This window comes from Bradyrhizobium sp. UNPA324 (genome assembly GCF_006658635.1).
GTDB lineage: Bacteria > Pseudomonadota > Alphaproteobacteria > Rhizobiales > Xanthobacteraceae > Bradyrhizobium > Bradyrhizobium nanningense.
In genome coordinates this window covers 1,037,353-1,147,953 of sequence record NZ_LFJD01000004.1, presented here as the reverse complement: position 1 = coordinate 1,147,953, position 110,601 = coordinate 1,037,353, and the positions used below count along the sequence as shown (strand labels likewise).

Annotated in this window: 112 protein-coding genes (1 of these 112 only partly in view); 55 read left to right on the top strand and 57 right to left on the bottom strand. The window is 64.4% G+C overall.

Annotated features, from left to right (window positions below; translation table 11 throughout):
• From UNPA324_RS05505 to UNPA324_RS05485, 5 genes are all read right to left on the bottom strand, one after another.
• Positions 1-1,121 carry the 5' portion of a putative bifunctional diguanylate cyclase/phosphodiesterase gene (locus tag UNPA324_RS05505; protein WP_141933875.1) on the bottom strand. 889 nt of this gene lie to the left of the window's left edge, so 1,121 of the gene's 2,010 nt are visible here — the first part of the coding sequence; the start codon lies at positions 1,119-1,121; its stop codon lies off the left edge, out of view.
• Between the two features lie 296 nt (positions 1,122-1,417).
• Entirely contained in the window at positions 1,418-2,302 is an 885-nt protein-coding gene (blaBJP, locus tag UNPA324_RS05500; protein WP_128919759.1) for a BJP family subclass B3 metallo-beta-lactamase, read from the bottom strand.
• Positions 2,303-2,434: 132 nt separating this feature from the next.
• A complete protein-coding gene (locus UNPA324_RS05495) occupies positions 2,435-2,698 on the bottom strand; it encodes a TonB-dependent receptor plug domain-containing protein (protein ID WP_246667122.1) in 264 nt (87 codons plus the stop codon).
• Positions 2,699-2,775: 77 nt separating this feature from the next.
• Positions 2,776-4,029, bottom strand: coding sequence for a hypothetical protein (locus UNPA324_RS05490; protein ID WP_141933871.1), 1,254 nt, complete (start codon positions 4,027-4,029; stop codon positions 2,776-2,778).
• Positions 4,030-4,322: 293 nt separating this feature from the next.
• Positions 4,323-4,607, bottom strand: a complete 285-nt coding sequence (locus tag UNPA324_RS05485; RefSeq protein ID WP_141933869.1) for a hypothetical protein — start codon at positions 4,605-4,607, stop codon at positions 4,323-4,325.
• A gap of 163 nt (positions 4,608-4,770) precedes the next feature.
• On the opposite strand from UNPA324_RS05485, the gene UNPA324_RS05480 reads away from it, so the two are divergent.
• Entirely contained in the window at positions 4,771-5,580 is an 810-nt protein-coding gene (locus UNPA324_RS05480) for an ABC transporter substrate-binding protein (protein ID WP_128919762.1), read from the top strand.
• Here the strand turns inward: UNPA324_RS05480 and UNPA324_RS05475 are convergent.
• The gene (locus UNPA324_RS05475; protein WP_128919763.1) at positions 5,554-6,252 is read right to left on the bottom strand and encodes an ABC transporter permease; all 699 of its coding nucleotides are present in this window, start codon (positions 6,250-6,252) and stop codon (positions 5,554-5,556) included. The genes UNPA324_RS05480 and UNPA324_RS05475 overlap by 27 nt on opposite strands.
• Positions 6,249-6,620, bottom strand: coding sequence for an arsenate reductase (glutaredoxin) (arsC, locus tag UNPA324_RS05470; protein WP_141933867.1), 372 nt, complete (start codon positions 6,618-6,620; stop codon positions 6,249-6,251). Before arsC ends, UNPA324_RS05475 begins: the two co-directional genes overlap by 4 nt.
• A 335-nt stretch (positions 6,621-6,955) precedes the next feature.
• Between arsC and UNPA324_RS05465 the strand changes: the two genes are divergently transcribed.
• The 4 genes from UNPA324_RS05465 (at position 6,956) to UNPA324_RS05450 (ending at position 11,188) form a co-directional block, all read left to right on the top strand.
• On the top strand, positions 6,956-7,807 hold the full coding sequence (locus tag UNPA324_RS05465) for a 3-hydroxybutyryl-CoA dehydrogenase (RefSeq protein WP_141933865.1): 852 nt from the start codon (positions 6,956-6,958) through the stop codon (positions 7,805-7,807).
• A 141-nt stretch (positions 7,808-7,948) separates the two neighbouring features.
• Complete coding sequence (locus UNPA324_RS05460; protein ID WP_128919766.1) at positions 7,949-8,413, top strand: group III truncated hemoglobin; 465 nt, start codon at positions 7,949-7,951, stop codon at positions 8,411-8,413.
• A 262-nt stretch (positions 8,414-8,675) separates the two neighbouring features.
• Positions 8,676-9,329, top strand: coding sequence for a QcrA and Rieske domain-containing protein (locus UNPA324_RS05455; RefSeq protein ID WP_128919767.1), 654 nt, complete (start codon positions 8,676-8,678; stop codon positions 9,327-9,329).
• Positions 9,330-9,448: 119 nt separating this feature from the next.
• Positions 9,449-11,188, top strand: a complete 1,740-nt coding sequence (locus UNPA324_RS05450; RefSeq protein WP_164936292.1) for a methanol/ethanol family PQQ-dependent dehydrogenase — start codon at positions 9,449-9,451, stop codon at positions 11,186-11,188.
• A gap of 214 nt (positions 11,189-11,402) precedes the next feature.
• On the opposite strand, the gene UNPA324_RS05445 is transcribed toward UNPA324_RS05450, so the two are convergent.
• From UNPA324_RS05445 to xoxF5, 7 genes are all read right to left on the bottom strand, one after another.
• A complete protein-coding gene (locus tag UNPA324_RS05445; protein ID WP_141933863.1) occupies positions 11,403-11,660 on the bottom strand; it encodes a hypothetical protein in 258 nt (85 codons plus the stop codon).
• Between the two features lie 72 nt (positions 11,661-11,732).
• Positions 11,733-14,045 (bottom strand): xanthine dehydrogenase family protein molybdopterin-binding subunit, encoded by a 2,313-nt coding sequence (locus UNPA324_RS05440; protein ID WP_141933861.1) that lies wholly within the window; start codon positions 14,043-14,045, stop codon positions 11,733-11,735.
• 1 nt (position 14,046) lies between these two features.
• Positions 14,047-14,499: a (2Fe-2S)-binding protein gene (locus tag UNPA324_RS05435; protein ID WP_128919868.1), complete on the bottom strand. Its 453-nt coding sequence runs from the start codon at positions 14,497-14,499 to the stop codon at positions 14,047-14,049.
• A 638-nt stretch (positions 14,500-15,137) separates the two neighbouring features.
• On the bottom strand, positions 15,138-15,701 hold the full coding sequence (gene gfa / locus UNPA324_RS05430) for an S-(hydroxymethyl)glutathione synthase (protein ID WP_128919770.1): 564 nt from the start codon (positions 15,699-15,701) through the stop codon (positions 15,138-15,140).
• Positions 15,702-15,734: 33 nt separating this feature from the next.
• Positions 15,735-16,844 (bottom strand): S-(hydroxymethyl)glutathione dehydrogenase/class III alcohol dehydrogenase, encoded by a 1,110-nt coding sequence (locus tag UNPA324_RS05425; protein ID WP_128919771.1) that lies wholly within the window; start codon positions 16,842-16,844, stop codon positions 15,735-15,737.
• Positions 16,845-16,905: 61 nt separating this feature from the next.
• Positions 16,906-17,394, bottom strand: coding sequence for a c-type cytochrome, methanol metabolism-related (locus UNPA324_RS05420; protein WP_141938716.1), 489 nt, complete (start codon positions 17,392-17,394; stop codon positions 16,906-16,908).
• Positions 17,395-17,505: 111 nt separating this feature from the next.
• Positions 17,506-19,308: a lanthanide-dependent methanol dehydrogenase XoxF5 gene (gene xoxF5 / locus UNPA324_RS05415; RefSeq protein ID WP_128919772.1), complete on the bottom strand. Its 1,803-nt coding sequence runs from the start codon at positions 19,306-19,308 to the stop codon at positions 17,506-17,508.
• A gap of 514 nt (positions 19,309-19,822) precedes the next feature.
• On the opposite strand from xoxF5, the gene UNPA324_RS05410 reads away from it, so the two are divergent.
• A complete protein-coding gene (locus tag UNPA324_RS05410) occupies positions 19,823-20,791 on the top strand; it encodes a helix-turn-helix domain-containing protein (RefSeq protein WP_128919773.1) in 969 nt (322 codons plus the stop codon).
• Positions 20,792-20,844: 53 nt separating this feature from the next.
• Here UNPA324_RS05410 and UNPA324_RS05405 read toward each other — a convergent pair whose 3' ends face one another.
• The 4 genes from UNPA324_RS05405 to UNPA324_RS05390 all read right to left on the bottom strand — a co-directional run bounded on the left by UNPA324_RS05405 (position 20,845) and on the right by UNPA324_RS05390 (position 24,413).
• Positions 20,845-21,270, bottom strand: coding sequence for a hypothetical protein (locus tag UNPA324_RS05405; protein WP_128919870.1), 426 nt, complete (start codon positions 21,268-21,270; stop codon positions 20,845-20,847).
• Between the two features lie 183 nt (positions 21,271-21,453).
• Complete coding sequence (locus UNPA324_RS05400) at positions 21,454-22,383, bottom strand: substrate-binding periplasmic protein (protein ID WP_141933859.1); 930 nt, start codon at positions 22,381-22,383, stop codon at positions 21,454-21,456.
• Positions 22,380-22,736, bottom strand: a complete 357-nt coding sequence (locus UNPA324_RS05395) for a c-type cytochrome (protein WP_128919871.1) — start codon at positions 22,734-22,736, stop codon at positions 22,380-22,382. The genes UNPA324_RS05400 and UNPA324_RS05395 overlap by 4 nt, the downstream gene beginning before the upstream one ends.
• A 12-nt stretch (positions 22,737-22,748) precedes the next feature.
• The gene (locus UNPA324_RS05390; protein ID WP_128919775.1) at positions 22,749-24,413 is read right to left on the bottom strand and encodes a methanol/ethanol family PQQ-dependent dehydrogenase; all 1,665 of its coding nucleotides are present in this window, start codon (positions 24,411-24,413) and stop codon (positions 22,749-22,751) included.
• 334 nt (positions 24,414-24,747) lie between these two features.
• On the opposite strand from UNPA324_RS05390, the gene lanM reads away from it, so the two are divergent.
• The 3 genes from lanM (at position 24,748) to pqqA (ending at position 25,926) form a co-directional block, all read left to right on the top strand.
• Positions 24,748-25,140, top strand: a complete 393-nt coding sequence (gene lanM / locus UNPA324_RS05385) for a lanmodulin LanM (RefSeq protein ID WP_141933857.1) — start codon at positions 24,748-24,750, stop codon at positions 25,138-25,140.
• Between the two features lie 140 nt (positions 25,141-25,280).
• The gene (locus UNPA324_RS05380; RefSeq protein WP_128919777.1) at positions 25,281-25,619 is read left to right on the top strand and encodes a hypothetical protein; all 339 of its coding nucleotides are present in this window, start codon (positions 25,281-25,283) and stop codon (positions 25,617-25,619) included.
• Between the two features lie 226 nt (positions 25,620-25,845).
• Entirely contained in the window at positions 25,846-25,926 is an 81-nt protein-coding gene (pqqA, locus tag UNPA324_RS05375) for a pyrroloquinoline quinone precursor peptide PqqA (RefSeq protein WP_035663753.1), read from the top strand.
• A 146-nt stretch (positions 25,927-26,072) separates the two neighbouring features.
• Here the strand turns inward: pqqA and UNPA324_RS05370 are convergent, their stop codons facing one another.
• Both UNPA324_RS05370 and UNPA324_RS05365 read right to left on the bottom strand, forming a co-directional pair.
• Positions 26,073-29,222, bottom strand: coding sequence for an efflux RND transporter permease subunit (locus UNPA324_RS05370; protein WP_141933855.1), 3,150 nt, complete (start codon positions 29,220-29,222; stop codon positions 26,073-26,075).
• Positions 29,215-30,282, bottom strand: a complete 1,068-nt coding sequence (locus UNPA324_RS05365) for an efflux RND transporter periplasmic adaptor subunit (RefSeq protein WP_141933853.1) — start codon at positions 30,280-30,282, stop codon at positions 29,215-29,217. Before UNPA324_RS05365 ends, UNPA324_RS05370 begins: the two co-directional genes overlap by 8 nt.
• Positions 30,283-30,477: 195 nt before the next feature.
• On the opposite strand from UNPA324_RS05365, the gene UNPA324_RS05360 reads away from it, so the two are divergent.
• Positions 30,478-30,687: a hypothetical protein gene (locus UNPA324_RS05360; protein WP_128919779.1), complete on the top strand. Its 210-nt coding sequence runs from the start codon at positions 30,478-30,480 to the stop codon at positions 30,685-30,687.
• Positions 30,688-30,832: 145 nt separating this feature from the next.
• On the opposite strand, the gene UNPA324_RS05355 is transcribed toward UNPA324_RS05360, so the two are convergent.
• Genes UNPA324_RS05355 through UNPA324_RS05335 form a run of 5 tightly spaced genes read right to left on the bottom strand, consistent with a single transcriptional unit; the run spans position 30,833 to position 34,507 of the window.
• A complete protein-coding gene (locus tag UNPA324_RS05355) occupies positions 30,833-31,180 on the bottom strand; it encodes a hypothetical protein (RefSeq protein WP_128919780.1) in 348 nt (115 codons plus the stop codon).
• A 28-nt stretch (positions 31,181-31,208) separates the two neighbouring features.
• Entirely contained in the window at positions 31,209-32,003 is a 795-nt protein-coding gene (locus UNPA324_RS05350; RefSeq protein ID WP_164936293.1) for a pentapeptide repeat-containing protein, read from the bottom strand.
• 48 nt (positions 32,004-32,051) lie between these two features.
• Complete coding sequence (locus UNPA324_RS05345; protein ID WP_128919782.1) at positions 32,052-32,792, bottom strand: ABC transporter ATP-binding protein; 741 nt, start codon at positions 32,790-32,792, stop codon at positions 32,052-32,054.
• Complete coding sequence (locus tag UNPA324_RS05340; protein ID WP_128919783.1) at positions 32,782-33,519, bottom strand: ABC transporter permease; 738 nt, start codon at positions 33,517-33,519, stop codon at positions 32,782-32,784. Before UNPA324_RS05340 ends, UNPA324_RS05345 begins: the two co-directional genes overlap by 11 nt.
• A 1-nt stretch (position 33,520) precedes the next feature.
• Positions 33,521-34,507 carry an ABC transporter substrate-binding protein gene (locus tag UNPA324_RS05335; protein ID WP_181769646.1) on the bottom strand — a complete coding sequence of 329 codons (987 nt, stop codon included), beginning with the start codon at positions 34,505-34,507 and terminating at the stop codon, positions 33,521-33,523.
• An 87-nt stretch (positions 34,508-34,594) separates the two neighbouring features.
• On the opposite strand from UNPA324_RS05335, the gene UNPA324_RS05330 reads away from it, so the two are divergent.
• The gene (locus UNPA324_RS05330) at positions 34,595-34,954 is read left to right on the top strand and encodes a hypothetical protein (RefSeq protein WP_128919785.1); all 360 of its coding nucleotides are present in this window, start codon (positions 34,595-34,597) and stop codon (positions 34,952-34,954) included.
• A 125-nt stretch (positions 34,955-35,079) separates the two neighbouring features.
• Here UNPA324_RS05330 and UNPA324_RS05325 read toward each other — a convergent pair whose 3' ends face one another.
• Positions 35,080-35,898 (bottom strand): quinoprotein dehydrogenase-associated SoxYZ-like carrier, encoded by an 819-nt coding sequence (locus UNPA324_RS05325; protein WP_128919786.1) that lies wholly within the window; start codon positions 35,896-35,898, stop codon positions 35,080-35,082.
• Between the two features lie 57 nt (positions 35,899-35,955).
• Complete coding sequence (locus UNPA324_RS05320; RefSeq protein WP_128919787.1) at positions 35,956-36,882, bottom strand: quinoprotein relay system zinc metallohydrolase 2; 927 nt, start codon at positions 36,880-36,882, stop codon at positions 35,956-35,958.
• A 141-nt stretch (positions 36,883-37,023) separates the two neighbouring features.
• Here UNPA324_RS05320 and UNPA324_RS05315 point away from each other — a divergent pair, with 141 nt between their 5' ends.
• Together UNPA324_RS05315 and UNPA324_RS05310 are read left to right on the top strand one after the other, a co-directional pair.
• On the top strand, positions 37,024-37,905 hold the full coding sequence (locus UNPA324_RS05315; protein WP_128919788.1) for a substrate-binding domain-containing protein: 882 nt from the start codon (positions 37,024-37,026) through the stop codon (positions 37,903-37,905).
• On the top strand, positions 37,902-38,456 hold the full coding sequence (locus UNPA324_RS05310) for a PQQ-dependent catabolism-associated CXXCW motif protein (RefSeq protein WP_141933849.1): 555 nt from the start codon (positions 37,902-37,904) through the stop codon (positions 38,454-38,456). The genes UNPA324_RS05315 and UNPA324_RS05310 overlap by 4 nt, the downstream gene beginning before the upstream one ends.
• Before the next feature lie 168 nt (positions 38,457-38,624).
• On the opposite strand, the gene UNPA324_RS05305 is transcribed toward UNPA324_RS05310, so the two are convergent.
• The 6 genes from UNPA324_RS05305 to UNPA324_RS05280 all read right to left on the bottom strand — a co-directional run bounded on the left by UNPA324_RS05305 (position 38,625) and on the right by UNPA324_RS05280 (position 43,527).
• The gene (locus UNPA324_RS05305) at positions 38,625-38,924 is read right to left on the bottom strand and encodes a copper-binding protein (RefSeq protein ID WP_128919790.1); all 300 of its coding nucleotides are present in this window, start codon (positions 38,922-38,924) and stop codon (positions 38,625-38,627) included.
• A 119-nt stretch (positions 38,925-39,043) separates the two neighbouring features.
• Positions 39,044-39,649: a hypothetical protein gene (locus UNPA324_RS05300; protein ID WP_128919791.1), complete on the bottom strand. Its 606-nt coding sequence runs from the start codon at positions 39,647-39,649 to the stop codon at positions 39,044-39,046.
• On the bottom strand, positions 39,646-40,494 hold the full coding sequence (locus UNPA324_RS05295) for a lanthanide ABC transporter permease protein PedC (protein WP_141933847.1): 849 nt from the start codon (positions 40,492-40,494) through the stop codon (positions 39,646-39,648). Before UNPA324_RS05295 ends, UNPA324_RS05300 begins: the two co-directional genes overlap by 4 nt.
• Positions 40,491-41,297: a lanthanide ABC transporter ATP-binding protein PedB/LutE gene (locus UNPA324_RS05290; protein WP_141933845.1), complete on the bottom strand. Its 807-nt coding sequence runs from the start codon at positions 41,295-41,297 to the stop codon at positions 40,491-40,493. The genes UNPA324_RS05295 and UNPA324_RS05290 overlap by 4 nt, the downstream gene beginning before the upstream one ends.
• Positions 41,294-42,262, bottom strand: coding sequence for a YVTN family beta-propeller repeat protein (locus tag UNPA324_RS05285; RefSeq protein ID WP_181769645.1), 969 nt, complete (start codon positions 42,260-42,262; stop codon positions 41,294-41,296). The genes UNPA324_RS05290 and UNPA324_RS05285 overlap by 4 nt, the downstream gene beginning before the upstream one ends.
• 83 nt (positions 42,263-42,345) lie before the next feature.
• Complete coding sequence (locus tag UNPA324_RS05280; RefSeq protein ID WP_141933843.1) at positions 42,346-43,527, bottom strand: lanthanide ABC transporter ABC transporter substrate-binding protein PedA1; 1,182 nt, start codon at positions 43,525-43,527, stop codon at positions 42,346-42,348.
• A gap of 129 nt (positions 43,528-43,656) precedes the next feature.
• On the opposite strand from UNPA324_RS05280, the gene UNPA324_RS05275 reads away from it, so the two are divergent.
• Entirely contained in the window at positions 43,657-44,160 is a 504-nt protein-coding gene (locus tag UNPA324_RS05275) for a DUF3280 domain-containing protein (RefSeq protein WP_246667120.1), read from the top strand.
• A 43-nt stretch (positions 44,161-44,203) separates the two neighbouring features.
• On the opposite strand, the gene fghA is transcribed toward UNPA324_RS05275, so the two are convergent.
• Positions 44,204-45,049 (bottom strand): S-formylglutathione hydrolase, encoded by an 846-nt coding sequence (gene fghA, locus UNPA324_RS05270; protein WP_141933840.1) that lies wholly within the window; start codon positions 45,047-45,049, stop codon positions 44,204-44,206.
• A 77-nt stretch (positions 45,050-45,126) separates the two neighbouring features.
• Positions 45,127-45,747, bottom strand: coding sequence for a response regulator (locus UNPA324_RS05265; protein WP_164936295.1), 621 nt, complete (start codon positions 45,745-45,747; stop codon positions 45,127-45,129).
• Positions 45,748-45,960: 213 nt separating this feature from the next.
• Between UNPA324_RS05265 and UNPA324_RS05260 the strand changes: the two genes are divergently transcribed.
• The 9 genes from UNPA324_RS05260 (at position 45,961) to UNPA324_RS05225 (ending at position 56,802) form a co-directional block, all read left to right on the top strand.
• A complete protein-coding gene (locus UNPA324_RS05260) occupies positions 45,961-47,319 on the top strand; it encodes a histidine kinase (RefSeq protein ID WP_141933838.1) in 1,359 nt (452 codons plus the stop codon).
• Between the two features lie 163 nt (positions 47,320-47,482).
• Positions 47,483-49,954 carry a TonB-dependent receptor gene (locus UNPA324_RS05255; protein ID WP_181769299.1) on the top strand — a complete coding sequence of 824 codons (2,472 nt, stop codon included), beginning with the start codon at positions 47,483-47,485 and terminating at the stop codon, positions 49,952-49,954.
• Between the two features lie 68 nt (positions 49,955-50,022).
• A complete protein-coding gene (locus UNPA324_RS05250) occupies positions 50,023-50,385 on the top strand; it encodes a hypothetical protein (RefSeq protein ID WP_141938713.1) in 363 nt (120 codons plus the stop codon).
• 148 nt (positions 50,386-50,533) lie between these two features.
• A complete protein-coding gene (locus UNPA324_RS35025) occupies positions 50,534-50,701 on the top strand; it encodes a hypothetical protein (RefSeq protein WP_181769298.1) in 168 nt (55 codons plus the stop codon).
• Between the two features lie 58 nt (positions 50,702-50,759).
• Positions 50,760-51,161 carry a hypothetical protein gene (locus tag UNPA324_RS05245; RefSeq protein WP_164936297.1) on the top strand — a complete coding sequence of 134 codons (402 nt, stop codon included), beginning with the start codon at positions 50,760-50,762 and terminating at the stop codon, positions 51,159-51,161.
• 373 nt (positions 51,162-51,534) lie between these two features.
• Positions 51,535-53,106 (top strand): putative glycosyltransferase family protein, encoded by a 1,572-nt coding sequence (locus UNPA324_RS05240; RefSeq protein WP_141933832.1) that lies wholly within the window; start codon positions 51,535-51,537, stop codon positions 53,104-53,106.
• A gap of 122 nt (positions 53,107-53,228) precedes the next feature.
• A complete protein-coding gene (locus UNPA324_RS05235) occupies positions 53,229-54,686 on the top strand; it encodes a GH1 family beta-glucosidase (RefSeq protein WP_141933831.1) in 1,458 nt (485 codons plus the stop codon).
• Positions 54,687-54,923: 237 nt separating this feature from the next.
• Entirely contained in the window at positions 54,924-56,156 is a 1,233-nt protein-coding gene (locus UNPA324_RS05230; protein WP_141933829.1) for an acetyl-CoA C-acetyltransferase, read from the top strand.
• A gap of 343 nt (positions 56,157-56,499) precedes the next feature.
• Positions 56,500-56,802 carry an HU family DNA-binding protein gene (locus UNPA324_RS05225; RefSeq protein ID WP_025037698.1) on the top strand — a complete coding sequence of 101 codons (303 nt, stop codon included), beginning with the start codon at positions 56,500-56,502 and terminating at the stop codon, positions 56,800-56,802.
• 70 nt (positions 56,803-56,872) lie between these two features.
• On the opposite strand, the gene UNPA324_RS35020 is transcribed toward UNPA324_RS05225, so the two are convergent.
• The 4 genes from UNPA324_RS35020 to UNPA324_RS05210 form a co-directional block, all read right to left on the bottom strand.
• Positions 56,873-57,037, bottom strand: a complete 165-nt coding sequence (locus UNPA324_RS35020; RefSeq protein WP_164937393.1) for a hypothetical protein — start codon at positions 57,035-57,037, stop codon at positions 56,873-56,875.
• Positions 57,034-59,415: an endopeptidase La gene (gene lon / locus UNPA324_RS05220; RefSeq protein WP_141933827.1), complete on the bottom strand. Its 2,382-nt coding sequence runs from the start codon at positions 59,413-59,415 to the stop codon at positions 57,034-57,036. The genes UNPA324_RS35020 and lon overlap by 4 nt, the downstream gene beginning before the upstream one ends.
• Before the next feature lie 8 nt (positions 59,416-59,423).
• A complete protein-coding gene (locus UNPA324_RS05215) occupies positions 59,424-59,807 on the bottom strand; it encodes an Hsp20/alpha crystallin family protein (protein WP_128919805.1) in 384 nt (127 codons plus the stop codon).
• A 180-nt stretch (positions 59,808-59,987) separates the two neighbouring features.
• Positions 59,988-60,554, bottom strand: a complete 567-nt coding sequence (locus UNPA324_RS05210) for a YciE/YciF ferroxidase family protein (protein WP_128919806.1) — start codon at positions 60,552-60,554, stop codon at positions 59,988-59,990.
• Positions 60,555-60,695: 141 nt separating this feature from the next.
• On the opposite strand from UNPA324_RS05210, the gene UNPA324_RS05205 reads away from it, so the two are divergent.
• The 6 genes from UNPA324_RS05205 to UNPA324_RS05175 all read left to right on the top strand — a co-directional run bounded on the left by UNPA324_RS05205 (position 60,696) and on the right by UNPA324_RS05175 (position 68,109).
• A complete protein-coding gene (locus tag UNPA324_RS05205) occupies positions 60,696-61,322 on the top strand; it encodes a MarC family protein (RefSeq protein ID WP_128919807.1) in 627 nt (208 codons plus the stop codon).
• A gap of 157 nt (positions 61,323-61,479) precedes the next feature.
• Positions 61,480-62,133 carry an L-fuculose-phosphate aldolase gene (locus UNPA324_RS05200; RefSeq protein ID WP_181769297.1) on the top strand — a complete coding sequence of 218 codons (654 nt, stop codon included), beginning with the start codon at positions 61,480-61,482 and terminating at the stop codon, positions 62,131-62,133.
• A gap of 12 nt (positions 62,134-62,145) precedes the next feature.
• Positions 62,146-63,933 carry a chloride channel protein gene (locus UNPA324_RS05195; protein ID WP_128919808.1) on the top strand — a complete coding sequence of 596 codons (1,788 nt, stop codon included), beginning with the start codon at positions 62,146-62,148 and terminating at the stop codon, positions 63,931-63,933.
• A 185-nt stretch (positions 63,934-64,118) separates the two neighbouring features.
• Complete coding sequence (locus UNPA324_RS05190; RefSeq protein WP_128919809.1) at positions 64,119-64,523, top strand: hypothetical protein; 405 nt, start codon at positions 64,119-64,121, stop codon at positions 64,521-64,523.
• Positions 64,524-65,567: 1,044 nt separating this feature from the next.
• Positions 65,568-67,289 (top strand): dihydroxy-acid dehydratase, encoded by a 1,722-nt coding sequence (gene ilvD / locus UNPA324_RS05180; protein ID WP_141933824.1) that lies wholly within the window; start codon positions 65,568-65,570, stop codon positions 67,287-67,289.
• Positions 67,276-68,109 carry a tetratricopeptide repeat protein gene (locus UNPA324_RS05175; RefSeq protein ID WP_128919410.1) on the top strand — a complete coding sequence of 278 codons (834 nt, stop codon included), beginning with the start codon at positions 67,276-67,278 and terminating at the stop codon, positions 68,107-68,109. Before ilvD ends, UNPA324_RS05175 begins: the two co-directional genes overlap by 14 nt.
• A gap of 54 nt (positions 68,110-68,163) precedes the next feature.
• Here the strand turns inward: UNPA324_RS05175 and xth are convergent, their stop codons facing one another.
• A complete protein-coding gene (gene xth, locus UNPA324_RS05170) occupies positions 68,164-68,961 on the bottom strand; it encodes an exodeoxyribonuclease III (protein WP_128919411.1) in 798 nt (265 codons plus the stop codon).
• A gap of 135 nt (positions 68,962-69,096) precedes the next feature.
• Here xth and UNPA324_RS05165 point away from each other — a divergent pair, with 135 nt between their 5' ends.
• Positions 69,097-71,454 carry a hybrid sensor histidine kinase/response regulator gene (locus UNPA324_RS05165; RefSeq protein WP_246667119.1) on the top strand — a complete coding sequence of 786 codons (2,358 nt, stop codon included), beginning with the start codon at positions 69,097-69,099 and terminating at the stop codon, positions 71,452-71,454.
• Between the two features lie 44 nt (positions 71,455-71,498).
• Here the strand turns inward: UNPA324_RS05165 and UNPA324_RS05160 are convergent, their stop codons facing one another.
• A complete protein-coding gene (locus tag UNPA324_RS05160; protein WP_141933822.1) occupies positions 71,499-72,500 on the bottom strand; it encodes a hypothetical protein in 1,002 nt (333 codons plus the stop codon).
• 578 nt (positions 72,501-73,078) lie between these two features.
• Positions 73,079-73,426, bottom strand: a complete 348-nt coding sequence (locus UNPA324_RS05155; RefSeq protein ID WP_245471877.1) for a hypothetical protein — start codon at positions 73,424-73,426, stop codon at positions 73,079-73,081.
• A 325-nt stretch (positions 73,427-73,751) separates the two neighbouring features.
• Between UNPA324_RS05155 and UNPA324_RS05150 the strand changes: the two genes are divergently transcribed.
• Complete coding sequence (locus tag UNPA324_RS05150) at positions 73,752-74,036, top strand: GYD domain-containing protein (protein WP_128919413.1); 285 nt, start codon at positions 73,752-73,754, stop codon at positions 74,034-74,036.
• A gap of 107 nt (positions 74,037-74,143) precedes the next feature.
• Here UNPA324_RS05150 and UNPA324_RS05145 read toward each other — a convergent pair whose 3' ends face one another.
• The 3 genes from UNPA324_RS05145 to erpA all read right to left on the bottom strand — a co-directional run bounded on the left by UNPA324_RS05145 (position 74,144) and on the right by erpA (position 76,322).
• A complete protein-coding gene (locus UNPA324_RS05145) occupies positions 74,144-75,052 on the bottom strand; it encodes a division plane positioning ATPase MipZ (RefSeq protein ID WP_128919414.1) in 909 nt (302 codons plus the stop codon).
• A gap of 283 nt (positions 75,053-75,335) precedes the next feature.
• Positions 75,336-75,893 (bottom strand): PHD finger domain-containing protein, encoded by a 558-nt coding sequence (locus UNPA324_RS05140; protein WP_141933821.1) that lies wholly within the window; start codon positions 75,891-75,893, stop codon positions 75,336-75,338.
• A gap of 99 nt (positions 75,894-75,992) precedes the next feature.
• Positions 75,993-76,322, bottom strand: coding sequence for an iron-sulfur cluster insertion protein ErpA (gene erpA / locus UNPA324_RS05135; protein ID WP_097662372.1), 330 nt, complete (start codon positions 76,320-76,322; stop codon positions 75,993-75,995).
• A gap of 135 nt (positions 76,323-76,457) precedes the next feature.
• On the opposite strand from erpA, the gene UNPA324_RS05130 reads away from it, so the two are divergent.
• The 12 genes from UNPA324_RS05130 to surE all read left to right on the top strand — a co-directional run bounded on the left by UNPA324_RS05130 (position 76,458) and on the right by surE (position 88,543).
• The gene (locus UNPA324_RS05130; protein WP_246667118.1) at positions 76,458-77,654 is read left to right on the top strand and encodes a deoxyguanosinetriphosphate triphosphohydrolase; all 1,197 of its coding nucleotides are present in this window, start codon (positions 76,458-76,460) and stop codon (positions 77,652-77,654) included.
• A 9-nt stretch (positions 77,655-77,663) separates the two neighbouring features.
• The gene (argS, locus tag UNPA324_RS05125; RefSeq protein ID WP_164936253.1) at positions 77,664-79,454 is read left to right on the top strand and encodes an arginine--tRNA ligase; all 1,791 of its coding nucleotides are present in this window, start codon (positions 77,664-77,666) and stop codon (positions 79,452-79,454) included.
• 140 nt (positions 79,455-79,594) lie between these two features.
• The gene (locus UNPA324_RS05115) at positions 79,595-81,139 is read left to right on the top strand and encodes an SPOR domain-containing protein (protein WP_141933815.1); all 1,545 of its coding nucleotides are present in this window, start codon (positions 79,595-79,597) and stop codon (positions 81,137-81,139) included.
• A gap of 46 nt (positions 81,140-81,185) precedes the next feature.
• Positions 81,186-82,214 (top strand): beta-N-acetylhexosaminidase, encoded by a 1,029-nt coding sequence (nagZ, locus tag UNPA324_RS05110; protein WP_141933813.1) that lies wholly within the window; start codon positions 81,186-81,188, stop codon positions 82,212-82,214.
• Positions 82,211-83,050: a segregation and condensation protein A gene (locus tag UNPA324_RS05105; RefSeq protein WP_028136235.1), complete on the top strand. Its 840-nt coding sequence runs from the start codon at positions 82,211-82,213 to the stop codon at positions 83,048-83,050. The genes nagZ and UNPA324_RS05105 overlap by 4 nt, the downstream gene beginning before the upstream one ends.
• 21 nt (positions 83,051-83,071) lie before the next feature.
• Positions 83,072-83,848, top strand: a complete 777-nt coding sequence (gene scpB / locus UNPA324_RS05100) for an SMC-Scp complex subunit ScpB (RefSeq protein ID WP_181769296.1) — start codon at positions 83,072-83,074, stop codon at positions 83,846-83,848.
• A gap of 166 nt (positions 83,849-84,014) precedes the next feature.
• A complete protein-coding gene (locus UNPA324_RS05095) occupies positions 84,015-84,248 on the top strand; it encodes a twin-arginine translocase TatA/TatE family subunit (RefSeq protein WP_128919420.1) in 234 nt (77 codons plus the stop codon).
• A 91-nt stretch (positions 84,249-84,339) separates the two neighbouring features.
• Positions 84,340-84,876, top strand: a complete 537-nt coding sequence (tatB, locus tag UNPA324_RS05090; RefSeq protein WP_141933808.1) for a Sec-independent protein translocase protein TatB — start codon at positions 84,340-84,342, stop codon at positions 84,874-84,876.
• On the top strand, positions 84,873-85,685 hold the full coding sequence (gene tatC, locus UNPA324_RS05085; RefSeq protein ID WP_128919422.1) for a twin-arginine translocase subunit TatC: 813 nt from the start codon (positions 84,873-84,875) through the stop codon (positions 85,683-85,685). The genes tatB and tatC overlap by 4 nt, the downstream gene beginning before the upstream one ends.
• Positions 85,686-85,822: 137 nt before the next feature.
• On the top strand, positions 85,823-87,154 hold the full coding sequence (gene serS, locus UNPA324_RS05075; RefSeq protein ID WP_141933805.1) for a serine--tRNA ligase: 1,332 nt from the start codon (positions 85,823-85,825) through the stop codon (positions 87,152-87,154).
• 149 nt (positions 87,155-87,303) lie between these two features.
• Entirely contained in the window at positions 87,304-87,666 is a 363-nt protein-coding gene (locus UNPA324_RS05070) for a hypothetical protein (protein ID WP_128919425.1), read from the top strand.
• A 109-nt stretch (positions 87,667-87,775) separates the two neighbouring features.
• Positions 87,776-88,543 (top strand): 5'/3'-nucleotidase SurE, encoded by a 768-nt coding sequence (gene surE / locus UNPA324_RS05065; RefSeq protein WP_141933803.1) that lies wholly within the window; start codon positions 87,776-87,778, stop codon positions 88,541-88,543.
• A gap of 3 nt (positions 88,544-88,546) precedes the next feature.
• Here the strand turns inward: surE and UNPA324_RS05060 are convergent, their stop codons facing one another.
• Positions 88,547-88,918 carry a response regulator gene (locus tag UNPA324_RS05060; RefSeq protein ID WP_128919427.1) on the bottom strand — a complete coding sequence of 124 codons (372 nt, stop codon included), beginning with the start codon at positions 88,916-88,918 and terminating at the stop codon, positions 88,547-88,549.
• 227 nt (positions 88,919-89,145) lie between these two features.
• On the opposite strand from UNPA324_RS05060, the gene UNPA324_RS05055 reads away from it, so the two are divergent.
• Both UNPA324_RS05055 and UNPA324_RS05050 read left to right on the top strand, forming a co-directional pair.
• The gene (locus UNPA324_RS05055; RefSeq protein WP_128919428.1) at positions 89,146-89,796 is read left to right on the top strand and encodes a protein-L-isoaspartate(D-aspartate) O-methyltransferase; all 651 of its coding nucleotides are present in this window, start codon (positions 89,146-89,148) and stop codon (positions 89,794-89,796) included.
• Positions 89,797-89,905: 109 nt separating this feature from the next.
• The gene (locus UNPA324_RS05050; protein WP_141933801.1) at positions 89,906-91,291 is read left to right on the top strand and encodes a LysM peptidoglycan-binding domain-containing M23 family metallopeptidase; all 1,386 of its coding nucleotides are present in this window, start codon (positions 89,906-89,908) and stop codon (positions 91,289-91,291) included.
• A gap of 153 nt (positions 91,292-91,444) precedes the next feature.
• Here UNPA324_RS05050 and UNPA324_RS05045 read toward each other — a convergent pair whose 3' ends face one another.
• On the bottom strand, positions 91,445-92,449 hold the full coding sequence (locus tag UNPA324_RS05045; protein WP_141933799.1) for an ATP-binding protein: 1,005 nt from the start codon (positions 92,447-92,449) through the stop codon (positions 91,445-91,447).
• Between the two features lie 180 nt (positions 92,450-92,629).
• Between UNPA324_RS05045 and yajC the strand changes: the two genes are divergently transcribed.
• The 6 genes from yajC to UNPA324_RS05015 are packed head-to-tail and all read left to right on the top strand — an operon-like array spanning position 92,630 to position 98,306.
• On the top strand, positions 92,630-93,007 hold the full coding sequence (yajC, locus tag UNPA324_RS05040; RefSeq protein WP_128919431.1) for a preprotein translocase subunit YajC: 378 nt from the start codon (positions 92,630-92,632) through the stop codon (positions 93,005-93,007).
• A gap of 47 nt (positions 93,008-93,054) precedes the next feature.
• Positions 93,055-94,659 (top strand): protein translocase subunit SecD, encoded by a 1,605-nt coding sequence (secD, locus tag UNPA324_RS05035; protein ID WP_141933796.1) that lies wholly within the window; start codon positions 93,055-93,057, stop codon positions 94,657-94,659.
• A gap of 16 nt (positions 94,660-94,675) precedes the next feature.
• A complete protein-coding gene (gene secF, locus UNPA324_RS05030; protein WP_128919433.1) occupies positions 94,676-95,701 on the top strand; it encodes a protein translocase subunit SecF in 1,026 nt (341 codons plus the stop codon).
• Between the two features lie 60 nt (positions 95,702-95,761).
• On the top strand, positions 95,762-96,145 hold the full coding sequence (locus UNPA324_RS05025; protein WP_128919434.1) for an Mth938-like domain-containing protein: 384 nt from the start codon (positions 95,762-95,764) through the stop codon (positions 96,143-96,145).
• Positions 96,146-96,152: 7 nt separating this feature from the next.
• Positions 96,153-97,016, top strand: coding sequence for a phytoene/squalene synthase family protein (locus tag UNPA324_RS05020; RefSeq protein WP_128919435.1), 864 nt, complete (start codon positions 96,153-96,155; stop codon positions 97,014-97,016).
• Between the two features lie 45 nt (positions 97,017-97,061).
• Entirely contained in the window at positions 97,062-98,306 is a 1,245-nt protein-coding gene (locus tag UNPA324_RS05015) for a threonine ammonia-lyase (protein ID WP_128919436.1), read from the top strand.
• A 22-nt stretch (positions 98,307-98,328) separates the two neighbouring features.
• Here UNPA324_RS05015 and UNPA324_RS05010 read toward each other — a convergent pair whose 3' ends face one another.
• Positions 98,329-99,882, bottom strand: coding sequence for a winged helix-turn-helix domain-containing protein (locus UNPA324_RS05010; protein WP_141933794.1), 1,554 nt, complete (start codon positions 99,880-99,882; stop codon positions 98,329-98,331).
• Positions 99,883-100,009: 127 nt separating this feature from the next.
• Here UNPA324_RS05010 and UNPA324_RS05005 point away from each other — a divergent pair, with 127 nt between their 5' ends.
• Entirely contained in the window at positions 100,010-100,471 is a 462-nt protein-coding gene (locus UNPA324_RS05005; protein ID WP_141933792.1) for a cupin domain-containing protein, read from the top strand.
• Positions 100,472-100,531: 60 nt separating this feature from the next.
• On the opposite strand, the gene UNPA324_RS05000 is transcribed toward UNPA324_RS05005, so the two are convergent.
• From UNPA324_RS05000 to UNPA324_RS04970, 7 genes are all read right to left on the bottom strand, one after another.
• Positions 100,532-101,710 (bottom strand): aminotransferase class V-fold PLP-dependent enzyme, encoded by a 1,179-nt coding sequence (locus UNPA324_RS05000; RefSeq protein WP_141933790.1) that lies wholly within the window; start codon positions 101,708-101,710, stop codon positions 100,532-100,534.
• A 77-nt stretch (positions 101,711-101,787) separates the two neighbouring features.
• Positions 101,788-102,342: a CAP domain-containing protein gene (locus UNPA324_RS04995; protein WP_128919502.1), complete on the bottom strand. Its 555-nt coding sequence runs from the start codon at positions 102,340-102,342 to the stop codon at positions 101,788-101,790.
• An 83-nt stretch (positions 102,343-102,425) separates the two neighbouring features.
• Positions 102,426-103,520: an AMP-binding enzyme gene (locus UNPA324_RS04990; protein WP_128919440.1), complete on the bottom strand. Its 1,095-nt coding sequence runs from the start codon at positions 103,518-103,520 to the stop codon at positions 102,426-102,428.
• A gap of 7 nt (positions 103,521-103,527) precedes the next feature.
• A complete protein-coding gene (gene trmFO, locus UNPA324_RS04985; protein ID WP_141933789.1) occupies positions 103,528-104,955 on the bottom strand; it encodes a methylenetetrahydrofolate--tRNA-(uracil(54)-C(5))-methyltransferase (FADH(2)-oxidizing) TrmFO in 1,428 nt (475 codons plus the stop codon).
• Positions 104,956-105,083: 128 nt separating this feature from the next.
• Entirely contained in the window at positions 105,084-105,236 is a 153-nt protein-coding gene (locus UNPA324_RS04980; protein ID WP_007590701.1) for a DUF1127 domain-containing protein, read from the bottom strand.
• 468 nt (positions 105,237-105,704) lie between these two features.
• Entirely contained in the window at positions 105,705-106,529 is an 825-nt protein-coding gene (locus UNPA324_RS04975; RefSeq protein WP_141933787.1) for a lytic murein transglycosylase, read from the bottom strand.
• Positions 106,530-106,658: 129 nt separating this feature from the next.
• Positions 106,659-107,567 (bottom strand): DUF2189 domain-containing protein, encoded by a 909-nt coding sequence (locus tag UNPA324_RS04970; RefSeq protein WP_128919443.1) that lies wholly within the window; start codon positions 107,565-107,567, stop codon positions 106,659-106,661.
• Positions 107,568-107,902: 335 nt separating this feature from the next.
• Between UNPA324_RS04970 and UNPA324_RS04965 the strand changes: the two genes are divergently transcribed.
• The gene (locus UNPA324_RS04965; RefSeq protein ID WP_141933785.1) at positions 107,903-108,307 is read left to right on the top strand and encodes a DUF3597 domain-containing protein; all 405 of its coding nucleotides are present in this window, start codon (positions 107,903-107,905) and stop codon (positions 108,305-108,307) included.
• A gap of 52 nt (positions 108,308-108,359) precedes the next feature.
• On the opposite strand, the gene UNPA324_RS04960 is transcribed toward UNPA324_RS04965, so the two are convergent.
• Positions 108,360-108,635 carry a GNAT family N-acetyltransferase gene (locus tag UNPA324_RS04960; RefSeq protein ID WP_141933783.1) on the bottom strand — a complete coding sequence of 92 codons (276 nt, stop codon included), beginning with the start codon at positions 108,633-108,635 and terminating at the stop codon, positions 108,360-108,362.
• Between the two features lie 103 nt (positions 108,636-108,738).
• Between UNPA324_RS04960 and UNPA324_RS04955 the strand changes: the two genes are divergently transcribed.
• Both UNPA324_RS04955 and UNPA324_RS04950 read left to right on the top strand, forming a co-directional pair.
• Positions 108,739-109,668 (top strand): tetratricopeptide repeat protein, encoded by a 930-nt coding sequence (locus UNPA324_RS04955; protein ID WP_141933781.1) that lies wholly within the window; start codon positions 108,739-108,741, stop codon positions 109,666-109,668.
• 198 nt (positions 109,669-109,866) lie between these two features.
• Positions 109,867-110,262 (top strand): SPW repeat domain-containing protein, encoded by a 396-nt coding sequence (locus UNPA324_RS04950; protein WP_128919447.1) that lies wholly within the window; start codon positions 109,867-109,869, stop codon positions 110,260-110,262.
• Between the two features lie 49 nt (positions 110,263-110,311).
• Here UNPA324_RS04950 and UNPA324_RS04945 read toward each other — a convergent pair whose 3' ends face one another.
• A complete protein-coding gene (locus UNPA324_RS04945; RefSeq protein WP_141938704.1) occupies positions 110,312-110,587 on the bottom strand; it encodes a GNAT family N-acetyltransferase in 276 nt (91 codons plus the stop codon).
• Positions 110,588-110,601: the final 14 nt, after the last annotated feature.

The following is a 110,601-nucleotide window of genomic DNA, read 5'->3' as shown; positions in this document are numbered from 1 at the left end:
AGCGCTTCCGAGGTCGTCGCGGCGTTCGGGAACAATGCGAAACCGATCGAGCAGGACAATCCGGTATGGGCGGTGTCGAGCTGGTAGGGCAGCTTGACCTGACTGCCGATGCGTTCGCCGAGCCGCGTCAGGTCCGCGTCCTCGGGGTCGCCGCAGACGACGAGGCCGAACTCGTCGCCGCCGAGCCGGGCGAACTCCACGCGCTGCGGGCCAAAGGCCTCGCAGACCTCGCGGATGCGCCGGCCCGCCTCGATCAGGACGCGGTCGCCGACCGAGTGGCCGTAATTGTCGTTGATCGGCTTGAAGCCGTCGAGATCGATGATCCCGACCGCAACGCGAACGTGCCTGCGCTCGGCGTCGGCAAAGGCGCTCGAAAGCTCGGCGAAGAAGCGGCGGCGGTTCGGCAGCTCGGTGAGGGAATCGAGATTGGCGAGGCGGAAGTTCTCGTCCGAGAGTGCCTGCGTCGCCGCCTGTTGCGCAAGCAGCGACTTTCGGCTGGCGACGAGATCGGCGAAATCGCGGTAATAGATGAACAGCACCGTCACCATGGCGCCGGAAACCAAGAGGTTGTTGACGGCGATCGCCTTCAGTGTCGGCTCGCCCGTGGCGAAGAAGAACAGCACATAAGGCACGTCGACGATCAGCGTCACGATCAATGCCGCCGAGCGCAGATGCATCAGCGAAAAGATGCAGCCGATCACGGTGACCGCCATGTAGAAGGCGACCTGGCTCTTGGCGAAGGGATCGCCGTAGGGGTAGAGCGCGAAGGACCAGGCGGTGAAGCCGGCGCCGATCGGCACGGTCAGCCAGTTGGTGGCGCGCAGATTGCGCAGGATGTCGGCGTCGCTGCGCACGAGGTGACGCTGGCGCAGCCACCAATAGGTCCGCAAGCCTGCGAGCACGGTCAGCACGCCAGGCACGATCATCGTCAACCAGTCCGGCGCCACGTTCACGTAGGTGTAGGCGACGGCGATCGTGTTGCTCATGAGGATGAAGTAGAGCAGCGGGACCTGCTTGGAGAAGGCGTCGAACTGCGCGCGCATCAGATCCGGGTTGTCGACCGGGACGTGAAACAGCCGTATCGTGGCGGCGAGATGAGACTTCAAATCGGCAACAGGCATTGAAATACGAGCCCCGGATCCCCTGAAAACGCGGGTGATCTTGCACGGCGGGGGTAAAGGTCCCGTTAGATCGATCTTGCGCCAACGGCCAGCGCAGGTTGCGCGCTATCGCATCCCTTTTCGGTCGCGTGCATTGGTGAGGAGGCGTTAACGATACGCAGCCGCACAAGCAGGCGCATCGGCTGCAGGATCCGGCAAAGCTGCGGCTACGCTCTGCTAACCATGCGCCTCGGCGCAACGTCGAGCGCGCACCTCTCTCCTTCCGGGGAGAGGTGAAAGACCGCATTCGATGGCGGTTATTTCTTTTCCAGCGCGGCGGTCTGCCTGGCGAGTTGCTTGTCGAACTCCTCCGACAGGCCGGACGCATAGGTCGCAAGTTCGCCCGGTTTGACGAACGGATTGGGCGCGCCCTCCTTCATCTGCGCACGCTTGGCCTGCATGCCGTAGACTTCGGGATGGGGGCCCAGCAGCACGTCGATCTTCATCGCTTTCACCTTGGCGTAGGTCGCCCGATAGTCGTCAACGATGCCGGGATAGGTGGGCTGGCCGACCAGCCGGTTCAGCGCCACCGTGCCGCTGCAGAAGAACAGCACCTCGCGGCTTTGATCGGCGTCCTTGACGGTCATCTCCCAGCTCGTGCAGCCGGGCGAGTGGCCGGGCGTTGCATGCGCGATGAGCGCGGTGTCGCCGAGCGTCACCTTGTCGCCTTCCTTCACGACGCGGTCGACCTTCACCGGTGCGAAAGCGAGGTCCTCGTTCTTCTCGTCGCCGGGATAATAGCCGCCTTCGAGCAGCGGCTTGTCACGCTCGCCGGCCACGAGCTGCGCGCCCGTTTCCTTCTTGATCTCGGCGAAACCGCCGGTGTGATCGATATGCGCGTGCGAGTTCAGGATAATCTTGATGTCGGCAACCTTGAAGCCGAGCTTTGTGATGCTGTCCTTGATCGTTCCGGTGGACTGGGGCATCGCCGTGTCCATCAGGATCAGGCCTTGCGATGTCTTGATGACGTAGACGGCGATACCCTCGGTCCCGACATAGTAGATGTTGCCGATGAGCTGGAACGGCTCGAACGGCGCTGTCCACTTCTGCATGACCGTGGCCAGGAAATCCTTGAGGGTCTGCGCTTGCGCGCCCGTTGCGAGCAGGGTCAGTGCGCACAACGCGGCCGTGAGTATTCTCATGGTTTGCCTCCCATAGTGTTCTTGTCGTTTTGATCGGGCGGACCTCGCGGCTCGACCGCGCGCAGGTTACGTTGCAGCCGGCGTTGCGGGCAACTGCTTCGTATGAGGAAAATTGATCTGCCGCGCGGGAGCTCAGCGCCCGACCGTCACGCCGGCGGTCGAGCGCATCGCATCCTGAAGACTCGTCGCCTTCATGTCGTCGAGCACCTGTCGCGTCAGCACGGTGGTCTGGCCCGGCGTGTTGAGGATCGACTCTCCGTGCGAGGAAGAGAGCCGATCGGCCTTGTAGGGCGCGGCTGGATCGGTGGCGGGAACGGTCGCGGCGACATGATGGGGCCGTTGACCTGCGAACGCCGGCTGTGAGATCCAGCAGGCGGCGATCACGACCAGAAGCAACGAGCTGCGCGCATAGGCGGTCTCCCATGTCGGGATATCAGCCTAGCACATCGCGGCGGTCGTTGCAGGCGAAAGGGTCAGGCGAGAGCGGCCTGGCGCTCGCGCGCCGGTTCGCGGACTCGCTCGGGTTTCCCGGGCTCGGCGAGCCGCGTGAAACTGCGATGGCTCGCCTGCGCGGGGGCCTCGACGATGACGCCCTCACAGACGATCTGCCCGCCGAGCATCCTGAATTCAAGCTTGTCGTAGCGGGGCATCGTTTCGCCGGGTGCGGGCGGCAGCAGCCCGACGCTGCCCTGGATGTTCAGTGTGGCTTCGCCGGTGCCGTGAAGCCGAGGATTCCACATCCTGATCCCGGTTTCCGCCCAGCGTTGCCGGATCAGCGCGGTGCGATCGGTAGGTTCGGTGGCTCTCGCGCGAACTTTCGGCGGGCTGCGGACTTCCGGAGCAGGCGACACGAGCGCCGGAGCCGGCGCGATGTCGGTGATGACGCTGGCCGCATCAGTGGAACCTTGCTCCGCGACCACCGCCGCGACGGGCGCAGCAATATCCGCAGCTGCCGGCTCGATGGCCAACGCATCGTCCGGCAAGAGATCGCTGTCGAAATGATTCTCGGAGGCAGGCTCGGCCAGAACTTCGGCATCGGCAGACGTGACGCACGGCGCCTCTACGGTCGGCTCAACATCCACGATGACATCAGAGGAGCGATCGTCACTGACGACGAGGGCGGGAGCATCAACCGGAGCGATCTCGACATCGACGGAGGACGGCGATGTCTCCTCGGCGACAACAGGGTCAGCATCAGTCGGGGGCGCGGGAAGTGGATCGCTGCTGACGACGAGCTCGGCGGCGTCGACCGGTTCGCTGACAATTTCGACGGCGACCGGCTCCGCGTCGGCAGCCTCGACCTTCGTCGAGATCTCGACGGCCGGGTCATTGCTGATGACGGGTTCGGAAACATCGGCCGCCGCGTTTTCGAGTTCGACGGTCGAGACCGAGGTCTCCTCTTCGACGACCGGCTCGACATCTGACGGCTTCTGCCGGGAGGAAGCCTCGCTGCTGCCGGCATCGGTCGGCGCTGCCGGCGGGCTCTCCGCGACGACAGAGATCGCGGTATCATCGTCGGCGGTCGGAGCTGCGCCCGCGCTCCCGGCGTCGTCGCGCCCCGAAGTCGTGCTGATTTCGGCGACTTGAGCCGAAGCGGCTTCTGCGACGTCCTCGGCAGTGGCAGGTGAGACGTCTGCGGCGAACGGCGTGACGTCGATGCTGCCGCTATCCGGCACAGGCCGAAGCCGGGTGAATGCCCATTTCACCGCAGGGATACGGCGCAGCAACGATATCAGTCTCGAAAGCACTAGGAGTTGTCCAAGAGGTACTCGGCGTGAGGCGATCGCTGATTCGCCAGCAATGTGAAAAACTGCCCCGGTCGTCACACCTCTGTCAATGTAGGTGAGATCAATTGCAGAACATCTACATGCCCGCGCATGCGATGGTGAAGGATGAAGTCTCAGCCGTCGCCGCAAAGCGTCGATCGTCGTGAAGTCCACGGCAAGACCGGCCAACGTGATCGCGACCCGGCCTGTGGGGAGGGGACGATGATCCCCTCCCGGCGTTTTCGATCTTCCGACTATTTGCCGGAGCCGGCTCCGGCGCCCGCGCTGCCGCCGGCCTGGCTGCCCATGTTGTTGGTGTTGGTGCCGCCGGCCGATGGTTGCTGCGCACCCTTGCTGTCGCTGGCCTCGTTCTGCATGTTCGAAGCGCGTCCGGTGGTCATGCCCTTGGTGGCGGGGCCTCGCGATGAGGGGCCGACGTCGCCCTGACCGGAGGCACCTGGAGCGGGTTGTGTCTGTGCGAAGGCGCTACCGGTCGCCAGCGCCATGATGCATGCTGATGCCAAGATGATCTTTTTCATTGAATTCTCCTTGACGTTACACCCCGAGACAATCCACCTGCACCAACGACGTTCCTGCCCATTGGTCGCCATCGCTTCAACTCTGAGCGGTTGAACGTTGGGGGTTCCCGTCAACGTCCCAAGCGGCTATTGAGGACCGTCATTGCTTGTTTGGAAACGACGCATGAGGAAGATTGCCACCCTTGGAGCGATTCTGCTCTGGTCCACGATCGCGGTCGCGCAGGATCGCACCATCACGGTCGCTTCGACCACCTCGACGGAACAATCAGGCCTGTTCGGCCATCTGCTGCCGCTGTTCGAGAAGGCCGACGGCATCAGCGTGAAGGTCGTCGCCGTCGGCACCGGCCAGGCGCTGGATATCGGCCGGCGTGGCGACGCCGACGTGGTGTTCGTCCATGACAGGGCGGCCGAAGACAAGTTCATGTCGGAAGGGCAGGGCGTGAAGCGCTTCGACGTCATGTACAACGACTTCGTCATCATCGGCCCGAAGAGCGATCCCGCGAAGATTGCCGGCGGCAAGGACGTCACGGATGCGCTACGCAAGATCGCGGCGGCCAAGGCGCCGTTCATTTCGCGCGGCGACAAGTCCGGCACGCACGCGGCCGAGCTGAGGCTGTGGAAAGAGGCGGGTGTCGACCTCAGTGCCAGCAAGGACAGCTGGTACCGGGAGATCGGCCAGGGCATGGGCCCCGCGCTGAACATGGCCTCGTCGTCGAATGCCTATCTGCTGTCGGACCGCGGCACCTGGCTGTCGTTCAAGAATCGCGGCGACCTCGCCATATTGACCGAGGGTGACAAGCGGCTGTTCAACCAATACGGCGTCATGCTGGTGAATCCCGAAAAGCATCCGAACGTGAAGGCGAAGGACGGGCAGGCCTTCATCGACTGGCTCGTCTCGTCGAAGGGGCAGGAGGCGATCGCCGGGTACAAGGTCGGCGGCGAGCAGCTATTTTTCCCCAACGCGTCCCACTAGCACGAAGGCGACTGTCGACACTGCCACGCTCAGCGCGAGCAGGATCAGCCCGAGGCCGAGCGCCAGCGGCAGGTCGCCCTTGCTGGTCTCCAGCGCGATCGCGGTCGTCATCGTGCGCGTGAAGCCGCGGATGTTACCGCCGACGATGATGATGGCGCCGACCTCGGCAATGGCGCGCCCGAACGCCGCGAGAAAGGCCGTCAGCAGCGAGGTGCGGCCGAGCGCGAACAGGAGCGCCATGCTGCGCAGGGCCGACAGTCCGTCGATCCGCGCCAGGTCGCCATACTCGGCCCACAGCAGACTCGCGGGCCGGTGCACCAGCGCCACCACGATCGGGGTGGCGAGCAGCGTCTGCGCGATCACCATGGCGGCCGGCGTGAACAACAGTCCGGCCGCCCCCAGCGGACCGGACCGCGACAGCAGAAGATAGAGCGCGAGCCCGACCACGACCGGCGGAAGGCCGAGTAGCGCATTGGTCAGCACGATGATCACCTGCCGCCCGCGGAATCGGGTGATCGCTAGCAGGGCCCCGATCGGTGCGCCGATCATGAGGGCAATGATGCTCGCGGTCAGGCTGATGCGAACCGACAAGGCGACGATGCCGAGCAGCTCGGCGTCGGCTTCGCCGATCAGCGCGAAGGCGGCAGCGATGGAGCGGGAAAAATCGTTCATCCGGCCCGATGCTGTTGCACCGGCAGCAGGTCGAGCACCAGTTCAGAGGGGCGGCAGAGCCTGACACCTTTCGGCGTCACGACGATCGGTCTGTTGATCAGGATCGGATGCGCCATCATCGCATCGAGCAACTGATCGTCGGTCAGCGCCGGATCGTTGAGGCCTAGCTCTGCATAAGGGGCGGCCTTTTCGCGAACCGCCTCACGCACAGAAATTCCCATGCGTGCGATGAGCCGCTGCAGCAACGCTCGCGATGGCGGGGTCTTCAGATACTCGACCACATGCGGCTCGATGCCGGCGTTTCGGATCGTCGCGAGCGTCGTGCGCGACGTGCCGCATTCGGGATTGTGGTAGATGATCACGTCCATTCGAAAGTCCCCAGGGGCCCAAGGGCGCCGGCCGCTCCCATGGACCCTCGCGTAGTCCCACCCGGCGAGCCGGCAACAGGCCGTTGCCGACTAGACCACGATTCACGGTGCAGTTTCCAGAAGGGGCCGGCGAGGGCGCAAATTCGGGGCGGACCGCCTGCCAGGTGGCCAAATCGGGCCCTTTCGCGGTCGGCGGCGGCTTTATTCCGGTGATAGATGGTTTAAGGAGGGGGCCGATCAGGTCGCAGCCGCCCCGTGGCGGTGCTAGACCCTGGTGCAGAAACAATGGGCCGTGCCGTGCCGGCGCGGGCCGCAAGGATGAAGGATATGAGGCAATGATCCAGACCGTTGGCATCATCGGGGCGGGGACCATGGGGAACGGCATCGCGCAGATCTGCGCCGCGGCCGGGCTCGCGGTCGTGATGGTCGACATTTCCGATGCAGCCGTGAACCGCGGGCTTTCAACCGTTGGCGGCAGCCTCGAGCGCCTGGTCAAGAAGGAGAAGATGTCGGCTGCCGATCGCGACGCCACGCTCAAGCGCATCACCGGCACCACCGACCGGGCGAAGCTGTCGGATTGCGACCTGGTCATCGAGGCTGCGACCGAGAACGAGGAGCTCAAGGTCAAGATCCTGAAGGACCTCTGCGCCACCCTGTCGCCGCGCACGCTGGTCGCGACCAATACCTCGTCGATCTCGATCACGAAGCTTGCTGCCGCGACCGATCGTCCCGACCGCTTCATCGGCATGCACTTCTTCAATCCGGTTCCGGTGATGGCACTGCTGGAACTGATCCGCGGCCTGCAGACCTCCGACGACACCCACGCCAAGGCACTCGATTTCGCCAAGCGCGTCGGCAAGGTGGCGATCACCGCCAAGAACAGCCCAGGTTTTGCGGTCAATCGCATCCTGTGCCCGATGATCAACGAAGCGATCTTCGCGCTCCAGGAAGGGATCGCGACGGCGGAAGAGATCGACGCCGGCATGAGGCTCGGCTGCAACCATCCGATCGGGCCGCTGGCTCTGGCCGATCTGGTCGGGCTCGACACCATGCTTTCGGTGATGGAGGTCTTTTACAAGGGCTTCAACGATCCTAAATATCGGCCAGCGCCGCTGCTCAAAGAAATGGTCGATGCCGGCCATCTCGGCCGCAAGACCGGGCAGGGCTTTTACACCTATAGCGCCTGATCAGGGCGGCCCGCGGCGGGCCTTTCGGGTTCGCCGCCGGATCCCGCACTTTGCGCTGCGACAAAGACGCCGCGCGCAATTGGCCCGACAATGTCAAAAGGGCGGCCCGCGGGAATAAATAAACGAACGGACACAGAGGACATGTCGGATCGACTGAAGGCCGAGCGCGAGGCGGCGGCCGCACGGCGGAACCTGTTGACCCAGGATGCGATCGAGCGCACCGGGATCACCGAGGAGATGATCGGGGAACTCGTCACCCGCTTCTACGGACGGGTGCGCGAAGATGCCCAACTGGGACCGGTGTTTGGAGTCGTGCAGAACTGGGACGAGCATCTCGCCAAGCTCAGGGATTTCTGGTCCTCGGTCGTGCTGATGAGCGGCCGCTATCACGGCTCGCCGATGCGGGCGCATCTGCCGCTAAGTCTGATTGGTGATCATTTCGACCGTTGGCTTGATCTGTTCGAGCAGACCGCGCGCGAGGTCTGCCCGCCGCCGGCAGCTAGCCTGTTCATCGACAAGGCGCGCCGCATCGCCGACAGTTTCGAAATGGCGTCGGCAACGATTGCCGGCTCTATCGCCGCGCCGCGCCACGTCCTCAGGTCCTGACGACGACCGGCTGCCTGCAATAGATGCAGAGATGTCGCGCAGCGTTTCCGCGGCGCGACGAATAGCGCGTTGCACCAATTCCGACATCATCGGTCTGATCTGCAAAATCATCATGCCGATCGCGCGGCGCGACGTTGAATCGCGAAAATGCGTTGGAATGCATTGAGTCCTGCTCAATCAAAGCGAGCAAAGCCATATTGATGCATTGCGGCGCCAATTCTTCGCCTTGTTTTCGGCAGAGTTCCAGCGCCTGCTTGTGGACATGTCCCGCGCATCGTTCACGACCAATTCGTCATCGTCCGATCACCCTAGGGAACCCGAGGCCGACGCTCGCGCCGAGCAGACGCGGCGAACGGTGCTGATCGGCGCGCTCGCCACCACCGCCTGCCTCGGTTGCTCCGCGCATGCGCGCGCGGATGAGGATCCGCCCGGGTCCGACGAACGGCCCCAGAAAGGCGATGTGCTCGTCTTCTCCGAAGGCGACAAGGAGGGAAAGCTCATCACCGCGGCCGACCTCCCCGCCGGCGGCCCGCCGGTGCACGCCTGGCCGAAGGACCCCAAGACATCGGTGGTGCGCAGCGCCTCCCGCCTCAACGAGATCCTGGTGATCCGGCTCGATCCGGCCGAGCTCGACGACAAGACCCGCGAGCGCGCCGTCGACGGCATCATCGCCTATTCGGCGATCTGCGCTCATGCCGGCTGTCCCGTCACCGCCTGGGTGAAGAGCGATGTCGGCGACAAGGAGGTGTTCAAGTGCATGTGTCACAACTCCGAATACGATCCTCGTGCGGGCGCACAGGTCGTGTTTGGACCGGCGCCGCGACGGCTCGCGGCGCTGCCGCTTGCGCTTGCTGACGGCTCGCTCAGCGTCGCCGGCAACTTCATCGGAAAGGTAGGTGGCGCGCAGCCAGGATGAATGGACGGTGCGGGCCTGCGCCCGCGTCACGAGAGGCCGTATCCGCCGATGGGCGGACGGCGGGACGAACGACAAGAATTCAACACAAGAATTCAAACGGATGAAAAAGGGGAACGTCCATGAGAACGTCCATAACCAGGAAGCAATGGTTGCTGTCTGGCTTCGTCGCCTTCACCTGTCTCGCTTCGACCGCCGCAATGTCGGGTCCGATCGAGAACTATGCGCCGGTCACCTCCCAGCGGTTGGAAAATCCGGAACCCGGCAACTGGATGCTCTATCGGCGCACCTATGACGGGCAGGGCTATAGCCCGCTCGACCAGATCAACACCTCCAACGTGAAGAATCTCACGCCGGTCTGGACCTTTGCCACCGGCGTCGTCGAAGGCCACGAGGCGCCGCCGATCATCAACAACGGCGTGATGTTCGTGGCGACCCCGATGGGGCAGGTCATCGCGGTGAATGCCAAGACCGGCGACGAATACTGGCGTTACAAGCGGCAACTTCCCGACGATCTGTTCCAGCTGCATCCGACCAGCCGCGGCGTCGGCCTCTGGGAGGACAAGCTCTACCTCGCCACCACGGACGACCACGTCGTCGCGCTCGATGCCAAGACCGGCAAGGTGGTGTGGGACACCAAGGTGCAGGACTACAGGAAGGGCCAGTACATGACCCTGATGCCGCTGATCGTCGACGGCAAGGTCATCGTCGGCGGCTCCGGCGGCGAGTTCGGCGTGCGCGGCTATGTCGCCGCCTATGACGCCAAGGACGGCAAGGAGCTGTGGCGGACCTTCACCATCCCGGGCGAAGGCGAGCCGGGCCATGACACCTGGAAGGGCGACGACTGGAAGAACGGCGGCGGTTCGGCCTGGATGACCGGCAATTACGACAAGGAGACCAAGACGATCTATTGGGGCGTCGGCAACGCCGCGCCATGGCCCGGCGAGACCCATCCCGGCGACAATCTCTATACCTCCTCGGTGCTCGCGCTCGATCCCAATACCGGCAAGATCAAGACCCATCACCAATATCACCAGAACGATTCCTGGGACTGGGATGAGGTCGAGGCGCCGATGCTGATCGACCTGCAACGCGACGGCCGCAACATCAAGAGCCTGGTTCATCCGGGCCGCGACGCGATCTTCTGGGTGCTCGAACGCACACCGACCAAGATCAACTATGTCGCCGGCTGGCCGTTCGTTTCCACCGACGTCTGGAAGGGTATCGAACCCGAGAGCGGCAAGCCGATCGTCGACCCCGCGCACAAGCCGGTGATCGGCAAGCGCGTCGAGTTCTGTCCGTCGCTGTGGGGCGGCAAGGACTGGCCGTCGGCGGCCTACAGCCAGAAGACCGGCCTCGTCTACGTGCCCGCCAACGAGAACTTCTGCGGCGGTTTCACCGGCGAGAAGGTCGCGCTGAAGCCGGGCGAGCTCTGGCTCGGCACCAAGCCGGAGGACATCGGCCTGAAGACGAAGCCGGGCGCGGATCATTTCGGCGAGCTGCAGGCCTGGGATCCCGTGACGGGCAAGAAGGTGTGGCAGCACAACTTCCCGAGATCGCAGCTGTTCGGCTCGGTGACGGCGACCGCGGGCGACCTGATATTCGTCGGTGGCACCAACGACCGCAACTTCCGCGCCTTCAACGCCAAGACCGGCGAGCTGCTGTGGGAGCAGAAGACCAACTCCGGCATCATGGGCATGCCGGTGTCCTATGAGATCGACGGCACCCAATACATCGCGATTCAGTCGGGATGGGGCGTGGACGCGCAACGCATCCAGGATGCACTGGTGACCAACAACATCGGCATCGAAGCCAATGTGCCGCAAGGCGGGGTCATCTGGGTGTTCGCACTGAAGAAATAGCTCCGCGGGCGGATCGAAGACAGCGGAGCAGTAGGGGGGTGGCGAATGCGGCGGACGGCAACGTCCGCCGCATTTTGTGTTCGTGATGGGATTGCCCGCGCGCGTACTCGTCGTCATGCCCGGGCTTGTCCCGGGTATCCACGTTCTTCGTGCCGCGGCGAAGGCCGTGGATAGCCGGGACAAGCCCGGCCACGACGGCGCGAGGTGAGCAAACCTACTTCCCTTCGCGCTCCACCTTGTCCTTCTCCTTCTGGTTCATCTCACGAACCTTCGGATCGGGATTATGCTGTCCGGTGGTCTGGGTGGTCGATGCGGGCGGGGCATTGGCGTTGGGAAGCGAGTTCTGGTCCGGCGCGGTGGGGCGCGTGGCCGTGGTCGGGGGGCTGGCGTCGCCTTGCGCGAATGCGCCGGGGGCCGTCAAAAGAAAGACGCCCGACAGCGAGACTGCGAGCGCCTTTGAGATGTTGGTCATCGATCTGCTCCTGTCAGATCGATGGAAACGGCGCGAGACAGCTTGTGTTCCGTCTCGCGCCTCTATTCCGTCTCACGCCTCCAGCTGCTTCCCGATCGGAAGCGAGCGGATACGTTTTCCCGTCGCCGCGAAGATCGCGTTGATCAGTGCCGGCGCGAATGGCGGAACGCCGGGCTCGCCGACGCCGCTCGGCGGCGTGTCTGATGCGGGCGGCACGATGTAGACGTTGGTCACCGCAGGAGATTCGTCGATCCTGACGACCGGGAAGTCGTTAAAATTCTTCTGCTGCACCTTGCCGTCCTTGAAGCTGATCTCGCCGTATTTGGCGAGGCTCAGTCCCATGATCGCAGCGCCCTCAATCTGCGAGGCGATGCGTTCAGGGTTGACATAGGTGCCGCAATCGATCGCGGTGTCGACCCTTGGCACCGTGAGCTTGCCCTTGTCATCGACGGCGACCTCGACAATGGTCGCGATGTAGCTGACGAAGCTGCGGTGCACGGCAATGCCGAGACCGTGGCCCTTCGGCACCTGACGGCCCCATTCGCCCTTCTCGGCGACCAGCTCGACCACCTTGCGCAGGCGCGCGGTGTCGATCGGGTAGCTGTCCTGCGGTTCGCCGTAGTTCCAGAGGTCTTTCACCGCGGGCTTGACGATCCGCGGGCTGCCAATCAGCTCGAGCAGCATGTCCTTCTGGTCGCGGCCGGTCGCCTGCGCGATCTCGCCGACCATCGACTGGACCGCGAAGGCGCGCGGGATGTTCGAGACCGAGCGGAACCAGCCGATGCGGGTATGCGCGGCGGCCTCCGGATTCTCGCACGAGACATTGGCGATCTCGAACGGCATGTCGACGAGGCCCATGCCGATTTCGAAGGGCGCCTGATGCACCGTGCCGGCCGCGAAGGTCGAGGCGATGCTGGGAGCCACGCTGCGATGGCGCCAGGCGATCACCTTGCCGTTCTTGTCGAGGCCGGCCTCGATCCGCTCGGCCGAGACCGTGTGCAGGAAGCCGTTACGAATGTCGTCCTCGCGCGTCCACTGCACCTTCACCGGCGCGCCGAGCTCCTTGGAGAGCAGGGCGGCCTCGAGCGCGAAGTCGCATTTCGACTTGCGGCCGAAACCGCCGCCGAGCAGGGTCACGTTGACGGTGACGTTGCCTTCGGGAATGCCGAGCGTCTTGGCGACGTCGTCGCGGGTGCCGCCCGGGCTCTGCACCGGCGCCCAGATCTCCGCCTTGTCGCCCTTGACGTCGGCGACCGCCACCGGCGGCTCCATGCTGACATGAGCAAGATGCGGGATGTAGTACTCGCCGACGATCACCTTGTCCGCGCCCTTCAGGGCTGCATCCGCGTCGCCCTCCTTGCGCACGACGAGGCCCGGCTTGCGCGAGGCCTCCTCGAGCTCCTTGCGGAAGGCGACCGAGTCGTACTTGCCGTTGGCGCCGTCGTCCCAGGTCAGCTTCAATGCGTCGCGGCCCTTGATCGCCGCACCGGTGTTGCGCGCGATCACGGCGACGCCGCCGAGCGGCTGGAATTTGGACGGCCACGGCCAGCCCTGAACCTTCATCACCTTCTCGACGCCGGGAACCTTCAGCGCCGCGTCCGGATCGAACGAGACCAGCTTGCCGCCGGTCACCGGCGGGCGTGCGATCACGGCATATTTCATGCCGGGCAGCCGCACGTCGGCGCCGTAAAGCGCCTTGCCGGTGGTGATGTCGTGGAGATCGACGATACCGATCTGGCCCTTGGTCAGGTAGCGGAAGTCCTTGGGGTCCTTCAGCTTGAGGCCTTCGATTGCGGGCACCGATTCCTTGGCGGCGTCGGCTGCGAGCTCGCCGAAACCGAGCTTGCGGCCGCTGGCGCTGTGCACGACCTCGTGATTGACGGCCTTGACCTCGGTCGCCGGCACGCCCCAGCGCTTCACCGCGGCTTGCTCCAGCATGGTGCGGGCGGAGGCGCCGATCTGGCGCATCGGGATCAGATAGTGCCGCGTGCTGCGCGAGCCGTCGGTGTCCTGGTTGCCGAACTTCACCTCGTCGCCATGGGCCTGCTGCACCTTGACCCTGGACCAGTCGGCTTCCATCTCCTCGGCCACGATCAGCGGCAGGCTGGTGCGCACGCCGGTGCCCATTTCCGATCGGTGCCCGACAATGGTGACGATGCCGTCAGGGCCAACCGACACGAACACGCGTGGATCGACCACGACGCCGTGCGGCATCTTGCCGGCACCCGTCTCATAGGCAAGCGCCTGGCGCGACATCACGGGGGCAGCGAGCACGAAGCCGCCGGTGATGCCGAGCCCCTTCAGGATGCTGCGGCGCGAGACCTTCTCGACCTTGATGTGCTTTTCGAAGCCACGGAGCTTGCCGGGATTGTCGATGAAATTCATGTCACACTCCCGTCGATGCGAGATGGACCGCGTTCTCGATGCGCTGGTAGCAGCCGCAGCGGCAGATGTTGCCGGACATCGCCTCGCGGATCTGGTCATGCGAGGGCTTCGGGTTGTCCATCAGAAGCGCGGCGGCCTGCATGATCTGGCCGGCCTGGCAGAAGCCGCATTGCGGCACGTTGACCTGGCGCCAGGCCTTTTGCACCGGATGATCGCCGTTCGGATGCAGCCCCTCGATCGTCGTGACCTCGCGTCCGGCAACGTCGTTGACCGACGTGATGCAGGCGCGCACCGCTTCCTTGTCGACGATGACGGTGCAGGAGCCGCACAGAGCCTGGCCGCAGCCGAACTTGGTGCCGGTCAGCCCAACCTCGTCACGCAGGAACCAGAGTAGCGGGAGATCCGGGTCGCCGTCCCAGCTCTGTTCCTGGCCGTTGATCTTCACCTTGATCATGATCATCCCTCGCTCTTCATAAGCATGCCAAATTCAAAACTCGCCGACGCCGGTCGGCGCAATGCCAGTTGCGTCGCATCCCGGCCACGGTCCCGCACGGGCAGATCCCGGCAGGAGGCAGGAATGCGAATCTCGATTGTGCGGATGTGTTCGATACCTCCCGTTTTGTTCTTAATTGATTGTATTCCGTGCGGCATCGTGACGGCGCGATCGTAGCAGAGATCGCGCCGGCCCGGCGTTCACAGCCGGGTGTTCTCACCGGGAAAAGACTGCATCGATGATTTGTCAAAAGCAGGGCGCATCAGCGCGCCACGTGGACGTCGCGTTCGCAGACAGGACTGCAACCAAAAAGGGGACTGCGACGAAAGAGGCTTCGTCCGCCACAAAGACTGCGCGGACGAAGCAGGATGCCTCAGTCGAGGGAGGGAGAAACGCAGGGGCCGGGACTTCAAGATAGAAGTTGGCGGCACTGCGCAGTCATTCAGAGACCAGGACTGAGGGAGCTCATCACCCTCGTAGACGCGTGAGTTGCAAAGGCGGCATCGCCGCGATCGCCCCGAGGCCGGGCCCGGCCGGCTCGCTGGCCCTGGTCGAGGCCAGCGAGCGGACGGGGTTCGTTGAACGTCTGGCGGCCTTGCTTACGCCGCTTTGGCTTTGGCGACGTGGGTCGCGATCGCGTCCATCAGCGCCGGTGACAGGCAATCATAGGGCTCGAGCCCGATTTCCTTCAGCCGCGCACGAATGCCCGCCATCTGTTCCGGCTTCACGCCCGATTCGATCACGGAGGAGACGAAGGCGGCGAATTGCGGCGCCTGCGAGCCCTGCTCCTGGAACAGTTCGGGATGGATGAAGTCGAGACCGTAGAACGGGTGGCCCTTGTTCTCGATGCGGCCGTACATGTGCGTGCCGCAGGCCTTGCAAGCGTGGCGCTGGATCACCGCGGAGGGATCGACGATCTCGAGCTTGTCGCCGTTCTCGAGCACGGTGACGTTCTGGCGCGGCACCACGGCGACGACGGAGAACGTCGCGCCCTGCGGCTTCCAGCACTTGGTGCAGCCGCAGGCATGATTGTGGGCGACGTCGCCCTTGATGCCGACCTTGACCGGATGGTCCTTGCATTTGCAGACGAGCGTGCCGCCGGCAAAGCTGCCGCTGCCCTGTTTGAGGCCGTTATCGATCGAGGGATGGAGTGCAACAGTCATGGGTCGATCCTCCTTGGGGGTGACGCTTTCGAGCTAGAACACGACGACTGAACGGATGGATTTGCCCTCGTGCATGAGGTCAAAGCCCTTGTTGATCTCCTCGAGCTTGAGCACGTGGGTGATCATCGGATCGATCTGGATCTTTCCGTTCATGTACCAGTCGACGATCTTCGGCACGTCGGTGCGGCCGCGCGCGCCGCCGAACGCCGTGCCGCGCCAGTTGCGCCCGGTGACGAGCTGGAACGGGCGGGTGGCGATCTCCTTGCCGGATTCGGCAACGCCGATGATGATCGAGGTGCCCCAGCCGCGATGGCAGGCTTCCAGCGCCTGGCGCATCACCGTGGTGTTGCCGGTGCAGTCGAAAGTGTAGTCGGCACCGCCGTCGGTGAGGCCGACGAGATGCTGGACGATGTCGCCGGTGACCTTCTTGGGATTGACGAATTCCGTCATGCCGAACCTGCGGCCCCAATCCTCCTTGGCGTCGTTGATGTCGACGCCGATGATCTTGTCGGCACCGGCCATCTTGGCGCCCTGGATCACGTTGAGGCCGATGCCGCCCAGGCCGAACACGACCACGTTGGAGCCCGGCGTGACCTTCGCGGTGTTGACGACGGCGCCGACGCCGGTGGTGACGCCGCAGCCGATGTAGCAGCTCTTGTCGAAGGGGGCGTCCTCGCGGATCTTGGCGACCGCGATCTCCGGCAGCACGGTGAAGTTCGAGAACGTCGAGCAGCCCATGTAGTGGTAGACCGGCTTGCCCTTGTAGGAAAAGCGGCTGGTGCCGTCGGGCATCACGCCCTTGCCTTGCGTCGCGCGGATCGCAGTGCAGAGATTGGTCTTCTGGCTGAGGCAGCTTTTGCACTGCCGGCATTCCGGCGTGTAGAGCGGGATGACGTGGTCACCCGGCTTCACCGAGGTCACGCCGGGGCCGATCTCGCGAATGATGCCCGCACCCTCATGCCCCAGGATCGACGGGAAAATTCCCTCGCTGTCGAAGCCGTCGAGCGTATAGGCGTCGGTATGGCAGATGCCCGTCGCCTTGATCTCGACCAGGACTTCGCCGGTCTTCGGGCCTTCCAGATCGAGCTCGACGATCTCGAGCGGCTTCTTGGCTTCGAAAGCGACGGCGGCACGTGTCTTCATCGTAAACTCCTCAGATTCTCATGTGGCGCCAAGAACTAGGTCTCGGTTGGGCTCCAAACGTTCACTTCTTGCCCATGCACGAATCTTCGTTCTTGGTGTAGGTGTCGAGCTTGTCCTCGTGCTTGCCGGGTCGGGCGCGGCCCCAGGCCTCGTTGGAGCGGGCGCGCAGATAGACGTAGAGATCGTCCATGTAACAGGCGACGTTCGGGTTATCGCCGAAGGCCGGCATGACGTTCTCCGAGGCAGTCGAAATGTTCTTGCGGCCGGAGGCGACGACGCCGAGAAAGTCGGCGTAGCTCATCGTCTTCAGCGAATCCTTCAGCGCGGGCGCGTAGGTCGAGCCCATTCCGTCCGGGCCATGGCACACATGGCAGTCCGAGTGATAGCGGCGGTATCCGGAATAGGTGTACCAGTCCACGGATCCGTCGGTGACTTTGTAGGTCGGGTTGCCTTCCTTATCGAGCCATTCGCCGGTTTCGTTCTGCTTAACGGCAGTCGGGTCGCCGGAGCCGTCCGCGACGGCAACTTCCCCGGACGCGACCAAGAACATCACGGCAATGGCAGAGCAGATTTTACGCAAGAGATTTTCCTCGGAAGGCGTTCGGTGGAGACGAGCCGGCGCGTGGAGCTTGTCCACGCGCCGGAGCGATGCTGAAAAGGCCTAGTTGGGCAGCGAGAACACGGTCAGCGTACCGCCGAGTGCCGTGTAGTTGCTGAGCGCCGCGTAGCCACCGACTGCGCCGAGACCTGCGGTCGGATCGGTCAGACCTGCCGCCAGACCGATGCCGGCCCAGCCGCCGACGCCGGAGAGCACTGCGACGTACTGCTTGCCGCCGTTCTCATAGGTGGTGACGTTGCCGATGATGCCGGAGGGAGTCTTGAACTTGTAGAGCTCCTTGCCGGTCTTGGCGTCGACCGCCTTCAGGTAGCCTTCGAGCGTGCCGTAGAACACCACGCCGCCGGCGGTTGCGAGCGCACCCGACCAGACCGAGAACTGCTCCTTGTTCGACCAGACGATCTTGCCGGTCTTGCCGTCCCAGGCGATGAAGTTGCCCATGTGGGTTTCACCCTGCGGCGGATACATCGAGAGCGTCGCACCCACATAGGGCTGGCCCGCGGTGTAGCTCACCTTGAACGGCTCGTAGTCCATGCAGACGTGGTTGGTCGGAACGTAGAACAGCTGCGTGTCCGGCGAGTATGCTGCCGGCTGCTCGTCCTTGGTGCCGAGCGCGGCCGGGCAGATGCCCTTCACGTTGTGGTCCTCGCCCGCCTTGTCGGTCGAAGCTGCGTCGAGCACCTTCGGACGGCCGTAGGTCGGCGAGTTCTTGTCCATGTCGACGCCGGAGGTCCAGTTCACCTTCGGATCGTACTTTTCGGCGACCAGCAGTTCGCCGTTGGTGCGGTCCATGGTGTAGGCGAGGCCGTTACGATCGAAGTGCGTCAGCAGCTTGCGCGGCTGGCCGTTGATCGACTGGTCCGAGAGGATCATCTCGTTGATGCCGTCATAGTCCCACTCGTCGTGGGGCGTCATCTGATAGACCCACTTGGCAACGCCGGTATCCGGGTTGCGCGCCCAGATCGTCATCGACCATTTGTTGTCGCCCGGGCGCTGCTTCGGATTCCAGGTCGAGGGATTGCCCGATCCGTAGTACACGAGGTTCAGCTCGGGATCGTAGGAGATCCAGCCCCAGGTGGCGCCGCCGCCGATCTTCCACTGATCGCCTTGCCAGGTCTTGATGCTCGAGTCCTTGCCGATCGGCTTGCCGAGTGCGGTGGTCTTGTCGTCGACCAGAATCTGGTTGTCCGGCCCTTCCGAATAGCCGCGCCATGCCAGCTTGCCGGTCTTGATGTCGTAGGCCGACATATGGGCCTGGACGCCGAACTCGCCGCCGGAGATGCCGATCAGCACCTTGTCCTTGATGACCATGGGCGCCGACGTACCGGTCTCGCCCTTGCTGGGGTCGCCGTTCTTGGCGGTCCATGCGACCTGACCGGTCTTGACATCGAGTGCGACGAGGGTGGTGTCGGCCTGATGCAGGAAGATCTTGCCGTCGCCGTAGGCCAGGCCGCGGTTGACCGTGTCGCAGCACATCACCGGGATGACGTTCGGATCCTGCTTCGGCTCGTACTTCCAGACGATCTTGTTCTCCTGCGAAAGGTCAATGGCATAGACCTTGTTCGGGAACGGCGTGTGGACGTACATCATGTTGCCGATGATCAGCGGGCCGCCCTCATGGCCGCGCAGCACGCCGGTCGAGAAGGTCCAGGCAACCTGGAGCTTGCCTACGTTCTGTGCATTGATCTGGTTAAGCTTGGAATAGCGGGTATTGGCATAGTCGCCGGTCGGCATCACCCAGTCTTTCGGGTTCTGCGACATCTTGACCAGCTCGTCATTGGCTGAGGCGCTCCCGACGGCGAGAGCCGCCGCTGAGCCAAGAAAGGTCGCCAGTAGCACCTTGCGCATAGTCATTCCTCCGTTGGTCTCGTTTATTGTTTCCGTAGCAATATTGATTCACCGGGCTTGTTGTCCGGCGTCTGCTCGTGCAGGGCGGTCACGATTGGGACCAGAAACGATGCTGTGCTGTTTCCTCCTCCTGATGAGAGCCACGGGTCCACGTGCAGGAGCGGCCCGTTCTTGTTGTTCCTGCCGCAATCCCTAACGACTTCGTCATCGGGAAACTTGCCCAAGAGAGAAGCCGGTTTGCTCGACAGCGCACGGACGAAAAGATTTTGATTTTGCAGTAGCGAATTCAGCGGCTTCCGCACGGCGTCGAGGCCGCTTTCAACGGTCAGGTTCCCCTTGACGGCGCTGCAACTAAGGCGGAGGATTAACTTTCAAGGGTGGCAATGGAACGATGGCGCTCGTGCCAAGAGACCGCTCAAATTCGAGGTAAACGTCACGCAATCACGGCTGAGGGCTCCAGCAGCGCTGGTCGCGATTCGCGTCGAATCTCCGGATCAAACCAGTGGCTGGATTAATGTCCGACACCATTCACACGCTCTCGACGACCGGTATGACGCCGAAGCGCCAGATCCAGAGTTGGATCGACGGGCTGACGAGCCTGTGTGGGCATTTCGACGTCGATCCGTTGGAGGCGTCCTCGCTCGAGGGTCGCATCGATTACACGAGCGTTTCGCGCCTGAAGCTCTGCCAGATCGAGGTGAGCCAACATCGCATCGCGCACACGCTGGCGCGCGCCAAGGCCAATGAACATCCCTACATCAAGATCCACTTCCAGACCTACGGCGTGTCCTATTTCGAGCAGGAAGGCCGTCACATCGAAATCAATCCCGGCGATATCATCGCCTATGACGTCTCCTGCCCGCATACGATCATCAGCCCGGCCTTCACGCGTCACGACGTGGTGATCGTGCCGAAGGCGCTGCTGCGCGACCGCGGATTCCCCTCGCAGCGAATGCCCGCCTGCAAACTGACGGCGAAGACGGGCACGGGGCGGATCGCCCACGATTTCGTCCATGCGACCTTCGACGAGGCGGCCAAGCTGTCGGCGAACAGCGCGGTCGGCGTCGCCGATTCGCTGATCGACCTGTTGCTGTTGCCGCTGCGCGAAGCCGACACGATGTTCGACCGGGTCGGGCCCGAAGCGATGTATGTGCGCGCGCAGTTCTTCATCCGCGAGCACCTGCGCGATCCGGATCTGTGCATCGACCAGATCTCCGCCGAGCTCGGCTGCTCCAAGCGCTATCTGCACATGTTGTTCTCGGAACGCGGCACCACGGTGAGCGACTACATCTGGCAGGCGCGCTTGCAGAACTGCCGCCAGGAGCTCGAAGCTCACGCCGGCAAGACCATCACCGACGTCGCATTCTCCTGGGGCTTCTCCAGCTCATCGCATTTCAGCCGGGTGTTCCGGAAATACTTTGGCGTGGTGCCGTCCTCGATCCACAAGGCGCAGCAGGGCGCGGCGAGCTCGGGCGAGCATTAGACGGCTGCCGAAGTTGCGCCGGCGATCAAGCCGCTCCGGCGATCAAATGTCGTTCACGCCGATGCCGCAATGTAAGGAATGCTGACCAGGAGGGCGGCAAGCAACACGGCGTTGCAGAGCATTCCGCTCCAATGCAGCCGCCGCAGCCGACCCGCAGCACTGGTATCGCCGGCTTCGCCAGCGCTGAGCTGCTCGTCCATGCGCTGCATGAACCAGCGGCGCCCGCCGATCGCAAGAGCTGCAAGCAGGCCAACGCCCACAGCGGCCGCCGTGCGCCCGTCGAGTAGCAAAGCCATCGTCGCGATGATTCCGGCAACGCGCATCACCAGAAAATGGGCGTTGAACATTCCGCGCAGCAGCAGGGCGACCGGCCGGATATCGAGCTTCACCAGCAGGAAGGCGGGCGAGGCCAGCGTGAAATAGCCCATCGGAAAGAGCAGGATAACCATAACGGCGACGGCGACTGCATCCGGTGTCATGCGATCGGCCCTTGTTGTCTGCAGAGGCCCGCAATCATAGCGGGAAAATGCTTTTCCAACACTAGGCTTTGGTCGGAAACCGGGCGCCCCCGAAATGTCGGACGTGGGGCTCGTGCCCCGGACGCAGCGCAGCACTCTCAAGGCGATGCGAAGCATCGTCCGGCACATGAGATTGTTCTCCAATCACCGCTGGATGATCTTCGTCCAGACGTCGCCCAGAATGGCGGGCTCGCGCGGCGGCAGATAGGTGAGGCCCGCCTGCCTGCCGAATTCGGCGATCCTGCCCTCGGCCGCGAGGGCGCTCAGCGCCTTGTTGACGGCCTCGATCAGCGCGCCATCGCTGGCAAGCCCGACATAGCCGCGATTGGCGCCGATCGGATAGTAATAGCCCGACGCGGAGAGTGCCGTGTCGGGGTGCGCGGCGCGATGGGCGTCGAAGCGCGCAAGGTCGATCAGCGTCGCGTCATGGTCGCCGCGCTGGAGCGCGCCAAGGAGATCGTCGCGGCCGGGGACGAGATGGGTGATGCTGTCGATAAGCCGCCCCTTGTCGAAGGTCATCAGGATGGCGTCGCCGAGCGAGCCGCTTTCGATGACAAGGCGAAGGCCGGCGAGATCGCCGATGTCGCCGATCTTGCGGCCGCTTGCCTTCGGCCCGAGCACCACCGTCATCGGCGAATAGACGTAAGGCAGGCTCGGCGCGAGCACGCCGAGCGCGACGCGGCGCCGCCGATCATCGCGCGTGGCGCCGGCGAAATCCGGCAAGCGCGCCGTCTTCATCCCGGGGGCGACGAGCGAATCCCGCGTCAGCGCGTAGCCGCCAACGAGCGAGCAGCGCCCATCCGAGAGCAGTGCGTTGGCCTCGAGCTGGGGACTGGAATCCTCGTCCAGCTTGCTCTCGAACCATTGGATCGCCAGCGGCCGTCCGAGCCGCTGGGCGATCGCCTGCGCCAGCAGCACGTCGAAGCCGGCATCCGGCTTGCCGCGGTGATGCATCGAGAGCGGCGGCCGGTCCTCGTCGAGACAGATCTTCAGGGGATCGTCGGTCGCAAGCGCGACCGACGCCATCGTCGACAGAAGCGCAGCAACGCTCCATGCAACGGACCGGCTCCTCATGGCTTCCTCCGGCTGGAGATGAAGGCCCAGAGATCGCCGATCTGGTCGTCGCTGAGAATGTCGCCCCAGGGCGGCATCCTGTTGTTCTTGCCGTTCTTCACCGTGGTGACGAAGCGCGTCTTGTCGTCGGGGAAGAGACGCAGGTCCGGCGTGATGGTGCCGGAGTTCATCAGGTTCGGGCCGTGGCAGTGCGAGCATCTCTCGGCATAGGTCGACTTGCCGTGGTCGATCCGCGCCTGCATGGGATTGCCGGTTGGCTCGTCGGCGGCACGAACGGTTGCCGCAAGCGCGACCGTCAGCACCAAGGCGGCGGCGAAGATCGCCGCCGTCTCGTGAGGCATTTCTCTCAGCATCATGCCGCGGGATTACTGCTTGACCGCAAAAACCCACAGCGAGCCGCCGGGCGGCACCTTGGCAAGTCGCTCGTCGCCGGAGAACAGTGAGTAGACGCCGCCGTAGCCGCTTGTCACCGCGACATACTGCACGCCATCCTGTTGCCAGGTCACCGGCTGGCCCTCGATGCCGGACCCGGTCTGGAACTGCCAGAGCTTCTTGCCGGTGTCGGCGTCGAAGGCCTCGAACTCGCCGGTCAGGGCGCCCGAGAACACGACGCCGCCCGCGGTCGACAGCACGCCCGAGAAGCGCGGAATGTCGCTCGGGGCTTCCCATTTCGACTTGCCGGTCATGGGGTCGATCGCCTTGAGGTGACCGCGCGGCCCGTCCCCAAACTCCCAGGGATCGGTCAGGTCCATGCCGAGATACCATTCACCCTGCTTGAAGGTGACGGGCTCGGCCTTGTACTTGCCGCCGAAGTTGAGCGTGTTGGCGTAGGCAAGACCGGTCTGCGGATTGAACGACATCGGCTCCCAGTTCTTGCCGCCGAGGATCGACGGATAGACCGTCACCTTCTTGCCCTCGCGCGCGTCCTTGCTGACGTCGGTCTCGATCGGACGGCCGGTCTTCATATCGACGCCGGTCGCCCAATTGACCTTCACGTAAGGATTGGCCGCCAGCAGCTTGCCGTTGGTGCGATCGAGCACGTAGAAGAAGCCGTTGCGGTTGGCATCCATCAGCACCTTGGTCGGCTTGCCCTCGACGTTCATGTCGGCGAGGACCATCTCGGCCACGCTGTCATAGTCGAACGGATTGTTCGGCGAGAACTGGTAGTGCCACTTGATCTTGCCGGTCTTGGGGTCCATCGCCAGCACGGAGCAGGTGTAGAGGTTGTCGCCGGGACGCACCGCCGAATTGAACGGTCCGGGATTGCCGATGCCCCAATACACCGTGTTCAGCTCAGGGTCATAAGACCCAGTGATCCAGGTCGAGCCGCCGCCGAGCTTCCAGGTATCGCCCTTCCAGGTGTCGCCGCCGGGCTCGTCCGGCGAGGGGATCGAATGGGTGCGCCAGAGATGCTTGCCTGTTGCCGGATCCCAGCCGTCGATGAAGCCCCTCGTGCCGAACTCGGCGCCGGAGATGCCGGTGATGACGACGCCGTCGGCAACCAGCGGGGCCACCGTCATCGAATAGCCTTCCTTGATGTCGGCCGCCTTCTGTCGCCACAGCTCCTTGCCGTTCTTGGCGTCGAGCGCGATCACGTTGGCATCTAGCGTGGTGCGGAACACCTTTCCGTCATAGAGCGCCGCACCGCGGTTGATGATGCCGCAGCAGACGATGCGCGGCGTCTCGGCGGGATACTCGACCTTGGTTTTCCAGATCTGCTTGCCGGTCTTGGCGTCGACCGCCATGGTCGCGTTGTGCGAGGTCACGTAGATCACGCCCTGGTACACCAGCGGCTGCGATTCCTCGCTGCGATCGTCGTTGAAGGAGTAGTTCCAGACCGGGACAAGGTTCTTGACGCTGTCCTTGTTGATCTGATTCAGCGTCGAGAAGCGCTGCAGATTGTAGCCCATCCCGTAGTTGAGAACGTTCGACGTGTCGGTCGCGCCCTTGACCAGTTGCTCGGTGGTTTGTGCGCTTGCACAAGTCGATGCAAGCATGACGAGGCTCGCGGCCATCGCAAAGCGTTTCATCCGTTCCTCCCAATATGCGCGCCTTTTGACGCTGCGGGAACAACACTCCGTCGGAAACCAAAACGCGTCAATACGAAAGTCGCAAGTGTCGTGCCGATATCGCTGGTCGCTGTCGGTCACCAGACGGAAACCTTGCGGTGCACTTGTGCGGAGACGCTGAAAAAATTCCGCGCCACGAAGCAGCGCCGGGCGTAGGTCTCAGCGCGCACGGTCGAGTTCCCGGGGGGGCGTCGCGCGCGCAAGTTGCAATTCCGGACTTGAACCGGGAGCTGCTTGTGGATTTATCTCGTTGCTGGCCCGCCTCGCACCGAGGCTCTTTGTCTGGGAGGTCTTGATGATTTCGCGTCGCTCAGTTGCGCTTGCGCTCACGATCGCAATGTTGTCCGGTCCGGCGTGGTCGGCCTCCGGCAACGCCGTCAAGTTGTTCGACACCGACAATGACGGCACGCTCGATCTGGCCGAAGTGAAGAAGGCCGCCGCCGCATTGTTCGCGAAGCTCGACCCCGATCACGACGGTACGCTCGATGCGCGCGAATTGCGCGGACGGTTGACGGCGAAAGAACTCGCCGCCGCCGATCCCGACCGCGACGGGACCCTGACGCTCGACGAATATCTGTCCGTGGTCGAGCAGCGCTTCAACGCAGCCAATCCCGACAAGGACGGCACCCTGGATGCGAAGGAGCTGAATTCGCGCGCCGGCCGCGCGCTGTTGCGATTGTTGCGGTGAGCGGGGCAATCGGAACAGACGTGACGAGGGCGGCTTTTTGCGAGCATTTCCGCTCCGACACTCGGAACATCGGGCAGCTCGATCTGTTCTCCTCGCGATGTCCTGCCCGGCGCCGGGGCAGCGCGGCGGGAGAAGAGGAGATGCAGATGAACACGAAGCGTTCCGTTCTTGCCGCCTGCGCGATCCTGACGTTGAGCGCCGGCGTCGCCATCGCCGGCCCATGCAATACGGGCAGCGCCAGCACTGACAAGGATGCTGGTTCTGGTCCGGTCACCGTGGGCTCGGCGCAATCGCACTCGTCCAGCTCAGCGGGCGAGTCCAGCCAGCATCCGCCGACCAGCACGATGAATCGTGCAAGCGGCGAAACGCCGGCGTCATCCGAAGATGCGCAGCGGCAAATGCAGAGTGAGCCGACGGCGGCTCAGCAGGCCGAAGGCGCCAAGCCGAACGGCGCAGCAATGGCCGACAAGGGCTGCTGACGGCGCGATGTCGTTCGTGTCGATTCGACGCGCGGTGCGTCGCACAAGCCAGCGCCTCCCAGGTCGTGTTTGACCAAGAGAGAACTGGCTTTGTCCGAGAGAGAAATGCAGCCGTGAAGAATCGACACAGACGCGCTCGACAGACGAATCGAGGCTTGAACTGCATCTGACGCAGCCCTAGGTTTTGCGCCGCGCGATGTCGCGCTCAATACCTTGGGAGACCCGAATGGCTTGGAAAGCTCCGAAGATCGTGGAAGTGTCGGTCGGCATGGAAATCAACATGTACGCCTGCGCTTCGCGCAAGTAACGACGTGGCTTGAGAGTTCCGCGGCTTCGACGGTGAGTTCCGTCGGAGCCGCGGAAATTTTTTGGCGCTTTTTTTGGGCGCTTGTGGAGAGCTTGTTGTGACGAGTCGGCTCAATCAGAGCTGCTGCCGGATGCGAGCCCGGACCATTACAACAAGGCGAGCGCACGGTCGGCACGGCTTTTGAACTGTGCAAATCGAAGCGCAAGCGTGGGCAGGACCAGCAGGTTCAGCGCCATCGACGTCATCAGGCCGCCGAGGATGACGATCGCCATCGGTCCCTCGATTTCCCGGCCCGGTTCTCCTGCGCCCATTGCGAGCGGCAACAGGCCGAGGCCCGTCACCAGCGACGTCATCAGGATCGGAATGAGGCGGTCGGCCGCACCGTCGATAGCCGTATCGGGCCCCCATGCGCGGCCTTCGACGAGAACGAGATGCTCGTAGTGCGAAATCATGAGGATGGAGTTGCGCAGCGTGATCCCGAACAGGGTGACGAATCCGACCAGTGAGCCGAGCGATAGCAGGCCGCCGGTCGAGGCCAGCGCGAACACGCCACCGACAAACGCAAACGGCAGGTTGATCATCACCAGCAACAGGTTGCGCCAGTGGCCGGTGACCATGGCGAGCAGGACGAAAATGCCGGTCCCGGCGAGCAGCGAGTTGACGAGGAGGTCGCGCCTCGACCGCGCCTGCGCCTCGGCCGCTCCGGCGAATTCGACATGCGTCCCGGGCGGCAACTTGACCTCGCGCGCGATCTTGCGCTTGGCAGCTGCAACGAAGGATTCGAGATCGCGCCCGCTGACATTTCCCGTCACGGTCTGAACGCGCTGCGCGTTTTGATGTGGGATCTGGTTGCGCCCCGCGGTCTCGTAGACGTCGGCGACCTGCTTCAAGAGAATGTAGCCCCCGCTTGATGTGCGCACCGGCATGTCTCCGATCTGACCGATGCGGGCGCGATCATACGCGTCGAGGATCACGATCACGTTGAAGACGGCGTTGCCTTCGTAGCCCTGGCCGACGACATCGCCCTGATAGGCGGTGCGGATCAGCTCGAGGACCTCGACGGCATCGAGGCCCCAGCGCTGCAGGTCGGTTGGACGCAGCGTCACGTTAACCTGGGGGATGCCCGGCGGGGATCGCTGCTGCACCTCGATCGCACCCCTGACTTCGCCGAGCTCGCGGGCGACGTCGCGCGCGGCTGCATCGAGCAGGTCGAGATCTGGCCCGTAGATGTTGATAACCACTGCCCCCGTGAAGCCGGAGACGGTTTCCTCGACGCGCTCCGTAAGGTAAGTCTTGCTCGAGGCGACAACGCCTGGAAAATCAGCCAGTGCCGCCCTGATACGCTCTTCTGTTGCAGATTGGTCGCGGCCGGAGAGGTCCGGCTGCAGGTCGACCTCGAACTCGCTGGAATGCGGGCCGACCGTGTCGATGCCGGCTTCTGCGCGGCCTGCGTGCTGCGCTACGCTGCGCACGCCCGGAATGCCGAGGAGCGCATCCGTCATCAGCTTGCCGACCCGGAGCGACTCGTCGAGCGAGGTGCCGGGAATCAGCGAGACGTGCAGGATCAGATGGCCTTCCCGCAGATCCGGCAGGAAGGTACCGCCGAAGAACGGCAGCAGAGCGGCGCCGGCGATCGTCAGGGTCGCCGTCATTGTCATCACGAGGTTTGGGAAACGGCCGATCCGGCGCAGCAGGGCCCGGTAGTGGCATTGCGACCACCGAACGGTAGGAGGCTCGCGCAGGCGCTCTCCGCCGGACCGGCCGACCAGCAGCAGCATGGTGAGCGCAGGGGTGACTGTCAGAGCCACCGCGAGCGAGGCCAGCACCGCGAGTATGTAGGCGGTGCCGAGCGGCGCGAACAGCCGGCCGGCAATGCCGGATAGCGCAAGGATCGGGAAGAACACCAGGATCACCGCGAAGGTCGCATAGGCAACGGCAGTGCGGACCTCGAGGAAGGCCTCGAGCGCGACCCGGGCTTCGGCCCTCGGCGCAGCCGCACGGCGGTTCTCGCGCAGCCGCCGCACGACGTTTTCGACGCCGATCACGGCGTCATCGACGACTTCGCCGATGGCAATGGCGAGGCCGCCCAGCGTCATCGTATTGAGGGTCTCGCCCATCCATTGCAGTGCCAATACGGCCGCAATCAGCGACAGCGGAATGGCGGTGCAACTGATGACCGAGGTGCGCCAGTCAAACAGAAACAGGAACAGGACGATGATCACGAGCGCTCCGCCGATCAACAAGGCGTACAGCACGTTCTCGGTCGCCGTGTCGATGAAATTGGCGGGACGGAACAGGTCAGCATGGAGCCGAATCCCGCCGGCTTCGAGGCCGGGTCGCAGTTCTCCGAGCGCGGCCTCGACCCGTGCGGTGACCTCACGCGTGTTGGCGCCGTACTGTTGACTAACCATCAGCATGATGCCGGGCACGCCATTGATGAGGGCGGCGCCGATCGGCGGCTCGGGCGCGGTCACGACGGTGGCAACGTCGCCCAGAACCACGCTTGCCCCGCCCTGGTGCAGGAGAACCGTGCGGGCAAGCTGGTCGGGCGTCAGAGACTGCCCCTGGGTCTGCAACGTGATGCGCTGGTTGGTCGTGTCGACGAACCCGGCACCGCGCACGCCGGTGGCCTTGCGCGCGGCGGCGAGAACGTCGTTCATGCCGACGCGGAAGCGGATCAGATCGTCCGGCCGGACCTGCACCTGAAGCGATCTGACGTCCCTGCCATAGGTGGAGACTTGCGCCACGCCGGCCACCGCGAGCAGCCGCCTCGCCACCGACCAGTCCGCGATGGTGCGCAGGTCCATCAGCGAGCGCTTGCTCGATGTCAGGCCGACGACCAGCACGGTGCCGGCGAGCGGCGTCAACGGGGTCATTGACGGCGGCTGCACGCCCTGCGGCAGCCGCGCGGCGACGACAGCGAGGCGCTCGGTCACGAGTTGCCGCGCGCGGTAGATTTCGCTGCCCGGCTGGAAGATCACGGTGACGACGGAGAGGCCCTGGATCGATGATGAGCGCAGGCTCTCGACGCCGGCCAACCCGTTGATCGAGGTCTCGATCGGCTGCGTGACGAGAATCTCGACTTGCTCGGGACTGAGGCCGGGAGCCTCGGTCTGGATCGTGATCTGGGGAGGCGCGAATTCCGGAAAGACGCCGTATTTGGCTTCGCCGAGCGCGATCAATCCGTAGCCCAGGAGCGCACATGCTAGCGCGAGCACGATGCCGCGGAAGCGAATGGCAAAGGAGACGAGAGCGACTTGCGGCCCTGATGTGGCAGTGCCAGTGCCGTCAGTCATCGTCAGCGCCGCCCCGAAGCTCGCTTCTAGCTTCCTCGGACAACAGGACCTGCGCGCCCCGGATCACGATCTCCGATCCCGACGGAATGTCCCGGACCACGTAGTCATCATCGGAGACCGGCTGATCGGTGCTGATCGGATGCCGCTTGAACGCGCCGTTGTCGACGCGAAGGTAGACCCACGACCGCCCTTGCCACCGCACGATTGCCGTATCCTCGACGAACACGCCCTCATAAGTATTGCCCGACGGCACATAGACCGTCGTGTTCATGCCGGGCAACATTCCGCTGTTGCCGGGCGCCGAGAAGAAATAGCTCAGTCCCTGGATGCGAGTGTCGGTACGCGTCGCCGGAGACACGTATGCAAGGTCGATATTCGCGTTGCGCGTCGGCGCCTGCGCGAGCGCCGTTCCCGGAGTCCCCGTGATGGTCACGCCGGGCGGTAGCGTGACTTGGACCAGAAACAGGTCGCGTTCGATCAGCCCGACCACGACGGGCGAGCGCTCGACGATTCCCTTGCCGACGACCGGTCCCCACTCCTGCTGCGCCGTTGCCGCGAGAGTCCTGAGCTGCGACTCCGCGGCCGCGAGCGCGGCCTTGTCGGTACGGAACGTTCCCTCCGCAACCTCGGCCTCCTTTTTCGGGAGCGCCGCCGACTCTACTAGATTCCTGATTCGGTCGAACGCGCTTTTGGCAACCTCGAGCCTGGCCTGTGCCGTCTGGAGCTGGGCCTGCGCGTTGGCGTAGCTGTTCGTCAGCTCCGTGATGCGGGAGATATCCAACACCGCGCCATAGGCGCGGAATTGTTCGGGATGGGGGGCAGCTTCCAGAACGGCGGTTTCGAGGCCGATCTGGCTTTGCTGGTTTGGCTTGAGCTTGACCAACGGCTGACTGGCGTCCGGGGCTCGAGAAGCCCCCTCGCGGGCCGCATTCGGACTTTCCGGCTGTGCCGATGCTGCAAGAGAACGCTGGCCCGGTCCGCTGACCACCATGCCGGCGGCCTGCACCAGCAAGCACATGGCGACCGCGAGGCCGCGCGAAGGGGTTTTCGTAAGGACCATCAGCGTGTTAGTAGTTGCATGGAACAAGCTTATTGACGAAATGAACCGGCGGCAAGGCGCTTGGGGGCGTGCAGTTCGCGCGGCCGGCACCGCCGAAGTCATTCGCCGCCTCTTTTCACACGCTCTTGAAACCTCACGCGGCGTCAAGCGTAGCCCTCTGTGCTAACTTCGACCACTGGCCGCGAGGATCCCGGCATGAGCCCGATTGACCTGGTGTTGACTGTGTGTGCGGTACTCTCGCCTGCGACCTGCGAGGAGCAGCATCTGATGTTCAACTATGGTGGGTCGCCGCGGCAATGCGCGATGGCCGCGCCGCCCTATATCGCGCAATGGGTCGGTGAGCATCCGAAATGGCAGGCGGTGCGGTGGCGCTGCGAATATCCGCACCCCAACGACAAGGCGTGAGGCGGCTTGCGCAACCCTTAATCCCTCATGGTGAGGAGCCGCGAAGCGGCGTCTCGAACCATGCAGGCCCCGCCGCTGCAGCCGGGCCCTTCATCCTTCGAGACGCCTGCTCCGCAGGCCCTCAGGATGAGGGAGAGCCACTGCGCTACTTGGTGCAGTCCTTCAGATCCTTGTCGGCAATCGAGAACACCGCATCCGCCCTGATCTCGATATCGCGAACGACGCATTGCCGCCCGTTGGGATAGCTGACCTTGGCGTCGTAGCGGCCGGACTCGACGCCGGTGATGCGCAGCCGCTCGTCGTGGTCGACCTCCTTGTCCTTGTCGTTCAAGCACTGGTTCGGGCCCCACTCGGTCTTGCCGGCGGGTGAGAGCTGGAAGCCGGAGATCGTCTCCGTCGTCAGGTTCCAGAGCCGGATGCCTTTGCCTTTGGTCTGCGCGGCGGCTTCACCGGCACACACCAACACCGCGATCAAAACGAGACACCAACGCATCACCTCATCCTCCCCAAAGCCCGCGCCGCTATTGCCTGATCAGGCGCTCACGGTTCTTTGCCTTGTCGAAATTCTTGGCCCGGTCAAGGCCGATCGGCGCAATCAGCCTGGCGGAGGTGAGATCGGCGCCGTCGAAATCGGCGTCGATGATGGTCGTGCCGGTCAGGTCGGCGCCGCCGAGCTGAGCGTTCCTGAGCGATGCGCCGGTCAGGTCGGCCCCCTTGAGAGAAGCAAATTCGAGGTCGACCCGCGACAGGTCGGCGTTGCGCGCGTTCAACCGCGCCAGATTGGCAGATCGCAGCACGGCGCGCATTAATCCCATCGACTGGTTGCGCATGTCGGCACCGAGATGCGCATCCGCGATCGACGCGCCGACAAGGCTCGCGCCGCTGAGATCGGCCGCGATGCGCGCACCGGTGAGATCGGCGCCGTCGAGGCGAGCGCGCGCCATCTGTGACGCGAACAAATTGGCTCCCTTCAGGCTCGCGCCTGTGAGATCTGCATCCAACAGCCACGCCTGATCGAGGATCGCCCCATCAAGCCGGGCGCCGGCGAGTTTCGTCTTGTTGAGCCGTGCCGTTCGGAGAATTGCGTTGGTCAGGTCGAGACCACTGAGATCGAGCCCCGATAACCGCTTGCCGGTCAAATCGGCGGGCGCGCCGGCGCCCGCTTTGGCCAGCGTGGCCTCGACCTCCTGCCGGCTCATCTCGGCGGAGACCATGGCGGGAGAAGTCAGATCTAGGTCGCGCATCAAGTCCTGCGCGCGCGCAATTGTCGCGAGCAGAGCGAGGCCAAGCGCCGTCATGGCGATCGTTCGCTTCATCAGCAGACTCCGCTGCGACCCAATCTAGCACGCGCCTCGCGCGGTTGCCTATGAGACATCCCGCCCGGCGCGTTCGTCGCCTTGTTCCCCTTGGATGCGCCGCGCAAGCCCGGCCTTGATCGCCGCAATCTCGGCATCGGCGCGCGCGTCGCGCGGGATGGCGATAGGAACCTCGGCGAGAATGCGCGCCGGGCGCGGCGACAGGAAGAACAGTCGATCGCCGAGCCGAACGGCGTCATCGAGGCTGTGGGTGACGAGCAGCGTCATCACCGGCCGGCTGGCCACCAGCGTCGCGATCTCGTCCCGCAAGCGGCCGGCGAGCGCGTCGTCGAGCGAGGCGAGGGGCTCGTCGAGCACCAGCAGATCGGGCTCGACCGCGAAAGCGCGGGCGAGCGCGACGCGCCGGGCAAGCCCGAGCGACAACTCGCCGGGAAAGTGGCTGCGATGCGCTTCAAGCTCCAGAATCCTGAAAAGCTCCGACAGCTTCGCGTCGGTTACGTCGGGCGCAGCTAACCGCACATTCTGCTCGACCGAACGCCACGGCAGCAGCCGCGGCTCCTGAAACACCATGCCGATCCGCGCCTGCGGCGGCCGCGCGATGCGCCCCTGAAATTCGTGATCGAGGCCGAGGATGATGCGCAGCATCGTGCTCTTGCCGCAGCCGGACGGACCGATGAGCACGCCGACCTCGCCGGAGTGAAGCGCGAATTTGAGCGGCGCCAGCACCTCGTGCGTTCCGCTCGTGGCACTCCTGAACGTCTTGCCTGTGATCTCGACCTCAAGCCGCACGGGGCCGCCACCGGGTTGCGCGGGCTTCGAACGGCTGCACCAGCAAGGTTTCGATCACGAGCACGACCGCGGCGAATGTCAACGAATAGGCCAGCAGCCGCGGCGTGTCGAACAGCTGGAAGGCGACGCCGATCTCGAAGCCAACGCCGTTCGGACGTCCGAGCAGTTCGGCGACCAGCACGATCTTCCACACCAGCGACAGTCCGGAGCGGGCGGCGGCCGCGATATAGGGCGCAAGCTGCGGCAGCACGACATGGCGGAACGCGCGCCAGCGCGGCATCGCGAACACGCTCGCCATCTCGTCCAGCGAGCGGTCAAGGGCGCGGGTACCCTCGCGCAAGGTGACGACCGCGGTCGGCAGCTTGTTGATCGCGATCGCCGCGATCGCAGCGGCCTCGGTCAGGCCAGCCCAGATATAGGCCAGCACGATCACGACCAGCGCGGGCAGATTGAGCAGCAGGATCAGCCAGGGATCGCCGAGCTTGTCTGCGAGCCTGACCCGTCCCATCAGGTAGCCGATGGCGCTACCGAGCGACATCGCCAGCACGAAGGCGAGTGCGACGCGCGCCAGCGTGGCGCCGAGATGCAGGAACAGCGCGCCGGATGAGGCTTCCGCGATCATCACCTCGAGCACGGCCGGCGGGGAGGGCAGCTTCGCGCCGCCGACGAACAGCGCGGCAATCCACCAGATCAAGAGAAATAGAGCGAACGACAGAAGACGCAGCACTTCAGTCTCCGGGCACGGCGTGATAGAAGGTGCCGGGATCGAGCTCGGCTGCGGGGCCGACGAGGTCGCGGCCGCCGGTCTCAGCCAGCACGCGATACAGCACACGCGCGTCCTGTTCCTCATCAGCGATACTCCGGCGCGGAATACCGTCGCGATAGCGGTCGCGATAGGTCTTCAGCAGGCTGGCATCGCTCGTGCCGGTGAGCGGCGCGATCTTGTCCCAGGCCGCATCCGAGGTCACCAGCAACTGCTTGGCCTTGCGGGTCATCGCGATGAAGCGCGCCACGGCGTCGCGATGGCTCGCGGCCCAATTCTCGTCGAAGACGTAGCCGACCGCGGAGACCGCGCCCTTGGCGCCAAGCTTGGGTAAAATCTCTTCGATGCCGGCGAGGCGGCGAAAACCCTTGGCTTCGAGCTGGGCACAGAAATTCCAAAAATTGAGGCTCGCCTCCATCTCGCCGTCGAGCGCCTTGGCGGCGATCAGGGGCGGTGCGCCATAGACGATGGTCGCTTCCGACTTCAGGTCGATGCCATCCTGCTTCATGCGCGCTTGCAGCAGCAGCCAGCTCTTGTCGATCGCCCCGCCGGCGATGGCGAGCTTGCGTCCCTTCAGGTCGGCGAGGGACTTGATCGGCGAGGAGGCCGGCACCATCACCGCGCCGAGCGCACTGGAGTAGGGATAGAAGGTGAGCTTGGCGCCGAGCGCCCGCTCGCGCGACACCCACAGCCAGTCCGACAGGATGATGTCGGCGCTGCCCGCGCGCATCGCGATCTTGCCGGCCTCGGTGCTCGCGAGCTCGCTGACCTCCAGCGCGAGGTCCGCTTCCTTGTCGAGAGCGCTTGCGCGGATCGCGGCCAGCTCCCAGGAGAATGTTCCGGTTTTCTGCACCGCAAGGCGGATGGTCTCCGCGGCGTGGCCGGGTGCGGCCAGCGTCGTTGCGAGCGCCAATGTTCGACCAAAGGCCTTTATCACGCCAAGTGCTCTCATCACCTTGTGAGCCGTTTCCTCTGACAGAGTGCTTTTCAGGACAATACGCATAGCATAGCTTTGGTCGCAACCCGCGGGAGGATGCGCATGAAACTGGCCGGACAGCTAGGACCGATTGTCGCCGCATTGACGGTGCTGGCGGCGAGCGCGTGCGTGGCGCGGGCCGAGGAAGCCAATGATTATCCCACGGCTGCGCGCGCGGAGTATGTCTATGGCTGCATGAAAGCCAATGGCGAGAGCCGGCAGTCGATCGAGCAATGCTCCTGCTCGATCGACGTGGTGGCCTCGATCGTCCCCTATGAGCGCTATGTTACCGCGGAGACCGCGCTCAGCATGTCACAGGTGCGCGGCAATCTCGGCGTCCAGTTCCGCACCTCGGAGCAGGCCAACACGGCGGTGAATGATTTGCGGCGGGCGCAGGCTGAGGCTGAGGTGAGGTGTTTTTAACGGCCTCGTGCTTTGTACTGACCCTGTACGTCATGCCCGGGCTTGTCCCGGGCATCCACGTTCTTGCCGTCGGCCCCAAGTTCGTGGATGGCCGGGACAAGCTCCGGCCATGAGGATCGAGATGATCACGTCCCCGGCTTCTCCACATCCCACTCGTTGCGGAACACGTGTCCCTCCGTGTCCTTTGCTTCCGCGCGGAAACGCCTGGCGCCGTTGGAGACGTAGGTGAAGCGCAGATTGGGATCTTCCGAGATCGAGATGCCGCCTTCCATCGACAGCACGGGGCTGTCGCCCTGCGTCAGCTTCAGCTGGTTGATGAAGAAGGCGGGAATATAGAGCTGCGTGACCTGGTCCATCTGCAGGCCGGAATTGTTGGGATGGCCGATCATGATCTGCGCCTCGCGGATGCGGCTCGCCGGAGCCTCCTCGCGCGCGAACTGCCGGTAGCGCATCTGGCCGAGCCGGTTTTGCGCCTCTTCGGCATTCTTTCCTGCCGGCGCCGAGCAGCCGCCCGAGGCCTTCACGTAGACCTTCGAGACATAGAGCTGGCCGTCGCTGAGCTCGGCGACCGCGTGGACGTCGGTGTAATTGTTGACGCGCACGCGCGTCGAGATCTCCGTGACATTGGCATCGGAGCCGAGCTCGAACTTTGCCGCCATCGGCGCGGGATTGCGGTCGATCACGAGCGTGATCGAACGGATACGGCGGGCATCTGCGGGCGACAGCTTGCTGCGCAGCGTCACCGGCACGATGGCCGCGTCCTCGGCGCGATACGGCATCTCGATGCCGATGACGGCACTGCCGTCATTCATCGGACGGCTATTGAAGATGTCCTGCACCAGGCCCGGCCAGGGATCGTAGGCTTCTTCAGCCTGCACCGGCACAGCAAACGCGATGCCCAGCAGTGCGGCGATCAGGGACAGGCGGCGTGTCCATCGGGTCATGTGGTCTTGATCCCCCGCGTCAGCGAAGCTGATCTCCTGCTGATGATAGCGCGCTCGCTACTCCCATTCAATTTCCGAAAATGCTGCAGTTGCGTTCCGGGCGTTGTAATCGCCGAACAGCTCCCAGCGCGACCGCTCCTCAGCAGCCGCCTTGTCGGCGGCCGCTCGGATCGGCTCGCCGTTCTTGTTCAGCGCGCGGACGTCGGACAGCAGCGTTGACAGGTAACGCCGTTCATCGGTCAGCGCGGCAGGCCAGTCACTCACGGGTCCGTGACCGGGAACGACGCGTTGCGCCGGGATGGTCTCCAACTCCCTCAATGTGTCGAGCCAGCCGCGGATGCTGCCGTCCATGACCGGAATGTGGCGAAGGAAGACGAGGTCGCCCCCGAACAGGGTCTTGGTCGTCTCGTCATACACGGTCACATCGTTGTCGCTGTGCCCGGCTCGCCAGGCGCGCAAGGTCAGGCGGCGCGAGCCGAGATCGAGCGTCATCGTGTCTGAAACCAGCAGGGTAGGAGCAATGATCTTCACGGGGTCTATCAGCTCGCGCCCCATGATGCGGCGAAAATTGTCGAGATAATAGGGTCCGCGCGTCGCGAGCGCCTGAGGCAGCTTGCTATGGCCGACGAAGATCGTGTCTCCGGCGGCGAAGGCTGCGTTGCCGAAGACATGGTCGGGGTGGCCATGGGTGTTGATGACATAGCGGATCGGCTTGGGCGTGCGAGTCCTCACGGCCGCCAGCAGGGCCTCGCCTTCGCGCAAGCTGCCGCCGGTGTCGATGACAGCCACGGCATCGTCGCCCACGATGAAGCCGACATTGGCAATGTCGCCCTCGTTCTCGCGACTCATCAGGGCAATGGCCCCGGAGTGTACGAAGATTCCGGTTGCGACTTCGCTCACAGGCAATTCGGCCGTCCCGGCCCGTGCTAGCGTTGTGATCCCCAGCAGGGACAAGGCTGCGATCACTCGAGCGATGCGAGACACTTTTCCGCCTCAGTTCAAAGGGTTTACTGCATTGCACTGCAATAAAGCGAAGCCAGCAAAGTCTGGCAAGACAATGCCTGCAGGACTTGGCGCGTCATGCGTTGCATGGATAGCATTCAAACAAAACGAGGAGGAAGCGCGATGACGGAGGCCGGACGACATCGTCGCTGGTTGTTTTCACTGTGGGTCCTGGTTGCGTCCTGCGCGCTCGGCAATATCGCCATCGCCCAGACCAATGACAGCGGCGACCTCTCGTTCGAGCTGGTCGATCCGAACGTGCTGCGCGTCTGTGCCGATCCACGCAATCTGCCGTTCTCGAACGAGAAGGGCGAGGGGTTCGAGAACAAGCTGGCCGAGCTGTTTGCAGACAAGCTCAAGAAGAAGCTCGACTACGTCTTCTTCCCACAGGCCACGGGTTTCGTGCGGATGACGCTGGGTGCGCATCGCTGCGACGTCATCATGGGCTTTCCGCAGGGCGATGACATCGTGCAGGGCACCAATCCCTATTACCGCACGACCTATGCGCTGGTCGCAAAGGCCGGCAGCGGGCTCGAGGACGTCGACACGCTCGAGGACCCGAAGTTGAAGGGCAAGCATGTCGGCATCGTCGCCGGAACGCCGCCGGCGACCAACATGGCCATTGCCGGCCTGATGAGCGATGCAAAACCCTATCCGCTGATGATCGACACGCGCTACGACAATTCGGCGCAGGCCATGATCGACGACCTCGCGGCCGGCAAGATCGATGCCGGCGTGCTGTGGGGTCCCATGGCCGGCTACTACGCGAAGAAAGTCGGCTCGCTTCATGTCACGCCGCTGGTGAAGGAAACCACGGGGCCGAAGCTGGTCTACCGCATCGGCATGGGCGTGCGTCCCGCCGACCAGAACTGGAAGCGACAGCTCAACAAGCTGATCCAGGAGAACCAGGCCGAGATCAACAAGATCCTGATCGACTTCGGCGTCCCGCTGCTCGACGAGAGCGACAAGCCGCTCGGCGCTGAGACGGCCAAGAAGACGCCATGAGGCGCCTTGCCGCTGCGCTCGTCGCTGCCGCGTTGGCGGTGCCGTCGTTCGCGCAGCAGCAGGAACCGTTCGAGCCCGAGGGTTATCGCGCCGACAATTATCGCGCGCCGGTGCCGGCGACGCTCGCCGGCGCGCGCGTGCTGACCACGGCGGAAGCCGAAGCGATCTGGCGCGCGAAGGGCGGTGCGTTCATCGACGTGCTGCCGCGCCCGCCCAAGCCGAAGAACCTGCCCGCAGGCACGGTATGGCGCGATGCGCCGCGCAGGAACATTCCCGGCAGCACCTGGCTGCCGGATACCGGCTACGGCACTTTGCCGCCGGCCATGGAGGATTATTTCGAGCGCGGGCTCGCCCGTGTCTCGGGCGGCGACAAGGCCGCGCTGCTGGTGATCTATTGCCTTGCCGATTGCTGGATGTCCTGGAACGCCGCCAAGCGCGCGCTGGCCTACGGCTATTCCAACATCGCCTGGTACCCTGACGGTACCGACGGCTGGGAGCGCGCCAAGCTTCCCACGGAAGAGGCGCAGCCGGAGCCGCGGCCGGAGCAGTGAGTGTCTCGATTGGCTCCGCAGCTACATCGGCTCCGCACCTGCGGCCTCAAGAGCGGCGCAACTTTCTCCGCGTCATTGCTTGCAATGACGATGGGGGCGGAGCTTCGCGCATCTCCCCGCATCCGCCCTCACCGAAGCTCCGGCAGGACGAGAGCGGGGAGTGAAGCCCTACTGCTTCTGCAGCTTCGTCAGCGTTCCCGTGCCGTTCGTCTCGGTCGCAGAATAGTTCACCCTGTCGCCGGCATGGACGGCGTCCAGCATCGCGGCGTCCTTGGCCTTGTACTCCTGCAGCGCGCCGGCACTGCCTGAGCTGGCCCCGACCGTGCCCTTCTGCGTCTGTTGGATCGAGATCGTGCCGTTGAGCCGATCGATCCGCGTGATCATCCCGGTCATGTCGTCAGCTAGGGCGCTGGTTGCGAGCATGCCGAGGGCCGCAGCGCCCACGAACATGAATCTTGTGGTTCCCATCGAGGCCTCCCGACGTCTTGGAGTTCACTTCGACAAGCCATCCTAGATCGATTTGGTTCCGGCAGATAGATCGGCCAAAGGTTAACGATGCCCGGGTCGATCCCGGAACTGTCGGGGCGCTATTCCATTTCCTGCTGAATCACGCGGCCGAGCGCGAACAGGCGCTGATCGATCGCGGTTGGAACCTCGCAGACGAACCGCACCACCTTGTTGCGGTCCTCGAAGATGCGGGTCTTCCAGATCAGGTCGTTGCTGAGCGCCTCGACCTTGGCCTCGTCACGCGGCGTGGCGCCCTGCAGCGTCTGGAGCTGAATTGCCTCCTCGCGGATCTTGTCGGCGGCCTCGCGCTGCTTGTGGCTGACGCGTTCGAGCCCGTTCATGACCTGTGAACGCTGGGCGTTGAGCGTATCGAACAGGCCGGCGAACAGCAGCTTTGCGTTCGTGGTCTTATCGGCGGAGGCGGCCAAGAAGTCCTTCACCGACTTCTCGGCCTCGTCCATCGGCGTCTTGCGCGCCGACAGTTTTGCGACCAGCGCGGTGATTTTCGCGTCGTTCTTCCACTTGGTCTCGGCGTCGTCGAGCGCAGGACCGGCCCAGACGGCGGCGAGCGAGATTTCCGGCACCTTGGCCTGCGTGCAGGGCCAGTTGGGATAGCGGGGATCGGCCGCGCGGGCAGTCGTCCCCGACAGCGCGAGCGCCAGAGCAACCATCGCCAGAACCTTCATCCTTCGCCTCCTGCAGGCCCCCGTCGCGCCAGCCCACGCGAGGGATCATAGGCCCAAATCGCGCCGATCATGAAGACGATTGTGCAGGCCGCGACCACCGCGAGCGAGATCCAGTTGATTTGCCCGTAGAGTGCAAAACGGATCAGCTCGACCGCATGGGTGAACGGATTGGCCTCGCAGAGATAGTACAGATAAGGACTGCCCTCTTGCACCCGCCAGAGCGGATAGAGCGCGGAGGAGGCGAAGAACATCGGGAAGATGACGAAATTCATCACCCCGGCGAAATTTTCCAGCTGCTTGATGCCGGAGGAGATCAGCATGCCGAGCGAGCCCAGCATCAGCCCGGACAGGATCAGCGCCGGCAGCACGGTGAGATAACCCGATGACGGTGGGGTGATGTCCCAGAACCAGGCGATCAGGAGGAACGCATAGACCTGAAGCAGCGACACCGCGGTGCCGGCCAGCAGCTTGCAGAACAACAGAAAGCCGCGCGGCAGCGGGCTCACCAGCAGCGTGCGCATATTGCCCATCTCGCGGTCATAGACCATCGACAGCGAGGATTGCATGCCGTTGAAGAGCTGGATCATCGCCATCAGTCCGGGCGCGATATAGACCTCGTAGAGGATGTAGGTCTCGTAGGGCGGGATGATGGAGATGCCGAGCACCTGGCGGAAGCCGGCGGCGAAGATGAACAGCCAGACCAGCGGCCGCACCAGCGCCGAGACGAAGCGCTCGCGTTGATGCAGGAAGCGCAGGCCCTCGCGCCAGACGATGCCGGTGAGGCAGGTCATGTACTCGGCCAATGAGAAGCCACGCGGGGCCTCGCGCGTCGTGATGCTGCTCATGCGCCGCCTCCCGGCATCGCTTGCGCGCCGGTCAGGCGCATGAAGGCGGTGTTGACGTCCTGGGCGCCGGCTTCGGTGACGACGCGGCTCATCGGCCCCCGCGCCAGCACCTTGCCCTGGTGCAGCACCACGAGGTCGTCGCTGGGCATGATCTCGTCGAACAGATGCGTGGCCCAGAGCACGCCGATGCCTTGCTCCGTGACGAGCTGGCGAACCTGGCTGATGATGTCGGCGCGCGCCTTGACATCCAGGCCGACCGTCGGCTCGTCGAGCAACAATAGCCGCGGCCGATGCAGCAGGGCCCGGGCGATCTCCAGCCGCCGCATCTGCCCGCCCGAGAGATCGCGCACCTTGCTGCCGGCGCGCTCTTCGAGCCCGATGCGGCCGAGCAGCTCGGCGCTGCGCGCGGCGGCCTCGCGCCGGCTGATGCCGTGGAGCGCGGCGTGATAGAGCAGGTTCTGTGTCAACGACAGATCGAGATCGAGCGTGCGCGGCTGGAACACGACCCCGAGCAGCCGCAGCGCCTCGCCCGGGCTCTTGCTGATGTCGTGGCCGAAAATGCCGACGCGGCCGGACTGGATGCCGAACAGGCGCGTGATCAGCGAGAACAGCGTGCTCTTGCCGGCGCCGTTGAGGCCGAGCAGCGCCGTAAAGCTCGCCGGCTGCACATTGAAAGAGACGTCGATCAACGCGCGGCGCGGCCCATAGGCATGGCTGACGCCGTCGATCGACAGCGCCGGCACCGCCGTCGGATCGGGCTGTGGCGTCTCGCGTTGTTCGGGAATCGGAGCGGGGCTGGTCATGGTGCGATCGCGATGCCCCAGGGCAGTTCGCCCACCTGAATGGTCTTGATCACCTTTTGAGCGGCGACGTCGATGACGGAGACGTCGTTCGACACCCCATTGGTGGTGAGCAGATACTTCTCGTCGGGCGTGAACGCCATGTGCCAGACCCGCTGGCCGACCAGCAGATATTTCGTCACCTTGCGCGAGGCGATATCGACCACGGCGATGCGGTTGGCGGGCCCGAGGGCGACGAAGGCGGTCTTGTCGTCCTTGGTCATGCCGATGCCGACGGGTTGGATCGCCTCTTTACGCAGGCCCGGGATCTCGAACACAACCTTGCCGATGACCTCGTGCTTTTTGGGGTCGATGATCGAGACGGTGCCGCCGATCTCGGAGGACACCCACAGCTCGGAAGAATCGTGCTTGAACTCGGCGAAGCGCGGCCGCGCATCGACCAGCACGTTGGCGACGATCTGGCGCTGGGCTGTATCGATGAAATGCGCCATGTTGGTCGTTTCGGACGTATTGATCAGCGTCTTGCCGTCGGGACTGATGGTCATGCCCTCGGGCTCGACGCCGACCTGGATGTCGCCGAGCCGGGCGCGCTTCTCGAGATCGATCACGGTCACCGTGTTGTCGTTCTCGTTGGCGACATAGAGGGTCTTGCCGGCGGCATCCTGGACGAACAATTCCGGATCGGGCCCGGAGGGCAGGCTGTCCACCACGCCCTGCGTCTTGGCGTCGATCATCTGGATGGTGTCGTCGTCGCCGACCGCGACCATCACGAACTTGCCGTCGCGTGTGAAATCGATGCCGCGCGGGCGCTGGCCGACCTTGATGGTCTTGGTCACGGTCCAGCTGTCGGTGTCGATCACCGAGACGGTGTTGCTCTTCTCGTTCGAGACATAGGCGATGAAGGCGTGCGCTGGCGCCGCCGCCAGCGCGAGCGCTCCTAACAAAGCTGCTCTTAGAATGTGCGATATCTGTCCGCGGGCGGTCCTCACCTCCCCCGCAAGCGGGGGAGGGGGCGCACTGTCTCTGCAGCGGCTCCATCGCATCACTTCGCTCACTTCAGCTTGCATTTGCTCTCCGGACGATCATAGCCGAGCGTGTCGAGCTCGGAGACCTGGTGCAGAAATCCCTCCTGCGGCGAGACCGACACCACCATGCGGCCGTCGACCAAAAGGATCGGTTGGCGTAGCTGCCAATTCCAGTCGCGCAGGGTCAGTCGCGTGCCCTTGAACGCGGCGACCGAGAAATCCGGGCCCTTGATGAAGTCCGTCACCTTCTTGACGTCGCCGGAATTGGTGCGCGAGGTCGCTTCGCCGATCATGCGGGCCGCGGTCCAGGCTTGCATGTCGAGCGCGGTCATGCGCCGCGAGTTCAGCTTCATGAAGCGGTTCTGCATCTGGATCGCGCCCCACTGGTCCTGCGCTGCGTCCCAGCTGCGCGGCACGAGGCCGGCCGAGCCTGCGACGGGGCGGGGATCCCAGGTGCGGTAGGGCAGATAGGCGCCGAACACCTCGCTCTCGTCGGCGGCGACGAGCACGTCATAGGCGGGCCCGCCTTGCGTGAACACCGGCATCTGGCGCTGGATCAGCGTCACGCCGCTGTCGGTGCGGCGCGCGCCGCCCTTGTCCTCGAAAGTCTTCTCCTGCACGATCTTGGCGCCGAACCGCGCGGCGGTGCGCCGGAGCGCGTCCGCGAACAGCTTGTCCTCGTCATGCGAGCCAACCACGAGCAACCAGCGCGACCACCTCTTCCAGACGAGATACTGGCCGAGCGCATCGGCCAGCATCGCGCGCGTCGGCGCGGTGTGGATGACGTTGGCGCGGCAATCGGCCTCGCGCAACCGCTCGTCGATCGCCCCCGCATTGAACAGAAGCGTGCCGCGATCGCGCAGGGCATCCGAGACTTTCAGCAGAGCATCGGCCGGCAGGTCGGTGATGATGAAGCCGTTCTTCTCCGCAAGCGTGGTGGCGGCCTGCACCGGGTCCTCGCCCTCCCTCATGCGGCGCTCTTCCAGCGCGAACCGCTGACCAAGGAATTTACCTGTGGTGTTGTTGTCCTCGATCGCGAGGCGCGCGCCGGCGACGCCGTCATTCTCCGCAGGGAGATCGACCAGCGACAGCGTCGATCGGGTAGGAGCGACGCCGAGATAGCCGACGCCGATCACGGCAGGCTCGGCCGCGAGCGCGCTCGTCGCAGCAAGACCAAAGCCGATCAGACCGGCCAACCATCGGATCATGTTTCCTCCGAACGATCCCCCCGGCTTGACCGCAGGTGGAGAATTGTCTCTGCTTCAAGCATGACCAATTTGTCAGGGCATGCAACCCCGCATTTCGCCCCCGCGCATGTGAGGCCCGGAATCACGATCATGCGAGCATTGACGGTGATCGCCGCTTTGCTGTTGACGCCTTCGGTCGCGCGCGCCGATCCGCCGAAGCTGGCCGTGTTCGATTTCGAGCTGATCGACACCAGCCTGCCGGGCGAGTTTTACGGCTCCAAGCCCGAAGAGGCGCGGCTCGTGCTCATCAGCGAGCAGCTGCGCAAGGAATTGACTAATTCCGGCAGGTTCCAGGTGCTCGACATCGCGCCGATCAGGGATGCCGCCCGTCACGCCAATTTACAGGCCTGCGGCGGCTGCGATCTCAAACTCGCCGAACAGCTGGGCGCCGAGCTCGAGATCACCGGCATGGTGCAGAAGGTCTCGAACCTGATCATCAACCTCAACATCTATCTGCGCGACGTGAAGACCGGCAACATGATCGCCGCGGCGAGCGCCGACATGCGCGGCAACACGGATGAAGCCTGGACGCGCACGATGAGCTATTTGATCCGCAACCGGTTGCTGGCGCCGAATTACGGTAAGCGGGAGTAGGATTTCTTCGCCTCTCCCCGCAAGCGGGGCGAGGGAGAAGACCTCACCCCTTCAGCTTCTCCGCATGCCAGTGCAGATGATCGCCCATGAAGGTCGAGATGAAATAATAGCTGTGGTCGTAGCCTGCCTGACGCCGCAGCGTCAGCGGGATGCCCGCCTTGGTGCAGACGGCTTCAAGCAGCTCCGGCTTCAGCTGTTCTTTCAGGAAATTGTCGGCTTCGCCGACGTCGACCAGGAAGCCGGAGAACTTTGCGCCGTCCTCGATCAGTGCCACCGTGTCGTGGCTGCGCCAGGCGTCCTTGTTCGGTCCGAGATAGCCGGTCAGCGCCTTGATGCCCCAGGGCACGAGCGAGGGCGCCACGATCGGCGCGAACGCGCTCGCGGCGCGATAGCGGTGCGGGTTGCGCAGCGCCATCGTCAGCGCGCCGTGACCGCCCATCGAATGACCCATCACCGATTGCCGTTTGGCGTCGACGGGAAAATTTCCCGCCACGAGCTTGGGCAGCTCGTCGGTGACATAGCTCCACATCCGATAATTACGCGCGAACGGCTCTTGCGTCGCATCGACATAGAAGCCGGCCCCTAAGCCGAAATCATAGGCATTGTTGGCATCGCCCGGCACGTCGGGGCCGCGGGGTGAGGTGTCGGGCGCGACGAAAATCAGGCCGAGCTCGGCGCAAGCCTTGCGGAATTCGCCCTTCTCGGTGACGTTGGCATGCGTGCAGGTGAGGCCGGACAGATACCAGACCACGGGCAGCTTCGCGCCCTCGGCATGCGGGGGAACATAGACCGAGAACACCATGTCGGTTCCGGTCGCCTGGCTCGCATGGCGATACACGCCCTGCACGCCGCCGTAGGATTTGTTGGTCGAGACAGTCTGAATCGTCATGCCTTAAGCTCCGTGGCATCTCACCACATCAAGATTGCAACGCTCGTGTGTCCGAATTTGTGGCGGCGGCCCGCGGGTCAGGCGACACCGCTGTCGATCGCCAGCCGCACCAGCTCGACCGAGGTCTTCACCCCGAGCTTCTGGCGCATGATGGACGAGGTGTTGGCGACCGTCTTGTACGACGACTGCACCAGCCAGGCGATCTCCGACAGGCTCTTTCCGGCGCTGAGCAGCCGCAGGATCTCCATCTCGCGCGCGTTCAGCTTGGATAGCGGGCTTTGCGCCAGCGCCGGCCCCGCAAAGGCGATGCTGCGCGCGATCGCGCTCGGCAAGTAGGTGCCGCCGCAGCCGACGGCGCGGATCGCCTCGACGAGGTCGTCGGGATCGCCGGTCTTGGAGACGTAGCCCTTGGCGCCGCATTCGATCGCGCGCGCGGCAAAGGCGGGGTCGTCGTTCATGCTGAACATGATGATGCGGGCCTCGGGCGCGCGCTCGAGGATGCGGCGGGCGAGCTCGAATCCGGAGACGGTCGGCAAATTGATGTCGATGATGCAGAGGTCCGGGCGTTCGACGATGAAGACGCACTCACCGTCTTCCGCGTCGGCGGCCTCCAAAATCTCGATCTCGCCCTCGTCGGCCAGCACGGCGCGGCAGCCGGAGGCGACGATGGGATGATCGTCGACGATCAGAATGCGCATAGGCGTTCCCCGAGACAGCGTTTCCTGTGACGAACTTGCCTGCTCTGCGCCGCATGATACCGACATGGGACAGGCGCGTGAGCGATGTGTCCGAGCTCGCCTCATGCAACCCGGCCGGGATTGCTGTACGCTTCCGATTAGATATCCACCGCTTCGCCTCTGTCAACGTCATCGGACAGCGGCGGGCAAGGCTTCGCGAGGCACGGGCGACCAATGTGGCAAAATCTATCCTTGCGCGGGCGTATCAACCTCCTGCTGGCGCTGCTGCTGGCGCTGGGACTCGCCGTCAATATCGGCCGCCAGGTCGCGGAGGCGGGTCCCCGCGTGCAGGCCGAGGACCAGAGCGTGATCCGCCTCGCGCGCGAGTTCATCGAGATGATCGTGGCCGATCTCAACGAAGCGCCCAATCCGGATGCCAGGCTGAACCAGATCGCGCGCGACCTCAGCCGGCTGCGCCATGTCAGCATCACGCTCCGGGATACCGGCGGCAACCCGCAGGCGCCGCCGCGGCTTGATGCCGATGCCGACACGCGCGGGCCGCCGGCCTGGTTCGTCAGCCTGGTTCATCCCGAGCAGACGGCGGTGAGCGTGCCGGTGTCGATCCATGGCAAGCCCGGCTCGCTCCTGATCACCTCGCATCCCGATGACGAGATCGCCGAGATCTGGGACGGCATCGTCACCCAGCTCGAGGTCGGCTCGGTGATCGCGCTGGCGCTGTTCTTCCTGATGATGAATGTGGTCGGCCGGGCGCTGGCGCCGCTGCAGTCGCTGGCGGAGGTGATGGGGAAGCTCGAAGGCGGGCACTACAAGGCCCGTGTCACGCCGGGCGGCGCGCCGGAACTGGCCGCGATCTGCACCAAGCTCAACCACCTGGCCGCGACGCTTCATGGGGCGGTCGAGGACAAGCGGCGGCTCGCCGAGCGCACCGTGTCGCTCCAGGACATCGAGCGCAAGGAGATCGCGCGCGAACTCCACGACGAGTTCGGGCCGTATCTGTTCTCGCTGCGCGCGCATGCCAGCGCGCTGGCGAAGCAGGCGGATGGACGCGCCCTGAACGCGGAGGCGGTGCGCAAGCACGGCAGCGCCATGCTGGAGCAGATCAATGCGCTCCAGCAGTTCAATCGCCGCGTGCTGGAGCGCCTCCGGCCCGTCGGCCTCGCCGAGCTCGGCCTGCGCCAGGCGCTGGAATCGCTGTCGAGGCTGTGGCAGGAGTCGCATCCCGATGTCGCGATCAAGACCGTGATCTCGCCGTCGCTTGGGGTCACCGGCGAGACCGCCGATCTCACCATCTACCGCATCGTGCAGGAGGCGCTCACCAATGTGTTCCGCCACGCTGGCGCGACCTCGGTCAATGTCGTGATCGAGCCGGTTGAGCAGACGGCTCACGATGGCCGCTTCTGCGCCCGGGTACGGGTCAGCGACAATGGCCGCGGCATGGAGCCGGGCCAGAAGCTCGGCTTCGGCCTCGTCGGCATGCGTGAGCGGATTCTGGCGCTGGGCGGCACGCTCAACGTCGTGTCCGGCGACGGCGGCTTGACGGTGGAAGCGCTGGTTCCGACCGCTGCTGCCTGATCGTGCCCGAGGCGATCGGGAAAAATTCCCGATTTCGTCGGGAAAACGGGTGCGGATATTGCCCGACCTTTTGTGGCTGGCGCACCCATTGCGGCCGAATACACTCGTCCCGACCAATCGGCGAAGAGCAAAACAGCCGGTGGTCGCGGATGGGAAGGCGGGGATGGGCAAGGTTCTTTGGTTCAAGCGTCGTTTGTTGATGGCCTCGGTGTCAACCGGTTTGCTGTCCGCCGTGCTGTCCGCAAGCCCCGCCGGGGCAGCGCAGGACGAGGAGACGAACGTCCAGAATCTGCCGCCGGTCGAAGTGACGGCGCCGCCGCCATCGGTGGCGCGGCGTACCGCGCCGACGCGGCCGGTCGCGCGCATCGGCGCTGCGTCGTCCGCCAGTGCCCGGACGCGCATCTACGTCTACCCGACTGCGCCGGGCACCGGCAGGGGTCTTGACGTCGACAAGGTCCCATCGTCGATCAACGCCGTCGATGCCAGCCAGATCAAGCGCACCGGTTCGCTGAACGTCACCGACGCGCTGCGCGACAACATCGCCGGCGTCAACATCACCGAGGTCACCGGCAATCCGTTCCAGCCGGACGTCGAATTCCGCGGCTTTGTCGCCTCCCCCGTGACGGGCACCCCGCAAGGCCTTGCGGTGTATCAGAACGGCGTCCGCATCAACGAAGCCTTCTCGGATGCCGTCAATTGGGACCTGATCCCGACCGCCGCGATCAGGTCGGTGACGCTGGTGACCAACAATGCCGCCTTCGGCCTCAACGCGCTGGGCGGCGCCATCAACCTGCAAATGAAAGACGGCTTCACCTATCAGGGCGCGGAGCTCGATCTGATGGGCGGCTCGTTCGGCCGCATCCAGGGCTCGGCGCAATGGGGCAAGCAGGTCGACAAGAACTACGGCGTCTATGCCGCGCTCGAAGGCCTGCGCGACAACGGCTTCCGCAACTTCTCGCAATCGACCGTGCGGCGCTTCTACGGCGATGTCGGCTACAAGGCCGGCGACAGCGAATTCCACGCCAATATGGGCGTCGCCAAGAACGATTTCGGCGCCAACGCCACCGTTCCGGCCGAGCTGCTCGACAAATATTGGGGCGCGACCTACACCACGCCGCAGACGACGTCCAACCGCGTCGGCTATCTCAACCTGACCGGCAAGGTCGATGCGACGCCGACCTGGACGCTCGAAGGCACCGCGCATGTGCGCAGGTACGAGCAGAAGCTCGTCGACGGCAATCCGACTGACGTGCAGGAATGCGCCGATCCGGCGTTGCTCTGCTTTGGCGATGACGCCACGCCCGCGAACGGCGCAGGCGGAGTGCAGCTTGCCAATCCCTTTACGCCGGGAACCATCCTCGGCGAGATCGACCGGAGCACCATCCGTTCGACCAGTTTCGGCGTGTCGGGCCAGGCCACCAACACCGATCAGTTGTTTGGGCACGACAACCGCTTCGTGATGGGCGCGAGCTATGACGCCGGCGTCACGCGCTACGACGCCACCGCCGAGATCGGCTCGATCGGAGAGAACTACGTCGTCAGCGGCAGTGGGCTCTTCCTGGGACCGACCGGCCAGCCGCAAACAGTTGCCGGTCCCGTCTCGCTGCGGACCGTCAATCAATATAACGGCCTGTATGCGATGGACACGTTCAACGTCACCGATGCCTTCGCCATCACCGGCGGCGGCCGTTTCAACGTGGCGCGCATCTCGCTGGAAGATCAGCTCGGGACCGATCTCAACGGCGACCACACCTTTACCCGTTTCAATCCCGTCATCGGCGGCACCTACAAGATCACGCCGGAGCTGACCGCCTATGCCGGCTATTCCGAGGCCAATCGCGTGCCGACGCCGCTGGAGCTCGGCTGCGCCGATCCTGTCCGGCCTTGTCTCCTTGCGGCGTTCTTGGTCTCCGATCCCCCTCTCAAGCAGGTCGTATCCAAGACCGTGGAAGCGGGCCTGCGCGGCACCAGGGAGCTGAACATCGGCACCCTCGGCTGGAAGCTCGGCGGCTTCCGAGCCACCAATTATGACGACATCGTCGCGATCCCCGCCGTCGGGCGCACTGGCTTCGGCTATTTCTCAAATGTCGGCCGTACCAGGCGGCAGGGCTTCGAGGCCGAAGTCAACATCAAGTCGCCGACGCTCCAGTTTCAGGCGAGCTACGCCTTCGTCGACGCGCGTTACCTAGACCCGCTCGAGCTCGGGTCGGAAAGCCCGTTTGCCGATCCGGCCACCCATACCATCCACGTCTCTCCCGGCAACCAGCTTCCCGCGATCCCCCGCCACCGCGTCAAGGTTGGCATCGACTATGCCGTGACCGATGTCTGGAAGGTCGGCGGCAACGCGCTGTTCGTCTCCAGCCAATATCTGGTCGGCGACGAGTCGAACCAGTTCGCAAAGTTGCCATCTTATACGGTTTTCAATCTCCACACCTCCTACCAGGTCACGAAGAACATCCAGCTCTATGGCAAGGTCGACAACATCTTCGACAAGCGTTATGCGACTTACGGACACTTCTTCGACCGCGGGGCCTTGCCCAACTTCACCAATGGCGGCGCAGATTTCACCGACCCGCGCTCGTTGAGCCCGGCAAGGCCGCGCGCGTTCTACGCGGGGATGCGGGTGACGTTCTAGGCACGGCTGCCGCGCCCCTCGTGTCCGCGATGGCGCTCGCTGAGCTTGCAGAATATTCCGCCTCCGGCATGATGGCTTCGGAGGCCTGCTTTGCCGTGTCGTTGAAGAATCCGGATGCCGTCGCTTCGATCGTTGCAGCGCTTCGGCACGTCTACGGCGATGAGATCGCGCGACTTATGCTCGTCGAGGGTATGAGCCTCGCCGACTTGATCGATGCGATGTTCTCCGCGCCGTTAAGCCACCGCGAGGCCGTTCGAGACATCACCGACGGATTGGACGATTTTGTCGTTTCACCGGACCTGGGTCTGATGTGGCACCTCAGATACATCTATGCGGATGAGCCCGGATCCCTGCACGTCGTGGACATGGAGATCGCCACGCCGAATGGCACGCTGGCAAGCAAGGACGTCTGGCTTCGTCTGTCCTCTTAGAGGGGCGGCGCTTTGGATGATTTGATCTCGGCGCCGGCGAAAGTCCGGCGGCATCATCTTTACTAATCAGAAACCATGTCAAATGATCCGAAAACTTTAACGAAACCACTCGGTGGTCTCCGCGTCAGTTTGTCGGAGGACCCGTGTGATGACAGAGCGCCAATTGAGAGAGCAGGAATGCCGGATCGCGCGTTATCGGCGTCTGGAGCGGGAGGTGACGGATCCGCTGGCCGCGTATCTGCTTCACGGAATCGTCGAGGAGCTCGAAGCCGAGCTGCGCAAGGACAGGCCGGATTGGCACGGGCCGCGTGATTAACGCTTTTTTAGCGCTAATCATGCGGATGATGTGGAGGATTGTCAGGGAGACTGCTCCCATGCTCAAGGACGGGACATATGCGGCGTGGTACAAGACGCCGCTCGACCAGGGGACCGGGATCGTCCATGTCGCGAACGGACAGATCTGGGGCCGCGACAGCCTGATGACGTATCACGGCTCGTGTCGGGTCGATGGAGATCACTTCACTGCCACCGTGTCGACGAAGCGCCATACCGACGGACGTGCAACGGTGTTCGGCGTGGAAGACGAGCTCACTTTGGACATCGAGGGAAACTGCCCCGGCAAGATCGCGACTTACACCGCGACGGCACAACAAGTGCCCGGAATGATTCTTCAGGGAACGCTCATTCTCACCGAACAGCAGGAACCTTCGCGCATCGAGCCGCCTCCGGCGTTCAACCCTGGCAAGCTGCCAAAGTTGCCGAAGCGCTCGCGCTGATCGAGGCCGTAGCACCAGTCGACTGATCGTTGAACCGGCATCTTGCCAGCGACGACCCGAACTTCGACCCCAGCAAATTCCGGCTCTGCGGCTGCCTCGCGCTTGTTGAGCTCGGCAAGTCCATGGTCACCCGGTGCAGAATGCGGACCCAGGCGGGGTCCGCAGCGGACATGCACTGTTAAGGAAGCCTTTGCAGCGGAAGCCCCGTGCTTCCAATCTGCAAGCTGAACTTGCCAAAAGCTCGGGATGCTCTTCCGCGGGGTAGATATCCCGCGCTCACTCAACCGATTAACGTGCTGTTAGCAGACTCTATCGCAAATAGTTCCGCAGGATAACGACAACCCGGCCGGGTTCCAGCACCCGGAGCATTTGCGTGAACGTACCGGCTTCCCTGACCGCAGAAGATTTCGTCGCACGCACCGCTCGCTCGGATCGATCGGTCGCGACCGTGGTGTTCGCCCTTCTGGCCGTCGCCTCGTTTCTTCCGACGCTGCTTGTCCCCATTCCGGCGATGGGGGATTACGTCAACCATCTCGCCCGCATGTATCTTCTGAGCGAAATGGGCACCGCCAATGCCAATCCATACTACCAGGCGGCATGGGCTTTCTATCCGAATCTGGCGATGGACTTGGTGGTTCCGCAGATGGCGCGGCTGCTCGGCGTTGAAAATGCCACCCGGCTTTTTCTTCTCTTCAGCCAGATACTCGTCGTCGGCGGCGCGCTTGCGCTCGAATGGGTCGTGAAGGGGCGCGTTCACCTCGCCGGCTTCGCGGCGTTGATGTTCCTTTACTGCCTTCCGTTCTCCTGGGGATTCACCAACTTCGAATGCGGCCTCGGCATCGCGCCTTGGGGCATCGCCGCCTATCTGGCCATTGCCGGCCGATCAGCACCCGTACGTCTCGCGGTCAACGCAGCTTCCGTCATGGTGCTGCTTGCGGCGCATTTCTTTGCCCTGGGCGTCTACGGCGCGACGCTCGGATTCTACGAATTGTGGCGCGCTTTCGACCGGAAATGTTCCGTGCGCGAGATCGCGCTCCGGTTCCTCACGCTTGCAACACCGGCGGTCGTGCTATTGGCGACAATGAAGCTGGCCCACGGCTCGGTTGGAAACGAGGGCACCCTCTGGTATTTCGATTGCAAGCTGCTCTGGCCGTTCTTCATCGTCAATGGCTACAGCATGGCTGTCTCAGGAGCTAGCGCGATCGTGCTGCTTGTGGCGGTATACATTGCGGCGAGATGCCGTGCGCTCAAGTTGATGCCTGCCGGGATCTGGATCGCAGCCGGCTTCGCGTTACTCTATCTTGCTATTCCGCCAAGGCTATTTAACACGGCGTACGCCGATATCCGAGTTCTCCCTGCAATTGCCTTGATACTTCCGGCTTTTGGCTTGCTGTCGTTGCCCGATCGACGATGGACGATGGCTGCGCTCGTCATTGTCTGCGGCATCACGCTCGCAAATCTGGGCGTGGTGCTCAATGTCTGGCTCTCTTACCGTTCGGAGTACGCGGCCGTCATCAAGTCCCTCCAGCATATCGACCGGGGCTCGAAGATACTGATTGGGACCAGCGCGGAAGGCGAGGATCCGCCGTTCGAGGATCTCACACAATTCCCCATATATTACGCGCCGACGCTCGCCGTGCACTATGCCAATGCTTTCGTGGCGAACGTGTTCACCGAGACGGGCAAGCAGCCGATTCAGGTGCGCGACGATGTCCGCCGGCTCAGCATACCCAACGGCACGCCCGTGCCGGTGCGTTGGCTGAGCGCCATCTTCGAAGGAAAAACAGCCGTGCCCGAAGGCAGGGCTGCCATCCGCACCTGGTATCGAGACTACGACTACCTCTATTTGGTTGGCCCTGCCATGGCGAACCCGCTGCCAGACCTGCTTGAAGAATTGGACAGGTCCGGACGCTTCGCTCTCTATAAGATCCGCCGCGCACCCTGAGAGGGAAGGCAATTTGCCGCGTCCGGCAATTCTGCACCCTCAGCCCTCGGCTCCCCGCTTCTCAAACTGCCCTGGACTCGCCATTGTGCGCCCGCAACAGGCTCGGAAGCGGAGAAGCATCAATGTCGGACAAGGTCTCGCGTCGCCGGTTCGCGAAACTCGCGGGGCTGTCTGCAGCCGGTCTGACCGGTTCGCTCGATGCGGCCGAGGCGAGGCCGGCAGCAGCGCCGCGCACCGGCTTTCCGGCCGGCTTTGTCTGGGGCACGGCCACTTCGTCCTATCAGGTCGAGGGCGCCGTCAACGAGGACGGGCGAGGGGCCTCGATCTGGGACAAGTTCGTGCGCATCCCCGGCAAGATCGAGGACGGCACCACTGGCGACCGCGCCAATGAGCACTATCACCGCTACAAGGAGGACATCGCGCTCATCAAGGCGCTCGGCTGCAAGGCCTACCGCTTCTCGGTGGCGTGGCCGCGGCTGTTTCCGGACGGCGACGGCAAGCCTAACCCGAAGGGGCTCGACTTCTATAACCGGCTCATTGACGAGCTCTTGAAGAACGGCATCGACCCGTGGCTGACGCTCTATCACTGGGACCTGCCGCAATCGCTTGAGGATCGCTTTGGCGGCTGGCGCTCGACGGAGACCTGCAAGATCTTCGGCGACTATGCGGCCTATGTCGCCGAGCATCTGACCGATCGCGTCAAAAACGTCTTCACGCTGAACGAGAGCGGCCGCTTCGTCTATTTCGGCTACGGCATCGGCATCGACGCGCCGGGCTTGAGACTGCCGCAAGCCGAGGTCAACCAGATCAGGCACAACAGCGCGCTGGCGCACGGGCTCGCGGTCCAGGCGGTGCGCGCCCACGGCCGGCGCGGCACCAGGGTCGGGCCGGCCGAGAACGTCGATGCTTGCGCGCCCGCGATCGACACGCCGGAGAACGTTCGCGCTGCCGAGATCGCGCTGCGCGAGATGAACGCCGGCTATCTCAACGTCATCATGACGGGCCGCTATACCGACGCCTTCCTGAAATTCGCCGGGCCCAACGCGCCCAAATACACAGATGCGGAGCTGAAGATCATCTCCTCGCCGGTCGATTTCCTCGGCCTCAACATCTACGCGCCGCAGAACTACGTAGTGGCCTCCGACCAGGGCGCGGGATTCATGCCGCTGCCGATTCCGAAATCGTTCCCGCACATGAATTCGGACTGGCTGCGCATCGGACCCGAGACGATCTATTGGGTGCCGAAGCTGGCGGCCAAGATCTGGAAGACGGATGCGATCTATATCAGCGAGAACGGCGCCTCCGGCGACGATTTCGTCACGCCCGACGGCAAGATCTACGACACCGATCGCATCATGTACCTGCGCAATTATCTCGCCCAGCTCCAGCGCGCCACGGCGGAAGGCGTGCCGGTGCGCGGCTATTTCCTCTGGAGCCTGATGGACAATTTCGAGTGGATATACGGGCTGAACAAGCGCTTCGGGCTGTACCATGTCAATTTCGACACTCAGGTCCGGACCCCGAAGCTCAGCGCCAGCTTCTACCGCAACGTGATCGCGAACAACGCGGCGGGAGCGTGATCGCCGCCGTCGTGTAGAGGCCGTCATGCCCGGGCTTGTCCCGGGCATCCACGTTTCCTCGCGCGGCGTGCCAAGGCGTGGATGGCCGGGATAGGGCCCGGCCATGACGTCGTGGAGGCTTTCAGCGCTAACCGTGCAGCGGAAAATCCGGGTGAGAAGCGGTGAACGCCGCGCATTGACTCTCCTCTCCCCCTTATCCAAAACCGTCCTCAACGCTTACAACAAGAGGACACGCCCATGACCGACGCACTCATCATCGATGCCTGCCGGACCCCGCGCGGCGTCGGCAAGGCCGGCAAGGGAGCGCTTTCGGGCATTCATCCGCAGCAGCTGGGCGCAACCGTGCTGCGCGCGCTCGCGATGCGCACCGGCATCGACACCGCCGATGTCGACGACATCGTCTGGGGCTGCAGCGCGCAGGTCGCGACGCAAGGCGGCGATCTCGGCCGGATGTCGGCGCTCGATGCCGGCTACGACGTGCGCGCCAGCGCCGTGACGCTCGACCGCTTCTGCGGAAGCGGCATCACCAGCGTCAACATGGCCGCGAGCTCGATCATGGCGGGCGCGGAAGACCTCGTCATCGCCGGCGGCTGCGAGATGATGTCGATGGAAGGACGCCGCGGCTCGGGTCCGATGATGATGGACAACGGCAATCTGCGTCTGCGCGCGCGGCATCCGCAGTCGCATCAGGGCGTCTGCGCGGATGCGATCGCGACGCTGGAAGGCATTACCCGAAGGGACGTCGACGCGCTCGGGCTGGAGAGCCAGAAGCGCGCCGCGGATGCGATGGCGAACGGGTACTTCAAGAAGAGCCTCGTGGCCGTCCACCGCGAGGACGGCAGCCTTGCGCTCGACCACGAGGAGTATCCGCGGCCGCAGACCACGATGGAGGGTCTGAGCAGCCTGAAGCCGGCATTCCCTGCGATCGCCGACTACGCGCTGGACGACAAGGGCACGACCTATCGCGGCCTGATCCTGCAGAAATATCCTGATATCGAGATCGATTTCGTGCACCATGCCGGCAACTCGTCCGGCGTCGTCGACGGCGCCGCCGCGATCCTCTTGGCCTCGCCCGCTTACGCCAGGGCGCATGGTCTTAAAGCCCGCGCCCGTGTGGTCGCGATGGCGAATATGGGGGACTCGCCGACCCTGATGCTGAACGCGCCGGTGCCGGCGACGCGCAAGGTGCTGGCGAAGGCGGGCTTGACCGTCGACGACATCGATCTGTTCGAGATCAACGAGGCGTTTGCGGTGGTGGCGGAAAAATATATCCGCGACCTCAAGCTCGATCGCGCCAAGGTCAACGTCAATGGCGGCTCGATCGCGCTCGGTCATCCCATCGGTGCCACCGGTTCGATCCTGATCGGCACCGTGCTCGACGAGCTCGAACGGCGCGACCTCAAGCGCGGTCTCGTCACCATGTGCGCCGCCGGCGGCATGGCGCCCGCCATCATCATCGAGCGCGTCTAGCCAAGCGCTCGCTCACTTTCTCCCTGTTTTTACGGGGAGGAAGACCGGCGACATCGATCCGGCCCTTATTTTTCAGGGTGAATCGCACTCCGCCTTACTCAAAGGGGCCGGTCGTCGCTTGTCGAAAGCGGCGAATCAGTTCTAGCAAGATGTCGTGCGGGCCTTTGAAACAAGGCAAAATCCGCTGCCTGAGGCTTCTTTCGCTCCGGAAGTAGCTAAAAAGCAGGGTTCTTTGCCACATGGGCGCAAAAAAGCCCGCAAAACCGCGACAAAACTGTGCAGAAGGCTATAGGCCTTCGCCGGTTGGTCTAATATGCAGCCGTCACGAATCAGAGGAGACACGATGGCAACCCAAATGTCCAAATCGCAGCTGATCGAAAAGATTGCGACCGCTACCGAGCTTTCCAAACGCGACGTCAAGAACGTCATGGAGACGCTGACCGACGTCGGTCACAAGGAGCTCAAGAAGAACGGCCTGTTCCTGGTGCCGGGCTTCGCCAAGTTCGTGGTCATCAAGAAGCCCGCGACCAAGGCACGCAAGGGCACCAACCCGTTCACGGGTGAAGAGATGATGTTCAAGGCCAAGCCGGCCCGGAAGATCGTCCGCGCCCGCCCGGTCAAGGCGGCCAAGGACGCCGTGGGCTAATGACGCAAAGGCCCCCTTGGTAGAGGGGGCCTTTTGGTTGGGGCAGCCGCGAGGACTTGAGACGGAGGGCTCAACCCTTGCGGCGCTTCACCCGGACCGGAATCGGTTGAAGCTGCGGCCCGGGCGCCGCCAGCGCATCGCGAACCCGGTCGATCGCGCGATCGAGCAATCGGCGCAGCCGCTGCGTCTTCCGCGATCCCTTCGCTCTTTCCAGCAGTTTCTTCATCGCATTCACTCCGCCGCTTCGACCTTGGCCCCGACCGGCTCCAGCGCCGCCGCGATGGCTTCGTCGACGCGCTCCAGCCAGATGAATTCGAGGTTGTCCCGCGCGCTCTTCGGGATGTCGTCATAGTCCCGCTTGTTGCGCGCCGGCAGCATGACCCGCTTCAGGCCGGCGGCCGCGGCTGCGACCACCTTCTCCTTGATGCCGCCGACCGGCAGCACCAGGCCGCGCAGCGAGATCTCGCCGGTCATGGCGGTATCGCTGCGCACCGTGCGATTGGTGAGCAGGGACGTCAGTGCCGTGAACATCGCCACCCCGGCGCTGGGCCCGTCCTTCGGGGTCGCGCCCGCGGGGACGTGAACGTGGATGTCGCTCTTCTCGAACAGCTGAGGATCGATGCCGAGCTGCGTGGCACGGCTCTTCACCAGCGTCATCGCAGCCTGCACGCTCTCGCGCATGACGTCGCCGAGCTGGCCGGTCAGGATCATGCCGCCCTTGCCGGGCACCCGGGAGGCTTCGATGAACAGGATGTCGCCGCCGACCGGCGTCCAGGCAAGGCCGGTGGCGACGCCCGGAATGCTGGTGCGCTGTGCGATCTCGCCTTCGAAGCGCGGCTGGCCGAGCACGGTGGAGATGTCCTTCGCCGCTATCACGACCTTCGCGGCCGTGCCCTCGGCGACCTGCACCGCGGCATGCCGGAACAGCTTGCCGATCTCGCGCTCGAGGTTACGCACGCCGGCCTCGCGGGTGTAGCCCTCGACCACCAGCTTCAGTGCTTCCGGCTCGATCTCGGCCTGTTCGGGTGTCAGGCCATTGGCCTCGAGCTGCCGCCGCACCAGATAGCGCCGCGCGATCTCCAGCTTCTCGTCCTCGGTGTAGCCGGCGAGGCTGATCAGCTCCATGCGGTCCAGCAGCGGCCCCGGGATCTGGTCCAGCATGTTGGCGGTCGCGATGAACACCACGCGCGACAGATCGAAGGGCACGCCCAGGTAATTGTCCCGGAACGTCCCGTTCTGCTCGGGGTCCAGCACCTCCAGCATGGCCGCCGAGGGATCGCCCTGCACGCCACGCCCCATCTTGTCGATCTCGTCCAGCATCATGACGCAGTTGCGTGCGCCGGCCTTCTTGATGCCCTGAATGATGTTGCCCGGCAGCGCGCCGATATAGGTGCGCCGGTGGCCGCGGATTTCGGCCTCGTCGTGCACGCCGCCCAGGCTGACGCGCACGAAGGGACGGTCCATCGCGCGGGCGATGGATTGGCCGAGCGAGGTCTTGCCGACGCCGGGCGGACCGACGAAGCACAGGATCGGCGCCTTGCTCTGCGGTGCCAGCTTGCGCACCGCAAGATATTCGATGATCCGGCTCTTGATCTTCTCCAGGCCGAAATGGTCGGCGTCCAGGATGGCTCGCGCTTCCTTGATATCGATCGGCTTCTCCGCGGGCAGCGCCCAGGGCAGCTCGATCAGCCAGTCGAGATAGGTGCGGACCATGCCGGCTTCGCCGGCAGCCTCCGGCATGCGCTCGTAGCGATGCAGCTCCTTCTTGGCGTGCGCGTCGGCCTCGGGCGGCATGTTGGCCTTGGCGATGGCAGAAGTCAGCTCGGCGACCTCGGCCGCCTTGCCGTCGCCTTCGCCGAGCTGGCGCTGGATGGTCGCCATCTGCTCGCGCAGGATCGCCTCGCGCTGCCGCTCGTCGAAGGAGGCCTTGGTCTTTTGGCCGATTTCGTTGGAGATGCGCAGCACCTCCAGCCGCTCGGCCAGGTGCTTGGACACCTTCTCGACGCGCAAAACGAGGTCGATGGTCTCCAGCACCTCCTGCTTGTCCTGCGGCTTGATGTCCATGAACGAGGTCGCCAGATCCGCCAGCGCACCGGGCGCACTGGTGCCCTGGAACATCGCGGCCAGCTCGGGCGGTGCCTGCGGCAGCAGCTCGATCGCCTCGATCGCCTGGCGCTGCAGGTTCAGGGCGCGCGCCTCGATCTCGGGCGAGGTCGTGGTCGGCTCGGGGATCTGCTGGAAGCGCGCAACGGGGAACGGCGTCCCCGGCAGGAAGTCGAGCAGGCGCGCGCGCTGCACGCCCTGGCAGACGATGTGGTGGGTGCCGTCGGGCGCGGTGATGTAGCGCACGATGTTGGCGATGGTCGCGACCCGGTAGAGATCGTCCGGCCCCGGCTCCTCGGTCGTGGGGCTGCGTTGCAGGACGATGCCGACCGGCCGCTGCTCGCGCAGCGCCTGCTGCGCGGCGGCGATCGACCTTGCCCGGCCGATCGTGATCGGCGCGATGGCGCCGGGGAACAGCACCATCTCGCGCACGGGGATGATGATCAGCGCGTCGTCGGGGATCTTCACGTCGTTATTGGTCTGTTCGTTGTTCATCTGTTCGGTGGCCATGATCGACCTCAGGATTTGGCGAGGCGCAGTGCGACGCAGCCGTCCATCACGAAGCGGCTGATGGCGTAGCGGCCGAAGGGCAATGCAATGCGGCGCTCAAAACGCCCCTGCGGCAGCTCGAGCCGGTGGATGCGGGCGTTGCGGAGCTCCGGCGGAAGGGTGCGCTGGCCGGAGATGACGAGCACGCCGTCATGAATGACAGTCTCGACGTTGTCCGGATTGACGCCGGGAAGCGCCACCAGGATCAGAAGCTCGTGCTCGGTTTCCAGCACGTCGATCGGCGGCTCCCAGCAGGCTTCCTGGCGGCCGAACTGCTGGCGCAGCCGGTCGGCGCGGGTCAGCGAGTCCAGGGCTTCGGACAGCATCCAGTCGAGGGGATTTTTGGGTTGCATGGCAAGTCTCGGGGGGAGGCGCTGCGATTGGAAAAACAGCATATGGGGATGGTTCCCCGGAAATCCAGCGCGCGTCCGAGACATGCCTGCCCTCGACCGAGGAGCCCTTGCAGTCAAACGCATTGGCGCCGCGGACATGTTCCCGCGGCGCCGTCGGCAACATTCAGGCCACGCACGGCATCAGGCTGCGGCGCGGTACTCGTCTTCCGCTTCGAGGTTGATCACAGACGTCGCGAGCTCGGTCAGCGTGTGGTCGGTCGCCTCTTCCTCGTCGAGCGTCGCCTGAAGCAGCCTTGCCGCGTCCTGCATGCCGAGCTCCTCGGCCCAGGTGCGCAAGGTGCCGTAGCGGGAGATCTCGTAGTGCTCGACCGCCTGGGCGGCCGCGAGCAGTCCGGCATCGAGCGCCGGTGCTCCCTTGAACTCCTTCATGATCTCGGCGCCCTCGTCGGTGATGCCGTTGATCGCCTCGCAGGGCTTGCCGCGTGCGGGCTTGCCCAGCATCTTGAAGATCTGGTCCAGCCGCTTGACCTGGCCCTGGGTCTCGCGCAGGTGCTTGTTGAAGGCGGCCGTCAGATCCTTCGATTGCGCCGCCTTGGCCATCTTCGGCAGGGTCTTGATGATCTTGTTCTCGGCGAAATAGATGTCCTTCAGCGTCGCCAGAAACAGGTCGCTCAGCATCTTCGGCGCCTGACGCGGCCGGCGCGAAGCGGTCTTCTTGGTTGCGCGTTTCTTCGCTCGTTTAGCCATATGTCCTCCTCTTGAGGTGACACGGGAAGGCGTCGCCTTCCGCAATCCTCAGGCGATCAAGACTCTTCGAAAGCAAATGTTCCTCGCGAAGGCCGCCGCGAGCCGCTAAGGCTTGCTGCCTGAGCCACGCCCGAGACGCCCATGCTTGATTTCTCCCTGTCCGCTTTCGTGACGCTGCTGCTGGTGGTCGATCCGGTCGGCCTTGCACCGGCCTTTCTGGCCGCCACCGGAGGCATGCCCGACAAGGTCAAGCGGACGATCGCGTTGCGAGCGCCGCTGATCGCGGCCTCGATCCTGGTGATGATCGCGCTGGTCGGAAACTGGCTGCTCCGCCAGCTCGGGATCGGCATTCCCGCCTTCCAGATCGCCGGCGGACTGCTGCTGTTCGGCGTGTCCTACCAGATGATCTTCGGCGATCGTCCGCATCGCGAGGCCCGCGAGGCCGACAAGGCAACAGCGGAGCACGCCTCAGATGTCGCGGTGTTTCCCCTGGCCATCCCCATGATGGCCGGCCCGGGGGCGATTGCAACCACGCTGCTCCTTTCGGGCGACGCCGGCCATGGGGCAAGGCTCGCGATCATCATCGCCGTCGTCCTCTCGGTCTGCCTGCTTTGCATGCTGTGCTTCGTCTCAGCTCACCTGATCGCGCGCACCCTCGGACGCACCGGGAATGCCGTGCTCTCGCGCGTTCTCGGCATGCTGCTCGCCGCCTATTCCGTGCAGTTCGTGATCAACGGGATTGCGGCCGTCCGGAGCAGCCTGTCATAGGGCTGCGACAATCCGTGAATCCATTGGTTTTGCCGTCCGTTTCGTGGTTTTGCAGGAAAGGCGCCATGGCGGCACCCGATCCGGGCCGCTTTCGCTTGCACTGCCATGTTGCTTTGACGTACTTCCGGTCTAACAAGTCCATCGTCGGGAAAACGGGATGTCGGTGACAGCAGACGAGCTCGCCAAGAGACAGGCCATCATCGACGCCTGCCGGCGCATGAACGCGCTCGGCATCAACCAGGGCACCTCGGGCAATATCTCTGTCCGGCATGTGGACGGGCTTTTGGTCACGCCGACCAGCGTGCCATATGAGGCCATGACCCCGGACCAGATCGTCTTCATGACCATGGACGGCGCACATGCGCCCGATCAGAAGCCGTCGAGCGAATGGCGGTTTCACCGCGACATCCTGAAGTCGCGGCCCGATGTCAACGCCGTCGTGCACGCCCATCCGACCTATTGCACCATCCTGGCGATCATGGGCATGGAGATTCCACCGGTGCACTACATGATCGCGGCGGCCGGCGGCGACAGCATCCGCTGCGCGCCTTATGCGACGTTCGGAACCGCGGAATTGTCCGAGCATGCGGTGCGGGCGCTGGAGGGCCGGCTTGCGTGCCTGCTCGACCATCACGGCATGATCGCGATCGGCAAGACACTGGACAAGGCGATGTGGCTCGCCGTCGAGGTCGAGACGCTGGCGCGGCAATATCACGGCTGTCTCCAGATCGGACAACCGCCGCTGCTCTCCGGCGACGAGATCGAGCGGGTCCGCCAGCGCATGGCCGGCTACGGCCTGTCGGAAGGGTAGGGCAGGCAGAAAGTGTTCGTGCGGATCAGGCATATCGTCGATCGCAAGGGAACGAACCGGACCATGGTTCGGCTGCGCGCCCTCTTGCGCAGCAACGAGTTCTACCTGATCCCGCTGGCGCTGGTGATTGGCACGCTGGCCGGGGCGACCGTGACGCTGATGGCCGAGATCGCGCAGATCGCCCATGTGGTGATCTACGGCATCCCCATCGACGTGCGCCTCTCGTCCAACGCCTATGTGAGCCCGTGGGCGGCACTGATCGCGCCTGCGCTCGGCGGGCTGGCGCTCGGCATCATGGAATGGTCGCGGCGGCGCATGAAGATTTCGAGCGCGGTCGACCCGATCGAGGCGAACGCGCTGCGCGGCGGCAATCTGTCGATGCGCGACAGCGTGGTGGTGTCGAGCCAGACGCTGATCTCCAACGGCTGCGGCGCCTCGGTCGGCCTCGAGGCGGGCTATACCCAGATCGGCTCGGGGATCGCTTCGCTGCTCGGCAAGTTCTTCAATCTGCGCCGCAACGATCTGCGCCTGATGGTCGGTTGCGGCGCTGCCGCGGCGATCGCGGCGGCGTTCGGCGCGCCGATCACCGGCGCCTTCTATGCCTGCGAGCTGATCGTTGGCGTCTATTCGGTCGGCAGCGCGGCCCCCATCCTGGCAGCCTCGCTCGCCGGCGCGTTGACCGCGCAATGGCTCGGCGGCGCGCCTTATTCGCTGGAGATCCCCAAGGTCAGCGCCGTCGGCGTCGAGCAATATCTGGCACTGATCGGGCTCGCGCTCGTCACCAGCGGCGTCGGCATCGCCGTGATGCGCTCCTCGCCGACGTTCGAGCGCCTGTTCGCCTGGATGCCGGTCTGGCTGCGTCCGGTGATCGGCGGTCTCATCGTCGGCGGTTTCGCGATCGTCACACCCCAGGTCCTGGCGGCCGGCCACGGCGCCATGGTGCTCGATCTCTTTCACGAGATGGCGATCGGCATGATCGCGCTGATCATCGCCCTGAAGGTGACGGCGTGCCTGATCTCGCTGGCCTCGGGCTTCCGCGGTGGCCTGTTCTTCGCCTCGCTGTTCGTCGGCAGCCTGATCGGGAAGTTCTTCGCCGAGCTGCTGGAGCTGATCAGTCCGAACTTCGTGATCGACCCGCTGGTGGCGATGCTGACGGGCATGGCGACGCTCGGCGTCGCCATCGTCGGCGGCCCGCTGACCATGTCGTTCCTGGTGCTCGAGATGACCCGCAATGTCGACGTCACCGCCGTGGTGCTGGCCGGCTGCATCGTCACCTCGATCTGCGTCCGCTTCATGTTCGGCCATTCCTTCTCGACCTGGCGCCTGCATCTGCGCGGCGAGACCATCCGCAGCGCCAACGACGTCGGCTGGCTGCGCAATCTCACCGTGGAGCGCCTGATGCGCTCCGACGTCGGCAAGGTGCCCTCGACCACGACGATCGCCGCCGTCCGCCGCGAGTTCGTGCTGGGCTCGCGGCCCGGCGTCGTCATCGTCAACAATGCGGACGAATATGTCGGCCTCGTCCTGTTGCCCGATTTGTTCTCCAACGACCTCGACACCATCGCCGACGAAATCCAGGTGATCGAGCTGGCTCGCCTCATCGACATCGTGTTGATTCCGGAAATGAACGTGAAGTCGGCGATGGCGGTGTTCGACGAGGCCGAAGCCGAAATGCTGGCGGTGGTGGATTCCACCGACAGCCGCAAGGTGGTCGGCTTTCTCACCGAAAACTTCGCCCGCCGCCGCTATGTCGAGGAGATCGACAAGGCGACGCGGGGTGTGCTGGGCGCGCTGTCGTAAGCGACTTCTAACGGCGCAGCTGTTCATGATCCGCTCAGGTTGGAGGGTGCAAGCTGGATCCGGCCGTTCGGTTTACAATCGTTCAAAGCGTGGCAGATTGCCGCGATCAGGAAACCATTTCAGTGGTTTGCGCATTAAACGTGGTTTGCATATCTCTACGTTGCGCGAGAACATGGGAGGTCAAAATGACTGCTAGACCGATGATTTCTGCAGCCGGCCGCAACCTGGTGCTGGCCGCGTTCGCATGCCTGGCAATGGTCGCAACCTCCACATCGCCCTCGGCTGCGGCGTCCCTAGGGCCGGCTGAGGCGCTGTCTGCAAGGCCGGTCACGGCAGGGCAGGGCTCGTCCGACGTCACCGATTTCAGCGCAGCCCGGCGTCGCCATTACTATCGACGCGGGCCGAACGCCGCCGGTCTCGCCTTCATGGGCCTTGCGGCGGGGGTGATCGGCGGTGCGATCGCCGAGAGCCGGCGTCAGGAATATTACGAGAACCGCTATTATTACGGCCCGCGTCCTTACTACGGTCCCGGCTATTACGGCGGCAGCCCCTATTATTACGATCCGGGCTACCGTTACGTGCCGTACTGAGCGATCTTTTTCGACGCTGCCCGGATTTGATTGCGCGCGAAGGGCGGTGCTTTGTGCCGCCCTTTTTTAGTGCGCTGGTACGTTCGTAGCCCGGATGAGCAAAGCGACATCCGGGGCCTTTGTGCTTGCCGCGCCAAATCCCGGCTATCGCTTCGCTCACCCGGGCTACGGCACCTTGCCTGTGTCGCGCTCTGTCAATCCGCTTCGCCAAAAATATTCCAATTTACCGAAATTCGGATTTGCTGCCGTGCGGTTCCTTCTGCGTGCGCTCCGGGCGATCCAGTATTCCAGAGGCGCCAGCGATAGGGCCGAGAGGCCGCGGCGTACTGGATTCCCCGCCTTCGCGGGGAATGACAGCGTCACTTGGAGAAGCAAGCTGACGCCTCAAACGCCGTCATTGCGAGAAGCCCTTGCGACGAAGCAATCCAGAATCCCTCCGCGGAAGGATTCTGGATTGCTTCCGCCTTTGCCAAGGCTTCGGCGGACAAGTCGCTTCGCTCGCAATGACGAGCAGGAGAAAGCGCGCGGCCACTCTCCGCTCCCGTGCCCCGAACGCAGCGGGGCGCTTCTTCAGCGGTGCGCTGCAGAGCCGGGGCCCATTCTTGCAGCGCGCCGGGCCGCTCCTGGGTCCCGGCTCTGCGCAGCAACGCCAAGAGGCGTTGCGGCGTGTCCGGGACACGAGAGTGCGGCAGAGGTGCCGACTCACTTGCGTGCCTCTCGTCAGTAAGCGCGAAGCCGGGCGCGCCCCTCGCATTGTGAAATCAAAGGTTGTGGAACGTCATCTTCGCGAGGTATCAAAGTAAGGTGCCCCGTGTCTTCCCGGTAACGATTGTGCCGTCTACGCAACACTCGGTTCCGATTTAACCGTCATCACCGGCGGTTCGCATCACCGCCGCTTTTTGGCCACACCCAAACATGAATAAAATCGCTCACATGTTTTAAGGGCAGCGGCGGTCCTCGACGTCACGGAAATCCCAAGGTCGATTCAAATCTTGGCTCTGATTTTTCGGGTCTGAAAGGGTTGACCGGGGAAACTGGTTTGCGATGGGCGCGAAGATTGACAAGCAGAGGCTGCCGAGCCGTCACGTGACGGAAGGCCCTGCGCGCGCGCCGCACCGGTCTTATTTTTATGCCATGGGTCTGACCACCGAGCAGATCCACCAGCCCTTTGTCGGCGTCGCCTCCTGCTGGAACGAGGCCGCTCCCTGCAACATCGCGCTGATGCGCCAGGCCCAGGCGGTGAAGAAGGGCGTGGCGTCGGCTGGCGGCACCCCGCGCGAATTCTGCACCATCACCGTGACCGACGGCATCGCCATGGGGCATGACGGCATGCGCTCCTCGCTGCCGTCGCGCGAATGCATCGCCGACTCGGTCGAGCTCACCGTTCGCGGCCATGCCTATGACGCCCTGGTCGGGCTCGCCGGCTGCGACAAGTCGCTGCCCGGCATGATGATGGCGATGGTTCGTCTCAACGTGCCCTCGATCTTCATCTATGGCGGCTCGATCCTGCCCGGCACTTTCCGCGGACAGCAGGTCACCGTGCAGGACATGTTCGAGGCCGTCGGCAAGCACTCGGTCGGTGCCATGTCGGACGAGGACCTCGACGAGATCGAGCGCGTGGCGTGCCCCTCGGCGGGCGCCTGCGGCGCGCAATTCACCGCCAACACCATGGCGACCGTCTCCGAGGCGATTGGCCTTGCCCTGCCTTACTCGGCTGGTGCGCCGGCGCCGTATGAAATCCGCGACGCCTTCTGCATGACCGCGGGCGAGAAGGTCATGGACTTGATCGCGTCCAACATCCGGCCGCGCGACATCGTCACCCGCAAGGCACTGGAGAATGCGGCTGCCGTGGTCGCAGCCTCCGGCGGCTCGACCAATGCTGCGCTGCACCTGCCGGCGATCGCGCATGAGTGCGGCATCAAGTTCGACTTATTCGACGTCGCCGAAATCTTCAAAAAGACACCATATGTCGCGGATTTGAAGCCGGGCGGCCGTTATGTCGCCAAAGACATGTTTGAAGTAGGTGGCATACCGCTTCTGATGAAGACGCTGCTCGACAACGGCTTCCTGCACGGTGATTGCCTTACCGTCACGGGCCGCACGATCGCCGAAAACCTCAAGAGCGTGAAGTGGAATCCGCACCAGGACGTGGTGCACCCGGCAGACAAGCCCATCACCGTGACAGGCGGTGTGGTCGGTCTGAAGGGCAATTTGGCGCCAGAAGGTGCGATCGTGAAAGTCGCGGGAATGTCCAACCTCAGGTTCACCGGTCCGGCCAGGTGCTTCGACCGTGAGGAGGATGCTTTCGAGGCGGTCCAGAACCGCACCTACCGCGAAGGCGAAGTCATCGTGATCCGCTACGAGGGGCCGAAGGGCGGCCCCGGCATGCGGGAAATGCTCCAGACTACCGCGGCGCTGACCGGCCAGGGCATGGGCGGCAAGATCGCGCTCATCACCGACGGCCGCTTCTCCGGCGCCACCCGCGGCTTCTGTATCGGCCATGTCGGGCCGGAAGCCGCCATTGGCGGCCCGATCGGGCTGCTCGCGGACGGCGACATCATCGAGATCGACGCAGTCGCCGGTACCCTTAACGTAAAATTGAGCGACGCCGAGCTCGCCCAGCGCAAGACCAAATGGAGCGCTCGCGCGACTAACCACACGTCGGGTGCGCTCTGGAAATATGCTCAGCAGGTTGGACCAGCGGTCGGGGGGGCAGTGACCCATCCGGGCGGCGCGCACGAGAAACAGTGCTATGCGGACATCTAGGCGTGCCATAGTTGCGTTTGTGTTGGGGGCCGCTGCGCTGGCCGCGCCGGCGCTTGCCTTCGACGGCGCTCCGGTCAACCCGAAGGACGCGGCCATCCCGGTCGTGACCACCCTGCCGGGGACCGCGGCGACCGTGCGCGGCAAGATCGCGCCGGCGGCCGTGCCTCAGGAGACCTCGCTCAGTGCGCTGCAATATGCCGCCGAGGGTGGCCACCCCATCGCGCAGTGGAAGCTTGGCCGCATGTACGCCAACGGCGACGGCGTCGCCCAGGACGATCTGCGCGCCTTCGAGTATTTCAGCCGGATCGCCAACGCGCATGCCGAGGACAGCCCGTCTGCGCCGCAGGCACAGATCGTGGCCAACGCCTTCGTCGAGCTCGGCCGTTACTATCTCAGCGGCATCCCGAACTCGAAGATCAAGTCGGATCCGGAGCGGGCGCGGGAGATGTTCTCCTATGCGGCGTCCTACTTCGGCAATGCCGACGCGCAATACGATCTCGCCCGGCTGTACCTGAAGACCCCGGACGCCTCGCGTGAGGATTTCCGCTATGGCGCGCGCTGGCTCGGTCTTGCCGCGCAGAAAGGCCAGCACGAGGCGCAGGCGCTCCTTGGCCAGATGCTGTTCAACGGCGACCGTCTGCCGCGACAGGCCGCCCGCGGTCTGATGTGGCTGACCCTGGCGCGTGACAGCGCCAGCACGGAAGAGACCTGGATCAAGGAAAGCTACAACCGCGCCTTCGCCAAGGCCTCCGACGACGACCGCGCCATGGCCCTGCAATTGCTGGAGCAGTGGGTGCAGGGCGCCGGCAATAGGCGCTAAACGCAGGCACTGTAAGGTGGGCAAAGCGCAGCGTGCCCACCAGTTCGGCGTAGGCTAGGCAGCCTCCAGATCGAGATCCGCCCACACCGGGACGTGATCCGATGGCTTCTCCCAGCCGCGCACATAGCTGTCGATTCCGACATTGGCGAGCTTGTCGCTGGCCTGCGGCGACAGCAGCAGATGGTCGATCCGCAGACCCTGGTTCTTCTGCCAGGCGCCGGCCTGGTAGTCCCAGAAGGTGTACAGCCCGCCCTCGTCGGTGACGGCCCGCAAGGCGTCGGTCAGGCCGAGGCCGAGCAGGGACTGAAAGCTCTCCCGCGTCTCGGGCTTGAACAGGGCGTCCTCGGTCCAGGCGGCCGGATTGTGCACGTCGCGGGCATGCGGGATGACGTTGAAGTCGCCTGCGAGGATCAGCGGCTCCTCGGTCTTGAGGCGCTCCTTCGAATAGTCAAGAAGCCGGGACATCCATTTGAGCTTGTAGGGATATTTGTCCGTCCCGACCGGATTGCCGTTGGGCAGATAGAGGCAGGCGATGCGCAGCACGCCGGACTTCAGCGTCACCACGCCTTCGAGGAAGCGGGCGTGAGCATCCTCGTCGTCGCCGGCGAGCCCCGACTTGGTCTCGTCGAAGCGGAGCTTCGAGAGCAGGGCGACGCCGTTGAAGGTCTTCTGGCCGTGCGTCACCACGTTGTAGCCGAGGGCCTCGATCTCCAGCCGCGGAAAGGCCTCGTCGACGCATTTGATTTCCTGGAGGCAGACGATGTCCGGCTGGCACTCCTTCAGCCAGGTCAGCAGCAGGTCAATCCGCTGCCGGACCGAGTTTACGTTCCAGGTGGCTACTCTGATGGTCATGTCGGCGGGGCTCCGGGCAGGGGCCATGGTTAGAACAAACTGCAAACGCGCCCGTCAAGGATGCCGCAAAATCTCCCACAAAATTAACCCGGCTTAAGCAGGCGGCAGGCCATTGATCGTCAAAAGGTTCCTCGGATGGGATGGCCGGACAAGTCGATGGAGCGAACTGAGCCGCGTGACGGCCTGATCGGCGCGTTCCTGTATTGGCTCGGCGGCTTCGAGATCGAGGACGGCCTGACCGCCGGTCTCAGCGAGCGCGAGATCCGCCGTATCCGCGCCAAGCAGATCGACGCCGTGACGCAGCTGATCCCGGTGACGATGGCGGTGACGATGCTCAACGTCGCCATCGTGCTGATCCTGTTCTGGGGCCGGGGCTGGAACGACTTCCTCGCGATCTGGGGCCTGACGCTCGCCACCACCGCCTCACTCGCGGTGCGCGCATGGCGGAGGTCGCATCAGAACCCGCCGCAGGAGGCCTCACCCCGCGCCGCGCGGCAGATGCTGCGGCAGGCGGCCTTCCTCGCCGCGATCTGGGGCGCGCTGCCGCTCGCTCTGTTCAGCCGCATCGAGCCGACCAGCCAGCTGATCCTGGCCTGCCTGATGGTCGGGATGATGTCGGGCGGCGCTTTCATGCTGTCGACGTTCCCGCGCGCCGGCCTCGTCTATCTCGCCACCATGACGGTCGCCTGCGCCGGCGCGCTGCTGCTCTGCGGCACCGGGCCCTATCTGGTGACGGCGGTGCTCCTGCTGCTGTTCGCATTTTTCATGGCGCGCAACATCGTCTCGCAGGGCAATCTGTTCCTCGGCAATCTCAAGGCCCAGCTCGAGCTCGAGCGGCAGACCGAGATCATCTCGCTGCTGCTGAAGGACTTTCAGGAGAACGCCAGCGACTGGCTGTGGCAGACCGATGCCGAAGGGCGTCTGGTCGACGTGCCCGACCGCTTCGCCGACGTCGCGCAGGTGCCGCTGCCTCTGCTGAAGGGATCGTATTTCGCCGACGTGCTCGACATGCTCTGCCCCGAGGACGAGAGCGCAGCCTACAACGTCGTTGGTCTGATGGAGCAGAACGAGCCGCTGCACGAGATGAGCCTCAAGGTCGTCGCCGGCGGCGAGGCGCGGCTGTGGTCGCTGACGGCCAAGCCCGCCTATGACCGCGAGGGACAATTCCTCGGCTATCGCGGCTTCGGGCGCGACGTGACCGAGCGCTGGCGCGCGGAAAAGGCCGAGGCCGAGAGCCGCGCCAAGTCGGACTTCCTGGCGGTGATGAGCCACGAGATCCGCACGCCCATGAATGGTGTGCTCGGGCTTGCCAGCATGCTGCTCGAAACCAAGCTCGATCAGGAGCAGCGCGAGGCCGTCACCACGATCCGCGAATCCGGCGACAACCTCCAGCGCATCCTCAACGACATCCTCGACCTGTCCAAGCTCGAGGCCGGACGCTTTCAGTTCGAGGCGATTGATTTCGCCCCGCAGACCTTGGTCGAGACTGTCGCAAACGTCGCGCGCGCGAGCGCCAAGAGCAAGGAATTGGCAATCAAGGTCGAGCTCGATCCAAACTTGCCGCCGACGCTGCGCGGCGACGCCGCGCGCATCCGCCAGGTGCTGCTCAACCTCGCATCGAACGCGGTGAAGTTCACCGATGAAGGCGAGGTGACGATCTCTGCGACCTGCCAGACCCGCCGCGACCTGCTGGCGACCGTCGAATGGACGGTCACCGACAGCGGCATCGGTATCGCCCCCGAAAAGCTCGGCCAGCTTTTCAGCGACTTCGCGCAGGCCGATGCCTCGATCAGCCGCCGCTTCGGCGGCACTGGCCTCGGGCTTGCGATCAGCAGGCGCATCATCGAACAGATGGGCGGCACCATCGGCGTCACCTCGACGCCGGGCGAGGGCTCGGCCTTCCGTTTCACGCTGGTGCTGCCCTGGAGCCAGGCGCAGGCATCCGACCAGGCATCCGGTCGCGACGAGGCCGACGAGCTCAAGGGCCGTATTGCCGGCCTCGATCGGCCGTTAAAGGTGCTGGTCGCAGAGGACGATGCGGTCAACCGCATGGTCGTGAGCAAGATGTTAGGGGCCTTCGATGTCGAGCTCTGTGTCGTCACTGACGGTGTCGAGGCCGTCGCGGCGATCTCCGAGGGCGACTATGATGTCGTGCTGATGGACGTGCGCATGCCCGATATGGACGGGCTTGCCGCCACGAGGGCGATCCGTGCCGCGGGTGGTGCCTTCGCTGTACTCCCGATCATCGCGCTGACCGCCAACGCTTTCCCGGAAGATGTCCAGATCTGCCGCGAGGCGGGCATGTCCGACTTCCTGGCAAAGCCCTTGCGCAAACCGGCCCTGGCCGCCGCCCTGCTGCGTGCGCTGGATGACATGGCAGCAAGCGGTGCACCCCTCCAACCGGAGCAGGAGCCGCCCGCCGCGCGGGTGCTGCAATCAGCATTTGGGCATCCGGGGGATGTCCTCGGCTGTCCGGTGGAATCCGATTCGTGATTGCTGTGCGCACATTGGCCGCGCCGTGATGCAAGCCGTGTTCCTCACTTCCCGCCGAGGGCGAGCAACCTTTTCACATACTTCGACGCGTCGCTGCCCATTTGGTAGAAGTCGTCAACTGCCGCCGCGAAGATATTGTCTGCTTTGAAGTAAGCTAAGGCGTCCTTGAAAAGCGTCGCCTTGTCAGCGCGCCCCTTCTTGTCAGCTCCGCCGAACTTGAGATTGCTGCTGGCCCGATAAGTGGGGGTGGCTTCGATACGTTTCACCAGATTGGCATAAGCTTCGGTCCAGGCCCTATCCATTCGCGCGGCGCTTCCGTCGAGGATCAACTCTTTGGCCGCTGTTTGCTCGGCCTTGTACTCCAAAAAGCTATAGTCGGGATTCGCACCGAGCGCGGCAACGGCACCCGCGATATATGCGTCAGCTTCAATGAACTTGACCGTGGAGTCGAGGTTCCGCCAATCTTGGATCGCGTGCGTGACTTCATGCACGATCATCTCGGCGCGAGCCGCAGGCGCCGCTCCCTTATACAAAACTATGCGATTGAGATCACCGCGGTAGTTGCCGAGCCGCGTGAGCAGCAGTGCCGCGTCTGCCTCGAAGACCCGGATCTTTCCGGCGTATATGAGCCCTCGGATCGCATTGTAGAGATCAGGGGCGTATGTCATTCCTGTTCCTGGACTGGTGAAATGGATCTTGCCGACATTCGCCATTCCCAGCGCGGCGTCGATTGGTTGCAAGTCGTCGCGCGTGATCAGCGGCTTCGCCGAGCCCGCGAAGAAAATATCATTGTCGTAGGCGGCGATGATGGCCGTGACCATAAAAATCCTGGCCTCGGTGTTCAATCCTTCGGTGTGGAACACCATTGCCAGAGCCTGTGCCTGACTTGCCGTGACCTTTTTGGTTAGCAGAACCGGAATAACGATCGCTTCGACCGCTTTCTCTCCAACTCTCGCGCTGAGCCTTCCTCCCGTCGCACGTTTCCAACGATCCGCTATGCCCCGATCGAGGCTCGCGAGTTTCGTAAAGAATTCGCGGTCGTCCAACGCAAATCTCCCGGGATGTCGGCTCAAGGCATGAGACGCACCGAACTTCACGCAGGCTCGATGACTAAGGCGCGCGTCGCTAAGTAGTTTAACCCGACCAAGTGGCTATGGCGTCATTCGATCGGAGGATGGGGCCGACGTGTTCGTGCGCATCAGCGCAGTTGGCAAGGTGGGCCACGCCGGAGAGCGGGCTCCACGATCGAACGTGTGACCGGGGCGCGCTAGAGGTGCGCGATGCCTATCTTCGTCGCTTCAAGAATGGACTGCGCCGTGGCTGAATCTCCGTCAGCCATTGTCGCCCAACCTCACATTCGAGTTTCTGACCGGCCGGATTGTCGCGCCAGATGCCCAAGAGCGCTCCGCCGCAGATTCCATCCCGCGCATCAGGCTCGCGTCAACGGCATGCGCGTTCGCCGATACGTGCTGAATGGCGCCGCTGATCGGATTCGAACTTTCTGGATCGCGGTGACAACGCACTTAACTGAGGCTTCCGAGCCTGAATGCACCGTCACCGTAAGTTCTGATCGGAGCACCCGTAGAGCTTACTCGGCTTCCGTAGCAGTTAACCGAGGTTAGCTTCAAATTTGGTTGCTTGCTGCGACCAGCAAGAGCGTGGCGCCAATCGCGATCATCGCGAGGCCGGGCCAATTCGATTTGATGCCAAAGCCGCCAGCGAGCCTGTCAGGTTCCAACGGGTCACTGGGTAGGCCGGCGCGATGTGGCCTTCTACCACCTGGTCGGCCTCCCCAGATTGTCTGAAGCGTGATGTACAGCACGCCGCCGACAACCAGGAACGCGCCAAGCAATATTTGTATCACGCCCGTCTCCTGCATCGGTGAATGGCCCGAGAGGCTGTTTTCCGCCGAGAGCGCCGGTCCCTTCTGGTTGATTGCTAATTCAACGTCCGACCGGTGCTTTCGTGCCATATGTCCCAGTCCGAGTTCCAATCGGCCTAAAGACGGGCAGCCCCCTGATGGCTTTTCGTTCCCGTATTCCGAAGTGGCGCGCTGCGGCCGATGAAAATGGGCACCACTCTTTCGTTGTGGCGCCATGATGTTGTGGCCGGGGACACGATCCGGTCACCAACGCGCGGCCAGCCTTCGATTTTGCACCACGCGTCATCGGGCGATCTCCTCTCAGGCCCGGCTCCGATAAGCGCCCCGCCAGGGAACGGCATGTACGCGGTTCGCGGGACGGCGTATAATCGTGGGGGCCTTCCCGCAGGGCGGTCAAGATGACGTGGAGGTGACCATGAAATATGTGCTGCTTGGTAATCTGAGCCCGGAGTGGGCAAGCAAGCAGTCGGAGCGGATTGGCAAGGCCAAGGCAAAGCTCGACAAGCTGGGCATCAAGATCGAATCGATCCACTACACGCAGGGCTACTACGATTTCATCGACATCGTTGAAGCCCCGAATTCGGAGGCGATGCTCGCATTCTCGGTCTGGTACTCGACCCACGGTCTGGGGCGGATCCAAACTATGCCGGCCTTCGACGCAAAGACCTTCGAAACCGCGATCAAACACGCCGCCGGCTAAGTGCCGCGTGGTGGCTCACAATTGTCGCGTCACGCAAGCGTGCGACCTCGCTCACGTGAACGGCATGCTTCGGCTCGCGCTTTGAGACATTCCCGCCGGACGATAACTCAATCAACCAGCACATCATCGAAGTCGAGTGGCGCGCCTGCCGACGCAAACCACTCTTTTCGGGCGGCGGCCCTGCGGCGGACACGCTCAGTGATCGGCAGGTTCAGGAGGCCGATCAGATCGCGCACCTCTTGTTGGGCCAAACGGTGTGACTGTCCTGGTTTGGTGCCGAGGGTCGCTTCGTCCAGCGCATCGAGGGCCGTGAGGCCGGAGAGGAAAAGCTGGCGATACACGATGCGCTCGGCACAGCCTTGAATATCTCTGAGCCCCAGCCTTATGCCGAGTTCGGCAATGTTGGGATACGGCAGTCGGCCGCGCGCCGAGCGATTACGGAGGACGACCCAATCGGTCTGGCATTGATCGAACTGGCGCCGATACCTGCGAGCTTCGCACACCATCTCAGCGTAGTGACCAGTTCCCGTCATCTCGTGCGTGATGGGGTCGACCAAGGCCAGCGTGCCGAAATCAAGAAAACTATCAGTGACGGGCGTCACCAGCGTATCGGCTACCAAGTGAGCAAGGCGCATCAGATAAGTGTCAGTCGAGGGGGTATCGATCACGACGAAATCGACGGACTTTTTGGTATTGGAAACAGCCGCCTCGAAGGCGGCGAGTTCCTCGACTTCGTTGTCCTCCAGGTTCGTGCCCTCGGCGCGCCGGACCAAGCGGTGCAACGGCAGTTCTAGTTCGATCCGCCGATGCCAGGCCCAGATGCGCCGGTTTTCAATGTAGCGCGTTAGAGCTCCCTGATTGCTATCGAGATCGATCGTCCCGACCCGGTGGCCCCCTTTCAGAAGTGCGACGGCCAGATGCATGGCCATCGTTGTCTTCCCCGAGCCACCCTTCTCATTGCCGATGACGATGACATACGGCGATCCTGCCCCTGCGATTGGTGGCGCGTGCAGCATCGCAGGCCTTCTAGGTACTGGATTCCTCTACGGTGCTAATGCGGTTGACCCACGCCCGGTTCCAAGCCGACGTCGTTGCCGTTTGCAGACGTCGCCAACCCAGAAATCCGCGCAGCAACGGCTCGAGGTCGCGGACGCCGTTGACGAACCGGTGAAAGCGCCGTCGCGAGCTCGCGCCGACGCCGTCGCTGAAGGTCTCCGAATGGCGCGCCACGGCCGATGAAGATGGGCACTACTGCTTCGCCGTGCTTGCCCTATGGGATGCACGAAGGCTCTGCCGGCATCATCGCGCATCGGCCAAGGCCTTCGGCTCGACCAGCAGGCCTTGCCGTTCATAACGGCCGCGGGTCTTGCTGAAGCGCACGACGACGGCATATCGGGGACTCCTTGCCTTCAGGCGTCGCGTCAGCAAGGCATCGCCCGCCGGCAGAAATTCGAGATCGTCGAGGCCAACGCAGCGCAGGCATGCCGGGCCGGGACTGTCCATCATCAGGAGGTCGCCGGTGCCGCCACACCGATGGCATGTCCACTCCGCGTTCAATGGCCGGATAGCCACCAACTCCGGGGCTCGGCTTTGCTTCGCCGACAGACGCTCACGCTTCTTTTCGGAAAGCGCAGGTGAGACCCAATGGGTGCGATATGACTCCTCGATCGCCGGATCTCCGCTACGGCTGAAACGCAGGGTCTGGCGATGCGGCGTGCGTGCGACATATTCCGTCCGGCTGCCGAGCAATCCTTGCGCGGCCGACCAGGACCGGAAGAGCCGCAGCGCTTCGGAGATTCGCGGCACGTCGACGACTTCCTCCAGGCATTGGACTTGCCCGCGGCGCCAATGCTCCACCGCTTCAGGGTCAAGCCAGCCAATCCCGACAAGGATGTCGATGGCGCGCCGGCTTGCCGGCTACTGTGCATGGGGTTGTTCTTCAGATTTTGAGTCGGATTAGATCGAGAAGCTGGTGCCGCAGCCGCAGGACGCGGTCGCGTTGGGATTGTTGACGCGGAACGAGGCGCCGATCAGGTCGTCGACGAAGTCGACCTGTGAACCCGCCAGGAACGGCTGGGAGGCGGAATCGACCAGCACCACCGCATTGTCCTGCTCGATCACGAGATCGTCGTCGGTGCGGGCACGGTCGATATCGAACTTGTACTGGAAACCGGAGCAGCCGCCGCCCTCGACCGAGATGCGCAGCATCGCGCCGGCGCCTTCGCCCTTGAGGATCTCGCCAATCCGGCGTGCGGCGCGGTCACTGATGGTCACGTCGGTCGTCATGGCTCGTCTCCGATAGTCCTGCGGTCATACCAAATTCATTTGCCCATTTCATTTGGTATCCCGCGTCCGGCATAGTTAAGTGCAAGGATACGCAGAATCAAATGGATAGGGACTAAATTCGTCGTGTCCGTCGGAATGGCAGCCCCCCGCGCGCCCTATGCCTGCGATCCCGATCGCAGCCGCGGCCGGCTGGTCGCCGAGCCGCCGAGCCGGACCCGCAGCCCGTTCCGGCGGGATTGCGACCGGGTGATCCATTCCACCGCGTTCCGCCGCCTCAAGTACAAGACCCAGGTGTTCGTGTTCCACGAGGGCGACCACTACCGCACAAGGCTGACCCATTCGCTGGAGGTGGCGCAGATCGCCAGGGCCTTGGCACGGCAGCTTGGGCTGGACGAGGACCTCACCGAGACCTTGGCGCTCGCCCACGATCTCGGTCATCCCCCGTTCGGCCATGCCGGCGAGCGGGCGCTGGATGCCTGCTTGAAGGAGTTTGGCGGTTTCGACCACAACGCCCAGACGCTCCGCGTCGTCGCTGCGCTGGAGCACCGCTATCCCGAGTTCGACGGTCTGAATCTGACCTGGGAGTCGCTGGAGGGCATCGTCAAGCACAATGGCCCGCTCGCCGACCGCAGCGGCGCGCCGGTCGGGCGCTATCGCGAACACGGCATTCCCGTCGGCATCGCCGACTACATCAAGACCTACGACCTCGAATTGTGGAGCTTCGCCTCGCTGGAGGCACAGGTCGCCGCCATCGCCGACGACATCGCCTATGACGCCCACGACATTGACGATGGCCTGCGCGCCGGCCTGTTCCATCTCGACGACCTCAAGGTGATGCCGCTCACGGCTGAGATCATCGCCGAGACCTCTGCGCATTATCCTCACCTCGAAGACCTCAGGCGCGGCGCCGAGCTGGTGCGCGAGCTGATCTCGCACCTGATCGGCGCGGTGTTCGCGGAGGCGCAGAAGAACCTCGCCGCGGTGAGGCCGCAATCGGCCCAGGACGTGCGCCGGCAGAACCGGGCCCTGGTCGCGTTCCCGGCAGAGGTCGCGGAGGAAGAGGCTGCCATCAAGGCCTTCCTCTATCAGCACATGTACCGCCACAAGCGGGTGATGCGGGTGATGGGGGAGGCGGAGCAGATCCTGTTCGACCTGTTCGCGAAATACCTGCAATCCCCTGGCGAGCTGCCGCCGGAATGGCTGCTCGGGGCGGAGGCGGACAACGAGGGCGACCGGGCCCGCCGGATCGGCAATTTCATTGCCGGAATGACCGACCGTTTCGCCCTGACCGAGCACCAACGGCTCTTTGACTCGACCCCGGATTTGCGTTAGGCGGCGGCCATGCCCCAGACATCCTCATCCCTGCATTTGTTCGCCGACGTGCTTGCACGCGTGCATGCCGCCTGCCGCGCGCTTGCGGCGGAAGCCAACTGGCCCGAGGGCATCGATTTCGCGCGCGTGGTGGTCGAGCCGCCGCGCGATGCCTCCCATGGCGACATGGCGACCAACGCCGCGATGGTGCTGGCGAAAGAGGCAAAGGCAAAGCCGCGCGATCTCGCCGAGCAGATTGCCGAGCGGCTGCGCGCCGACGCGCTGATCGCCAAGGTCGACGTCGCCGGTCCCGGCTTCATCAATCTGACCTTGAGGCCGGCCGCCTGGGCCGAGGCGCTACGGACGGTGCTGCGCGAGGCCGCCGATTACGGCCGCGTCCGCGGCGGCTCCAAAGTGAATGTCGAATACGTCTCGGCCAATCCGACCGGGCCGATGCATGTCGGCCATTGCCGCGGCGCCGTGTTCGGCGACGCGCTGGCGAGCCTGCTCCAGTTCGCAGGTCACGACGTCACCCGCGAATATTACATCAACGACGCCGGCGCGCAGGTCGACGTGCTCGCGCGCTCCGCTTTCCTGCGCTATCGCGAGGCGCTCGGCGAGGACATCGGCGCGATCCCGGAAGGGCTCTATCCCGGCGATTACCTCAAGCCGGTGGGGCAGGCCCTTGCGAAGGAGCACGGCGACAAGCTCCTCGCAAAGAGCGAGGCCGAGTGGCTGCCGGCGGTGCGCGCCAAGGCGATCGCGATGATGATGGACGAGATCAAGGACGATCTCGCCGCGCTGAACATCCGCCACGACGTGTTCTTCTCGGAGCGCTCGCTGATCGAGATCGGCAACAACAAGGTTGCCGAGACCATCGATTTCCTGAAAGCCAAAGGCGACATCTACGAAGGCCGCCTGCCGCCGCCGAAGGGCGCGCCGGTCGAGGATTGGGAAGACCGCGAGCAGTTGCTGTTCAAGGCGACCGCTTACGGCGACGACGTCGATCGCCCGCTGATCAAGTCGGACAATTCCTACACCTACTTCGCCTCCGACATCGCCTACCACAAGAACAAGTTCGACCGTGGTTTTGCGGAGATGATCGACGTCTGGGGCGCCGATCACGGCGGCTACATCAAGCGCATGCAGGCGGCGGTGAAGGCGACGACGTCGGGCAAGGGATCGCTCGACGTCAAGATCGTCCAGCTCGTGAAGCTGTTGCGCAATGGCGAGCCGGTGAAAATGTCCAAGCGGAGCGGGGACTTCGTCACCCTGCGTGAGGTGGTGGATGAAGTCGGCCAGGACGCCGTCCGCTTCATGATGCTCTACCGCAAGAACGATGCGGTGCTCGACTTCGACCTCGCCAAGGTCATGGAACAATCGCGCGACAACCCGGTGTTCTACGTGCAGTACGGCCACGCCCGCGGCCACTCGATCTTCCGCAATGCGCGCACTGAGGTGTTCCCGGAGCTTCCCGAGGATACCGGCGAACGGCTCGCCTGGCTCAGTGAGTCGGCGGTGGAACGGTTGTCGGACCCGGCCGAGCTTGAACTTCTCAAGCGCCTCGCAATATATCCTCGTATGCTCGAAGCCGCCGCCGCGGCCCACGAGCCGCACCGAATTGCCTTTTATCTCTATGATTTAGCCAGCGAGTTTCATGCACTTTGGACGAAGGGGCGCGATTTGCCCTATTTACGCTTCATTATCAATAATGATGCACATCTAACAAAGGCGCGGCTGGCCATGGTCCAGGGCGTCGTCTCGGTTCTGGCATCGGGCCTCGCCATCCTCGGCGTCCATGCCCCGAACGAGATGCGGTAGTTTGGGGCGAACTACTTAAGGGGAATTCGGGGGTAACCGGCAGAAGCCGGATCGCTTAGACTTGGTTGAAAGCCTTGTGGGTCGAAAGCCGTGCCTTGGTCGAGGGGCGCGCGGCTTTCCCGAAGGGACGCATCATCACGATGGCCGAACGATATCAGGACAGACCGTTTCCTTCCGATGACTATGGTCGCGGTGGCGACCAGCATGGCAGGGCGGAAAGCGATCCCTTGGCTGAGCTCGCCCGCCTGATCGGACAAACCGATCCTTTCGCCGCGCAGTCCCGCCCCGGCGCGCGCCCGCCGGCAGCGTCGCCGCCCGCACAGAATTATCAGGACGACGATTATCGGCAGGACGATGATCAGCAGGACTACGCCGAGCAGGCTCCGCCGACGCCGCCCGGGCCGCCCTCATGGATGCGGCGCGCCAATGTGCAGCCGCAGCCGGCGCCGGCCCCCGAGCCTGACTATCCGGTGACCGTCAATCCGGTTCATCCGTTGCATCGCTATTCGGCCCCGTCCGCCGCGCCGGAGCCTGAGCTTCGTCAACCGCATGCCTATCAGGATCACGGCTATCCGGGACAGGCTTACCAGCAGCAGGATCAGGCCTACGAGCAGCCGGCCTATCAGGAGCCGTATCACCAGCAGCCCGATCCGTCGCGCTACGACGATGCGCTCTATGGCCGGCTCGAGGCGGGCGAGCAGGACTATCAGCGTGAGCCGGCCTATCCGGACGATCCCTACGCCTATCAGAGCGACTATCCCGAGGAAGTCGAGGAGCCGAAGAAGCAGCGCGGCGGCATGATGACGGTCGCGGCGATCCTGGCGCTGGCCGTGGTCGGCACGGGTGCGGCCTTCGCCTACAAGACCTATGTCGGCTCGCCCCGCAGCGGTGAGCCGCCGATCATCAAGGCTGACAACACCCCGACCAAGATCGTGCCGGCGCCGACGGATTCCTCGGCCAAGGTGCCGGATCGCATGGTCACTGGCGATGGCACCGAGAAGATCGTGCCGCGCGAAGAGGCGCCGGTCGACGTCAACGCCAAGGCGGGCGGTCCCCGCGTGGTGTTTCCGCCGCTGAACCAGAATGCGAACCCGCCTTCGGTCGCGAGCGTGTCGCCGTCCACGGTGCCGCCGCCGGGCGCGAGCAACGGCACCATGCCGAACAACTCGCCGCGCCCGATCAGAACTGTGGCCGTGAAGGGCGATCAGACCGATAGCGCCACGCCGCAATCAGCCGCTGCTGCCAAGCCCGCTTCTGCGCCGAAGCCTGTTGCAGCACCGGCTGCGCCGCGCAATCCGCCGACCTCGGCCAATGCCAGCGCCAACCAGCCGATGTCGCTGGCGCCGCAATCGGTTCCGGCGGCCGAGCCGCCACAGCGGATGGCGGCGACCACGCCGACTCAGGTCGCGCCCGCCAGCAGCGGCGGTGGCGGCTACATCGTGCAGGTCTCCTCGCAGCAGAGCGAGGACAGCGCCGCTGCGTCCTACCGCGTGCTTCAGAGCAAGTATGGCAGCGTGCTCGGCTCCCGCTCGCCGGTGATCAAGCGCGTCGACCTCACCGACAAGGGCAAGGGAATCGTCTACCGCGCCTTCGCTGGGCCCTATGCCTCGGCGGAGGAGGCGACGCACGCCTGCAACAGCCTGAAGTCCGCCGGCTTGTCCGCCTGCTTCGTCCAGAGGAATTAACGGCGGTTTCCTTGACCCCCTCACGGGTCAGGGTTAATCGGCCGTTATGAGCACGCGGGCCTTCATTACCGGCGTTTCCGGAACGGAACTGACCGCCGTCGAGCGGGAGTTTATCCGCGACCAGCGCCCATGGGGCTTCATCCTCTTCAAGCGCAATGTCGCAACGCCAGCTCAAGTCGCTGCATTGGTTGCAGAATTGCGCAACGTGGCAGGCGCTGCCGACGCACCCGTCCTGATCGACCAGGAAGGCGGCAGGGTGCAACGGCTGGGCCCGCCGCATTGGCCGATCTACCCGCCGGGCGCCGTTTTCTCGACCTTGTACGACACTGATTCGGCGCTCGGGCTCACCGCGGCGCGCCTGTCAGCCCGTCTGATCGCAGCCGATCTCGCCGATCTCGGCATTACCGTGGATTGCCTGCCGCTGGCCGACGTTCCGGTAGCGGGCGCCGATGCCGTCATCGGGAACCGGGCCTACGGCACGGAGCCGGCCAAGGTCGCGGCGATCGCGCGCGCTGTCACGGAAGGGCTGGAGCAGGGCGGCGTGCTGCCGGTCCTCAAACACATCCCCGGCCATGGCCGGGCCACCGCGGATACCCATTTCAAGCTGCCGACGGTGGATACGCCGCGGGATGAGCTGGAACGGACCGACTTCGCCGCGTTCAAACCGCTGTCGGACCTGCCGATGGCGATGACTGCACATGTTGTGTTTAGCGCGGTCGACTCCGCCCATCCGGCGACGACATCTGCGACAATGATTGCTGACGTGATTCGCGGCGCAATCGGGTTCCAGGGTTTGTTAATGAGTGATGACGTGTCGATGAACGCGCTGTCGGGAAATATCGCCGAACGGACCCGCGCGATCTTCGCGGCCGGCTGCGACATGGCCCTGCATTGCAACGGCAATATCGAGGAGATGCGTGCGGTTGCCGGTCAGACACCTGAGCTGTCGAGCCGGGCGCTAGAGCGGGCGAAGGCTGCGCTCGCCGCGCGCAAGCCGCCGCAGCCGTTCGACCGGGCGGCCGCGCGCGCGGAACTGGACGCATTGATCGCACGGGCAAACACGGCTTCCGCATGACCGCAGAAATTCTATCTTTCGAAACCGGGCGGCCCGCAGAGCTTGCCGAGGGTGAGCCGGCGCTCGTGGTGGACGTCGAGGGCTATGAGGGCCCGCTCGACCTGCTGCTCGCGCTGGCGCGGCAGCAGAAGGTCGATCTCGCCAAGATCTCGATCCTGGCGCTGGCCGACCAATATCTCCATTTCATCGAAGCCGCGCGGAAGATCCGGCTCGAGCTTGCCGCCGACTATCTCGTCATGGCGGCGTGGCTCGCCTTCCTGAAGTCGCGCCTGCTGCTGCCGGAGCCGCCGAGCGCGGAGGGCCCGAGTGCGGAGCAGATGGCGACGGCGCTCGCCAACCGCCTGCGCCGGCTGGAGGCCATTCGCGAAGCCGCCAACCGGCTGATGAACCGGCCGCAATTGCAGCGCGACATCTTCCCGCGCGGCGAGCCCGAGCAGATCGCCGAGATCAAGCATCCGAAATATACCGCGACGCTGTACGATTTGCTGACCGCCTATGCCTCGCAGCGCCAATCGCGCGTGCTGGCGAGCGTGCATCTGGCCAAGCGTACGGTGTGGTCGCTCGCCGAGGCGCGCGCCACGCTGGAGCGGCTGGTCGGCAGCCTCAACGAACAGGATGACTGGGGCGTGCTGGACGATTTTCTGATCCGGCATGTCGCCGATCCCACGCAGCGCGCGACGGTGTTCGCCTCGAGCTTTGCTGCCGCGTTGGAACTGGTGCGCGAAGGTCAGTTGGAGCTGAATCAGAAAGAGGCGTTTGCGCCCATCTATTTCCGGAAGGGGCGTCCAAAACCGGTCCCGGACGCAGCTCCTGCGCCTGATGCGCCGGTCGCTTAAGTGCAAGAAGGAGAATCTGCCATGGCAAGCCTGGCTGAAGTGCGGGTAGAAGAGGCCGAGCCGATGGAGAACGAATCCCAGGCACGTCCCGAGGAATTGCGGCTGCTGGAAGCGCTGCTGTTCGCTTCGAATGAGCCGCTGGACACCGCGACGCTGGCCAAGCGCATGCCCGAGGGGGTCGACGTCAAGGCTGCGCTGGAACAGCTCCAGGCCGACTATGCCTTGCGCGGGGTGAATCTCGTCCGCGTCGCCAACAAATGGACCTTCCGCACGGCCGGCGATCTCGCCTGGCTGATGACGCGGGAGAGCACCGAAACCCGCCGCCTGTCGCGCGCGGCAATCGAGGTGCTGGCGATCATCGCCTATCACCAGCCGGTGACGCGCGCCGAGATCGAGGAGATCCGCGGCGTCGTCACCTCGAAGGGCACGCTCGACGTGCTGCTGGAGACCGGCTGGATCAAGCCACGTGGCCGGCGCAAGACGCCGGGCCGTCCGCTGACCTTTGGAACCACCGAGGACTTCTTGTCGCAGTTCACGCTCGAACAGCTCGGCGATCTGCCGGGCCTCGAGGAGCTGAAAGGCACGGGCCTTCTGGATTCGCGCCTGCCGACCGGGTTCAGCGTGCCGACGCCGTCGGACGATCCGACGCTGCGTGAGGATGAGGATCCGTTGGAACCGGGCGACGAGCTCGATCTGGCGCTGGCGCCTGCGGTCGAGCCCGAGACTTCGGAAGCGGCGCCGGAAGGCGGCAATGACGATGGCGGCGAGGGTGGCGGCGACGGCGGCACCGAGGACTGACGTACCGTCCGCTCAACGGCCCCTGCGACCGGTTAACACTGGCAAGATTACGTAGCGCCCACAGCGAATTGGCGCTGCCTTGGTCCTTGTTTTTGCGACCTGCCAAGCCTAGGTTTCGGTGAAGATCGGCCGGGTCCCCGGCCATGCGCGTTTGGAGGGTTGCAGGATGGGTTCACTCAGCATTTGGCACTGGATCCTGGTGATCGCAGTGGTCCTGCTGCTGTTCGGTCGCGGCAAGATTTCGGATCTGATGGGCGACGTGGCGCAGGGCATCAAGGCATTCAAGAAGGGTATGCAGGACGACGACAAGCCTGCCGAGAAGCCCGAGCCGGCCAAGTCCATCGAGCACAACAATACGCCGACCGCGGCGCGGTCCGACGTCGGCAGCAAGGCCGTCTGAGCCGAAAGAAGCACGCCAGACGCGGGAAGCGGTCCCGATCCTGCACGCAAGGGATTGGGCCGGTCGCGGCTTCGCGTGAACGGAAGACCTCATGTTCGACATCGGGTGGAGTGAACTGGTCCTCATCGGGGTCGTGGCCCTGATCGCCATCGGCCCGAAAGAGCTGCCGGGCGTGCTGCGCATGGTCGGACAGTGGATGGGCAAGGCGCGCAAGATGGCCGCCGAATTCCAGGGCCAGTTCCAGGAAGCGATGCGCGAGGCCGAGATGGCCGACCTCAAGAAGAGTTTTGATGAGGTCAAGGAAGCCGCGACCGGATTCAATCCGCTGACTTCGCTCCAGAAGGACGTCAGTGACGCATTGCGCGTCGATGCCCTGGACAAGCCGGCCGAGACGTCCGCGACGACTGCTGTCGAACCGCCGGCGACTTCAAGTGAAGCGCCGGCGACTTCGAGTGAAGCGCCGGCAACGCCGACCACTCCGGAGGCCCCGACGCCCGCGACTTTCATGGAGGCCGAAGCGCATGCGGCTGCGAACGAGCCGCTTGCGATCACCCGTGAGGTCGAGCAGGCAAAGGTTGCGCAGGACACCGCGCCATCCGAAGCGATCAAGGACGCCAAAGCGTCATGACCGACGCCGATATCGAGGCCAGCAAAGCCCCGCTGATGGACCATTTGATCGAGCTGCGCTCGCGGCTGATCAAGGCGCTGCTCGGCTTTGGCGTGGCCTTCATCTTCTGCTTCTTCTTCGCCAAGCAGATCTACAACGTGCTGGTCTGGCCGTTCGTGTGGGTCGCAGGTCCCGAGAATTCCAAGTTCATCTACACGGCGCTGCTGGAATATTTCATCACCCAGCTCAAGCTCGCGCTGTTCGGGGCCGGCTTCATCTCGTTCCCGATCGTCGCGACGCAGATCTACAAGTTCGTCGCGCCCGGCCTCTACAAGCACGAGAAGCAGGCCTTCCTGCCGTATCTGGTCGCGACCCCGTTCTTCTTCGTGCTGGGCGCCGCGCTGGTCTATTTCGTCGTGCTGCCGATGCTGGTCCGCTTCTCGCTCGGCATGCAGCAGGCCGGCAGCGACGAGACCGCGCAAATCCAGCTCTTGCCCAAGGTTGGCGAATATCTGTCGCTGATGATGTCGCTGATCTTCGCCTTCGGCATCGCCTTCCAACTGCCGGTGATCCTGACTCTGCTCGGCCGGATCGGGATCGTCAGCTCGAAGATGCTGCGGGAGAAGCGGCGCTATTTCATCGTCATCGCCTTCGTGATCGCTGCCGTGCTGACCCCGCCCGACGTGCTCAGCCAGTGCTCGCTCGCCATTCCACTGCTGGCGCTCTACGAGGGCTCGATCATCGCGGTAGCGATGGTGGAGAAGAAGATGGCCGCGGCGCAGGCCACCACCGGTACCGACGTGTCGACGCCGGCAAATCCCGCGGAGTAGGGCGCTTTCGCTCTATCATAGAGCTGTTCAGCCCATGATTCGTCGTGCCCGGGCTTGACCCGGGCATCCACGACTTGATCTAAGGCGGCAGATACGTGGATGGCCGGGATAAACCCGGCCATGACGGGAAGACAGCCATGCACGACATCAAATCGATCCGCGACAATCCGCAAGCCTTCGACGCCGGTCTCGCCCGGCGGGGTCTGAAGCCGCTGTCGGCCTCGCTGCTCGCGATCGACGAGAAGCGGCGGACGGCGATCCTGGCGTCCGAGCAGGCGCAGGCGCGACGCAATGCGGCCTCCAAGGAGATCGGCGACGCCAAGAAGGCCAAGGACGAGGCGCGCGCGGCCAAGCTGATGGCCGAAGTTGCCGAGCTCAAGACCACGATGCCGGAGCTCGAGGCCGCGGCGAAAGCTGCCGACGAGGAGCTAGCGGAGGCACTGTCGGCGATTCCCAATTTGCCCCTTGGCGAAGTGCCCGATGGCATCGATGAGCACGGCAATGTGGAACGCCATGTGTTCGGCAACCGCCGCAATTACGCGTTCGCGCCAAGAGCCCATGACGAGCTCGGCGGCGCGCTTGGCGAGATGGATTTCGGGACGGCGGCAAAGCTCTCCGGCGCGCGCTTCGTCGTGCTGAAGAAGGGCCTCGCGCGGCTCGAGCGCGCGCTCGGCCAGTTCATGCTGAATCTGCACATCGACGAGCACGGCTATACCGAGATCAATCCGCCGCTGCTGGTGCGCAACGAGATCATGTTCGGCACAGGACAATTGCCGAAATTCGAGGACGATCAGTTCTGGGCGATCAAAGGCGAATTACTCGCCGCGCCCGATCTGGGACAATTGCGGACCGAGCGTCTCGGCATCATTCCGACGGCCGAGGTGGCGCTCACCAATTTGGTCCGCGAGTCTATCCTCGACGAGAAGCAATTGCCGATGCGACTGACTGCGCTGACGCCGTGCTTCCGTGCAGAAGCCGGTGCCGCAGGGCGCGATACGCGCGGCATGATCCGCCAGCACCAGTTCACCAAAGTCGAGCTGGTCTCGATCACGACGCCGGAGACAAGCAAGGACGAGCACGAGCGCATGCTTGCGTGCGCGGAGGAAGTGTTGCGGCGGCTCGACCTGCATTACCGCGTCATGACGCTGTGCACCGGGGATATGGGTTTTTCGTCGCAAAAGACCTATGACATCGAGGTCTGGATGCCGGGCCAGGGCGAGGGCGGGGCGTTCCGCGAGATCTCCAGCTGCTCGGTCTGCGGCGACTTCCAGGCCCGCCGCATGGATGCGCGCTCCCGTGGTCCGGACGGCAAGCCGCGCTTCGTCCACACGCTGAACGGCTCGGGCACCGCGCTCGGTCGCGCGCTGATCGCCGTGATGGAGACCTATCAGCAGGAGGACGGCTCGATCGCGGTCCCCGACGTGCTCCGGCCCTATATGGGCGGGTTGAAGGTGATCGGGCGCGACTGAAGCATTTTCGAGTGAAGTGGATACCGGTTCGCGTCAAGAGACGCGTCGAGACAAAAATCGCGTCGCCCGTCTGAAATGCCGGAAACGATCGGTTGCGAAGATCGGGCGGCCGGCTATCCTGCCGGCCCCGCAACGCGAACCCTCCGTTCATGGCCTTGCACCGCGACATCTTCTGGGTCGGCAGACAATGGGCGGTGACGGGTGCCGGCATCCAGGCCGTTGATCAGCGCCTGCGCGGCGTGCTCGACATCGACATCGCGCGGCTCTGGGACGACGATCTCGTGCAGAGCCGGCGGGCCAAGCCCGGTGTGAATGCAGCTGATTTCGACAAGGCGCTGTCGGTGGCACGCGAGCGCTTTCCGCAGGGGCCAGCGTCGAATCCGCTGGTTGCGCAATTGGAGGCGCTCGGCGTGATCGAGGCGCCAGTCGTCAGTCCGGCCGTGCCGGCGATGAAGCTGCGTGCGGAGGGGCGGCTAGCGCGCTTCCTGCCGCAATGGCGCATCCGCCGTTGACAGGACCAGGCCGGGAACCCGCCGCCAGACCGCAATCAGCCGGTTTGCCTGATTGGCCGGAGCCGGATAAGACGGCTCGACCCCCACTTTTTGGAATCGAACCTTTCGCATGCGCATTCTCTGCACCAATGACGACGGCATCCACGCCCCCGGCCTCAAGGTCGTCGAGGAGATTGCGCGCGCGCTGTCCGACGACGTCTGGGTCGTTGCACCCGAGCTCGACCAGTCCGGCGTGTCGCATTCGCTGTCGTTGAACGATCCATTGCGCCTGCGCGAAGTCGGGCCGCGGCACTTTGCCGTGCGGGGCACGCCGACCGACTGCGTCATTATGGGCGCGCGCCATATCCTTGGGGCCAAGCTGCCCGACGTCGTGCTGTCCGGGGTCAACAAGGGCCGCAACGTCGCCGAGGACGTGGTCTATTCCGGCACCATCGCCGGCGCACTGGAGGGCACCATTCTGGGCCTGCCGTCGTTCGCGCTGTCGCAGGAGTTCAGCGTCGAGACCCGCGACCGCCTGCCGTGGGACACCGCGCGCAAGTTTGGGCCGGACATCCTGCGCAAGGTGATCGCTGCGGGCATCCCGAAGGACACCGTCATCAACGTCAACTTCCCGTCCTGCGCGCCGGAGGATGTGCTCGGCATCCGCGTCACGCGCCAGGGCAAGCGCAATCTCGGTTTCTTGCGGATCGACGAGCGCAAGGACGGTCGGGGCAATCCCTATTTCTGGATCGGCTTCGAGCGCACGGCGATGATGGACACGCCCGCCGACGGCACCGATCTGGCGGCACTGCGCGAGCGCTACGTCTCGGTCACGCCGCTCAGGCTCGACCGCACCAATGAGGCGTTTTCGGAAGAGCTCAGCGCGACGCTGAAATAGCGCCTAGGTGCCGCGGAGCGCGGCTTCGATGGTCTTGCCGAGCGCGTCGAGCTGAAAGGGCTTCTGGAGCGCCGGCCGGTCGCGGTACTGCTCGGGCAGGCCGGAGGAGCCGTAGCCGGTGGCAAAGATGAATGGGCAGCCCTTGGCCTTGATCACGTCGGCGACCGGCGAGATGACCTTGCCGTTGACGTTGACGTCGAGAATGGCGATGTCGAACTCGGTCGCCTGGGCGAGCCGCATGGCCTCGTTGATGTCGCCCGCCTCGGCTGCGACCTTGTAGCCGAGCTCTTCGAGCATGTCCGCGACCATCATCCTGATCATCACCTCGTCCTCGACGAGGAATACAGAGCGGCCGGAAAGCCCTGTCGCGGTCATAGTGGAGTCCTTGCCCATTGCCAAAAACGTTCGCAGATAACACGAATCGACGCAATGCGCGTTTCGACGAACGGATGCCTGAAAATGGTCATCGCGGCTTGCCCGTGGCAAGCCAATTTGTGGTCTAATGCTTCAGGCGAAGACTATCATGAGTTCCTGAGCAGGAACACGATTCTCGCGCCCCGGCTTGACGCCCACCGGGTCCGCCAAGACAGCACAAGCAGGCAATGACCTCCCATCAGCACCCGCCGGAAAAGATGATGTTTCAGCTCACGCTGAGGCGTCGGGGCATCAGCGATCAGGCGGTGCTGCGAACCATGGAGGAGGTGCCGCGCGAGCTTTTCGTCGACGAGGCCGATCGCGACGGCGCCTACCGCGACAGCGCGCTGCCGATCGCCTGTGGGCAGACCATCAGTCAGCCCTTCGTCGTGGCCTACATGACCGAGCAGCTTCAACTCCAGAAGCAGCACCGTGTGCTCGAGATCGGCACCGGTTCCGGCTATCAGGCCGCCGTGCTGTCGCGGCTCGCCGGCCAGGTCCTGACGGTCGAGCGCTATCGCAAGCTTGCCGACACGGCACGCGCCAGGCTCGAAAAGCTCGGTTGTCACAATGTCGAGGTGATGCTTGGCGACGGTCTCAATCTGCCGCCCAATATCGGCCCGTTCGATCGCATCATCGTCACCGCAGCAATGGAGCAGATTCCGGAGAATCTGGTCGAGCGGCTGGAAGTTGGCGGCATCCTGATCGCGCCGGTCGGCCCGCATCAGGGCGTGCAGACGCTGATCCGCCTGACCCGCAGCGCGACAGGGATCGAGCGCAAGGAACTCGTCGATGTCCGCTTCGTGCCGGCACTGCCCGGGGTGGCGCGGGAGCTGTAGAATTCCGGATCGGCTGTGCGGCCAACATCTTATTGGGAGGGTTAAGCCGTTATTTACTCGGCGCGTGTTTACTTAAAACACCAGTTCTGTTGCGTACGAGTGAGTAACCATGTCCGCTGTCGCCGAGTTGCTTTACTCGCGCCGCGTGCCGCAGGTCGCGGTGCTGGCGCTGATTTCCTTCAGCTTCGCAGGGTGCAGCGCCGACATGTCGTCGCGACTGTCCCGGTCGAACTTCTCCAATCCCTTCGCGTCGGACCAGACCGGCTCGGTGCAGCAGGCACCGCCGCCGCAGCGCGAACTGCCGCAATATGCGCGGCCGCAGACGCAGCCCGGCTCTTATCAGTCGCAGCCCTTGCCGCCGCCGGCGGTCTCCGCGCCGCAATCCTATCCCGTTGCGGCAGGTGGCGGGGTGTCCGGAGGCGGGCGCGGCGTCAGCTCCTACGCGCCGCCGGCGCAGCCGCATCTGGAGACCACGGCCACCGTGCCGCCGCGCTCGGTCGCGGCTGCCCAGCCGGTCGGGGGGACCAAGATCATCGTCGGCACCAGCGATACGCTGGAGGTGCTCGCCAAGCGTTATCACGTCACGCCGCAGGCGATCCTCGCCGCCAACGGTTACAAGGGCCCGCGCGCGCTCTCGCCCGGCCAGCAGCTGATCATCCCGCATTCGGCCACGGCCGCCGCACCCGCGCCTGCGATGGCCCCGGTTGCGGCAGCTCCGGCTGCGAAGCCGGTTGCGGCCATGGCCGCACCGTCGAGCACGCACTTCGTCAACCACGGCGATACGCTCGCCAGCATTGCCCGCAAGAATCATATTTCGTCGGCCGAGCTTGCCCGTGCCAACGGTCTGGATCCCGCGGCCAAGCTCAAGCTCGGTACCAAGCTGATCGTGCCCGGCGCCAAGACCGCTGCCGTCGCGGCGCCGGTTGCCGCAGCTCCGGCCATGGCCGCTCCGGTTGCGGGGACGCTACAGCCCGTCGCAGCCGCTCCCGCACCCGCCATGAAGATGGCCGCGGCCGGCGCGCCCGTGCAGAGCGCGCGCCTCGCCCAGGCCACCGCCAATGTCGAAGAGAAGCCCGCCGAGGCTCCCGCGAAAGCCGCGGAGACCACCAGCGCGCTGCCGACCTTCCGCTGGCCAGTGCGCGGCAAGGTGGTCACGAGCTACGGCGCCAAGACCAACGGCAAGTCCAATGACGGCATCAATCTCGCGGTGCCCGAGGGCACGCCAGTCAAGGCGGCCGAAGACGGCGTCGTCGCCTATTCCGGCAACGAGCTGAAAGGTTACGGCAATCTGGTCCTGGTTCGGCACTCCAACGGCTACGTCACCGCATATGCCCATGCGAGTGAGCTGTTGGTGAAGCGCGGCGACACCATCAAGCGCGGTCAGGTCATTGCCAAGTCGGGTCAATCCGGGGAGGTGGCGTCGCCGCAGCTCCACTTCGAGATCCGTAAGGGATCGAGCCCGGTTGACCCGCTTCAATTCCTGAATGGGGCGTGAGGCCAAAGTTGCCTCGACACTGACGCTGTCGTCGCCCGGTTTGACCGGGCGACCCAGTATTCCAGAGACAGTTATTGTTGAGCCGATAAGCCGCGGCGTACTGGATTCCCGCCTTCGCGGGGAATGACAGCCGTGGGCGGGAAATAGCTTCCGCTACATCGCCGTCAGCTTCACGCCAAGCCGCCCCGCCAGCTCCTGCACGAACTGCCAGGCGACGCGGCCGGAGCGTGAGCCGCGGGTGGTCGACCATTCCAGCGCCTCGCGCTCCAGCGCCTCATCGTCGATCTTGACGCCGAAATGGCTGCAATAGCCGCGCACCATCGCGAGATATTCGTCCTGGCTGCAGCGGTGGAAACCCAGCCAGAGGCCGAAGCGATCCGACAGTGACACCTTCTCCTCGACGGCTTCGCCGGGATTGATCGCGGTCGAGCGCTCGTTCTCGATCATGTCGCGCGCCAGCAGATGACGGCGATTGGAGGTGGCGTAGAGGATGACGTTCTCGGGCCGGCCCTCGATGCCGCCTTCGAGCACGGCCTTGAGCGATTTGTAGGACGCGTCATTGCCGTCGAAGGAGAGGTCGTCGATGAACACGATGAAACGGAAGCTGGCGTCGCGGAGCTTCTCCATCAGCATCGGCAGTGTTTCGATGTCCTCGCGGTGGATCTCGATCAGCTTGAGCTTGTCGGCGACCTTGCGGTCGGCGTTGATGGTGGCGTGCGCGGCCTTCACCAGCGATGACTTGCCCATGCCGCGTGCGCCCCAGAGCAGGGCGTTGTTGGCAGGCAGGCCACCTGCGAACCGCTCGGTGTTCTCCATCAGGATGTCGCGCATCCGGTCGATGCCCTTCAGCAGGAACAGCTCGACGCGGCTGACCCGCGGCACCGCCGACAGGCGGCCGTCGGGATGCCAGACATAGGCGTCCGCCCGTTCGAACGACTCAGCGGAGACGGCCGGCTGGCCCTGCGCGGCGAGGTGCGCCGCAATGGTCTCCAGCGCGCGGACGATGCGCTCCTGGGAGAGGTCCGGGACGGCCTTGAGGGTTGCCCTGGCGGTCCCCTTGGGAGTCTCCTTGGGGCGTTTTGCCGCGACGCGAGCAGGCATTCTGGCAGGGGTACGGGGGCCTTTGCCGGCCGGGCTTTTACTTGGTTTTTTGGGCATGTCCGAAGTTCCTGAGAACGCAGCCTTATCGGGCCTGAGGGGCCGCCGCAAGGTGGCTAAAAGGGCGGTCTGGCAGCGTTGCAATTGGGGCAATGGCCGCTATAGTCCGCGCGAATTTGACCGAACCGGTCGCCTTTGAGGGCCTGACCGGCTTCCCCCGTTCTCACGAGGATCGTCCGAATGCTGATTACTCCTGCGTATGCCCAGGCCGCGGGCGCCGGTGACACCAACAGCATGTTGATGTCGCTGCTGCCGTTCGCCCTGATCTTCGTGATCATGTACTTCCTGATTCTGCGCCCGCAGCAGAAGAAGGTGAAAGACCACGCCGACCTCGTGAAGAACATCCGCCGCGGCGACACCGTCGTGACCTCGGGCGGCCTCGTCGGCAAGGTCACCAAGGTCGTCGACGACGACCAGATCGAGTTCGAGATTTCCGACGGCGTGCGCGTGCGGCAGATGCGCCAGATGATCTCCGGCGTGCGCGCCAAGGGCGAGCCGGCCAAGGAATCCAAGGAAAGCGCGAAGGAAGCTGCCAAGGACGACGCCGCGTCGAAGTGAGCGCGTCCGCGAGCATCTCAAGTCTCCTGATCTGACAGGTCCAGTCGATGTTGTATTTCACGCGGTGGAGAGCGCTCGGGATTGTCCTGACGGCGCTGATCGTGTGCCTCTGCGCGGTCCCGAACTTCTTCCCCGAGGCCCAGGTCAAGACCTGGCCCGCCTGGGCGCAGCGGCGGCTCGTGCTCGGCCTCGACCTCCAGGGCGGCTCCTCTCTGCAGCTCGAGGTCGATTCCAACTACGTGAAGAAGGAAAAGCTCGACCAGGTTCGCGATGACGTACGTCGCGTGCTGCGCGAGGCCAAGATCGGCTTCACTGGCGGCGTCACCGTGCGCAACGACGCGGCCGAGGTTCGCATCACCAAGGACACCGACCTTCAACCGGCGCTCGCCAAGTTGCGCGAGCTTGCGCAGCCGATTGGCGGCCTGATGGGATCTAGCGGTCAACGCGACCTTGAAGTCGCCGATGCTGGTGGCGGATTGATCCGCCTCAGTATTCCGGAGACCGCGATGATCGAGCGCTTGCGCAAGACCATCGAGCAGTCGATCCAGATCGTCGAGAAGCGCGTCAACGAGCTCGGCACCGTCGAGCCTATCATCCAGCGTCAGGGTAACGACCGCATCCTGGTGCAGGTGCCGGGTTTGCAGGATCCGACCCATTTGAAGGAACTGCTGGGCAAGACTGCGAAGATGGAATTCCGCATGGTCGATCCCTCAGTGCCGCCGGACCAGGCGCAGCAGGGCAGGTTGCCACCGGAATCCGAGCTCCTGCCGGCCGCCACGCCGCCGCCGCCCAACTACGTGGTCAAGAAGCAGGTGCTGGTTGCGGGCGGCGATCTGATCGATGCCCAGGCGACCTTCGACCAGCGTACCAACGAGCCGGTCGTCAGCTTCAAGTTCAATACCTCGGGCGCGCGCAAGTTCTCGCAGGCCACGCAGGAGAATGTCGGGCTGCCCTTCGCGATCATCCTCGACGGCAAGGTGATCTCGGCGCCGGTCATTCGCGAGCCGATCACCGGCGGCCAGGGCCAGATCTCCGGCAGTTTCACCGTGCAGTCGGCCAACGACCTCGCGATCCTGCTGCGCGCCGGCGCGCTGCCTGCGCCGCTGACCGTGGTCGAGGAACGCACCGTCGGTCCGGGCCTCGGCCAGGACTCGATCGACAAGGGTGAGCTGGCGGCCTATGTCGGCTCGATTCTCGTCATCGTCTTCATGCTCGTGACCTATCGGCTGTTCGGCGTGTTCGCCAATATCGCGGTGGCGATCAACGTCGCCATGATCTTCGGCCTGTTGTCGCTGCTCAGCGCCACGCTGACGCTGCCCGGCATCGCCGGCATCGTGCTCACCGTCGGCATCGCGGTCGACTCCAACGTGCTGATCTATGAGCGCATCCGCGAGGAGTTGCGCGGCGGGAGAAGTCCGATCTCGGCGATCGATGCAGGCTTCAAGCGGGCGCTTGCGACCATCCTCGATTCCAACATCACCACCTTCATTGCCGCTGCCGTGCTGTTCATGATCGGCACCGGACCGGTTCGCGGATTCGCTGTAACGCTCGGTATCGGCATCATCACCACTGTGTTCACCGCCTTCACCATGACCCGCCTGATCGTGGCATGGTGGGTGCAGTGGAAGCGGCCGAAGACTGTGCCGATTTGATCATTCGAGGCCGGCTGTGACCACTACTCAACTCGTTCTCATTTCTCTCGGCGTCCTGATTGCCGTTCTGACCGTGGTCAGCGTGCTCGGTCTGCTGCCGTCGCTGCGTATCGTGCCAGACGATACGCATTTCGACTTCACCCAGTTCCGCCGCATCTCGTTCCCGATCTCGGCGACGCTCTCGATCGTTGCCATCGTGCTGTTCTTCACCCATGGCCTGAACTTCGGCATCGACTTCAAGGGCGGCACCTTGATGGAGGTGCGGGCCAAGTCTGGCTCCGCCGATCTTGCGCAGATGCGCACGACCCTTGGCGGCCTCGGCCTCGGCGAAGTCCAACTGCAGCAATTTGGCGGCCCCGCCGACGTGCTGCTTCGCGTTGCCGAGCAGCCGGGCGGCGACAAGGCGCAGCAGGCAGCCGTGGACAAGGTTCGCGGCGCCCTCGGCGAGTCCGTGGACTATCGCCGCGTCGAGGTGGTGGGCCCGCGTGTCTCCGGCGAGCTGCTGGGTTGGGGCATGGCCGGCCTGATGCTCGCGATCGGCGCGATCCTGGTCTATCTCTGGTTCCGCTTCGAATGGCAGTTCGCGCTCGGCGCCATGATCGCCAACGTGCACGACATCGTGCTGACGATCGGCTTCATGTCGATCAGCCAGGTCGATTTCGACCTGACCAGCATCGCCGCGCTGCTCACCATTCTCGGCTATTCGCTCAACGACACCGTCGTCATCTACGACCGTATCCGCGAAATGCTGCGGCGCTACAAGAAGATGCCGATGCCGCAGCTGCTCAATGAGTCCATCAACTCGACGCTGTCGCGCTCGATCATCACCCACGTCACCGTGACGCTGGCCCTGCTGGCGCTGCTCCTGTTCGGCGGCCACGCGATCCACAGCTTCACCGCGGTGATGATGTTCGGCGTCGTGCTGGTCGGCACCTACACCTCGATCTTCATCGCGGCTCCGATCCTGATCTATCTCGGCGTCGGCGAGCATCGCGAGGATGCGCCCGATACGGCACCTCCGGCGAAGAAAAGCAAGGTATGATCCGAACCGCATGCCCTCGCACGAGTTGGCGAGGGCAGTAAGCTCATTCGGACCAAGCTGATGGCCGGCGATCCCAACGCACCCCATTTCCCGCGCTCGGCGCCGATCGAGGCTTACGGCAAGGGCGGCTTTGCCTTCGCCGGCATGTCGCATCGGGGTTCGCTGCTCTGCCTGCCCGAGGCGATCTGGGCCTGGGACGTGACAGACCCCGCGAGGATCGACCGCTATTCGCTGGACCGGGTGTTCGCAGCCGCCAACGGCATCGACACGCTCCTGATCGGCACCGGAACCGGGCCCTGGCTGCCGCCGCCGGAGCTCCGCCAGGCGCTCAAAGCGGTGAGGGTGGTGCTGGACACGATGCAGACCGGCCCCGCCGTGCGCACCTACAACATCATGATCGGCGAACGGCGGCGGGTCGCGGCTGCGCTGATCGCGGTGCCATGAACAGCACATGAGCAGCGCCGCGCCGTCGCCCGATTCCATCGCCTTCTGCGCCGATCTCGTGCGCAGCCATGACTTTCCGCGCTATGCCGCGACGCTGTTCGCGCCCGCCGCCGAGCGCCGGGCGCTGCTCGCGCTCTACGCCTTCAATGTCGAGATCGTCCGCGTCCGCGACCAGGTGAGCCAGCCTTTGCCCGGCGAGATCCGTTTTCAATGGTGGACCGATCTGTTTTCGGGTCTCGTCCACGGCAGTGCCGAGGGCAATCCGGTCGCAGCCGAGCTGCTGCGCGCGATCCGTGATTTCGACCTGCCCGTCGAGCCGCTGTCGCTGCTCGTCGACGAGCACCAGTTCGACCTCTACAACGACCCGATGCCGACGCTGGCGGCGCTGGAGGGCTATCTGGCCGCGACGTGTTCGGCGTTGTTTGGTCTGGCGGCCCAGATTCTGGCGCCGCCGTCGGATGCGGTCGAACATCTCGCCCGTCATGCGGGGCTGGCGCAGGGAATCGTGCAGGTCATCATGAACCTGCCGCGCGATGCGTCGCACCGGCAGCTGTTCCTGCCGCAGCAGGTGCTGGCGAGCCATGGCTGCCAGATGGAAGACGTGTTTGCCGGCAAGCAGACGCCGGCCTTGCGGGCCGTGCTGGACCAGCTCGCGGGCGAGGCGCAGCAGCATTTGACCAGGGCTTTGTCGCTGCTGGCGGACGTGCCGGCCGCGGTGCGTCCGGCGTTTCTGTCCCTGAACCTGGTCAGGGCCGATCTCAAGCGCCTGGCGCAGCCCGGCCGCAATCCGTTCGCGCTGCAGCCGACGTCGCGGCTGCGCACGCTCTGGACGCTGTGGCGGGCTTCACGTTCCCGGGAATTTACCAAATAGCGGCTGGCTTGTCGCCTCGAACCGCCGGATGCTCTATGCTGTCCCATGGCTGAGTTGTCCCAAACCACATCGCCCGATCTCAGCGGCTTTCCGGTCGCACCTGGTGACATTCATGCTGCCGCCGACACCATTCGCGGCGCCGTCGTCGAGACCCCCTGCAGCTACAGCCGCACGCTGAGCAGCATCTGCGGCTGCGAGATCTGGCTCAAATTCGAGAACCTTCAGTTCACCTCCTCCTTCAAGGAGCGCGGCGCGCTCAACCGCCTCACCGCGCTGACACCGGAGGAGCGTGCGCGCGGCGTCATCGCCATGTCCGCCGGAAACCACGCGCAGGGCGTCGCCTACCACGCCAAGCGGCTCGGCATTCCCGCCACCATCGTCATGCCGGTCGGCACGCCCATGGTGAAGGTCGAAAACACCAGGCATCACGGTGCGGAAGTGGTCGTCACCGGCGCGACGCTGGAGGAGGCGGCCGCGTTCGCGCGTAGCCACGGCGAAGCCAAGGGCATGATCTTCGTCCACCCTTACGACGATCCGCTCGTGATTGCGGGGCAGGGCACCGTCGGCCTGGAGATGATGAGAGCGGTGCCGGAGCTCGATACGCTGGTCGTGCCGATCGGTGGCGGTGGCCTGATCAGCGGCATCGCCATCGCCGCGAAATCGATCAAGCCGTCACTGCGAATCCTCGGCGTCGAGGCCTGGCTCTATCCCTCGATGTACAACGCCATCCATGACGGCAACCTGCCGGCGCGCGGCGATACGCTCGCCGAAGGCATCGCGGTGAAATCGCCCGGCAAGATCACCACCGAGATCGTGCGCCGCCTCGTCGACGACATTGCGCTGGTGAACGAAGCCGAGCTCGAGCGCGCGGTCGCGACCCTGATCTCGATCGAGAAGACGGTGGTCGAGGGCGCCGGCGCCGCCGGCCTTGCCGCGCTGATGTCCGATCCGACCCGCTTTGCCGGCCAGAAGGTCGGTCTCGTCCTGAGCGGCGGCAACATCGACACGCGGCTGATCGCATCCGTCCTCACGCGCGAGCTCGCGCGCGAAGGGCGGCTGACCCAGCTCTCGCTCGATATCCCTGACAGACCCGGGCAGTTGGCGGCGGTGGCCGCACTGCTCGCCGAAGCCGGCGCCAACATCATCGAGGTCTCGCACCAGCGGACCTTTTCCGACCTGCCGGCCAAGGCGACGCTGCTGCAGCTCGTCATCGAGACCCGCGATGCCGCGCATCTCGACGAGGTGATGGCCAGGCTCAGCGCATCCGGATTGAGCGCGCGCTGCACGTGAGTGGCCCGCTGAAACGCCAGCGCTATTCCGGAAGGCCTGCAACGCGCAGGGCATCGCCAAGCGAGGAAGCGAGCGCCGGCGCGCAATTGACGCCCTGAAATTGGCGGCCATACCGAAACGTCGGGTGTAGCTCCAGCACCCGCGCGGCTGCCGCCTTCGCCTCTTGCAATCGTCCAAGCTTTGCCAGCGCCGCAGCCAATTGCACATAGGTGATGCTGTGGCGAGGATTGGCCTGAACCGAGCGGTAAGCGGCGCGGCACGCCTCCTCATATCGGCCGCGATGGAAGTGCCCGAGAGCCTGGGCGTCGAATGCGGCGAAAGCCCAGGGATCGAACGGGCTGAGCCGCAGGCCTTGTTCGCTCCATTCGATGGCGCGGTCGGAATCTCCGCCCCAGCCAAGCACGACGCTGCCGAGGATGTAGGTCAGCGCCGATGATGGGCTGATGGCGAGCGCAGCCTCGAACGCGGTGAATCCTGCGGAGCGATCGTGCCCGTCCATGCCGATCGAAAAACCCGCCAGCGTGAGGGCAAGCGCATCATCCTGGCCATGAGCGATCGCCGAGCGCGCGTGGCGGATCGAGGCCTCGCGATTGGCCTCATGCAAACCGGCTCGAAGAAACAAGCAATGATGGCACATCGCCGCATTGCCGTGCGCGAGCGCGTACGCAGGTTCGAGCGTGATCGCACGTTCGAGCAGCACGAGCGCCTGGGTGACTTGAGCCGGCATGCCGGAATCGACGTCCGGCTGAGCGCGCAGGACGAGATCATAGGCGTCCATGCTGTCCGGCCTCTTGCGCTTGACCCTGTTGATCTCGGCGCGCCGCAGGCTGGGCGCGATGGCGCCGACGGTCGACAATGCGATGTCATCCTGGAGGGCGAAGACGTCCTCGGACCGGCGGTCAAATCGCTCGGCCCATACGTGCACTCCAGTCGACGCGTCGATCAACTGGCCGGTGATGCGGACCATTGTGCCTGTCTTGCGGACGCTGCCTTCCAGCACGTAGCGTACGCCAAGCTCGCGGCCGACCTGCTTCACGTCCACCGCGCGGCCTTTGTAGGCGAAGGTGGAATTCCGCGCGATCACGAACAGCCAATTGATGCGTGAGAGTCCGGTGATGATGTCATCGACCATGCCGTCGGCAAAATAGTCCTGGTCCACATCGCCGCTCAGGTTCGTGAAGGGCAGCACTGCGATCGACGGCCTGTCGGGCAAAGTCAGCAACGGCGCTTGCAGTGTTGCAGTTGCGCGATCCGGATCGGACGTCGTCACGGTGGGGCCGACATAGCGATAGCCGCGGCGCGGCAGCGTTTCGATCCAATGCGCCTCGCCGGAGATGTCGGCCAGCATGCGCCGCACCGCCGCGATCTGGACGGTGAGATTGCTGTCCTCGATGGCCTGGGCGGGCCAGGCCGCCTCGATCAAGGCATCTTTCGAAACCGGCACACCAGCTTGCCGGACGAGGAGGGCCAGAAGCAGCACGGCGCGCTGGCCGAGCCCGGTCGGCTCAGCACCGTGGAACAGGATCCCCGCCTCGCCATCGAGCCGAAAGGGACCAAATTCAAGGATCGCGGCCATTGCCGAAGAAGGGCACATTTCGCAGGTTTTTTGCAATGTTTTCCGAGCCGTTTCACGACTTTCCAGCTGGACTGGACCACCATCGCGAGAGCCGTGAGGAGAGCTGCAACAAGCGATGGAGGGATACATGACCGCGAAACACGTCATCCGCAGGCCCGGCGAGACCAAGGGGGTCATGCTGCGCGGCGAGCCAATGGCCTTCCTGGTGACCGGCGGGGACACCAGGCATACCAGCATGTTCGACTGGACGATTCCGGCAGGATTCGCCACCGGCCGGCACGTTCATCGTGCGCAGGAAGAGACCTTCTACATGTTAGAGGGCGAATGTGAATGGCACGTCGGGGAGGAGGCTGTCCGAGCAACTCCAGGGACCTTCCTCTTCATTCCTCCGGGCGTAGCTCACAACATCACCAACGTGAGCGAGAAGCCCGCGCGCGTGCTTATGACCGTATCGCCGCCGGGACACGAGCATTACTTCGAGGAACTGGCCAAACTGACGGCAAGCGGACCGCCGGATGCGAAGGCCATCAGCGAGCTACGCGCCCGCTTTGATACCGACCAACTCTCGGCATTGACGACAACGGCTTGAGGCAGACGGCGCGATGGCGGACCGACTTCACGGTCGGTCCGGCGCGCCGGCTTGCGTTGGCTACCGCGGTGCCAAGCCCGCCAGATGCGCGATCAGCCGGTCGATCTCGGCTTCCGTATTGTAATAATGCGGTGATGCCCGCACGATATGCGGCAATGCGCGAAGCTCGGCATCGATGCGCGTGCTCGACGGATCTGAATCTCCGATCGCGATGCCGGCTGAAGCGGCGCTGGCGACAATCGCGTCCGCCTCGTGCCCGTCCATCGTGAAGCTGACAATGGCGCCCGGCGCGCGTCCGAGGTCGCGAATGGTGATGCCGGGAAGGGTCGCAAGGCCGCTGCGAAGGCGGCCGGCGAGCATGCGGCAGCGTTGTTCGATCGGGGCAATGCCGATCTCGAGCGCGTAGTCGACAGCCGCGCCCAACCCCAGCCGGGCCGCGTAATTGTTCTCCCAGGTCTCGAAGCGGCGGGCATCGTCCCGCAGTTGATAGGCGTCTCGCGAGACCCAGGGGGCGGCAAAATGGTCGATCATCGGCGGCTCGAGTTTCTGCAGCAGCGCCCGGCGGACGTAGAGAAAGCCGGTGCCGCGCGGGCCGCGCAGGAATTTGCGACCCGTGGCCGAGAGCATGTCGCAGCCGATGGCCTTGACGTCGACGTCCATCTGGCCGACCGCCTGGCAGGCGTCGAGCAGATAGGCAATGCCGTGCGCCCGCGCGATCTTGCCGATCGCCGCTGCCGGATTGACCAGCCCGCCATTGGTTGGAACCCAGGTGATCGCAATCAGTTTCACCCGCTCATCGATCATCCGCTCGAGTGCGTCGACGTCGAGTTCGCCACTGGCATCGCTCGGCACCACGTCGATGACCGCGCCGGTTCGTTTGGCGACCTGAAGGAAGGCGACATAATTGGCGGCGTATTCCGCCTCGGCGGTTAGGATCCGGTCGCCCTTGCGGAACGGCAGCGAATAGAACGCCATCTGCCAGGCAACCGTCGCGTTCTCCACCAGCGCGATCTCGTCGGGCGCGGCATTCAGCAGACGCGCCACCGAGTCATAGACCGCGTCGAGCCGGTCGGCTTCGAGATCGGCGGCCGCATAGCCGCCGATCTCGCATTCCAGATCGATGTGCCCCTTCATCGCCGCGACAACCGGCGCCGGCATCAGGGCAGAGCCTGCGTTGTGGAGATATGCGAGCCGGGTGGCAGCTGGCGTGTCGGCGCGTATTCGGTCGAGGTCGATCACTGACGCCCTCCGCTTCTTGCGATCTGGTCCATGAATTAGGCGCATTGCCGAGCGCGAGCAAGATCGCCTGCTTGGCCTCAGATACAGAGGCTGAGCAGCTTGATGTGACAGCTGCTTGACTTTGGCTTGCTCGCGGGCGCGGCCTCGCGTTTCACGGCGACGACGGGCTCCTTGTCTTTCTTCTTGCCCTTGCCCTTCGGCTCGTAATCGCCCGCGATCACCATGGCCCAATAGGTGCGCTTGCCGCTGGCATTCTTGGCGCTGGCGATGCCGACGCGGGAGGCGTTGTGCAGCAACAGGTTCTTGCGGTGCCCGGACGAGTCGATCCACTGTCCGAGCGTCTTCTCGAAATTGTCGTAGCCGTAGGCGATGTTCTCGGCGGCGCGGCCCGCGCCGGCCGGCGCGACGCGGCGGTTGAAGGGGCCGAGTGCATCGTGGCTGAGGTCGTCCTTGGCGGCCATCGCGCGGGCCTGGTCCATGGCGATGCGGTCGAGGGTGGCATCGCGGACGACGCGGACTTCACCGTGCTTGAGGCGGAAGCTGGAGATCAGCTCGGCCGGCGAGTCTGCCATCGCAGGCGCAGCCATGAGCAGCAGGAAGCCCGCGACCAGGCCGCCCACGACACGACACATCATCATCCCCCGAATGCCCATGATCCCGCCACGCCCGAATGATCCGATCGCTTCTCTGTCGCCAATGTGGACGCTTCAAGGCGCTAGCTTGCCGGCAGGTCCGCCTCGAAGTTGAAGCGGTCGCGCAGGTTTTTCCGCTGTTCCAGGATGTCCTTGAGGAAGGCGCGGTCCTGGTCGTTCTTCATCATCGGCTCGATCAAGTCGAGCTGGTTCATGGCAACCAGTTGCAGGATCTCAGTCCGCGGCTTGCCGCTGGTGTCGCGTGGCAGCGCGTGCACGACCTGGATGTGTTCCGGCGGCTTCGGGCCCTTGGCGGCGGCGAGCTCGTTCCGCAGCTCGCCCTCGAGTGCGGTCTGATCGGCTTCGACGAAGGCGTAGAGCCCGACGCCGGAGCGGCGGTCGGCAAAGGCGACGATGGCGGTGTCGCGCACGGCCGGATTCTTGCGGATCAACGCGGTCAACACCGGGGCATCATTGACCAGCCGGCGGCCGCCGCCTTCGCGATCGGTGAAGTTGAACAGGCCGCGCGTGATCGCGCGATAGACCTTCTTGCCGGTGGCGAGCCAGAGGCTCGCCGCGAACGACTTCTTGGCGAGGATCTTTCGCTCGCGGGGCGTCAGCGCTTCCGGAGCATAGGAGCGCTTGTGCTTGAGCAGGTGCCGAAGATCTTCGTACGCGAGGATGCGATAGAGCCGGCCGCGGCGGTCGAAGCAGGCCGCGAGCTGGAAGTCGGTCACATAGGCGCGGCCGTCGCGGCCGACCAGCCAGTTCTGCTCCTTGGCGAGATCGTTGTGGCAGATGCCGGCGCGGCGCAGCCGGCGTAGCATCGCTTTGGCCGAACGGAAATAAGCGAGGTCGTCATGGGGCTTTGCCAGATGCAGCGCCGCGCCGTCGACGAATCCGCGCACCAGCGCGCGCTGTCCGGCCCAGAGCAGCTCGGGGCCGACATCGAGGCCTTTGGCGCGCGCCAGAGCGTGCTTCTCGCGGGCGAACAGATGCCGCGCCAGCAGGAACGACCACCACGGCACTTCGTCGAGCCGGCGCAGCACGGCGTCGACCTCGCCGGTCCCGCTCCGAAAGCGGCCGCGCTCGACGGTCGAGAACACATCGCGCTTGAGCAGCACGCCCTCGGTCCAGCGCGCCGACAGCTCTGCCGCGTCGTCTTTCGGGAGGCTCATCGAAAGCTCACGCGGCCGCGGCAATGTGCAGGTGATCGGCGATCCAGCGATCGAGATCGGCGAGCGCCCGTGCGCTCAGCGCCTGCTTCTTGGCCACCGCTTTCTCGTTGCCGCGCAGGCGCGTGCCGTCGGGCTTCTTGGTCGGCACGGTCGCGAGCGGCGGGAACAGGCCGAAATTGATGTTCATCGGCTGGAACGAGCGTGTGCCCGGCTCGATGGTCTCGATATGGCCGCCGGTGATGTGGCCGAGCAGCGATCCGAGCGCCGTCGTGCCGGGCGGGCCGACGAGCGCCTCGCCGCGCGCGTCCGCTGCGGCATAGAGACCGGCGATCAACCCGACGCTGGCCGATTCCACATAGCCCTCGCAGCCCGTCATCTGGCCGGCAAAGCGCAGCCGCGGCTGGGCACGCAGGCGCAATTGACTGTCGAGCAGTTTTGGCGAGTTCAGGAAGGTGTTGCGATGCAGGCCGCCGAGGCGGGCGAATTCGGCGTTCTCCAGCCCCGGAATGGTGCGGAAGATGCGCTGCTGCTCGCCGTATTTCAGCTTCGTCTGGAAGCCGACGATGTTGTAGAGCGTGCCGAGCTTGTTGTCCTGGCGCAGCTGCACGATCGCGTAGGCCTTGGTGACGGGATCATGCGGGTTGGTGAGACCGACCGGCTTCATGGGACCGTGGCGCAGCGTCTCCGGGCCGCGCTCCGCCATCACCTCGATCGGCAGGCAGCCGTCGAAATAGGGCGTGTTGGTCTCCCACTCCTTGAACTCGGTCTTCTCACCCGCGATCAGCGCGGCGACAAAGCCGTCATACTGTTCCTTGGTCATGGGACAGTTGATGTAGTCGGCGCCAGTGCCTCCAGGGCCGACCTTGTCGTAGCGCGACTGGAACCAGGCCACCGACATGTCGATGGACTCGCGGTGCACGATCGGTGCGATCGCGTCGAAGAAGGCGAGCGCGTTCTCGTCGGTCAGCGCGCGGATGGCCTCGGCCAATGGAGCGGAGGTGAGGGGACCGGTGGCAACGATCACGTTGCTCCACTCGGCGGGCGGCAGGCCTGAAACCTCGCCGCGGGCGATCTCGATCAGGGGATGGTCGTTGAGAGCCTTGGTCACCGCCGCCGAGAAGCCGTCGCGGTCGACTGCGAGCGCGCCGCCGGCAGGCACCTGGTTGGCGTCGGCCGCGCGCATGATCAGAGAATCGAGCCGGCGCATCTCCGCATGCAGCAGGCCGACGGCGTTGTTGGCGGCATCGTCCGAGCGGAACGAATTGGAGCAGACGAGCTCGGCGAGCCCGTCGGTGCGGTGCGCCTCTGTCATGCGGGTCGGCCGCATCTCATGCAGCACCACGGGCACGCCGGCTTTGGCCACCTGCCAGGCGGCTTCCGAGCCGGCGAGGCCGGCGCCGATTACGTGCACGATGTTCGATTGGGGTCCTGTCATGGGGCGGACAGGTAGCGCTTTTCGGTGAAGAGTGGAATCGCCGAGATCGAGTTTTCTGCCATCAGAAACGACAACGCCCGCACGGAGCGGGCGCTATCGGGTTCGTTCCGGTGGAGGGCTGAACGATATCAGCCCTGATACTGACCGGCGGCAACGCGCGGGATGTCCGAGCGATCGAGGCCGATATCGGCCAGTTCGCGATCGCTGAGCTGGGACAGCTCGGCAACATTGCGCTGATAGTCCCGGAAGGCCTGGATCATGCGGATGAGCGAGAGCAGCATAGGTAGTCTCCTGTAGTTCGATTCAGCCCTTGCCCGGGCCTCATCGTTGAAATGAATATAGTTGAGGGTGGTGCAGTGCGAAAGTTCCGATGTTGCGATGCAGCTAAGCGATGGACGCATAACGGAGGTAACGGACGATTAACCGGAAGGCGCTCCTGTCCGAAGCTTGCACAAAGGGATCGAAATCTGTCGAGAAACGTCCGTGAAATCACGGAGTTAAGGATGCTCCATTGATCTCGATCATCACGGAAATAAGTTGCCTGCAAGGACCCGGCCAGCCCAGTGAATAGCTTCCTGACCCAAGTCTTGCCTGCGTGAGTCGCATAGGTAAAATGAATCAATATTCAATTTATGAGATGATTCGAGGCATGCCTCGGCTCAGGCCGGTCAGGCGCGCAGGTATTGCCAAGGGAAGCATGCGCAGTGGGCAGCCAGGATGATTCTGGACAGAACCCGGCCCGATAAGGCTTAAGGAGCGCGCGCGAGCTGGGTGGCGAAATAGGCGACGGTCTTGGAATAGACCTCGCTCTTGTTCCACTGCTTGAGCACCTCGAAATTCGGACTGCCAGGCTGCCAGTCCTTGCCCTTCTGCCAGCCATAGCCGGCGAGATAATTGGCGGTGGAGGCGAGCACATCGGGCGCGTTGTGCAGGAGATCGCGCTTACCGTTGCCGTCGAAGTCGACGGCGTATTTCATCCAGGATGACGGCATGAACTGGGTCTGGCCAAGCTCACCGGCCCAGGCGCCCTTCATCTCTGCTGGCGTAAGATCGCCGCGCTGGACGATGCGCAGCGCATCCATCAGCTCGGCGCGAAACTGCTCGGCGCGACGACAATCATAGGCCAGTGTCGCGAGCGAGCGGATCGTGGTGAACTTTCCGGTGTTGACGCCGAAATCCGTCTCCAGGCCCCAGATCGCGACCAGCACCTCGCCGGGAACGCCATAGGCCTGCTCGATGCGCGACAGCACGGAGCCGTATTGCTTCATCATGTTGGAGCCGCGCTGCAGGCGCGGCGGCACCATCCGGCCGGAAAACTCCTCAAAGGTCTGGGTGAAGACCTTTTGCGAGCGGTCGCGGTTGAGCACGCTCTGATCCAGCGTCACGCCGGCAAGACCCGACGCAATGGCCTGTTGTGAGATGCCCTTGGCCGCAGCGTCGGTTTTGAAGTCCGCGAGCCAGGCATCGAAATTACCCGAGCCGCAGGCAACCGCAGCGAACGCTGGCTGGGCGGAGAGGATTGACGCGGAGAGGGCGAAGGCTGCGAGAGCGAGACGAGAAATCGTCGAGGTCATTCGAGTCAATGAATTCCGTGAAGCGATCTGGCCGGCGCGCGCAATCTCGATCGGAACCGCGGCCAAAGCAAGGCGTGCGACAGGGGCGATCCTGCCCGAGCCGGGGCAGGATCGCATGTCACGATATCGTCAGGCGTCCGTCCTGTTCCGCCAGGGGAAGAGGTTGGCCGGGAAGTCAGCGGCCGGCTTGCGCGGACGATGCGGCGGGGGCGGCACCGGACGTGCGCCGGGCTCTGAGACGATCACCTTGCGGTAGAGATGCCAGGTGGCATGGCCGAGCAGGGGGATCACCACGGCGAGGCCGAGGAAGGCCGGAATGGTGCCGAGCGCGAGCAGCACCGCGACGATCAGGCCCCAGGCCGCCATCGGCACGGGGTTCCTCGCGACGACGCGCAGCGACGTGCTCATCGCTTCGAACGCACCGGCATGGCGGTCCAGCATCAGCGGGAATGATACGACACTGAGGCAGAGCGCGGCGAGCGCGAACAGGAAGCCGGTGCCGCAACCGACCACGATCAGCCACCAGCCTTGCTGCGTCGTCAGCACGCGCGTCACGAAGTCCGAAATGCCGGTCACGCCCTCATACCCGAACGCCGCGACGTAGATCGCCTGCGCGGTTGCAACCCAGGTCACGAACAGAGCGAGCAGCAAGGCGCCGAGGCCGAGCATCGCGCCGAACGAAGGTGAGCGCAGCACCTCCATGGCATCCCAGGCACTGGCTTCTTCATAGCGTTCGCGCCGGCTGGAAAGCTCGTAGAGACCGAGCGCCGCGAACGGGCCGATCAGCGCGAAGCCGGCGGCCAGCGGAAACAGCAGCGGCAGCACCGAATAGCCCATTACCACGCGGGCGAGCACGAGGCCGAGCACCGGGTAGATCACGCAGAGGATGATGGCGTGGCTCGGAACGGCCTTGAAATCTTCCCAGCCGCGCCGGAGCGCATCGTGCAGATCGGACAGTTGGATGGTTCGGATCACGGGTCCAGCCGCATCTGCGGTCCGGCCCATCGTGGGGACATTGCCCTGGTAGAGTGTGGCCATGGTCGCTAGCTCCCTTGCCGAGCGGCCGAATCCGGCGCCGGCAAACGGCGCGAGCGGCCGCCATTCTTGAGTTTCACGATTCCGACCAGGCGCGAATTCCGGAAGGCATCGCGAGCTGAACGCAAAGCGTACGCCCATTTCCGAGTCCTGTCCCTCACGCTTGGGTGAAATTCGATGCCGCAGCGCAACTTCGGCGGCGTCATTCGGTCGTCATTTCGCCGCAGATAAGCTGATGCTGCGTGTCGGCTCGCAGAACTTCGCGGGTGCTACGCAGTGACTTGGTCTATAAGTGCCACTCAAGGCCCTTCCAACGGATCCTTTTTCGGGGAGCAGATATGAGCATTTTCGGGAAAATCATGAGCGCGATCTTCGGTAGCCAGCCGGCTTCCGCCGCGCCCACCGGTGGCACAGAGCCGGGCAGCGCGCCCGCAGGGGCCGCGCCGGGCGCGTCATCCGCCCCCGCTGCGGCATCGATGGCGTCTGTTGACGTGGCCGCGATCGTCGACAAGGCGGTGGCCGCGCACAAGGGCGAGAAGCTGGAATGGCGCACCTCGATCGTCGACCTGATGAAGGCGCTCGACATCGATTCCAGCCTTGCCGCGCGCAAGGACCTTGCCAGGGAGCTCGGCTATACCGGGGACATGAACGACTCCGCCAGCATGAACGTCTGGCTGCACAAGCAGGTGATGTCCAAGCTCGCCGCCAATGGCGGCAAGCTGCCGCCCGAAATCAAGCACTGACCGAGCGCCGGTCGTGCCGGAAGGGCCCGCGGTCTCGCGGGCCCTTTTGCTTTCAGGCGACCAGATCCGCATCCTCCGGATGCCGGTCGAGATAGTCGGCGACGAAGCCGCAGCCGGCGATCACCTTCCTGCCGTCGCGCCGGATCAGATTCAATGCGCCCTTGACCAGCTCGGAACCGATGCCGCGGCCGCGCAGCGCGCGCGGCGTCTCGGTATGGGTGATGATGACTGCCGTCGGGGTCAGCCGGTAATTGGCGAAGGCGACGTCGCTGCCGACATCGAGCTCGAAGCGGCTCCTGTCCTTGTTGTCCCGTACCGATGCGGCCATGCAAGATCCTTCCGACGTGCTGCTTCTCTCTGATCTAGACGCCTGAACCGGTGCTTGCCAAGGTGCGACCAAGGGAGGTTGCCGCAGGGGAGATATCCGTAAAATGCGTGTCCCGCTCAGTCTCATGGCGTTGCTTGCTGCGTTGATCTCGACGGCGCCGGCAGCGGCCGAAGGCGGTCCCGCCTGGGATGCGTGCGTGGGGCTGACCAGCACGCCCGACCAGCGGGTCAAGGCCTGCTCCAGCGTCATCGATACGAAGAGCGAGAGCGGCCGCAGGCTCGCCGGCGCCTATTGCAACCGCGGGCATGGTCTTACCGAGAAGCGCGAGCTCGATGCCGCGCTGTCCGATCTCGACGAAGCGGTCAGGCTCGCTCCAGACTATGCCTGCCCCTACAACAATCGCGGCCGCGTCTATTCGTTCAAGCGCGACTACGACCGGGCCATTGCCGATTACGACCAGGCCATCAAGCTCGATCCATCGCTAGGGCTGGTCTACAACAATCGCGGCGAATCCCGGTTCAACAAGGGCGACCTCGACGGCGCCTTGGCCGACTTCGATGCGGCGATCAAGCGTGACCCCAACTACGCCATGGCCTATGGCAATCGCGGCCTGGTGTCTTACCGCAAGCACGACATGGCGCATGCCATCGCCGACTACACGATGCGGATCAAGCTTGCGCCCGATCTGCTCGCCTATATCGATCGCGGCAACGTCTACCGTGACAGCGAGCAGCTCGACCGTGCCGCCGCCGACTATGGCGAGGCCATCCGCCTCGCGCCGACCGACGCGCGCGGCTGGCGCAATCGCGGTATGATCCGCCTCTTCCAGGGCGACAACAAGGGCGGCCTTTCGGACTACGACAAGGCGTTGCAATACGATCCCTCGGATGTGTTCTCGTGGAATAACCGCGGACAGGCCCGCTTGCGGCTCGGCGACAAGCAGGGCGCGATCGCCGATTTCAGGAAGGCGCTGGAGTTGAAGCCCGGCTTGTCGTCCGCGCAGGAATCGCTGCGGAAGCTCGGGGCGCTGTAGCCGCAGTGCGGTATGAGTTCACGACCCGCGAACATTGCGCGGACATCGAAATAATCCTCAATCCCGCTCTTGCGCGGCCGCCGGCGGTTCCCACGTCCTCTACAGGACACACGTCCGAATGCGGCCGGCAGGGTCGCGAGACATTCGGAAGTCGTGATTGCCAGCCGCCGACGTGTGCCTCTGTCATAGGAGGGTACGATGTCGGACTTTGGTTTCTTGAATACTCATCGAACATGGGAAGATTGGTGCGGGATGCTGCTCGGCGCGGCGATTGTGGCTTCGCCATGGTTTCCCATCCAGGATCCAGCGGTCAACGCGCACCAGACGATGATCTTGAATACGGTTGCAATCGGTCTGGTCGTCTTTGGCATCAGCCAGCTTGAATATGTCGCCTTGCAGCGTTGGCAGGAGGTGACGACGATCCTGATCGGGCTGTGGCTCATCGCCTCGCCCTACGTCATGGGCTATTCCGGTGACGGCTTTCTCCGCGTCTATCACACGGGCCTCGGCGCCGTGCTCGTGCTGCTCGGCGTGCTGCAGCTGTGGCAGGACTGGGACCTGACCGACCAGGACATGCTCAGGCACGGGCAATAGGCCGTAGATATCGGCAGGCCCGCCGGCTGCATGCGGCGGGCCTGTGTTCCTATCTCGCCACGAGATCCTGATAGTCCGCGTGCTTCTCGACCCACGCTTTCACGAACGGACATTGCGGGATCAGCTTCAATCCGGCACTGCGGACCTGGTCGAGCGCGCCTTGCACCAGCTTCGAGCCGACGCCCTTGCCGCCGAGTTCTTTCGGCACGTCGGTGTGCTCGAAGGTGATCACGTTGCCGTCGAGCTTGTAATGTTCGGTCGCAAGATGGCCGTCGACCTCGAGCTCGAAGTGGTGATGGGCCTTGTTGTCGATAACGTCGCTCATGTCGTCGATCTTCC

Bases quoted from the DNA above. Each gene is read 5' to 3' on its own strand.
- nagZ (WP_141933813.1), top strand. From the start codon at position 81,186: ATGAGCACGCGGGCCTTCATTACCGGCGTTTCCGGAACGGAACTGACC.
- UNPA324_RS05380 (WP_128919777.1), top strand. From the start codon at position 25,281: ATGCAGATGAACACGAAGCGTTCCGTTCTTGCCGCCTGCGCGATCCTG.
- UNPA324_RS05205 (WP_128919807.1), top strand. From the start codon at position 60,696: ATGCTTGATTTCTCCCTGTCCGCTTTCGTGACGCTGCTGCTGGTGGTC.
- UNPA324_RS04980 (WP_007590701.1), bottom strand. From the start codon at position 105,236: ATGCTGCTCTCGCTCATCCGCATGATCCAGGCCTTCCGGGACTATCAG.
- erpA (WP_097662372.1), bottom strand. From the start codon at position 76,322: ATGACGACCGACGTGACCATCAGTGACCGCGCCGCACGCCGGATTGGC.
- UNPA324_RS05365 (WP_141933853.1), bottom strand. From the start codon at position 30,282: ATGGTCCTTACGAAAACCCCTTCGCGCGGCCTCGCGGTCGCCATGTGC.
- UNPA324_RS05475 (WP_128919763.1), bottom strand. From the start codon at position 6,252: ATGAACGATTTTTCCCGCTCCATCGCTGCCGCCTTCGCGCTGATCGGC.
- UNPA324_RS04955 (WP_141933781.1), top strand. From the start codon at position 108,739: ATGCGTGTCCCGCTCAGTCTCATGGCGTTGCTTGCTGCGTTGATCTCG.
- UNPA324_RS05115 (WP_141933815.1), top strand. From the start codon at position 79,595: ATGGCCGAACGATATCAGGACAGACCGTTTCCTTCCGATGACTATGGT.
- UNPA324_RS05390 (WP_128919775.1), bottom strand. From the start codon at position 24,413: ATGAAACGCTTTGCGATGGCCGCGAGCCTCGTCATGCTTGCATCGACT.
- serS (WP_141933805.1), top strand. From the start codon at position 85,823: ATGCACGACATCAAATCGATCCGCGACAATCCGCAAGCCTTCGACGCC.
- UNPA324_RS05155 (WP_245471877.1), bottom strand. From the start codon at position 73,426: ATGGCACGAAAGCACCGGTCGGACGTTGAATTAGCAATCAACCAGAAG.
- secD (WP_141933796.1), top strand. From the start codon at position 93,055: ATGTTGTATTTCACGCGGTGGAGAGCGCTCGGGATTGTCCTGACGGCG.
- UNPA324_RS05300 (WP_128919791.1), bottom strand. From the start codon at position 39,649: ATGAAGGTTCTGGCGATGGTTGCTCTGGCGCTCGCGCTGTCGGGGACG.
- UNPA324_RS05410 (WP_128919773.1), top strand. From the start codon at position 19,823: ATGTCCGACACCATTCACACGCTCTCGACGACCGGTATGACGCCGAAG.
- tatB (WP_141933808.1), top strand. From the start codon at position 84,340: ATGTTCGACATCGGGTGGAGTGAACTGGTCCTCATCGGGGTCGTGGCC.
- blaBJP (WP_128919759.1), bottom strand. From the start codon at position 2,302: ATGAGAATACTCACGGCCGCGTTGTGCGCACTGACCCTGCTCGCAACG.
- UNPA324_RS04990 (WP_128919440.1), bottom strand. From the start codon at position 103,520: ATGAGCCTCCCGAAAGACGACGCGGCAGAGCTGTCGGCGCGCTGGACC.
- UNPA324_RS04950 (WP_128919447.1), top strand. From the start codon at position 109,867: ATGTCGGACTTTGGTTTCTTGAATACTCATCGAACATGGGAAGATTGG.
- UNPA324_RS04945 (WP_141938704.1), bottom strand. From the start codon at position 110,587: ATGAGCGACGTTATCGACAACAAGGCCCATCACCACTTCGAGCTCGAG.
- UNPA324_RS05445 (WP_141933863.1), bottom strand. From the start codon at position 11,660: ATGACCAACATCTCAAAGGCGCTCGCAGTCTCGCTGTCGGGCGTCTTT.
- UNPA324_RS05235 (WP_141933831.1), top strand. From the start codon at position 53,229: ATGTCGGACAAGGTCTCGCGTCGCCGGTTCGCGAAACTCGCGGGGCTG.
- UNPA324_RS05255 (WP_181769299.1), top strand. From the start codon at position 47,483: ATGGGCAAGGTTCTTTGGTTCAAGCGTCGTTTGTTGATGGCCTCGGTG.
- UNPA324_RS05280 (WP_141933843.1), bottom strand. From the start codon at position 43,527: ATGATCCGATGGTTGGCCGGTCTGATCGGCTTTGGTCTTGCTGCGACG.
- surE (WP_141933803.1), top strand. From the start codon at position 87,776: ATGCGCATTCTCTGCACCAATGACGACGGCATCCACGCCCCCGGCCTC.
- UNPA324_RS04975 (WP_141933787.1), bottom strand. From the start codon at position 106,529: ATGACCTCGACGATTTCTCGTCTCGCTCTCGCAGCCTTCGCCCTCTCC.
- UNPA324_RS05350 (WP_164936293.1), bottom strand. From the start codon at position 32,003: ATGAAGCGAACGATCGCCATGACGGCGCTTGGCCTCGCTCTGCTCGCG.
- UNPA324_RS05190 (WP_128919809.1), top strand. From the start codon at position 64,119: ATGACTGCTAGACCGATGATTTCTGCAGCCGGCCGCAACCTGGTGCTG.
- UNPA324_RS05095 (WP_128919420.1), top strand. From the start codon at position 84,015: ATGGGTTCACTCAGCATTTGGCACTGGATCCTGGTGATCGCAGTGGTC.
- UNPA324_RS05275 (WP_246667120.1), top strand. From the start codon at position 43,657: ATGCGAGCATTGACGGTGATCGCCGCTTTGCTGTTGACGCCTTCGGTC.
- UNPA324_RS05455 (WP_128919767.1), top strand. From the start codon at position 8,676: ATGTCCCGCGCATCGTTCACGACCAATTCGTCATCGTCCGATCACCCT.
- UNPA324_RS05450 (WP_164936292.1), top strand. From the start codon at position 9,449: ATGAGAACGTCCATAACCAGGAAGCAATGGTTGCTGTCTGGCTTCGTC.
- UNPA324_RS05360 (WP_128919779.1), top strand. From the start codon at position 30,478: ATGAGCCCGATTGACCTGGTGTTGACTGTGTGTGCGGTACTCTCGCCT.
- UNPA324_RS05330 (WP_128919785.1), top strand. From the start codon at position 34,595: ATGAAACTGGCCGGACAGCTAGGACCGATTGTCGCCGCATTGACGGTG.
- UNPA324_RS05400 (WP_141933859.1), bottom strand. From the start codon at position 22,383: ATGAGGAGCCGGTCCGTTGCATGGAGCGTTGCTGCGCTTCTGTCGACG.
- tatC (WP_128919422.1), top strand. From the start codon at position 84,873: ATGACCGACGCCGATATCGAGGCCAGCAAAGCCCCGCTGATGGACCAT.
- scpB (WP_181769296.1), top strand. From the start codon at position 83,072: ATGGCAAGCCTGGCTGAAGTGCGGGTAGAAGAGGCCGAGCCGATGGAG.
- UNPA324_RS04995 (WP_128919502.1), bottom strand. From the start codon at position 102,342: ATGTGTCGTGTCGTGGGCGGCCTGGTCGCGGGCTTCCTGCTGCTCATG.
- UNPA324_RS05355 (WP_128919780.1), bottom strand. From the start codon at position 31,180: ATGCGTTGGTGTCTCGTTTTGATCGCGGTGTTGGTGTGTGCCGGTGAA.
- ilvD (WP_141933824.1), top strand. From the start codon at position 65,568: ATGGGCGCGAAGATTGACAAGCAGAGGCTGCCGAGCCGTCACGTGACG.
- UNPA324_RS05290 (WP_141933845.1), bottom strand. From the start codon at position 41,297: ATGACCAGCCCCGCTCCGATTCCCGAACAACGCGAGACGCCACAGCCC.
- UNPA324_RS05150 (WP_128919413.1), top strand. From the start codon at position 73,752: ATGAAATATGTGCTGCTTGGTAATCTGAGCCCGGAGTGGGCAAGCAAG.
- arsC (WP_141933867.1), bottom strand. From the start codon at position 6,620: ATGGACGTGATCATCTACCACAATCCCGAATGCGGCACGTCGCGCACG.
- UNPA324_RS05460 (WP_128919766.1), top strand. From the start codon at position 7,949: ATGTCGGATCGACTGAAGGCCGAGCGCGAGGCGGCGGCCGCACGGCGG.
- UNPA324_RS05230 (WP_141933829.1), top strand. From the start codon at position 54,924: ATGACCGACGCACTCATCATCGATGCCTGCCGGACCCCGCGCGGCGTC.
- UNPA324_RS05225 (WP_025037698.1), top strand. From the start codon at position 56,500: ATGGCAACCCAAATGTCCAAATCGCAGCTGATCGAAAAGATTGCGACC.
- pqqA (WP_035663753.1), top strand. From the start codon at position 25,846: ATGGCTTGGAAAGCTCCGAAGATCGTGGAAGTGTCGGTCGGCATGGAA.
- argS (WP_164936253.1), top strand. From the start codon at position 77,664: ATGCCCCAGACATCCTCATCCCTGCATTTGTTCGCCGACGTGCTTGCA.
- UNPA324_RS05050 (WP_141933801.1), top strand. From the start codon at position 89,906: ATGTCCGCTGTCGCCGAGTTGCTTTACTCGCGCCGCGTGCCGCAGGTC.
- UNPA324_RS05420 (WP_141938716.1), bottom strand. From the start codon at position 17,394: ATGTTCTTGGTCGCGTCCGGGGAAGTTGCCGTCGCGGACGGCTCCGGC.
- UNPA324_RS05265 (WP_164936295.1), bottom strand. From the start codon at position 45,747: ATGCGCATTCTGATCGTCGACGATCATCCCATCGTCGCCTCCGGCTGC.
- xth (WP_128919411.1), bottom strand. From the start codon at position 68,961: ATGACCATCAGAGTAGCCACCTGGAACGTAAACTCGGTCCGGCAGCGG.
- UNPA324_RS05020 (WP_128919435.1), top strand. From the start codon at position 96,153: ATGAGCAGCGCCGCGCCGTCGCCCGATTCCATCGCCTTCTGCGCCGAT.
- yajC (WP_128919431.1), top strand. From the start codon at position 92,630: ATGCTGATTACTCCTGCGTATGCCCAGGCCGCGGGCGCCGGTGACACC.
- gfa (WP_128919770.1), bottom strand. From the start codon at position 15,701: ATGACTGTTGCACTCCATCCCTCGATCGATAACGGCCTCAAACAGGGC.
- UNPA324_RS05175 (WP_128919410.1), top strand. From the start codon at position 67,276: ATGCGGACATCTAGGCGTGCCATAGTTGCGTTTGTGTTGGGGGCCGCT.
- trmFO (WP_141933789.1), bottom strand. From the start codon at position 104,955: ATGACAGGACCCCAATCGAACATCGTGCACGTAATCGGCGCCGGCCTC.
- UNPA324_RS05260 (WP_141933838.1), top strand. From the start codon at position 45,961: ATGTGGCAAAATCTATCCTTGCGCGGGCGTATCAACCTCCTGCTGGCG.
- UNPA324_RS05105 (WP_028136235.1), top strand. From the start codon at position 82,211: ATGACCGCAGAAATTCTATCTTTCGAAACCGGGCGGCCCGCAGAGCTT.
- UNPA324_RS35025 (WP_181769298.1), top strand. From the start codon at position 50,534: ATGACAGAGCGCCAATTGAGAGAGCAGGAATGCCGGATCGCGCGTTAT.
- UNPA324_RS05250 (WP_141938713.1), top strand. From the start codon at position 50,023: ATGATGGCTTCGGAGGCCTGCTTTGCCGTGTCGTTGAAGAATCCGGAT.
- UNPA324_RS05245 (WP_164936297.1), top strand. From the start codon at position 50,760: ATGCTCAAGGACGGGACATATGCGGCGTGGTACAAGACGCCGCTCGAC.
- UNPA324_RS05485 (WP_141933869.1), bottom strand. From the start codon at position 4,607: ATGAAAAAGATCATCTTGGCATCAGCATGCATCATGGCGCTGGCGACC.
- UNPA324_RS05165 (WP_246667119.1), top strand. From the start codon at position 69,097: ATGGGATGGCCGGACAAGTCGATGGAGCGAACTGAGCCGCGTGACGGC.
- lanM (WP_141933857.1), top strand. From the start codon at position 24,748: ATGATTTCGCGTCGCTCAGTTGCGCTTGCGCTCACGATCGCAATGTTG.
- UNPA324_RS05070 (WP_128919425.1), top strand. From the start codon at position 87,304: ATGGCCTTGCACCGCGACATCTTCTGGGTCGGCAGACAATGGGCGGTG.
- UNPA324_RS05055 (WP_128919428.1), top strand. From the start codon at position 89,146: ATGACCTCCCATCAGCACCCGCCGGAAAAGATGATGTTTCAGCTCACG.
- UNPA324_RS05025 (WP_128919434.1), top strand. From the start codon at position 95,762: ATGGCCGGCGATCCCAACGCACCCCATTTCCCGCGCTCGGCGCCGATC.
- UNPA324_RS04965 (WP_141933785.1), top strand. From the start codon at position 107,903: ATGAGCATTTTCGGGAAAATCATGAGCGCGATCTTCGGTAGCCAGCCG.
- UNPA324_RS05305 (WP_128919790.1), bottom strand. From the start codon at position 38,924: ATGGGAACCACAAGATTCATGTTCGTGGGCGCTGCGGCCCTCGGCATG.
- UNPA324_RS05215 (WP_128919805.1), bottom strand. From the start codon at position 59,807: ATGCAACCCAAAAATCCCCTCGACTGGATGCTGTCCGAAGCCCTGGAC.
- UNPA324_RS05435 (WP_128919868.1), bottom strand. From the start codon at position 14,499: ATGATCAAGGTGAAGATCAACGGCCAGGAACAGAGCTGGGACGGCGAC.
- xoxF5 (WP_128919772.1), bottom strand. From the start codon at position 19,308: ATGCGCAAGGTGCTACTGGCGACCTTTCTTGGCTCAGCGGCGGCTCTC.
- UNPA324_RS05465 (WP_141933865.1), top strand. From the start codon at position 6,956: ATGATCCAGACCGTTGGCATCATCGGGGCGGGGACCATGGGGAACGGC.
- UNPA324_RS05440 (WP_141933861.1), bottom strand. From the start codon at position 14,045: ATGAATTTCATCGACAATCCCGGCAAGCTCCGTGGCTTCGAAAAGCAC.
- UNPA324_RS05005 (WP_141933792.1), top strand. From the start codon at position 100,010: ATGACCGCGAAACACGTCATCCGCAGGCCCGGCGAGACCAAGGGGGTC.
- UNPA324_RS05405 (WP_128919870.1), bottom strand. From the start codon at position 21,270: ATGACACCGGATGCAGTCGCCGTCGCCGTTATGGTTATCCTGCTCTTT.
- UNPA324_RS04960 (WP_141933783.1), bottom strand. From the start codon at position 108,635: ATGGCCGCATCGGTACGGGACAACAAGGACAGGAGCCGCTTCGAGCTC.
- UNPA324_RS05045 (WP_141933799.1), bottom strand. From the start codon at position 92,449: ATGCCCAAAAAACCAAGTAAAAGCCCGGCCGGCAAAGGCCCCCGTACC.
- UNPA324_RS05310 (WP_141933849.1), top strand. From the start codon at position 37,902: ATGAGGCGCCTTGCCGCTGCGCTCGTCGCTGCCGCGTTGGCGGTGCCG.
- UNPA324_RS05480 (WP_128919762.1), top strand. From the start codon at position 4,771: ATGAGGAAGATTGCCACCCTTGGAGCGATTCTGCTCTGGTCCACGATC.
- fghA (WP_141933840.1), bottom strand. From the start codon at position 45,049: ATGACGATTCAGACTGTCTCGACCAACAAATCCTACGGCGGCGTGCAG.
- UNPA324_RS05325 (WP_128919786.1), bottom strand. From the start codon at position 35,898: ATGACCCGATGGACACGCCGCCTGTCCCTGATCGCCGCACTGCTGGGC.
- UNPA324_RS05295 (WP_141933847.1), bottom strand. From the start codon at position 40,494: ATGAGCAGCATCACGACGCGCGAGGCCCCGCGTGGCTTCTCATTGGCC.
- UNPA324_RS05200 (WP_181769297.1), top strand. From the start codon at position 61,480: ATGTCGGTGACAGCAGACGAGCTCGCCAAGAGACAGGCCATCATCGAC.
- UNPA324_RS05335 (WP_181769646.1), bottom strand. From the start codon at position 34,507: ATGAGAGCACTTGGCGTGATAAAGGCCTTTGGTCGAACATTGGCGCTC.
- UNPA324_RS05145 (WP_128919414.1), bottom strand. From the start codon at position 75,052: ATGCTGCACGCGCCACCAATCGCAGGGGCAGGATCGCCGTATGTCATC.
- UNPA324_RS05395 (WP_128919871.1), bottom strand. From the start codon at position 22,736: ATGCTGAGAGAAATGCCTCACGAGACGGCGGCGATCTTCGCCGCCGCC.
- lon (WP_141933827.1), bottom strand. From the start codon at position 59,415: ATGGCCACCGAACAGATGAACAACGAACAGACCAATAACGACGTGAAG.
- UNPA324_RS05015 (WP_128919436.1), top strand. From the start codon at position 97,062: ATGGCTGAGTTGTCCCAAACCACATCGCCCGATCTCAGCGGCTTTCCG.
- UNPA324_RS05425 (WP_128919771.1), bottom strand. From the start codon at position 16,844: ATGAAGACACGTGCCGCCGTCGCTTTCGAAGCCAAGAAGCCGCTCGAG.
- UNPA324_RS05060 (WP_128919427.1), bottom strand. From the start codon at position 88,918: ATGACCGCGACAGGGCTTTCCGGCCGCTCTGTATTCCTCGTCGAGGAC.
- UNPA324_RS05315 (WP_128919788.1), top strand. From the start codon at position 37,024: ATGACGGAGGCCGGACGACATCGTCGCTGGTTGTTTTCACTGTGGGTC.
- UNPA324_RS05370 (WP_141933855.1), bottom strand. From the start codon at position 29,222: ATGACTGACGGCACTGGCACTGCCACATCAGGGCCGCAAGTCGCTCTC.
- UNPA324_RS05130 (WP_246667118.1), top strand. From the start codon at position 76,458: ATGGCAGCCCCCCGCGCGCCCTATGCCTGCGATCCCGATCGCAGCCGC.
- UNPA324_RS05010 (WP_141933794.1), bottom strand. From the start codon at position 99,882: ATGGCCGCGATCCTTGAATTTGGTCCCTTTCGGCTCGATGGCGAGGCG.
- UNPA324_RS04970 (WP_128919443.1), bottom strand. From the start codon at position 107,567: ATGGCCACACTCTACCAGGGCAATGTCCCCACGATGGGCCGGACCGCA.
- UNPA324_RS05210 (WP_128919806.1), bottom strand. From the start codon at position 60,554: ATGGCTAAACGAGCGAAGAAACGCGCAACCAAGAAGACCGCTTCGCGC.